Consider the following 104,836-nt stretch of genomic DNA (forward strand, 5'->3'; position numbering starts at 1 on the left):
GCGAACGTCGACGCGGAGGCGGACCTCGACCTCAAGTTCGGCCGCGACCGCGACGGACTCAACTTCGAGCCGGTGCAGCCCAACACCCTCGACGAGCTCGTGGTGCCGAAGGGCTACCAGCAGGACGTCGTCATCCGCTGGGGCGACGCGGTGCTGCCCGACGCGCCGAAGTTCGACTTCGACAAGCAGACCGCCGCCGCCCAGGCGAAGCAGTTCGGCTTCAACGCCGACTTCTGCGGTCTCGTGCCGCTGCCGGGCTGGGACCGCTGGCTCATGGTGAGCAACCACGAGTACACGTCCGAAGAGTTCATGTTCAAGACCTGGGACGCGAACAACCCCACCGAGGAGCAGGCCCGCATCGCGTGGGCCGCGCACGGTCTGTCGGTCGTGCAGGTCGAGCGCGACCACCGCAGCGGCAAGCTTGTGGTGTCCAAGGACAAGCGCAAGTACAACCGCCGCATCACGATGACCACGCCGTTCGAGATGCGTGGCCCGGCAGCGGGCTCGAAGCACCTCAAGACGTCGGCTGACGCCAGCGGCAAGGTCGTGCTCGGCACGCAGAACAACTGCGCCGGTGGCGTCACGCCGTGGGGCACGATCCTGTCCGGCGAGGAGAACTTCAACCAGTACTTCGCCAACGGCGGCCAGGTCGCCGACCCGACGACGAAGGCGCGCCTCGCCCGCTACGGCATGTCCGGTGGCGCCACGACCCGCAAGTGGGAGAAGTTCGACAAGCGCTTCGACCTCGTGCAGGAACCGAACGAGGCCAACCGCTTCGGCTGGATCGTCGAGATCGACCCGCTCGACCCGACGTCGACGCCGGTCAAGCACACCGCGCTCGGCCGCTTCAAGCACGAGGGAGCGAACGTCATCGTCGCCCGCGACGGCCGTGTCGTCGCGTACATGGGTGATGACGAGCGCTTCGACTACATGTACAAGTTCGTCACCGACGGGTGCTACCAGAAGGGCGACTCGAAGCGCGCCCGCGAGCACAACAAGCGCCTGCTCGACTCGGGCACGCTCTACGTCGCCAAGTTCACCGGTGACAGCCCGGCCGCCGAGATCGACGGCACCGGCAAGCTGCCGTCCGACGGTGAGTTCGACGGCTCGGGCCAGTGGATTCCGCTGGTGCACAACAACAAGTCGTTCGTCGAGGGCTTCACCGCCGAAGAGGTCTACATCTTCACGCGCCTCGCGGCCGACAAGGTCGGCGCCACGAAGATGGACCGCCCGGAAGACGTGGAGCCGAACCCGCACAACCGCCGCGTCTACGCCGCGCTCACCAACAACACCGACCGCGGCAAGCCCGGCAAGGAAGGCGCCACCGAGGTCGCGCCGCGGCTCGGCAACAAGCACGGTCAGGTGCTCGAGCTCGAAGAGCGCCGCGGCGACAACACGGCGACCACGTTCTCGTGGAAGCTGATGCTGGTCTGCGGTGACCCCAACGACCCCAGCACCTACTTCGCCGGCTTCGACAAGAAGCAGGTCAGTCCGATCTCGTGCCCGGACAACGTCGCGTTCGACTCGCGCGGCAACCTGTGGATCTCCACCGACGGCAACGCCCTGAAGTCCAACGACGGCCTGTTCGCAGTGCCGGTCGAGGGCAGGCGCCGCGGTCAGGTGAAGCAGTTCCTCACCGTGCCGATCGGTGCGGAGACGTGCGGCCCGGTCATCACGGACGACTTCGTCCTGGTGTCCGTGCAGCACCCCGGTGAGATCGACGGCGCGTCGGCGACCAAGCCGGCCTCGCACTGGCCGGACGGTGGCACCTCCCAGCCGCGTCCGTCCGTCGCCGTGGTTTGGCGCAAGGACCGTCGCCACATCTGCGGCTGACGTACGGTGCTTTCCCGCTTACTCCTTGAGTTCGTTTGAACCGGTGCAGCCATCAGTCCGTATCACCTGGTGGCTGCACCACGGACAACTGAGACACGTCGCACTGTCTGTCCACTTAGGAGTAAGTGATGAAACGTGCTGGTCTCGTGCTCGTCTCCACAGCTCTACTCGGCGTCGCCTTAGGCGGCGCCGGCTCCACCGCCGCGCCAACACCGGCCGCCATGGACGTGTCTGACGCGAGGGTCGCACCCGCGGTTCAGGTTCCGTCCGGCAACAAGCTCGTCGCCAAGTTCTACGCCAAGGGTGTGCAGACCTACATCTGCACAGCGGGAGCGTGGAAGCTGCTGGAGCCCGCCGCCACCCTGGCGGACCGGCTCGGCCGTGCGGTCGCTCTGCACTCCCGCGGTCCGATCTGGGTGTCCACTGTGGACGGGAGCGCGGTCGAGGCCGCCCCGGTCGACGGTGCCCGCAACGAGATTCCAGGAGCGGTTCCCGAGCTCCTGCTGAAGTCCAAGTCGACCAGGGGCAAGGGCGTGTTCGCCGGCGTGAGCTACGTCCAGCGCCTCGCGACCAAGGGCGGTGTCGCGCCGGCAGGCGGATGCCAGGAAAGTGACCAGACCTCCGTGAACTACGAGGCGCTCTACACCTTCTCCGCACCCGTTCGCTGAACCAGCGCCACCACGGCCGCGCTGACGACCCAGAACTCCGCCTTCTGGGTCCCGGTGAACTTCCTCGGCACGTTACGGTTTCCCCATGAGTGATCGTCCGGTCGCCCTCGTCACCGGGGCATCCAGTGGAATCGGCTCGGCCATCGCCCGCGCTCTGGCGCCAACTCACGATCTTCTGCTGGGTGGACGTGACGAAACGTCCCTGTCGCTGCTCGCATCGGAACTGCCCGGCGCCGAGGCTTGGCCCTTCGACCTGACGAACCTCGCGTCAGCGGACACGGCCCACATCGCGCGCCTCGACGTGGTGGTGCACAGCGCCGGCGTCGCAATGCTGGGACCGTTGGGCGAGGCCTCGGTCGACGTGTGGCGCCAGACCCTGGAAGTCAACGTCGTGGCGGTCGCCGAACTGACCCGGCTGCTGCTGCCCCAGCTCCGTGCCGCCGCCGGCCAGGTCGTCCTGATCAACTCTGGCGCCGGCCTGCGCGCCAACCCCGGCTGGGGCGTCTACGCCGCCTCGAAGTTCGCGCTGCGGGCCTACGCCGACGCCCTGCGCGCCGACGAGCCGTCGTTGCGCGTGACCTCGGTGTTCCCCGGCAGGACCGACACGCCGATGCAGCGTGAGGTGCGCCGCCACGAGGGTGGCGAGTACGACGCCACGCAGTACCTGGATCCGGCCTCGGTGGGGCGCGCCGTGGCGTCGGCCGTGCTGGCGACGCCCGATGCGCACATCACCGAGGTGGTCGTACGTCCACGACCTCGCTGACTCAAGCTGTGCGCAGCCGCTGAGCCACCGCCGTGACGCCGGCCTGAGCCTCCCGGCGATCGATCCGCGTCGACTCTCCACCAGCCACGACGTGGTCACCGGCCACCCAGACGTCGGTGACCCGTCGAGCCCCGGAAGCCCAGACCAGGTTCGCCAGCAGCTGCGAGTCTGGTGCGTCCAACCCGGTGGCGAACGCCGGGTCATCAGCGTCGACGTGCACGACGTCGGCCCAGCGTCCGGCCTCCAGCGCGCCGATGTCCTCACGACCGAGAGCAGCGGCTCCACCCCGAGTCGCCATCAGCAACGCCTGCGCGGCACCCAGCACCGTCGCGTCCATCTTGGAAACCCTGGCGAACAGCCCGGCAAGCCGAGCCTCCTCGAACAGGTCCAGGTCGTCGTTCGACGCGGGCCCGTCCGTGCCCAGCCCGACCGAAACACCCGCGGCCAGCATCTCCGGCACCCGCGCGATGCCCGAGGCGAGCTTCGCGTTGGAGCCGGGGCAGTGCGCCACGCCAACGCCGAAGGACGCGTACAGCGCGATGTCGTCATCGGACAGATGAACGGAGTGCGCGGACAGCACCCGCCCGCCCAGAACGTCCGACGCCTTCAGCAATGCCGGCACCGACCCGTACTCGGCGCGCTGCGCCTCGTCCTCGAACGGCGACTCGGCGACGTGCACCATCAGCAGCGCCCCGCGGGCCCGAGCCTCCAGAGCCACGGCGGTCAGCTGGGCAGGCGACAGCGTGTACGCGGAATGCGGCCCGTAAGCCAGCTCAACCCGCCCACCTGGTCCGAACTGCAGCCCATCAGCGTCGATCCAGGAAGAGATCTCATCGGTCATGGACCGCCACGACATCCCCGGCACGTCGAGGATCGCCCCGCCGAACACCACGCGTGACCCGGCGGCCAGCACCGAAGAGACCAGCTCAGGCCCGTGGAAGTACATCTCGGCCGACGTCGTGACGCCGTGCCGCAGCATCTCCACCGCACCCAGCAGCATGCCCGTGCCGACGTCGGCGGCGGTCATCCGCGCTTCGTTGGGCCACATCTGCTCCTGCAGCCACCGCAGCAACGGTAGGTCCGAACCCAGCCCGCGCAGCACCGTCATCGGGCTGTGCGCGTGGGTGTTCACCAGGCCGGGCAGCAGGATGCCGGAGAGCCGCCGGACCTCTCCCTCGAAAGCGGGAGCATCAGCTAGTGGACCTACAAAGGTGATCCGACCGTCGACGACGTCCACGACCGCGTCGCGCAACACGGAGCAGGACGAATCGCAGGGCAGGACCACCGGGGCATGCAGGCGCAGTGACATGCGGAGAATCCTGCCATTGTGATGCCGATCACAAGCATGCATAGGTCCGCGGCGAGTGGGAATCCTGCCTCCGTCGGGTGCGGGCCGACCCCCAGGGCCCGCCCCGACCAGAACTTCTCCCCAACCAGAGGGCCCGCCGAGCACGAACCGGCGGGCTCTTTGTGCATCCGAAGCAACCAGAGCGACGGGGGCGACGTCACATGATCATGTCGAAGAAGCCGAGCAGGTCCAGTGGAGACTTCCGTCGCGCGCAGAAGCCCGCCACCCCCAAGCCGCCGACTCGTCGCTGAGTTGGCATGATCACTCCACACGGTACGGGCGTGATCATGCGGAGGCATCAGTGGCCGACATCGACCCTCAGAACGACGACCAGTTCAGCGATGTCGAGATGACGCAGGAGTTCGAAGTCATCAGGGACGAGATCTGAACTAAGCCAGAGGCAGTTCGGCGCGGACCGTCCACCCAGTCGGTTCGCGTCGGCCTGCGGAGAACTTGCCGCCCAGCAGTTCCACGCGCTCGCGCATGCCGACGAGCCCGTAACCTCCAGAGCCACCAACGGGAACGCCAGAGGCCACCCCGTCGTCCTCGACGCCGAGTCGCAGCACACCGTCGCTTGAGGACAGTGAAACGTCCACGGACGACACCGCGGAAGCGTGCTTCTGCGTGTTGGTCAACGACTCCTGCACCAACCGCAGCACCGAGCGGGCGAGCTCCTGTGGCACCGAGTCCTGCAGGTCGAACGATAGCCGCACCGGCAGACCTGACTCCGCCGCCAGCGAACGCACGTCGTCCACCAACGACGAAGACGCGGCCGGTCCGGAAGACTCGCCGTCCCGCAACGTTCCGACCAACCGCCGCATCGCGGTCAGTGCCTCGTAACCGGATGCCTCGATGGTCGGCAGCACCTGCTCGGCGGTCTCGCGGCTGATCTGTCCTGCTTGGGCGTGCACGACGATCGCGGTCACGTAGTGCGCGACCACGTCGTGCAGTTCGCGCGCCAGCGCCATCCGTTCGGCGTTCTGGGCCGCCGCAACGGAAGCAGCCAATTGAGACGAACGTTCGTTGTCCCTTGCCCGGAAGTACAGCCCGGTGCCGATGGCCAGCACGAGCATGATGCTCGCGCCGAACAGGTACGACGTGCCGTCCGGCTGCCATTCGCGGTACTCGACGGCGGCAACGATCGGCCAGCCGAGGACCTCCGCGACGACCATCGCCGCCAGCACCAGCGCCGTGCCGACCACCGCGCGCCAGCGCGACGACTCCCGCACGAGCACCGCGATGGTCGCCATCGCGGCACCGGTGATCGAGACATTGGCACCGCTGAAGAAGAAGTGCGGCGAGATCGCGACACCGAGAAACCGCATGTAGAGGGCCACGCAGACGATCGCGAACGTCAGTGCCAGCGCGGCGTCGAACGGCCTGCGCGGTGCCAGTACCGAGATCGCGCAGATGACCAGCACACCGGGGATCTGCCACCAGCCGAGCGCGGTGTCGATCGACCCGGTCTCCGCGATGGCGATGCCGGTGAGCGAGAGCGCCAGCGGCCACTGGCGTTTGGCGAGCAACCGCCAGTTCAGATCCTTGCTCTCCACCCGGTACACGGTAAAGCCGGAAGGACGATGGCGCGTCCGACCGGAGGCTAACTCGGCATCAGCCAGAAGGCTGAGTGAGCGACCTGCGGAAATACCCTCACGGCGGATGCCGGATCACGCCCCGGTCACGGACTCTGGAGGAGCGAAAGTCGGGGAAACGGAGGACGCCATGTTGTCAGTTGTGTTCACTTGGGCCGCCGCTGTGGTCGGCCTGTTGGTCCTTGCGCTCATGGCCCTGTCGGGCGTGATGATCGATTCCCAGAGGTAGGCACAGCGCTAGCAGGTGGTACGGACCAGCGTGTGATGGGGAAGTCAGGCGCTGGTCAGGGAATGTTGCTGGCGGAGCAGCTCCGCCAGCCTGCTCGCCGGTTGAGGACGGGTCTCTTCCAACGCGGCCGTGAAGCGCGCCGGAGTACCGGTCCGTGCGCGCGCAGCGGCTGCGGTGTCCAACCGGAACGCGGGACGCGCAGCCGAAGGACGTTGGCGAGAGCGCAACCACGCCAGGCGGTGCAGGGCTTCCGCGTGGTGGTCCGTGATGGTGACGGCCGCCTTGTCGAACGAGTGCAGCACTGCAGCGTTCAGGTGAACGGTCGCGAAGTCCCGCCACAGCGTGCGTTCGGACGACGTGTCCAAACCCAACGCGTCGGCGACTTGGCGCGCCACGCCATAAGCGCCTTCCTCAGCCAATGAACGCGTGCCGATCTCGGCGCCGACGAACCACGAGTTGAACGGTGCCGCGGGGTAGTTCACGCCACCGATCGACAGCCGCATGTTCGAGATGACCGGAACCGCGTGCCAGCGCAGACCCATCTCGCCGAACCACGGCAAAGTCGGGTGCTCCAAAGGAACTTCGTGCACGATCTCGGACGGCAGCGTGAACACGCGCGGTCCCTCGTGCTGGGTTTCCACCACCAACGGCAGTACGTCGAAGCGCGACCGTTGCGCCGGCGGCCGCCACCCCATGCCCTGCATGGTCTCGGTGAACTGGGTGTAGCGACGGTCCCCCATCCCGTCGGCGTACCCGGCGTACCGGATCAGCTGTTCGTTCCAGATCACCGGGCCGGGCGAGCCCGGTGCGTCCGGCGCGAAAACCGTTACCAGAGGCCGGATCTCGCCGTCGTTCGTCGCCAGTCGCAGGTGCTCGACGCACTCTCCGGCAACAGCAGCGGCGTTGCGATAGCCGCGCAGATCGCGGACTTTGAGCCGGCGCCACGGCACACCAGAGGTGCACCAACCGGAATCTCGCAACGCGATCCGCGCGCCGTACGCGAGTTCGTTGGTCGTGTGGCGGTAGGTTCCGGTCTCGGCGATCTCGGCGCGCACCTGGGCGATGCGGGCGGACAGCGAGCCTGCGTCGGAGTGCGCCGCGTGGAACATGCGGACGAACTCCTCCGCAACGGGGAGGACGTCGGGGGTCACGGAGCGAGAACCTAAGGCCGGAACAGCCTCACGCGTCACTGCCACTCGGGGCATTTCGGGTGATCAACACCAGCCACTCCAACGAGTGAACGCGAGACCCAGTGTGTTCACTCGAACGGCTTGAGGCCTCGATCAGGTGAGCTCGTTCCGCTTGAACATCAGATCGTGCGAGACGCGGCCCTCGTTCACAGCCCTCTGCTCGAACTTCGTGACGGGTCGCCAGTCCGGTCGCGGTGCCCAGCCGTCGTACATGTTGGTCAGCAAACGCTCGCCGGAACACACCTCGAGCATCTGCTCCGCGTAGTGCTCCCAGTCCGTCGCGAGGTGCAGCACGCCACCCGGCTCCAGCCGTGACGCGACCAGCGCCACGAACTCCGGCTGAACGAGCCGGCGCTTGTGGTGCTTCTTCTTCGGCCACGGGTCCGGGAAGAAGATCCGCACACCGTGCAGCGACGCGGGCGCGACGTGGTCGGTCAGCAGGTCGACGGCGTCACCGCGCAGCACGCGCAGGTTGTCCAGGCCGCCGAGGTGCTCGCCACGCAGCAGCAGCTGGGCGAGTCCTGGCTTGTAGACCTCGACCGCGACGTAGTTGAGCTCGGGCGCGGCGGCCACGAGCTGCGAGGTGGTCTCACCCATGCCGGACCCGATCTCCAGCAGCACGGGCGCGGAACGGCCGAACCACGAGTCGAAGTCCAGCGGTCCCTCCGGCAACGACTTCACGTCGTTGCCCATCTTCTCCCAGTACGTGTCCCAGGCACGCTCCTGTCCCACGGTCATGCGCTCGCCGCGCTGGACGAAGCTGACGATGGAACGAGGGAACTCAGGCCTGGTCACAGCCGTACAGACTAGGCGATGAGTTCGATGTCCTCGATTTGCGCACGGAGCTCGTCGACCGTGAAGTCGATGGGGTGGGCCTGGCCGGGCCCGCGGTGCGCGGGGACCAGGTGGATCCAGCCGCGGTGCGAGTCCGTGAACTGCACGGTCGTGGGTGTCGCGGGCCCGTAGACACCGCTCTCGGACGGCACGAACTCCCAGTACCCGACCTCACCGAGGTCGACCCAGGGCACGAACACCCAGCCGGGACGTGACGAGAGCAACTCGCTCACCGCGTCCTCGACGGCGTGACCTTCGGCACGGGAACGCAAACGGCCGCGGTCCAGCGCACGCAGCCACCAGGGTGCGGGGGCGTCCTCGACGGAACGCACCGCGCGGTACATCGTGAGCACTTCGTTCTCGTTGGCGCGGTTCACCCAGGAACGACGCGTGTCTGCAGGGGTGAGGGCGAGTTCTGCAGGGTTGGGAGCCTCGAGCGCGCTTGCCCACTCGAGGCCGAGCATTGCTTCGACACGGACCACTGGCCACCTCCGCAGCGGGGTTATCCCAATTGAACGTGAATCCAAACGTCGGTGTTGTCCTGAAAGCGGCTTTTCACGGCTTGTTAACAGCACCCTTACGCAATGTGTGACGCCAGGCACGTTGCGGTGTGACGTGGAAACACGATGTAGGGGACGTGGCCCTGCTTCCCGCGCTCGTTGTCGCGCTGCCGTTGCTGCTCGCCGCGCAGACGATCGAGGAGCAGGAGTGGCACCTCGACGCGCTCGACGTCTACTCCGCGCAGGACCAGGCGCGCGGTGACGGCGTGATCGTCGCGGTGATCGACTCCGGGGTCGACGCCAAGCATCCCGACCTCGCGGGACGGGTCTTACCCGGAACGGGCTTCGGCAGCTCCGAGGGCACGGACGGCACGACCGACACCGACGGCCACGGCACGGGGATGGCCGGGATCATCGCGGCGACCGGCCGCAACGGCGGGGCGCTCGGCATCGCGCCCGGCGCCAAGATCCTTCCGATCGCGAGCGCCGAGAAGGAGCAGTTCTCGCTCGACGTCGTCGCGGAGAGCATCAGGTGGGCGGCCGACCACGGCGCCAAGGTCGTCAACATGTCGCTGGGCTTCTCCAGCTCGATGACGCCGAGCCTGGTCAGGGCCGTGAACTACGCGATCGAGAAGGACGTCGTCCTCGTCGCCGCCACCGGCAACGAGGGCAAGGAGGTCTCCGCGCCCGCCAACATCGGTGGTGTGATCGCGGTCGCGGGCACGAACCGCGAGGGCAAGCCGTGGAAGTCGTCCAACGTCGGCGCGGACACGGTGCTCTCGGCTCCGGCGCAAGGCATCGTCACGGCGGCGCCGAAAAGCGTCTACTCCAGCGGTTACGCCGAGATGGACGGCACGAGCGCGGCGTCGGCGATCGTGTCCGGTGTCGCGGCGCTGGTTCGGGCGAAGCACCCGGAGATGCCGGCCAAGGACGTCGTCAACGCGCTGATCAAGACCGCGCAGGACCTGGCGGAGCCCGGCCGTGACGAGACGACCGGATTCGGCATGGTCAACCCGATGGGCGCGCTCACGGCGCAGTTCCCGCCGGTGGAACGCAATCCGCTGCTGCCGTCCCCGAAGCCGTCGACTCCGCAGCCAACGCCGACGCTCGCCGCCCAGCGTCCTGTGCAGCCGGCCGCCAAGATCTCCGACCGGCTGCCGTTCGTTGCCGCCGTCGCGGGTGGAACCGCGGTGCTGACCGGGTTGCTGATCGCGTTGCCCGCCATCAGGTCACGGCGGAGCCAAAGATCGGCACAGCCCGTCGTCAGTGCGCGTGATACTCCACCGACTCCTTGGTGAGCTGCATGAAGGCCTCCTCCAGCGATCCGCGCTGAGGGCTGAGCTCGTGCAGCACGATCTGGTTCTCCGCCGCGATCTCACCGATCTGCGGCGCCGGAAGTCCGTGCACCACAAGGGCTCCGTTGACCGCGTCCTCGGTGACCGTCGCGCTCGCGGCGAGAATCTCGCGCAGCTTCAAGGCGTGTGGTGACCGCACCCGGACGTGGTCCTGGGTGGCGTCGCTGATGAACTGCTCGGTGGTGGTCTGCGCGATCAGCTGACCTTTGCCGATCACGATGAGGTCCTGGGCCGTCTGTGCCATCTCCGAGAGCAGGTGGCTCGACACGAACACCGTGCGGCCCTCGTCCGCGAGCCGGTGCATGAACTGCCGGATCCAGAGGATGCCCTCCGGGTCGAGGCCGTTGACCGGCTCGTCGAACAGCAGCACCTCGGGGTCGCCGAGCAACGCGCCCGCGATGCCGAGCCGCTGGGACATGCCGAGCGAGAACCCGCCCGCCTTCTTGTTCGCGACCTCGGCGAGGCCGACGATCTCCAGCACCTCGTCGACGCGCTTGAGCGGGATCTTGTTCGAGACCGCCATCCACTTCAGGTGCGAACGCGCGGAACGGTTGGGGTGCGTCCACTTCGCGTCGAGCAACGCGCCGACCTTGCGCAGCGGCTCCTTCAGCTCTGCGTAGTGTTTCCCGTCGATCGTCACGTCCCCGTTGGTGGGGGTGTCGAGGCCGAGGACCATCCGCATGGTCGTGGACTTGCCCGCGCCGTTCGGGCCGAGGAAGCCCGTCACGCGGCCAGGCTTGACGGTGAAAGACAGGTCGTCCACGGCCTTCGTCCGGCCGTAGTGCTTGCGCAACCGCACTGCTTGGATCATGGCCTCTCCCGTTCGGTCGAAAGAACTGACCGGGACGTGGGTCATCCCCCCGATGGATGACCCACGTCCCGCTCCCCCTCTATTCGGAACCGGTCACGCGTCCCGGCGCTTCGCGACGATCAGCGCGACCACCAGCAGCGCGATCGCGATGCCGGCGAAGTAGGCCAGCGATCCCCACTGGCTCAGCTTGAAGTCGATACCGGCTCCCGGCTGCTCGGCGGGATCGCCACCGGGCAGTGCCAGGAAGTGGTTGGCGTTCTGGAACGGCAGCCACGCCTGGATCTTGACGCCGACCTTCGGGATGATCCCGATCAGGCCTTCGAGCAGCATGTTCCACACGAGCAGGATCGCCACGGCACCGGCGGTCTGGCGGACCAGGATGCCGACCGCGATCGCGAGGACCGCGCCGATTCCGTACAGCAGGCCGACTCCCGCGACGTGCCGCCACTCCGCGCCCGTGTTGATCGCGAGGTCGGAGGCGGGCGACATCACCTTCGCGAGGCCCCACGAGCCGAACGCGATGATCTCGCCAAGCACAGCGGCGATGAACGCGACCACGACGGTCTTGGCGACGAGCGCGGACGTCCGGTTCGGCACCGCGAGGAACGTGGCGCGGATCGTGCTGAAGCGGTACTCGGTGGTGACCGCGAGCGCCGACATCACCAGCACCACGGCGAGCGCGAGCTGGCTGCTGCCGAACTGGGTGAGCCCGATGGACATCTGGCCGTTGTCGGTGGTGCCCGCGATGATCGCGGTGAGACCGACACCCAGGGCCAGGGCGAGTGCCGTGCACCAGTAGGGCGAACGGGTCGAGAAGAGCTTGATTCTCTCAACTGCCAACAGGGTCATCAGACTCACTTCCCGATCTCTGCGTGGTACTCGACAGCATCACCGGTCAGCTGCATGAACGCCTCTTCGAGCGAGCCGCGCTGTGGGCTGAGCTCGTGCAGGACGACACCGTTCGCTGCGGCGATGTCACCGATCTGGTCACTCGTGGCACCCGATACGGACAATGCCCCGTCGTCGCCGTCACGAACCGTGAAGCCCTTGTCCACGAGCAGCGGGCCGAGCTTGAACAACTGAGGACTGCGCACCACCACTGAGTTACCCGTTGAGCGGTCGATGAACTCCGCGGTGCTGCTCTGCGTGATCAGCTTCCCCTTGCCGATCACCACGAGTTCGCTGGCCGTCAGCGCCATCTCGGACAGCAGGTGGCTCGACACCAGGACCGTGCGGCCCTCGGAGGCGAGGTTCTGCATGAAGGTGCGGATCCAGAGGATGCCCTCCGGGTCCAGGCCGTTGACCGGCTCGTCGAACAGCAGCACCTCGGGGTCGCCGAGCAGTGCCGCGGCGATCCCCAGCCGCTGCGACATGCCGAGCGAGAACCCGCCCGCCTTCTTGCGTGCGACTTGAGTGAGGCCGACCGCCTCCAGCACCGCGTCCACGCGCTTGTCCGGCAGCCCGTTGGACTTCGCGAGCCAGCGCAGGTGCGCCCGCGCCGACCGGTTGGGGTGCACCCACTTGGCGTCGAGCAGCGCACCGACCGTCCGCAGTGGACGGTTCAGCTCGGCGTAGGGCTTCCCGTCGATCAGCACGCGGCCTGCCGTCGGACGGTCGAGCCCCAGGATCATGCGCATGGTGGTGGACTTGCCGGCGCCGTTCGGACCGAGGAACCCGGTCACCCGTCCAGGCTGGACGGTGAACGACAGGTCGTCGACCGCGACCGTCCTGCCGTATCTCTTCGTGAGGCCGATTGCCTCGATCATTGGCTTTCCCCTCTCGGTGTGGGGACAACTCTGCTGCTCCGAGGGGGTCTGCCACATCGACCTGCGGTCTTCGAAAGCCGTCAACTTCCGTCGCCGTGTACCGCTACCTCCGTCGTAGTTGAATGAGCCACATGGGATACACGGAAGCGCCCGAGGGCTGGTGGCGCGAGTTCGTCCTGGCCAAGCCCGCCCGCACCGGCAAGCTCGCGGTCACCCGCAAGGATGGCTCGCCGCACATCGCGCCGGTGTGGGTGGATCTCGACGGCCCGGACGTCGTTTTCCTGACCGCGCGCGACACGATCAAGGGCAAGTCGATCCTGCGCGACGGCCGGGTGGCCTTGTGCTTCGACGACGAGACCCCGCCGTTCAACTTCGTGACGATCACCGGTCAGGCCGTCACCGACGAGGACCCCGAGCAGCTCAAGTACTGGGCCGGCCGCACCGCCGCCCGCTACATGGGCGACGACCAGGCCGACCACTACGCCGATCGCAACGGCGTACCCGGTGAGATGGTCGTCCGGGTCAAGGTCGACAAGGTCGTCGCCAAGGTCAACGTCGCCGACTAGCTCGGCGTCTAGGCGGGGAAGAACCGCGACAGCACCTGCGCCGCGCCGTCCTCCACCACGGTCGGACCGACGACGTCCGCCACCGCGTGCACGTGCGCGGGTGCCTGTCCCATCGCGACACCGAGGCCTGCCCACTTCAGCATCTCGACGTCGTTGGAACCGTCGCCGATCGCGAGCGCGTCCTCCGCGCTGATGCCGAGTTCCTTGCTGAGCTCGTCCAGTGCCGTGCCCTTCGTGACGTTCGGCGGCACGGCGGTCAGCCACGGTTCGGTGTGGTCGACCGACCACTCGATGCCCGGCAGCTCCAGGTCCTTGACGGCGAACGACAGCTCGGCCGGCGTGCGGTCGAGCCAGCGCATGACCAGCCGTGGCGTCGGGATGTCGGCGATCTCGTCGAACGTCGCGTCGGTCGTCACACCCCACAGGTCGCCCGGCAGGAAGTGACCGAGCGAGAGGTTGCCGACGCCGGTCTGCTCGACCGCGAACACCGCGCCGGGCAGCAGCGCCTGCAGCGTCTTGATCGTCGGGCCGGGGTCGAACGTCGTGCGCTTGGTGATCTCGTCCTTCGCCGGGTCCCACCACACGGCGCCGTTCGAGCACAGGGCGAGAGCGGCGGGCAACTGCGCGGCGATCGGGGTGGTGCCGATCAGGCTGCGGCCGGTGCACAGCACGACCATCGTGCCGTGTTCCGTCACGCGCGTGATGGCCGCTTTCACGGCTGGCGAGATGTCGTTCGAGCCGACAGGGGTCAGGGTTCCGTCGATGTCCAACGCGACCAGGCGCGGTCTCCAGTTCACGTGACGCCACCCTATGCGAAGGTTAGTGAATTGTGGTTCACTAATGGGGTGGCACGGCCTCGCACCATCACCGACGAACGGATCCTGGCGGCGGTCGCGGCGGTCATCGACCGGCGCGGACCGGAGTTCACCGTCGCGGACGTGGCGGCGGAGGCCGGGGTGTCGGTCGGGGCGGTGGCGAAGCGGTTCGGGTCGAAGAGCGGACTCCTGCAGGCCCTCACCCGAGCGGGCACCGAGGAGGTCGCCCCGCCGGATGCGCGAGACCGGCACCGTTCGCGAGGCGCTGCTCACCTGGTTCGACCGGCTGGCTGACCCGGTGGTGGCGACGAACAACCTCGCGCAGCTGGGGGTCGACCTGATCGACCCGGACCTGCGCGCGCTGCTGGCCAGGCACTACGCGGTGCTGGAGTCGGAACTGGAGACCCTGTGCGCGGCCGAGGGGCTGCCACCGAACGCGGCCAGAGTCCTCGCCGCGCTGGTGTACGGCATCGCGATGGACTGGTCGGTGCGGCCGCGGGGTGAATTGCTCAAACGCATGGCAGACGACATCGATCTGGTGCTGAAAGGGATGCGCTGATGGCTACCTGGGCGGAGTTCGCAGCGGAACAGCCCGACCTGGCCGCGTTCGTGCAGGCCAGGTTCGCCGCGGACCGGCACGCGTTGATCGCGACCCTGCGCAAGGACGGCGCACCGCGGATCAGCGGCGTGGAGCCGGACTTCACGCGCGGTGAGCTGTGGGTCGGCATGATGCTCGACTCGTTGAAGTCGCGCGACTTGCGCCGCGATCCGCGGTTCGCGTTGCACTGTCAGACCACGACCGCGTCCATGACCGAAGCCGGTGACGCGAAGATCAGCGGCACGGCCGAGTTCTGGACCGACAAGACGGACTACCTGAAAGACCTGTACGAACGCACCGGCTGGATGCCGGACGGCGGTGAGCTCGACCTCTTCCGGCTGGACGTCACCGAGGTCGTGTCGATCACCGTCGAGGGTGACGAGATGGTCGTCCTGTCCTGGCACGAGGGAAGGGGAATCCGGCGTGTCGCAAAGAAGTGAACCCGATCTGAGCGGGAAGGTCGCCGTCGTCACCGGCGCCACCCGGGGTGCGGGCCGGGCGATCGCGGTCGAGCTCGGCGCGGCAGGGGCGACCGTGTTCGTCGGTGGCCGGACCACTCGGACGCAGCAGTCTCCCGTCGGCCGGTCCGAGACGATCGAGGAGACGGCCGAGCTGGTGGATGCCGCCGGTGGCAAGGGGATCGCCATCCGGTGCGACTTCACCTCACCGTCCGATGTGGACGCTTTCGCGGCTCGGATCGATCGGCTCGACATCCTCGTGAACGACGTCTGGGGCGGGGAGAACCTCGTCGAGTGGGGGAAGTTCTGGGAGCACGACCTGGAGCGGCAGTTGCGGATGTGGCGCAACGGGGTTGAGTCGCATCTCGTGGCGCTGCACAAGTTGATGCCGCTCGTCGTGCGGTCTGACGATGGGCTCGTGGTCGAGGTGACCGATGGTGAGGACGGTGAGGCTTACTTTGTGAACCTCGCTTACGACGCGGTGAAGTCGTCGGTGCGGCGGTTCGGTGAGGTGCTGGCCAAGGATCTTCGTGACGTTCCTGGTGTTACTGCTGTTGCTGCTACGCCTGGGTTTTTGCGGTCTGAGCAGATGTTGGAGACGTTTGGGGTTACTGAGGCCAACTGGCGGGATGCTGTTGCTGAGGTGCCCGACTATGCGGTGTCTGAGACTCCCCACTATCTCGGGCGGGGGATTGCGTGTTTGGCGGCGGATTCTGGGCGGGCTCGGTTTTCTGGGGAGTGTTTGTCTTCTTGGCGGCTTATGCGGGAGTACGGGTTTCGGGATCTTGACGGGTCTCAGCCTGATTGGGGGCGGTGGTATGAGGAGGTGGTGAAGCCTCGGATGGCTGGGGTGGTTGTGGAGGCTGATCCTTTGTCGTATCGGTAGTCCCGCCTCGGGGTTTCTTGGGGCTCCGCCCCAAATCCCGCCAATCTGATCAAAGACCTGTCCAGCGCCGTCGGCGGGTTGATGGCACGCCTGTTGTTTTTGGCGGCTTGCGGCTGCGAGGTGGGTTGCGTTGGTGTGGGGTGGTCCCGTCACGAGTCGTACGCGGCAACAGCATCGGCACGACTCGTGACGGGACCACCCCACCCGCGTTGTGTGTGAAAGCGGGGCTCGGCTTCGCCTTCGCGGTCGGCTTGCCCCCGGCCTCGCGGTGATCAGGCGTCGCCGGGGCGGACCAAGCCGGTTTCGTAGGCCAGCACTACTGCCTGCACTCGGTCTCGCAGTTCCAGCTTTGCCAGAATTCGGCCCACGTGGGTCTTCACTGTTGCTTCGGACAGGAAGAGCTTCCTGGCGATCTCCGTGTTCGACAGGCCCTTCGCGATCAGCACCAGCACCTCGCGTTCCCGCTCGGTCAGGACGTCCAGGACGGTGGCGTCACGCAGTTCGCCGCCGCCGTCGCCCAGGAATCGGCCCAGCAGTCGCTTGGTCACCGATGGTGAGACCACGGCGTCGCCGGAGGCCACCGCGCGCAGGGCCGAGACCAGGTCTGAAGGTGGGGTGTCCTTCAGCAGGAAGCCGCTGGCGCCGTTGCGCAGGGCCGACAGGGCGTACTCGTCCATGTCGAAGGTGGTCATGACCAGCACCTTGGCAGTGTTGGCCTCGGCGATGCGCTTCGTTGCCTCCACGCCGTCCAGTACGGGCATGCGGACGTCCATCAGGACGACGTCGGGGCGCAGTTTGTCGGCCATTTGCACTGCGTCCAGGCCGTCGGCGGCTTCGCCGATGACGTCGATGTCCTCCTGCGCTCCCAGCACCATGCGGAAGCCCATGCGCATGAGTTCTTGGTCGTCGACCAGCAGCACCCGAATCACTCGATCACCCTATGGCCAGAGGGAAGATCGCGCGCACGCGCCAGCCTCCGCCGGGGTTGGGGCCTGCTTCGAACTCTCCGCCCAGCACTGCGGTCCTTTCCCTCATGCCGATCAGGCCGTTGCCGCCGGACACCTTGACCACGTCGTGGGGGGTGCCGAAGCCGTTGTCGATGATTTCCAGTCGTAGTTCTTCTGGCGTGCGGGCCAGGCGCACTAGCGCGGTTGTGCCTGCTCCGGCGTGTTTGATGGTGTTCGTGAGTGCTTCCTGCACGATTCGGTAGATGCTCAGGCCCACGCCGGCTGGGAGGTCGTCCACGTCGCCGGTGATCTCCAGGCGTACCGGGACGCCTGCCGCGCGGGTGTTTTCGGCCAGTTCGACCACGCCGCGTGCGTCTGGTTGGGGGGCCCATTGTGTTTCGGTGTCTTCGCTGCGGAGCACGCCCAGCAGGCGTCGCATCTCGGTCAGGGCCAGGCGGCCGGTTTCGGCGATGGTGCGGACGGCGTTCTCGGCGACTTCTGGCTGAGTCCTGATCGTGTAGGCGGCGCCGTCGGCGTGGACGATCATCACGCTCACCGCGTGCGCGACCACGTCGTGCAGTTCGCGGGCGATTCGGGAGCGTTCCTCGCCCACTGCGATCTTGGCTTGCTGGTCGCGTTCGGTTTCGAGCAGCGCTAGGCGTTGTTCCAGTTCGCTTTGGTAGGCGCGGCGGGCGCCGATGAACTCGCCCATCGCCCAGCTGAAGCCGAAGATCACGAAGACCATGAACACGAGGAACACGGCCTGGATGTCGCCGACCTGGAAGATCGCCCAGAGCAGTGTGCCCGCCAGCAGCCAGGCCGAGTAGATCAGGCCCGACCTGCGGCCGATGTACGCGACGAGCGTGTACAGCGCGATGGCCAATGCGAAGTCGGACATGCGGACCGGGATGCCGCTCTCGCCGCCGTGAGTGAAGAGTTGCAGGAAGGCGCCCGCGAGGATCAGGTAGCTGGTGCCTAGCGGGTGATATCGCCGGAACGGCAGCGGGCCCAGCATCAGCAACGTCACGGCGAGATACGCGGAGAACGACACACCACGGTCGATCGCGCTGACCGCGACGCCCATGTCGAAGATCAGCAAAAGCCCGGCGATCAGGGAGTCCCCGAACGCCGGGTGAGCCTTCATCCACAGGCTGAACCTCCGCACTGGACAAGGTTAGGTGCGGATCGAACTTCCGCGCGTCGCGCCACGGAATGACGCTGCGTACGACTTCAGTGTGAGTTATTGTGTCGAGGGGTTGATACAAAGCTGGAGGGGGTGCGCATGCTGTACGACATGTTGTGGGCCGCTGGTGTGGGACTGGTGCTGCTGGTCCTGCTGTGGCCGACCCGGTCGACCGGCAAGCGGCTGCTCAAGAGCTGGAAGGTGCACGACCCCACGCCGGCACAGATCGACGACGCGATCCGCTACCTGAAGCGGCGGCGGTTGCTCTACCCGTGGCTCTTCGTCGGGCTGACGCTCGTGCCGCTCGGCAGTGGCCGCGGCACCGGTTCGCTCGCGGCGATCGTGCTCGGAGGGACGCTGCTCGCCGAGCTGCTGGCGTTGCGGCCTGCCCGCGAAGGGCAGCGCCGGGTGGCGTCGCTCACGCCGCGCGGTCTGTTCGACATCGCCTCGCAGTACGTGTTGATCGCGTACGCGGCGATCGTGGGGATCGGCCTGGTCCTGCTCCTCGTCGACCTCCGGGTGGGTCAGGTGCCCGCGCTCGTGGTCTCCGTCGGCGCGGTCGCGGCCGTCACCTGGGCGGCCGTCGCGCGGCCCGCCGACGGTGACGAGGCGGTCGATCGGGCACTCCGCACCCGCAGCGTGCACGTGTCGGCGGGGCTCGGTGCGGCTGTGGTCGGTGCGCTTGTCGGTGGCGTCTTCGCCATCGTCGGAGTGGCGGCATGGGTCCTGATGGCCAACACGAACGTGGTCTCCAAGAAGATCTTCTGGTGACTGCTCCCCGGATCGTCGTCGACGTCGGCAACGGCGTCGCTCCCTGGCGTCAGGTCCGCGATCAGCTGATCCTGCTGATCAGCGGTGGTGTCCTGCCGGTCGGGTCGCGGTTGCCGACCATCCGCCAGCTCGCCGCCGACCTCGGGCTTGCCGCGGGAACCGTCGCGCGGGCGTACCGGGAGCTGGAGATCGAGGGCGTCCTCACGACAGGACGAAGGCAGGGCACCGTGGTGGCTGCCCTGCCTTCGCATTCACCGGACCCGCTCTCCGCCGCCGCGGCGGAGTTCGTCGCCGTCGCTCGGTCGCTCGGCGCCAGTGAGGGGGAGGCACTGAACGCCGTGCGGTCCCACTACGTGGGTGAGTAAGGCGACTCGATCTTCGGTGCGGGTCGCGGTTCGCCGATGTGCCCGTGGCGTTCCTCGTAGATGCGGTGTTCTTCGGCCATCTGGTCCGCGAGCTGCTCCTGGAGCTGGCGATCCCGAATCCTGGCCAGGATCGCCATCGTGACGCCGTGAGCCAGCGCCAGCAGCAACAGCACCACACCCAGCTTCACGACCACGTTCTTCACCGGGTCGCCGGTCTGGACCTCGATGATCGACACCAGTGCCAGCAGTCCGAGCACGACGAGATGGAACAGGACGGCCGTCAGCCTCATCATGGCCGCGGCCTGTTCGTCGTCGTACGCGCGCCTCAGGTATCCCTTGCCGCTGTGGTAGATCAGCTGGCCGTCGACGACGACCAGGACGATCCCCAGCACCAGGAACGTCACGTAGCTGTCTTCCATGGGCTGTGGCTACCCGCGCACGCACGCCCACAAACCGTGGCACGATCAGTGCCCGTGACGGCGTTGCAAGGACAACAACAACTGGCCGGTCCGCTCTGCGCGGCGGTGGCCAACTTGTGCGTTGCCCTGCAGCCGCAGGTCTCTCAGCAGACCGCCGCCGGATTCCAGGAAGTGCTGCGACGTCTGCATGCACCGCTGCAGGTCGCGGTGGCCGGCCGGATCAAGTCCGGGAAGTCGACGCTGGTCAACGCGTTGATCGGCCGCCGGGTCGCGCCCACCGACGTCGGCGAGTGCACGCGACTCGTCACGCGCTATCAATACGGAACCGTAGACCGCATCGAAGTCGTGCTGCGGGACGGACGACGGCAGGTGCTGCCGTTCGACCCGAACGGCATGATTCCCGCTTCTCTTGGCGTGGATGGCGTTTCGCACATCGAGGCATACCTGACGAACGCGGTGCTGCGCGACTTCACCGTCATCGACACGCCCGGGCTCGGTTCGCTGGACGCGGCTTCGGTCGCGCGCACCGAGGAACTGCTCGATCCCGTGTCGCGCAACGCCGTCGCTGGTGCTGAGGCCGTGCTCTACGTCGTGACGCAGGGCGTGCGCGCGGACGACCACTCAACTCTCGCGGCCTTCACCGCCGCGACCGCGTCCAGGGAAGCCGGGCCGGTCAACGCCATCGCCGCGCTGAACAAGGTGGACGCCGTCGCGCCGGAAACCGTTGAAGGCTCGGACGGTGACGTCTGGCGTGCCGCCGAGATCCTGGCGTCGAAGCAGGCCGAACTGCTCAAACCGCGGGTCGCCGACGTGCTGCCGGTGATCAGCCTGCTCGCCGAGTCCGCGGAGACCGGCGAGTTCACGTCGGCGGACGCGGAGGCGTTGCGGCAGCTCGCGGCCCTGGACGCGGACACCCGCACGATGATGCTGATGTCCGGTGACCTCTTCACCTCGTGGGACTGCGACGTTCCGGCCGGCGTCCGATCCCGGTTGCTGGAGAAGCTCGACCTCTACGGCATCGGCCGTGCCTTGGCCGCCGTCGACGCGGAGCCCGCGATCACGGCAGGGGCGCTGCGGCGGGTGCTGTTCGACGCTTCCGGGTTCGCCGCGGTCCGAGGCCGGCTGGACGCGGTGTTCCGTGCGCGGGCCGACGGCATCAAAGCGGCGGCCGCGCTGGCCTCGGTCACCTCGCTGGCCGCGGGCGACCCCGGCGAACGGCAGCGCGTGCACGACGCGATCGAGGTTCTGCTGGCCAGACCGGAGGCGCACCAGCTGCGGCTCCTGGAGGCGCTGACGCTGGTCTCGTCCGGCGCGGTCACGCTGGCACCGGACCTGACGGAGGAGGTGCTGCGCGTCGGCAGCACCCCGGACATCCCGGCTCAGCTGGGTCTGACCGGCCGTCCTGCCTCTGAGCTGGTCGCCCATGCGCTGGAACGCGCCGGTTGGTGGCGTTCGTTCGCGTCGTTCGGCGCGACGCCGGCCCAGGCTCGGGTGGCGCACGTCGTCCATCGGGCGTATTTCCTCATCTGGCAGCAACTACGTGCTGGGGGGCACCGATGAGCGTGAACGGAACCGATCCGACCGACGTGGCGTCGGACGATGGTGTGGAGACCATTGCCGACGAGCTCCTCGACCAGGCGTTGGCCGAACGCCGCGCGCTGGTCGAGCTGTGCCTGTACGCGCTGGACCGCGCCAGTGCCGGCGTCGTCGAGCGCATCGAAGAAGGACTGTCGTCCATAGGAGTCGTGGCGATGCGAGCCGACGGTGAGCGCTTCGACCCCTCCGTGCACGAGGCAGGCGGCACCGTGCCGACGGACGACCTGTCGTTGCAGGGCCTGGTCGCCGAGACCGAGGTGCCGGGTTTCTGCGACCGCGGACGTCTCCTGCGCGCTCCTATCGTGACGGTCTACACGGCCCGATGAGCAACCTCTCCCAGACCGTCCGCCAGACGCGCGAGCGTCTCACCTCTCTCGTGCGCGAGCTCGACCCGTCCATGGCCGACTGGGTCGCCAGGCGCTCTGCGCCGGAGGTCTCGTCCGTGGTGATCGTCGGCGAGACGAACCGCGGCAAGTCCTCTCTGGTCAACGCTCTGCTGGCGACCCCAGGCCTGTCACCGGTCGACGCCGACGTCGCCACCTCGACGTACCTCGTCTTCCAGCACGGTCCGTCCTGGGCGGCCCGCGCCTGCTACCCCGGCCTGCTCGCGCCCGTCAGCTTCCCGCTGCCCGCGCTGATCAACTGGGTCTCCGCGGCCCACGATCTGCCGGAGGGTGAGCTGCCCCCGCGCTACGTCGAGGTCGACGCCCCGATCCCGTTGCTGGAACGAATGTCCGTTGTGGACACTCCGGGTGTCGGCGGTCTCGAGTCGGTGCACGGCGAACTGGCTCTCGAAGCCGTCACCTCGGCCACCGCACTGGTCTTCGTCGTCGACGCCTCCGCGCCGTTCACGCGCGGCGAGCTGGACTTCCTCAAGCGTGTCGGCGACCGCGTCGAAACCGTCGTCTTCGCCTTGACGAAGACCGACCAGTACCGCGGCTGGCGGCAGGTCCTGGACGCCGATCGAGCGCTTTTGGCCGAACACGCCCCGCGCTTTGCCGACGCCACGTTCTACCCGGTGTCGTCCCGCATGTTCGACATGGCGGGCCAGGCTCCGAACCCGGACGCGGCCGCGATGCTCCGGGAACGTTCCGGCGTGGCAGCGCTGCAAACCTCTCTGCAGGAACTCGTCGCGGGCCGTGCCGGAATGCTGGCCGAGGCCAACGCCCTGCGCGCTTTGTCCACCGTCCTCGACGAGCTGTTGATTCGCCTTGAGCACGAGAAGCGCGCTCTGTCCGTGGGCGAGGACGAGGCCGCTGTCCTGCGCGCCCGCCGCGAAGAGCTGCAAACCGAACGCCGCTCGTCCACCCGAGGCTGGCAGGTCCGCCTGCGCGGCGAGATCCAGCGCGCCCGCGTGGAGAACTCGCACGAGATCTCCCGTCAGATGCGCGACCTCCAGACCTGGTACCGCCAGGCCATCGACGCCGCCGACCGCGCAGCCCTGGCTCAGTTGCCGCAGCAGGTGGACACGGCTTTGCAGGTCGTGTCCGGCCGCATCTCCACGGCGTTGTCGGTGCGCCTCTCCCAGGTCGCCGACGCCGTCCTCGCCACGTTGTTCTCCTCAGAGGAACTGACCTTGATCCGCGGTCAGTTCGCGCGCGGCGAGCAGCCCCCTGTCGTGTTGCGTCCCAAGGAAAAGCGCCCACCGACAGCTGAGGACAAGCTCCTCGTGTTCATGGGCGTGTCCGGAGGCCTGGGCGCAGGCAAGCTGGCCGTCATGCCCCTGGCCGGGCTCGGCATCGCGGTCTTGAACCCGATCGTCCTGCCGGTGACCATCGCTCTCGGCCTCGGCGCGGGCTGGTGGATGGCCAGAACCCGCACCCACACCGCAGAAAAGCAGCACGTCAAGCAATGGCTCTCCGACGCCATCGCCGATGCGCGCTCCACAGTGGACCAGCTCGCTGCCGAGCAGCTGATCGAGGCGGAGCAGGCACTGTCGCTGGCGCTCGACGAAGCGCTGGCCAAGCGCATCGAGGCCATCGAGGCGGAGCTGCGCGAGGTCGACAGGGCACTGCGGATGGAGGCCGGCGAACGCGGCCGCGAACTGCAGTCCGTGACCCGGCAGCTCGCCGAGGTGGAGTCGGGCCGAGCGAAGGCAGAAGAGCTGCTCGGCCGTATACGATCGGTTCGGGACCGCGCGTGAAAGTGCAACAACGACCGTTGCGCCGATAGGTTACGACACCCGACTGAAATTAATCGAGCATTGCTCATTTTGCCTGTTCAGGGCACCGTTGTCGACGCAACTTAAATGCATGTGTCCAAAGGTGCACCGATGTCGCGCATTTGATTGTCGGGTTAGTTCACGAACGCTTCATTGATTGGGTATGGGGGTTAATTAGCCACTGCTTTGCTCACGAATATGAAGCTGCAGCGAGACCAGGTGGTCGCGGCAACCCTGGTGGGCACCGTGGTGGTGGTGCTCGGGTTCGCGTCGGGCCTCGGACGTGTGCCGGTGGCGCAGGGTGGCTCCACCCAGACGCCCAACGCGACGAAGCCCACGCAGCAGGAGGCACACCACCCGCAGGCGAACCCCGTTCCGCATCCGGTGGGGCACAACAACCCCGTCCAGGTGGCGCACCCGCCGTTGCCGCACGTCCCCGCACCGACGCATCCCCATCAGACCGTGCCGCCGCGCACGACGCCGCCGACGAAGCCGCCGTCGACCGCGCCCACGACTCCGCCGAACGAGCCGTGCGACCCGGACGTGGTGAAGGCACTGCTCAAGCAGCTCGGCGTCCTGGTGGACGAACTACCGGTCGTGTCCGAGCTGATCGACGGCAGCGCCCCGATCGACGAACTGTCCAAATTGGACCTGTCGCCGTTGCTCGGCCTGCTGGGTGCGGCGCCGAAGCCGCCCGCTGACCTGCCCGCCGAACTGCCGGGCGGCTGCAAGCTCCTGGTGGACGAGAAGAGCGGCAAGGTCACCGGCCTGCTGGACACGCCGTGAGCGAGGAAGCGAAGACCCTGTACCTGCTGGCCCGGTCGTTCGACTACCTGGGCACGACCGTCTTCCTCGGTGGCATGGCGTTCGTGGCGATGCTGTGGCCGGACGGAGCCGGCACCTCCAGACTGCGGCGGTTGCTGGTGCTCGGCTGGCTGTGCGGGCTCGCCGGTTCGGCCGCGGGCCTCTGCCTCGAAGCGGCGTGGATAGCGGGCAAGCCGCCGTCGGCCGCGTTCGATCCCGCAGTCTTGGCACCGGTGCTGGACAGCGCGTTCGGCCGGGTCTGGGTGGCGCGGACGTTGCTCTGGGTGCTGGCGCTCGTCGTGCTGATCGACCTGTCCCGACGCGGTGCGACGGCGGCACGGTCACTCGCGTGGCGTGTCGGTGCGGGCGCGGTCGGACTGGGAATCCTGCGCACGAACGGGATGACCGGCCACGCGCTGGACCTGCCCGGCTGGGGTCAGGCCGTCGTGTTCGTGCACCTGCTGGTGGTCTGCGTGTGGATCGGCGGCCTCGCGGTGTTGCTGATCGCGGTGCTGCCCACGCGAGATCGCGATGTGCTCGTCCACGTCCTGCCCCGTTACTCGAAGCTCGCCCTGATCTCCGTCGCGACGCTCACCGCCGCGGGCTCGCTGCTCGCCTGGCGGCTCGTCGGTTCGGTCGACGCGCTGTTCGGCAGCGGGTACGGCCGGATCCTGCTGATCAAGCTCTCGGTGTTCGCGCTCATGCTCGCCGCCGGCCTCGCGAGCAAGACCTGGGTGGACCGGCGCATGAAGGTCGCCGCGAACACCAGGACGCTCGCCCTCTCGGTCACCGTCGAGACGGTCTTCGCCGTCGTCGTGCTCGGTGTGGCCGCCCTGCTCGTCACGACCAGTCCTGGTCGCTGATGCACCCGAAAGGATCCACAGTGGACAAACCAACACGTTTCGCCGTGCTGCTCGCGGCGTTCGGCATCGCGGGTACCGCGCTGTGCCTCAACCTCGTGAGCACGGGGTCGGCCGCGCCGACCGCTGTCGACCTGGCCGCGCAGCAGCAACAGGTCCAGGCGGCCGCGCCGATCCAGGTCGACATCATGGACTTCGCGTACTCGCCCGCCGCACTCACGGTCAACGTCGGTGACACGGTCGTGTGGACGAACCACGACTCGGCGCCGCACAACGTGGTGGTCACCGACGGGCCGGAGAAGTTCACCTCGCCCACGCTGAGCCAGGGCCAGTCCTACAGCTTCACGTTCAGCAAGCCGGGCAAGTACAGCTACTACTGCTCGGTCCACCCGAACATGACGGCGTCGGTCACCGTGTCCGGCGGCAGCCCCACCACCACGACAACGCCGCCCACCACGACGACACCGCCGACCACCACCACGAAGCCGACGGGCCATCCCACGACCCACCCGAGCCCGACGACCACGACGCCGCCGAGCAGCGGTGAGTGCGTGCCGAAGGAGTCGCTCGAGCCGTTCGTCGCCCACCTGAAGGCGGCGCACCTGGAGACTTCGCCCCTCCAGCAGGTGAACGACGCGGTGGACTTCGACAACTACATCAAGGCGCACACCGTGCTGATCGAGAAGATGCTGGACCCGGCGCTCAACAGTTCGGTGCCGCAGGACGTCCTCGCTCCGTTCATCGCCCATGTGAAGGCGGCGCACCTCGAGACCTCGCCGCTGCAGCAGGTGAACGACGCGTTGGCGTTCGACAACTACATCAAGGCGCACACCGTGCTGATCGAGAAGATGCTAGACCCCGCGCTCAACCAGGCGATCTGCTAATGCGGCGCGGCCTGGCCAGCGCTGTCCTGGCCGCGTTCGCCGTGCTGACGATGCTCAGCACGGCGCCGGTCGCCAGCGCAGAGCCGCACCAGATCCCGATCTCCCAGTTCGCCTACCAGCCGGCGTCCATGACCGTGCGCGTCGGTGACGTGGTCACCTGGACCAACCAGGACCAGGCCCCGCACGACGTCGTGGCGGGCACCTTCCGCTCACCCATGCTCGAGACCGGGCAGTCGTGGAGCTACACGTTCACCCAGCCGGGCACCTTCGACTACATCTGCTCCGTCCACCCCGACATGCGGGCCCGGATCACCGTGCTGGCGGCGCCGACCACCCAGCAGCCGGTCGTTCCACCGGCCGCGCCCGCGACGCCCACGACGGCCGCGACCGAAGAGGCGGCGACGACGACCTCGGCTGCTGCCACCTCCACCAGCGCCGTTGCCGCCGTGGTCACGCCGGTGCAACCGTCACCGACCCTGCCCCCGATGCTGTTGCTCGCCGGCCTCGTGGCGGCCGTGACCACGCTGGGTCTGCTGCTGATCGGATCTCGTCCAGACGGGGCGTGACCTTGGCGACGGAACCGAACCGGCATAACGTGGGTCATACCGGTACGCAAGAGCGCAGGAGGTGTGTCCCGGTGTACATCGACGAGAACGGTGCGGCCGACACCGAGCTGAAGGTCACCGTCGAGGATGAGGAGTACACCGCCGACGTCACCTTCGACCTCGACGAGGACGGCGTGAACGACTCCGCCGTGGTCGAGACGGACGATGGTGGCCACCTGGCGTTCACCGACACGAACGGTGATGGCGACGCCGATCTGATGACCACGTTCGACAAGGACGGCAATCTCCTGAGCCAGGCCCGGTTCGAGGAGAATTCCGGCGAGTGGGTTGCCGTCGACCCGAACGACACTCAGCAAGAAAAGACGAATTCCTCGCCCAAGCAGGCGATTGTCGTGGACACCGACGAAGGCGATCGAAACGTCGGGCAGGCGACAGAGGACACCGACGGAGACGGCAAGGCCGACACCGCGGTCGTCCGTGACGACGACGGAGACACCTGGCTGTTCACCGACAAGAACGGCGACGGACGGGCCGACGTGGCGACCGAGATCACACGATCCGGCGAGGTCACGATGTCGGAACACCGTGGTGACGACTGGGTCGAGGTCGAGCACGGGCACATCGAGTCCGACGGCCGGTACGTGACCGACTCGAAGAGCGGCATTTTGGACGAGTCGGACGACTGGTTCGAGGAAGAACGGTTCGACGGCGTCGTCCGAATCGATTCCACCACCGGGCAGTGGATCAGCCCGAACTGAAGCGCAGGTCACAGGCCCCGGTGTGGTGAGAACCGCACCGGGGCCTCTTGTGTTTTTCACACCTCAAGCGCGCCTTAACGCCGTCCGAGTGCTGAATCGATTCCAGAATCGGTTTTGTGAGAGAAGCGACAGGCTGGGGGTGCGTTACCTGCCATTCACCGGGCTAACCTCGGTCCATCCCCTTCCACGCACGCCCGGCCCCACCGGGCGTCTGGAGCTATTCCCGAGGACGACGAAGTCCCCAACCGGACCCAGCCACGTCCTCGGGCAGCCGAGGCGTTCAGTCAGGAGACGAGACGAGATGACGGCAGTGACCATTCCCGGTCTCGAACAGGCACCCACCAACCACGCGCGTTTGCTCGCATGGGTTCAGGAAGTCGCTGAGCTGACCTGCCCCGATGAGGTTGTTTGGGCCGACGGGTCCCAGGGCGAATGGGACCGTCTCACGAAGAAGCTCGTCGACGCCGGCACCTTCGTGCCGCTGAAGAAGAAGCAGAACTCCTTCTGGGCGGCCTCTGACCCGAGCGACGTCGCTCGCGTGGAAGAGCGGACCTACATCTGTTCGGTGCGCGAGGAGGACTCGGGCCCGACGAACAACTGGATGGACCCTTCAGAGATGAAGGCCATCATGACCGAGCTCTACCGGGGCTGCATGCGTGGCCGCACGATGTACGTGATCCCGTTCTGCATGGGCCCGCTCGACGCGGAGAAGCCGATGCTCGGTGTGGAGATCACCGACTCGGAGTACGTCGTCGTCTCGATGCACATCATGACCCGCATGGGCACCAAGGCCCTCGCGCTCTTCGGTGAGGACGCCGACTTCGTGCCGGCGCTGCACTCGCTCGGCGCGCCGCTCGAGACCGGCCAGCAGGACGTCTCGTGGCCGTGCAACGACACGAAGTACATCTCGCACTTCCCGGAGACCCGCGAGATCTGGAGCTTCGGCTCCGGCTACGGCGGCAACGCCCTGCTCGGCAAGAAGTGCTACTCGCTGCGCATCGCCTCGGTGATGGCGCGCGACGAGGGCTGGCTCGCCGAGCACATGCTGATTCTCAAGCTCACCTCGCCGGAGAACAAGGCGTACTACATCGCCGCCGCGTTCCCGTCGGCCTGCGGCAAGACCAACCTCGCGATGCTCGAGCCGACCATCCCCGGCTGGAAGGTCGAGACGCTCGGCGACGACATCGCGTGGATGCGCTTCGGTGAGGACGGCCGCCTGTACGCGGTGAACCCGGAGAACGGCTTCTTCGGCGTCGCGCCCGGCACGGACTACCACACCAACCCGAACGCGATGCGCACCATCGCCAAGGGCAACTCGCTGTTCACCAACGTCGCGCTGACCGACGACGGCGACATCTGGTGGGAGGGCATGGGCGAGCCCCCGGCCCACCTGACCTCGTGGAAGCACCAGGACTGGACGCCGGAGAGCGTTGAGCTTTCGTCGCACCCGAACTCGCGCTACTGCACGCCGATCGAGCAGTGCGACATCAAGGCACCGGAGTGGGACGACCCCAACGGCGTGCCGATCTCGGCGATCTTCTTCGGTGGCCGCCGCGCCACGACGATCCCGCTGGTCACCGAGTCGCGCGACTGGCAGCACGGCACCTACATGGGCGCCACGCTGTCCTCGGAGACCACGGCCGCCGCGGTCGGCAAGACCGGCGTCGTCCGTCGCGACCCGATGGCGATGCTGCCGTTCATCGGCTACAACGCCGGTGACTACCTCCAGCACTGGGTCGACCTCGGCAAGCGCGCCAACGCCGACAAGCTGCCGAAGATCTTCTACGTCAACTGGTTCCGCCGCGGCGACGACAAGCGCTTCCTGTGGCCTGGGTTCGGCGAGAACTCGCGTGTGCTGAAGTGGGCCATCGAGCGCATCGAGGGCAAGTCCGCCGCCACCGAAACCCCCATCGGTTACGTGCCGACCGCTGAGGACCTCGACCTCGAGGGCCTGGACACGCCGATCGAGGACATCGAGGCCGCGCTCGAGGTGAACGCCGACGAGTGGCGTGCCGAGATCCCGCTGGTCGAGGAGTGGTTCGCGAAGATCGGCGAGAAGGTCCCGACCACGCTCCGCGACGAGCTGGCGGCCCTGAAGCAGCGCCTGGGCTGATCCTTCTCAGGTGTTAGGTGCCCCAGCGGTCAACGGCGACCGCTGGGGCATCTTTTTGCGGTACTACTAGTCGTGTGACGCAGGACGAGGACTTCCTCGGCGGACTCCACTACGACGGCTCGAAGCGCGATGTCGAGGTCGGCCCGACGACGGGCATCGTGCGCTACTACCCGGTGCCGCCGGCCCCGCCGACCCGCACGCCGTGGTGGCGCTACACGCTCGTGTTCATCCTTGGTTTAGCGATCGGCACTGCGGCAGGTGTGGTCCTGTGCAGCAATTTTCTCTGAATCAGTGCAGCTCACCGTCCATTTGAGACGAAGTTGTCCACAGGTGTGGACGGCTCTGTGCACATGTTGTGGATAGCTGTGGACAGCCATTGGGGACTTCTCCACAGGTTCCGAAAATGGTCTTGCTCCAGGAATGAACCTGGACCCTTCCGGGAACGTCTTAGTTATGTGATGGCGGTCACAAAGATCGTCACCGAGGCGGAAAGGAAGGTGTGCCATGGGGATCGCAGGAATCGCGATGCTGGTGCTGTCCCTGGCCGCCGTGCTGATGGTCGTGCTCGCAGGCTCAGTTCGGGAGCGGGTTGTCTCGGATGCCGAGGAGAGTCCCGCTGAAGGCCTTGTTGGCCTCGGCGTAACAGACCGCGTTGGTCCACCCCTCTGACCAGGCCTGGGAACCGGGGTTCCGCCACGCGGGGAACACGTCGGTGCGCTTGGTCGAGCCCAGGTAGTCGTGCACGGCCTTGGTGCACTTCTCGTTCGCGATGGCGTTCATCTGCTCTTTGGACGGAGCGGGGTCGGTCGACTTGCCGAGCGACACGACACCGGCGGGCACTGCCTCTGCCATGTGCGGCGTGTTGCACGCGACGACCTTGACCTCCTGGTCCTTGGACGGCGAACCCTGGGTGCAGGTCTGGAACGTCGTGAAGCCGTTGCCGCCGAGGACTCCCTTCAGGGAACCCTTGCGCGCCAGCGGCTTTTCGTCGGGGCTGATCTCCACGACGGTGCACAGCCGCCAGCGCTGACCGTCCTTCCAGCCCTGCTCGTTGGGCCAGAACGCCCAGACCCGCAGGCGCGTCGAGTCCGAGTCCCCGCTGCCCAGGTAGTCGGTGAGCGTCTGGCGGCACGGCGGGAGCGCGGCTTTGCGGAGCGCCTGCGTGTCCGGATAGTCGAGGGCAGACCGGTGAGCTCACCCACGCTCATGACCTCGGCCTCGTGCGAGTCGGTGCACTGCAGCACCTTCAGCTCGTAGGCGTTCATGCACTGGCCGGTCTTGGGCAGTGTGGGCGCGGAGGCGGAGGCCGTGGACGGCAGAGGTCCAGGGACCGCCTGCCCTCCGACATGGATCGCACACGCGGACAGGGCCCACGTGCTCAGGATGATTGCCACCGCCAGCCGCACACGAGTCACACCACAGAGACTAGGGCCTTGACCTGATCGGCGATGGCCCGACGCTGACTTTCGAACGTGGCATCGGTCAACGCGGCCGGATCGGCCGGCTGCCCGAGCACCGGCGTGTGCAGGTGTCCACCGAGGACATTCGTTGCGCCGTAACCGATTCGCACGCGATTGGCCCGGTACATGCTCTCGTTGGAGAGGTAGTCACCGCCGCCACCGCTGGCCGCGACAGCGCCCGGCGTCGGGTTGTCAGTGCGGCAGTCCCGCTGGCTGCCGACCGGCGTGCCGACCTTCCACTCGCAGAAGCTCAGGTTGTACGCCACGGTGAACGGGCCGGTGCCCGCGTCGATCATCTTCTGGAACGGCAGCGAGGTCTCGATGAACTCGTTCGCCGGCTGCGGCCAGCCTGCGGCGTCCGGGACGCTGCCGTACGACTCGACGTCGTTGTTGTCCGCGAAGCCACCGCGCCAGCGCGCCGCCCACCGCTCGACGTCGAAGCGTCCAGGCCGGCCCTGGCTGATCGTCACGAACGCGTCGGGCTTCTGCGCCAGCGCGGATCCGTAGAACTGCTCGACGATGCCCTCGTCGAAACCGCCCCACAGCACCGGCAGCACCGCGGCCTGCAGCACGACCTTGCCGTTCGGCGTGGTGATCTCACGGCCGTCGAGCTGCAGCGCCGCCGCACCCGCAGGGTTGGCACGCCGCACGTTCGTTCCGGTGAGCTGGAACGGGTCGAAGCCGGTCACCGCGATTCTGCGCACGCCGGGCCTGGTGGGAAAGGCGGAGTCGCTCAAACCCCGTGCGGCCCAGTCGAACTGCTGGATCAGCTTCGCGCGTTCGTGGGCGGACAGGGAGAAGCGCGGCTTCCACTGGCGAAGCGCGGTGCTGAGCTGCAGGCGCGCCCAGTAGAGCGGGCGGTCGTCGTAAGCGTCGTGCGCCTGCGGTGTCGTGCTCTGCGCGCGGGCGACAGCGGCCTTCCACAGCGCGTTGCCTTCACGTTGCACGAACTGCTGCGCCTGCTTCTGCACCGCCTGGCGGCAGAGCTTGGTGGTGAAGTCCGTGACGCGGCCGTCGAATCCGGCGAGCTTCACGAGCGCGGGGCCGACGGCGGGACCGCCGCCGACGAGCGTGTCGTCGAGCCGCTGTTCTTCGACGGTCAGCGGGACGGTGGTGTCGTAGCAGTTCGCGTCCTGCGCTTGAGCGATGCCAGGACTCAGGGTGAGTGCGATCGCGGTCAGTCCGACCAGTCCAGCGATGGTTTTCACGTCTTTGATCCTCAACGGAAAGGGCCACCCGTCGAAACCGACGGGTGGCCCATACCGTTAACTGCTGCGTCTCAGTGGGTCGCGACGGGCTTGACCCGCGGGCTGTCCTCGTCGACGTGGTAGTCGGACGGGTCGGTCTGGTCCGTGCCGTTGAAGACCTTGGCCCTCTTGGCGATCAGCGTGACCACGACGGCGACGATCAGGTTCATCATCAGTGCGGGAACACCGACGTAGATCGTCATCTTCACACCCTCGAACGGGTTCCAGCCGAAGAGCGACAGCTTCTCCAGCGACAGCGCGGAACTGCCGAAGTGCTTGCGGGAGCCGTCGGCACTGGGGATGAGGTACAGCAGGTACATGCCGTAGGCCATGCCCGCGAACCAGCCCGCGACGAGGCCCCACACGTGGAACCAGCGGGTGTAGAGCGCGATCGCGACGGCGGGCAGCGTCTGCAGAATGATCACGCCGCCGATCAGCTGCAGGTCGATCGAGAACTGCGGGTCGATGAACACGATGAACGCGACCGCGCCGAACTTGACGACCAGGCTGGCGAGCTTGGCCTGCTTGGCCTCCTCCGCCGGCGTGGCGTTCTTCTTCAGGTACTCCTTGTAGACGTTGCGCGTCCACAGGTTCGCCGCCGCGATCGACATGATCGCCGCCGGCACGAGAGCACCGATGCCGATGGCCGCGAACGCGATGCCCGCGAACCAGGACGGGAAGTTCGCGCCGAAGAGCTCGGGCACGATCGTGTTGGTGTCGGGCCGTCCGGTCGCCTGGTTCACGATCGGCTTGGTGCCCGCGCTGATCGCGACGTAGCCCAGCAGCGCCAGCAGGCCGAGCACCAGCGAGTACGCCGGCAGCGCCACCATGTTCCGCTTGATGACGTTGCGGCCGCGGCTGGCCAGGATGCCGGTCAGCGAGTGCGGGTAGATGAAGAGGGCGAGCGCGGAGCCGAGCGCCAGCGTCGCGTACTGCAGCTGGTTGTTGGCGTTGAGCAGGATGCCGTCACCCGGCGCCGGCGTGGCCTTGAACTTGGCGTCCGCGTCGTTGAAGATCTCGCCCCAGCCGCCGAACTTCGACGGCAGGTAGACGATCGCGACCAGGATGACGACGTAGATCAGGATGTCCTTGACGAACGCGATCAGCGCCGGCGCCCGCAGACCCGACTGGTACGTGTAGACCGCGAGGATCACGAACGCGACGAACAGCGGCAGGTGGCCGAGAATGCCGCTGCCGTTGAGGCCCATGGACCGCAGCACGGCTTCGAGGCCGACGAGCTGCAGCGCGATGTACGGCATGGTCGCGAAGATGCCGGTGATGGCGATCAGCAGCGCCAGCCAGTGCGAGCCGTAGCGGCCCTTCACGAAGTCGGCGGGCGTGACGTAGCCGTGCACGCGGCTGACCGACCACATCCGCACCAGCGGCAGGAACACGATCGGGTAGAGGATCACCGTGTACGGCAGCGCGAAGAACCCGGTCGCGCCCGCGCCGAACATCAGTGCCGGCACCGCGACGAACGTGTAGGCGGTGTAGAGGTCACCGCCGACCAGGAACCACGTGATCCAGCTGCCGAACTTTCTGCCGCCGAGGCCCCACTCGTCCAGGTGCTCGAGGGTGTCGCCCTTCTGCCACTTCGCCGCGACGAATCCCATGACTGTGACCAGCAGGAAGAGAGCGCTGAAAACGATCAGCTCGGTCCACTGCATCAGTTGGCTCCCTCGTCCAGGTCGTCAACGCCGAGCTTGTCCGGCTTGCCCGTGACCACGGGCTGGTCCTTGGTCTTGACGTAGACCAGGCCGACGCACAGGACGCCGAGCGGCACGAACGCGAACTGGTACCAGTAGAAGAACGGGAGCCCGAACAGCCGGGGCTCGTCGATGTTGAACCACGGCGTGATGAGCATGAGCAGCGGAACCAGCAGCAGCAGGTTCCAGTTGCTCCAGCGCAAGCCGGTCTTGCGATCCGACGGCATGGTGGCCCCTCCGTGTACGCGGTGTTTCGCGGATGTTAGGCCTGATGAGACGTGCCGTCAGCCTCGTGATCGGAATCGTTGCACTCTGCTTAACGTTCCCTTTGGACTAATGCGTCTCGAGGCGGCTGACGACGTCCTGCTCGGCGGCGTCGAAGTACTCGAGGAGCTGGTCGATCGCCTGGTCGATCGTCCCATCGTTCAACAATTCAACAATCCTGCGATTCCACGCCAGGTACGTCGGGTAGAACGCGTCCATCTCCTGCGCGACGCGGAAGGCCAGCATGAGCTCGGCGAAGAGGCGGTCGGACTCGTCGCTCAGCCGGGTGCTGCCGGCGAGCCCGACGATGCCCCGGTGGAACTGGATGTTCGCTGGGCCCGCCTTGCTGAAGTCGTTCTTCTCCGCCCGCGCCACGGCCTGCCGGACCGGCGCGCGAACGGCTTCCCGCCGCTTCTCGCTGACGTCGTTCCACAGCCGGAGAGCGCCGCACTCGATCACTCGGCGCGCGGCGTAGAGGTCGCGCACGTCGTCGCCGGTGGGCCTGCGGACGAACACCCCGCGGCTGTGCTCGTGCACCAGGATCCGGTCACGGGTGAGCAACCGGAACGCCTCCCTGAGCGTGTTGCGGCTGACGCCCAGCGCCCCGCCGATCGCTTCCTCGCTCAGTCGCAGCCCTGGTTCGAGCTCGCCGTCGAGCACCCGCTCTCGCAGCATGTCCGCGACCTTTTGCGCGGTGCTCGCGCGCTCCAGATCGGCCTTGCCCTGGGCCAGCGTCGACACCCACGTCTCAGTCACCCCGCAAGTCTATTTGCAGGATCGTTCCATTGCACTATCGTTGAATCGTTCAACAATCCCACGATCCTACAAAGCCTGCGTGCGTTGGAGGGCGACCATGGACCTGAACGCGGACCTCGGTGAGGGCTTCGGCCACTGGACCTTGGGCGATGATCGTGCGCTCTTGTCGGTGGTGACCAGCGCAAACGTTGCCTGCGGGTACCACGCGGGGGATGCCGACACGATGCGCTCGGTGTGTTCTCTCGCTGCTTCCGCGGGCGTCGCCGTCGGGGCTCACGTGGGGTATCGGGACCTCGCCGGGTTCGGGCGGCGGTTCATCGACGTTGCTCCGGACACCCTGACGAACGAGGTGTTGGCTCAGCTCGGGGCTTTGTCCGCGTTCGCTCGTGCCGCTGGGACTCGGGTGTCGTATGTGAAGCCGCATGGGGCGCTTTACAACGCTTTGGTTCGGCATGAGGCCCAGGCTGATGCCGTGGTGGATGCGGTTCGGATGTTCGATCCGACCCTTGCTGTGTTGGGGCCGCCTGGGGCGGTGTGGTTGAAGCGGGCCTCGGTGGCTGGGTTGCGGGTTTGGCACGAGGCGTTTGCGGATCGGGCCTACACGGATGCTGGGACGTTGGTGCCTCGGGGGCAGTCTGGGGCTGTGTTGCGGGATCCGGCTGAGATTGCTTCTCGGTGTGTGCTGCTTGCTACCGAGGGGTGGGTTCGGAGCGTTTCTGGGCGGCCGGTGCGTGTTCCTGCTGACTCCATCTGTGTGCATGGGGATACCGCCAACGCTGTGGAGATTGCTCGGGCGGTTCGGGCTGCTTTGGAGGGGGCTGGGGTTGTGGTGGGGCGGGTTGAGTCGCCGCTTCGGCACACTCGGTACGCGGGTTGAGTGTGGTTGGCGCGTGGGTTGCGTTGGCCGTCTCCCTGTTTCGTTGGCGGCTGCCGGTTTCGTGTCCGTAGGTGGTCGGGTTGCGTGCTGGTGTTCCTGCTGCTTTCTGGGGCTCCGCCCCAGACCCCGCCAATCTGATCAAAGACCTGTCCAGCGCCGCGCGCGCGTTGATGGCACGCCGGTTGAGTTGGGCGGGGTGCGGCTGCGTAGGTGGGTTGCGTTTGGCGTGGGGTGGTCCCGTCACGAGTCGCACGGAGGCAGCCACACCCGAGGGGTCAGGTCAAGTCGACGAAAAGCGTGTCGACTTGACCTGACCCCTCGGGCGCGGCAGGACGCGTCGGTACGACTCGTGACGGGACCACCCCACCAGCTGGCTGTGTGAAAAGCGGCTCGGCTCCGCCTTCGCGGTTGAAGATCGCCATTACTGTCAGACCCGCTCAGTACGTTGGGTCGCGGGGGACACGAAATCCAAGGGGACCCTTGCGGGAGCGTGCCTAGCTGACCAGGGCTGCCGCCCCCACCAGTCCGGCCTCGCCGCCCAGCTCTGCCGCTCGCACTTCCAGCCCTGCCAGGTATGACAGTCCTGCGTGGGTCTTCAGGGTGCGGCGCACCGGCTCGAACAGCAGTTCACCGGCTTGCGCCACTCCGCCTCCGATGACCGCCAGCTCCAGGTCGCACACTGCGGCTGCTCCGGCGATGGCCATGCCGACTGCCTGACCAGCGCGTTCGAAGGCTTCCAGCGGGATCTTCTCCCCGGCCAGTGCTGCGGCGGCCAGGACGGCGGCGTCGGCTTCGTCTGGGGCCTGCCATCCGGCTCGGCGGGCCCAGGCCACCATTCGTGGGCCGCCTGCGACGGTTTCGGCGCAGCCGCGGCCTCCGCACGTGCAAGGGGCGCCGTCGGGTTCTACGACGATGTGGCCGATGTGGCCTGCGTTGCCGGTTCGGCCGCCGAACGGGCGGCCGTCCAGTACCAGGCCGCCGCCTACGCCGGTGGACACGACCAGGCCGACCATGAAACTGCTGCCTTGGCCTGCGCCGCGCCGGTGTTCGCCGAGGGCCATGCACACGCCGTCGCCTGCTAGCTCGACTCGTAGGCCGGGGAACAGGTCTGATACTGCGGAGCGCAGGGGAAAGGCTTGCCACGAGGGCACGTTGATCGGTGAGACGGTGCCGCGAATGGTGTCCACTGGGCCCGCCGAGGCGATTCCCACGGCCGACACGGGGTCGCCCTGGACCACCGACGACACGACTGAGACGACGGCGTCCCACGGGTCGGAGGCTGGTGTGGGTACCCGCGAGGAGCGCACCACGGAGCCGGAAGGGTCCACCAGGGCGGCGGCGATCTTGGTGCCGCCGAAGTCCAGTGCCAGCACCAGATCAGTCACGGTGACCCATGGTAACCAGCTACTTCTAGCCGGATCACCGGCGTGGTGCGGACCAGGTCGCCTGCCGCCACTCGGACTACGGCTGACCACGAGCCGGGATCGGCCCAGGCGGGGGCTGAGATGGTGAAGTCGAGTGAGGTTCGGCCTTGGGCCGGCAGCTTGGCGCCGATGCTGAACGGGGTGACGAGTTCCCACGTTTCGCGTGGTGACAGTACCCAGGCTTGGAGAGGCAGGTCTCCGTGTGCGCCGGAGGCCACGACCACGCGCAGTGGCGCGGATCCACCTGGAGGCACGGAGACCACCGAGGGTGAGGACGCCACCCACAGGACCTCGACGGGGTCTTCGAAGTCCCATTCCGGCACGGTCAGCAGCACGACGTCGTAGACCTCGAAGGGCAGGCCCTCCAAAGCGGCGCGCAGCGGGTAGCAGCCGGGAGTTCGTGGCGGCACGAGCCGCACCTCGGCTGACGTGTACCCGCCTGCGGGTAGTGAGACCGGCAGTGAGTCCCAGGAGGCCGACCAGCCGTCGGGGAGCGACAGCCTGACTACGCCCTCGAACTCCGGGCCGTCCGAGACCGCGACCACGCGCACGCGGGTCGGGCTGAGCATCTCCAGGTGCACGTTCGCGGCGAGTCCGCCCAACGGGGACGGTTCGAGCAGCCAGTAACGGGCGAACACCGGGGTCACTGTGGGCGAGACGGGGCCCAGCGGTGGTCCGGCCAACGACAGCTTTGGCGCCACGGAAGGCAAGGTGCCGACAGGAGGTGTGCGCGAGCCGAGCACTCCCACCAGCGGTGATGGGCCGAGGTGTTCGACCTCGTGCCACAACGTGAAAGTTGAGGAGCCGACCATCTTCTCGCCCACCTCGCTGTGCCAGACGGTCACCGGGCCGGTCAGGCGAGGAGCCTCCAGTGCCGGGCCGTCGACGGCGACCAGGGAGGCGATCGGGTCGTATGACAGGACGTAGTGGGTGGAGGCGATCTCTGTGCCGTAGCCGCGCTTCCAGCCGTGGTCGACGTTGTCCTCGACCAACGCATAGGTCCGCCACCCGCACGCCGGCACTTCTCGGGCCAGGAAGGTCACGGTCGAGCCGTCGACCAACGTCGGCAACGCGTCGCCCTCGAACTCCACGTGCACGTTCCTGGGGGAAGGCAGGTGCACGGAAACGATGTCGGTGCACGGTGAGGGCAACGGGTTCCAGGCGACCACGGACGAGTCCACAGTGGACGTCAGGGCCGCCAGCGATCGTGCGATGACGTCGGACCGCAGGTCGAACGCTTCGCGTGGGTGCGCTGCGGCAGCGCGCTCAAGAGCAGCGGTGGGGAAGGTCGCACCGGTCAGCCGGGCCGCGTGTGACGCGAACACCGCGGCCGGTGACTCGTCGAGAGGGGCGGGAGGCACTGGTACGGATCCGCGCACGTAGTAGTCGCGCGGCAGCGAGCACACGACTCGCGGCCAGGTGTAGCGGGTGCTCCAGTCGTGGTGGATCGCGGTCACCCACGGGTTGGGAGCGGAACGGGCGGTGCCGACGGGCAGCATCACGTGCGGTGCGGGGGCCGAAGACCGCAGTTCCAGGAAAGACGAGTAGACCGAACGCTCGGCCTCGGCCAAGGAAGAGACCGCCAACGGCGAACCGGGAGGCAGCGACGAGAGCAACGGCGACACACCGACCACATTGGACTCGGAGCCGACGGGCTCGACCCGTCCCTCGGAGATCAGCCGCAACAGCAGCGAGCGGTGTTGCGGGAACGTGTCCCAGTAGGGCTGCAGCAACTCCACCGACGTCACGGCGAACCGGTAGGCGGGATCGGTCAGCGCCAGGTCCAGGTGGGCCCGCAGCGCCTCGAACGGTGCGTCGCCGGCCACGTGACCGACGAGGTGCACTGTCCACCCCGGCGAGCCTACGACCAGCGAGAACGTGCATCTCTCCTCGCCGGACGCGGATCGCACCACGGCCTCGGCCGGGACCATCGCACCAGGTGAGTGCTCGGAGACGTCGACGGCGATCTCGTAGCCGAACGGGCCCATGACCAGCGAGCCGCCGTGCCGTGGCGAGTGCAGGCCGGGGCCGGACACGTGCGCGTGCACCGGTCCGGCCAACGCAGGTGAGCTCACCCGCACCACCTGGAGCAGCGCGGTCCGAGGCCCGACGAAGAGCTCGGTGGACTCGGCTGCGATCACCGAACGATCGCACCATCGTTCAGTACTGGACGAAATACCCCGATGGTGGCGTTATCTCTTGAGCATGCGGGTAAGGCCGGCTGCCACCGTCGTCGCCAGGATCCATCCGGTGACGATCAGGCCGGACGCGATCCACTGCGAGGCGCCCGGAGTCTGCCAGCGGTTCTTGTTGCCGAAGTCGACGATCGGCACCACCAGGTCGATGGTGTAGAGCCACGCGTTCCACGGCAGGTGGTCGTCGTCGTTGATGACCACCAACGGACCCTTGACCTGGAACCAGATGCTGCCGACGACCCACGCCGCGATCAGCCATCCCAGAGCGCGCGCCGGGCGGTAGCCGTAGCCGACCATCGAGCGCTGCAAGAAGCTCCACAGCAGCACGAGCGGGCCGAAGAACCTCATGCCCTCGGCGACCGCGCGGTACCGCAGGCGTTGCTTCTCGATCAGCACGGTCGAGGCGTGCTCCTCGTTGCCCGCCGCGGTCAGCATCTCGGCGAACTGGTCGTACGGGCGCGGGTGGTAGCTGCGGCGCATGGCCTGCCGGAGCCAGCGCAGCCGTTGCTCGACCTGGGCGTCGTCGCGCAGGTCGATCGGGTAGGCGAGCGAGTCGTAGCGGAAGTCGTCGAGGTCGATGAAACCCGTGGCGTTCCAGAACGTCTCGTTGTCGTCCAACGAGGTGCAGCGCGCCTGCCGCAGCGTCACCAGGCCCTTGGGCGGCGACACGACGTTGAGCATCAGCTCCTGGACCTGCATGCCCATGGCGTTCAACGCGTGGCTGTCGAGCTTGTAGCCGAGCACCGCGCCGTTGAAGTTCGCCATGCGGCCGATGATCGCGCGCCGGCACCGCACACCGCCGTGCGCGACGAACTCCTTCTCGCCGCGCGCGCAGATGAGGTCGCGGCCGATCGTGGCGCCACCGATGTCCAGCGACGGCTTCTCACGCGGCTGGTGGCGGTACGTGCCCGGCTTGATCAGGCGGCTGCCGCGCAGGTCGAGGTTCGCGCCGACGGTGATGCCGCGCAGCTCCAGGCCGCCGGAGATCTCCGACTCGCGCACCACGAAGTTGCTGCCGATCTGCGAACGGTTGGTCAGCAGGGCGTCCGCAGCCGGATTGTCCACAATGGCCCGTTCGATCGTGATGCTGCCGCGCACGTGGATGTCGACCATGCGCAGCTGGCCCTTGATCCGGATGCCTCGCCCGACGATGTCGCCGCCGATCTCCGCACCGTCGACGTGCAGCGCCCTTCCCGATCCGGTCGGGTCGGTGCCGACGGAAGGAGGTGATACGGCGTCCAGCACCGCGTCTGCCAGCGACAACGTGCCGCCGATGCGGGCGTTCACGGCGCGGACGGTGCCTGCGCTGGTGAAGCCGCGGTCCAGTTCCACGTCGCCGGACACGTCCACGCGGTCCAGGAACAGCGTCGCCGACGGGTCGGCGTGCGGATCTGTGGTGTCGTCGAAGGCGTTGCCGCGCGAGAGCATCGCGCCGCGCAACGACAGTGCCGAGCTGATCCGGGCATTTGCCAGGAACACCACGCCGTGCGAGGTGAACGCGCCGAGCAGGTTGCCGCCGACCTGCATGCCGTTGCCGTTCAACGTGAAGCCGTCCGGGTTCTCCAGCACCGCGCTGCCGAGGTTGACGTTGCCGCCGATGCGCGCACCCGCGAGCCGCATCTCGCCCTCGGTGTGGATGCCGAACCCGAGCAGCGCGCCGGCGACCGTCAGCCGGTCGCCGTGCACGCACAGCCCGCCGGGCACGCTGAACCTGCTGTCCCGCAACAGGACCGAGCCCGCGATCTCGGCGTCGGTCAGGTCCGCCAGCCCGGAGACGCGGCAGCCGCGCAGCGAAACGTCGTTGCTGCTGCTGAGATTGCGCGCCTCAAGACCAGGCAGGTCGCAGTCGGTGAACGAGATGCCGGCGAGGTTCGCCTGCCGCAGGTCCGGTGCCGCTTCGAACTGGCAGCGTTCGAACTCCAGCACGTACGGCACCTCGACCGCGCGCAGGTCCAGCACATCGGTGACCACGCGGTCCACCACGCGGATGACGGGCGGGGTGCTCGGCTTGCGCCGAGGCAACCTCCACCCGCCACCACCTGAGTTGTCGTTCTCCCCCAACAGTCCCCGCAGCACGTCCGCCGCGGCGACCTTCCCCCTCGCCACGAGCTAGACCGGGTCTTTCGGACCGTGGTGGGTCGGGTCGAGCACGCGGGCCAGGAACGACTGGGTGCGCTCCTCCTGAGGGTTGCCGATCACCTCGGCCGCCGGGCCCTCCTCGACGATGTAGCCGCCGTCCATGAAGATCACCTTGTCGGCGACCTCGCGGGCGAACTGCATCTCGTGGGTCACGACCAGCATCGTCATGCCCTCGTCGGCGAGCTGGCGCATCACGCCGAGCACGTCGCCGACGAGCTCGGGGTCGAGCGCCGAGGTCGGCTCGTCGAACAGCATCACCTCGGGGTCCATCGACAGCGCGCGGGCGATCGCCGCACGCTGCTGCTGCCCACCGGAGAGCTGCGCCGGCATCGCGGCGACCTTGTCACGCAGGCCGACGCGGTCCAGGTTGCGCAGCGCGACCTCGCGGGCCTGGCTCTCTGAGCGCTTGAGCACCTTGCGCTGGGCGACCATGAGGTTGTTCAGCACGTTGAGGTGGGAGAACAGGTTGAAGCCCTGGAAGACCATGCCGATCTTCGTGCGTGCCCGGTCGATGTCGACGTCCGGGTCGGTGAGGTCGGTGCCGTTGACGGTGATCTTGCCGCCGTTCGGCTCCTCCAGCAGGTTCACGCACCGCAGCAGCGTCGACTTGCCGGAGCCGGACGGCCCGATGATGCAGACGACGTCGCCGCGGTTGACGGTCAGATCGATGTTCTTGAGGACTTCCAGCGGGCCGAACGACTTCTTCAGCCCGATGATCTCGACACAGATGTCGCTCATACGACGGACACCTTCTTCCCGCCCGTGCGCTTCTCCAAGTACCGCGACAGGTAGCCGAGCGGCAGCGTGATGATCAGGTAACAGAGGCCCGCGATGAGGATCGGCGTCAGCGAAGGGCTGCGGCTCAGCGTCTCGCGGCCGAACTTCGTGAGCTCGTACTGCTCGCGGAACAGTCCGAGGATGTAGATGAGCGAGGAGTCCTTGGTCAGCAGGATCAGCTCGTTCGTCAGCGGCGGCAGGATGATCCGGAACGCCTGCGGGATCACGATCGTGATCATGGCGCGGCCGCTCGACATGCCCAGCGAACGGGCAGCCTCGACCTGGCCCTTCGGCACCGCCTGGAGGCCGGCGCGGATCGTCTCCGCCATGTACGCCGCTCCGACGCCACCGAGCGCCAGCATGACCGTGGTCAGCGGCGGGAACTGCATCTGGAACGCGATCGGCACGCCGTAGTAGATGCCGATGAACACAAGCAGCGCGGGCACACCGCGGAAGAACTCGATGTAGACGGTGGCGATCCAGCGGTACGGGCCGACCGTCGACAGCTTCATCAGCGCGAGCACGAGCCCCAGTGCGAGGCCGAACGCGAAGCCGAGCGCGGTGTAGATGATGGTGTTCTTCAACGCGACGGTGATCACGTTGGGGAACATCGAGGCGGCGATGTCGGTGTTGAAGAACGCTCGCCGGATCTGGCCCCAGTCGGCCAGGAATGCGACGAGAAGGACCACGACGATCAAGATGCCGTACTGCGCGTAGCGGATGTATTCCGCGCGCTTGCGCTTGGACATGGCCATTGCGGCTCCTAGCGGAGGTGGTTCGGACAAGCGGCGGGGCCGGCGCGTCGTGCTTGCACCGGCCCCGGAGAAGCGACTACTTCGACGTCGGCTTCTTGCCGAACCACTTCTCGTAGATCTTGTCGTACTCGCCGTTCTCCTTGGCCTTCTTCAGCACTTCGTTGATCTTCGTCAGCAGGGCGGTGTTGCCCTTCTTGACGCCGATGCCGTACTTCTCACCGGTGTCGAACTCGGTGGTGACCTCGGTTTCCGGGAACTCCTTGGCGTAGTCGTAGAGCACGCCGTTGTCGTTGATCACCGCGTCCACCGCGCCGGTGCGGACGGCGGTCTCGGACAGCGGGAGGTCCTCGAACTGCACGACGGTGTAGCCGTTGGCGGCCGCGTTGTCGTTGGCGTACTTCTCACCCGTGGTGTCCTGCTGGACGCCGAGCTTCTTGCCCTTGAGGTCGGCCAGGGACTTGAGGTTCGACCCCTTCTTGACCAGCAGCGCCTGCGAGGCGTCGAAGTACGGGTCCGAGAAGTCGATCGCCTGCTTGCGCTCGTCGGTGATCGTCATGCCCGCCGCGGCCAGGTCGCACTGGTTCGCGTTGAACGAGGTGCCCGAGGTGATCGTCTCGAACGGGGTGTCGAAGATCTGCTGGGTGACACCCAGGTCCTTGGCGACCAGGTCGACGAGGTCGACGTCGAAGCCGACCGTCTTGTCGCCCTCGCTGAACTGGAAGGGCTTGTAGGACAGGTGGGTGCAGGTGACGAGCTTGCCGCTCTGCACCAGCGGGACACCAGAGTTGCCAGAACCCTGGTTCACCGGAGTCGCGCAGCCCGAAGCTGCCATCACGGCCAGCCCCAATGCCGGGATCAGGGCCATCAACTGCCTGGTTCGACGAGCCACTGCGTCACTCCTCGTAACTGTTGCGGACGAGTGAACGGGATACTGCCACTCGGGTGACGTGCTGGACAGCACGTGCGTGTTACAGGCCACTCCAACGCAACAATTTTGTGTGAAATCGCCCGGCTAGACGCAAATCATTGTGCGAATTGGCCTAGATCACACAACGTATGCACGTATTGCACCCGAATGGTGACGACTCGCAACATCCCTTGATCAGGATTTGATCACGGAAGGGCTCGTTCACCGGGAACGGTCGGTCAACAAGCCCGCGACCAGCGCAGTCCACCCCGTCTGGTGGGTTGCGCCGAGGCCTTCGCCGGTGTCCCCGTCGAAGTACTCGCTGAAGGTGATGTGCTTGCGCCAAAGAGGTGACTCCGAGGCCTCGATCCGCTTGCCGTCCGAAGGCCTGCGCCCGTCGTGGTCGGGCAGGAACAACCCGACCAGCCGGTCGCTCAGCTCGTCCGCGACCTGGCCGGCGGTGACGTAGCGGCCGGAGTGCGTCGGCATCTCGACCTGGAACATGCCGTCGTGGAACGCGCAGACCGTGCGGAGCGCCTCCACGAGGAGAGCGTTGGTGGGCAGCCAGATCGGGCCGCGCCAGTTCGAGTTGCCGCCGAACATCGGCGTGTGCGACTCGCCGGGCTCGTAGCCCATCCGGTGGTCCTGACCGGCGACGTTGACCTCGAGGCCCTCGCGGTGGGCCGCACTGAGCGAGCGGATGCCGTGCGGCGAGAGGAACTCGTGCTCGTCGAGCATCCGGTGCAGCACGCGCTTGAGCTTGTGCTCGTCCAGCAACGACACGAACGCACCGCGCTCGTAGTGGAACGTGATGAACTGCCGCAGCTCCGGCCGGCGCTTGAGCAGATGCTCCAGCCGTCTCGTGAACCCGTGCAGCTCGCCGAGCACCCACGGTTCCAGAACCGCACTGGCCAGCAGCGGGATCAGGCCGACCATCGACCGCACACGGACCGGCTCGGACTCCACCGAACCGTCAGGGCGCCGGCGCGAGACCCGGTCGTAGCAAAAGCCGTCCTCGTCGTGCCAGATGCCGCCGCCGTGCGACCCGAAGTGCGTGAACGCCTCCGCGATCGACAGGAAGTGCTCGACGAACTTCGTCGCAACGTCCTCATAGGACTCGTCGTCACGCGCCAGCTCCAGCGCGATCTGCATGAGGTGCAGGCTGTACGCGGCCATCCACGACGTGGCGTCGGACTGCTCCAGCCGCCACTCGCCCAGCATCGGCTCGGACCTGTTGACCGGCCCGATGTTGTCCATGCCGAGGAACCCGCCCTCGAACAGGTAGCTGCCGTCGGCGTCCTTGCGGTTGACCCACCAGGAGAAGTTCAGCAGCAGCTTGTGGAAGATCTTCGCGAGGAACTGCCGGTCCCAGCTGCCGTCCGCGCGGTAGACCTGCAGCGCCGCCCACGCGTGCACGGGCGGGTTGACGTCGCCGAACTCCCACTCGTAGGCGGGAATCTGGCCGTTCGGATGCATCATCCACTCGCGGCAGAACAGCAGCAGCTGCTCCTTCGCGAACGCCGGGTCGACCAGCGTGAACGGGATGGTGTGGAACGCGAGGTCCCACGCCGCGAACCACGGGTACTCCCACTCGTCCGGCATGGAGATCACGTCAGCCACGTCGAGGTGCCGCCAGTGCACGTTGCGCGCCTCGGGCGTGCGCCTGCTCGACGGTGCCTCGGGCTTGGTCGGGTCTCCGTCGAGCCAGTCGCGCGTGCGGAACCGGTAGTGCTGCTTGGTCCACATCAACCCGGCGAGCGCGCGCCGCAGCACGTTCTTCTCCTCCGGACCTGCGTTGGGCGCGATGCCGTCGTGGAACTCGTCGGCTTCCAGCTTGCGGGCCTGCATGGTCTCGTCGAAGCTCGGCCCGAACGGGTCCAGATGTCCGTCGCCGCCGACGAGCCTCAACCGGACGGTCACGGTCTCACCGGGTTCGACCGGGTCGAACGAGTACCAGGCAGCGAACTTCGTGCCCGCCGCACCCGCGTCGTCCGGCCCGACCACCTGGCACGTGCTGGTCGACCCGTGCACGACGTAGTTGCAGATGCCGTCCTTGGTCCACGGCGACGGGTTGCGCTCGGCACCGAAGAGCGACATCTCGTTGCTCTCGTTGTCCGTCATGAGCATCGACGGCGCGTCGTCCAGATGCAGCGTGTACCGGCCGAGGTTCCCGTGGTCGGCGGTGACCTTGCGTCCGGTAGTGGTGCTCGCAACGAGTTGGCACGGCCGTTGGTCGCGGCCCCAGGCCCAGGTGTTGCGGAACCACAACTGCGGGAGGAGGTGCAGCGGCGCGTCCTCAGGCCCGTGGTTGGTCGCCTTGATCTCGACGCAGATGTCGTCGGTGTCGGCCTTGGCGTAGGTGACCTGGACGTCGAAGAACCGGTTCTCGTCGAGCACCCCGGTGTCGGAGAGCTCGGGCTCGCGGTTCTCCCGTCCCGCGTTCCGCGCCATCTCCCTGAGCTGGCCGTACGGGAACTCCTTCTGCGGATAGCGGTAGAGCACCTGCATCCACGAGTGGGTGGGCGTCCCGTCGGTCACCCACCAGTGCTCCTTGACGTCCTCACCGTGGTTGCCCTCGTCGTTGGTGAGGCCGAAGTACCGCTCCTTGAGGATCGGGTCGTTGCCGTTCCACAGCGCCACAGCCAGGTTGAGGAACCCGTGCACGTCGCAGATGCCCGCGATGCCGTCCTCACCCCACCGGTACGCGCGGGCACGGGCGTGGTCGAACGGGAACGACGCCCACGCGTCACCCTCGGGCGAGTAGTCCTCGCGGACCGTGCCCCACTGGCGACCCGAGAGGTACGGCCCCCACCGCCGCCACGGCGAAGTCGGGTTCCCCGACTCCGCGAGACGCGCCCGTTCCGCTTGTTCGCCCATCGCCCCAGTGTGGGACACGGGATCCGACGGCCGGTTGCGCCCGGGTCAGGTCTGAGTCATTCCTCACTAAACCCTCGGTCGATTCACGCTTGGATGTGACCTGAACGGCGCATTTCGGTTGCTTTCGAACCCGGTCAAGATTCCTCGGGTGACCCGCGACGACAGCGAGGATGCGGTCTTCGCCCGCGCCGTGACCGCCGCACTGGAGCCGGCCCGGGCCCGAGTGCCGCTGCAACGGGACCCCGTCCTGCTGCGGCACACCGTCGAGGTGGCCAAGCCGTGGGTGATGGCGCAGGCGCAGTCAGAGCGGCGCAACTACGTCGACCGCAAGGTGAAGGTCGCGGCCGGTGAGGTCGGCTGGGCGGCGCGCCGGCCGGAGCTGTGGCGGTGGGTGTTCGTCGTGGTGATCCCGACGATCACGTGGCCGTTCGTGCCGTGGGCAGGCAACCGGGACCTGCTGGCCCTCGCGGGCGGCGCGGTGTTCTTCCTGCTCATGTCCTTGGTGATGGTCGCGGTGTCGTCCGCGGGAGCGACGGGCCGCAGGATCGGCAGGGGCTGGGCGATCGCGGGCATGGGCGTCGCGCCCTGGCTGGTCGGGACGGTGTTCCTCACGTCGATCGGCGGGTCGATCTGGTGGACGTTGGCACTGGTCGTGGTCTTCACGGGCATCGCGGGTGCGGTGCAGACCGCCGTGGAGACCGTGCTGCCGACCCCGGCGATCACGGCCGCGACCGCTGCGGCTGATCAGGCCTTCGAAGAGTGGTGCGCGGCCGTGCTGGAGCAGGGCGTGTTGCCGGTCCTCCGCACTGAGCTGCGCAGCAACCAGGCCGTACCCGGTGTGGAGCTGAGGTACCGCGACGCGGCCGGCCTGCAGAAGGGTGGCTCGTTGATCAGCCACCAGCCGGTGCCGGCTGGACGGAGACTGGCCGAGCTGGTGCGCACCCTGGCCGGGGGCAGTTTCGCTCTCGCCGGTCCGCGCGGGGCCGGCAAGACCAGCCTGCTGGACGCGTTCTGCCAGGGCGCCTATCGCGAACCCGAGGAGTCGCTCGACCTCGCGATCGTGGTCGCGGCACCGGTGGACTACGTCCCGCGGGAGTTCGTGCTGCACCTGTATGCGCGCACTTGCCGGGCGGTGCTCTGGTACGTGGCGTCGGTCGATCCACGTGCGGTGAAGGCGGCTCGTCGGCGCGACCGGTGGTGGCGTCCACTGCCCGACGAGGCGGTGTTGCTGGTGCGATCTGCTCAGCAGGGGCTGCAGGACGTCGCCTACGTGCAGACGCGCAGTGGTGAGGCGAGCGGCAAGTTCGGGTTCCGCGGCGCCGAACTCAGTTTCAAGCGCGGCGTCAGCCTGGCCGGTCGGGCGGCGACGTTCCCCGAGCTGGTCGACGACTTCCGCGGCTTCGTGTGGGACGCGGCGAGAGCCCTGGCGCCCACTCGCGTGGTGATCGCCATCGACGAGATGGACCGCATCGGCGCCGGAGAGTCCGCCCGCCGGTTCCTCAACGAGATCAAAGCGATCTTCGACGTGCCCGGCTGCTACTACCTGATGTCCGTCTCCACCGAGGCCCAGCACGACTTCGAGATGGCCGGCATGGGTCTGCGCAGCGTCTTCGACAGCTCGTTCGACGAGGTCGTGCGGGTCGACTACCTCGACTTCGACCTGGCCAGAAGCCTGATCAGCAGGTCGGTCGAGGAGCTGCCGGACGCGTTCGTGGCGCTGGCCTACGCGTTCTCCGGCGGGCTGGCCCGGCAGCTCACCAGATCAGCCCGCGCGATCGTGCGGCAGAAGCAGGGGACGCTGCTGGCCGCGGTCACCGAGGAGCTGATCGCCGACGAGCTCGATCGGGTGTGCAAGACGACAGGGGACGCACTCACCGCGCTGGACGACCACGACGCCGTGAACTCCCTGCTTCGCGTGCTCGCGGATCCCGTGCCCGAACTGCACGACTACCGCAAGGCGATCCAGGCCGCGTACGAGGGTGAGGACGCCGCGATCCGCAACCTGCGCGACCTCGCGGCGGCACGGATCGAGTTCCTGGCCGTCGTGCGGGACTACTTCACCGACGAGCTGACCGAGGCGCTCCCCGCGGAGGTCAACGCGCTGGCGAGAGCGCGGAGGTACGCGGGGAGCAACCCGGCGACGGGCCTGGCGTTGCTGGAGGAGTTCAGCTCTGTGTGGAGTGTGCGTCCAGCACCAGAGCCACGGCCTCGGTGATCCGAGCCGCGTGCGCCAGGTGCAGCCACTCGTCCGGCACGTGGCAGTTGGAGTCCGGCCCGACCGCACCGGTCACCAGGAACTGAGCGTCCGGGTACGCCTCGTGCAGCAGCCCCATGAACGGGATCGAGCCGCCCAGCGACACTGTCCGCCACGGCGAGCCGAAGATCTCCTTGCCCGCATCGTCCAAAACAGCTGACAGCCATGGCGCCAGCTCCGGCGCGTTCCAGCCGTCAGCGGCCTCGACGCGTGAGAGCTCGACCGTCGCGTTGTACGGCACGTCGGTGGTCAGGCGCTCCTGGACCGCAGCCAAAGCGGCCGAGGACGAGGCCGTCGGCGGCAGCCTGAACGAGAGCACCAGCGAGGTGAACGGCCTCAGCACGTTGCCCGCGTCGTCCGGCGACGGCAGGCCGTCCGCTCCCGTGACCGACAGCGTGGGGCGCCAGCCGGTGCCGAGCGCCTGCTCGACCTCGTCGGACGACATCGGCTGCAGGTCGCCGACCCGCGGCACGGGACCCCACAGTGCACCCGGCGCGGCCTCGACGGCCTCGCGGACCTCGGACATGCGGTGTGACGGGATGTCGACGTGCATCTCCGGGATGAGGATCTCGCCGGTCGCGGAGTCCTCGATCCGGTCCAGCAACATGCGCGCGATGCGGAACGACGACGGCACCATGCCGGAGGCCATGCCCGAGTGCAGGCCGCCCTCCAGCACGCGCACGGTCATCGTGACCTGCACCAACCCGCGCAGCGACGTGGTCAGCCACATGCGCTCGTAGTCCGAGCCGCCGGAGTCCAGGCACACGACCAGCGACACGCGGCCCAGCCGCGGAGACAGGTGCTCCAAGTACGCGGGCAGATCGGGCGAACCCGACTCCTCGCCGGTCTCCAGCAGCACGACGCAACGGCCGTGCGAGCCGCCGGCCGCGCGGACGGCCTCGATCGCGGCGATGGCGGCATATCCGGAGTAACCGTCATCGGCCGCGCCACGGCCGTAGAGACGTCCGTCACGCAGAACCGGGGTCCACGGACCGAGCCCTTCGCTCCAGTTCGCCACCGGCGGTTGCTTGTCGAGGTGTCCGTAAAGCAACACCGTGTCGTCGCCCGAGTTACCGAACGCGGGCACGTCGACCACGAGAAGTGGCGTGCGTCCCGCCAGTTGGACGACGTCCAGCGTGACGTCCGGCAGTGAGCGCGAGGCGATCCACGCGCGCACGTGCTCGATCGCCGCGGCCAGTTCGCCGTGCTCTTCCCAGGCGGGATCGAACGCGGGCGAGATCGCCGGGACGGCGACGAGCTGAGACAGGCTCGGGACGATGTCGTCGTCCCAGAGCGTCCTGACGGTGCTGGTCACAACTGAGCGGTCCACCTCTCGATCCTGTCACGACTCCGCCTCTGCTCGCGTCCCTAGGCTCTTCCCAGGAGGCGTGCGACGAAGTTAACGATCGGTAACCGGGACAATGACGTCCGGTAATCGGACGGCCTAGTCGGAGGGCAAAAGGTCGAACCTCCGACTGTTGTCGCTGATCAGAACGTTGACTCGTGTGTTACGAAGTGGGACGGGTCTCACCAACACGGGTGGGGCCGTGTCAGGATGTGGTCGTAAGCCACCGTCACCGTCGACGGCTGCCTCCGGCCCCACAGGGTTGGCGGCGACCGCCGGCGTCGCCGCACGAGATCGTCACGAGCGATCAGGCGGTCGGAGAAGACAGAGGAGAAGGCGCATGTCGTCCCCTGAGCAATGGACGCACCCTGAGCCGGACGCAGCGCCGGCCGCCACTGCCGCAAAACCGACAGCGGAACAGGTGATCGCAGGCTTGCGAGCAACAGACGAGGGCGGCGCCGACCTGGTGCAGCTCCTCACCCCCGAGGGTGAGCGGGTGTCGCACCCCGACTTCGACATCGACATCTCGGCGGAGGAGCTGCGCGGCCTGTACCGCGACATGGTCCTGATCCGCCGGGTCGACCGCGAGGCGAACGCGTTGCAGCGCAAGGGCCAGCTCGGCATCTGGGTGCCGCTGCTCGGCCAGGAGGCTGCGCAGATCGGCGCCGGCCGCGCGATGCGTCCGACCGACATGGCGTTCCCGAGCTACCGCGAGCACGGCATCGCGTGGACCCGCGGCATCAACCCGACGGAGCTGCTGGGCATCTTCCGCGGCACCGACCAGGGCACGTGGGACCCGGTCGAGAAGCGCTTCCACCCGTACACGATCGTCATCGGCAACCAGGTCCTCAACGCGGCCGGGTACGCGATGGGCCAGAAGTTCGACGGCAAGGTCGGCGACGACGACGGCGAAGCCACCATGTGCTTCTTCGGCGATGGCGCGACCTCGCAGGGTGACGTGCACGAGGGCTTCGTCTGGGCGGCCGTGTACGACGCGCCGCTGGTCTTCTTCTGCCAGAACAACCAGTGGGCCATCTCCGAGCCCACCGAGCGCCAGTCGCGCCTGCCGCTGTACCAGCGCGCCCGCGGCTACGGCTTCCCCGGCATCCGCGTCGACGGCAACGACGTGCTGGCCACGCTTGCCGTCACGCGCTGGGCGCTGGAGGAGTGCCGCCACGGCAACGGCCCGATCCTGATCGAGGCGTTCACCTACCGGATGGACGCGCACACCACCTCCGACGACCCGACCCGCTACCGGCTGTCGGACGAGCTGGAGCTGTGGAAGCTCAAGGACCCGATCGAGCGGGTCAAGGTCTACCTGGTCAAGCAGCAGTGGGCGGACCAGGCGTTCTTCGCCGAGGTCGAGGCCGACGCCGACGCGCTGGGCGAGGAGCTGCGCGAGTTCTGCACGAACATGCCGGACCCGCCGGCCGAACGGATCTTCAGCAACGTGTACGCGGAGGGGAACCCCAACCTCGAAGCGCAGCGCGACGAATTCCTCGACTACGTCTCGGGTTTTGCTGGAGGTGAGCACTGATGGCTGCTCCGACCATGGATCGTTCCACGACCGCTGCCCCGGCCACCCCGGTGCAGACGCTCACGATCTCCAAGGCGCTCAACATGGGCCTGCGGGCGGCCATGGAGGCCAACCCCAAGGTCATCATGATGGGCGAGGACATCGGCAAGCTCGGCGGTGTCTTCCGGATCACCGATGGTCTGCAGAAGGACTTCGGTGAGCAGCGCGTGCTCGACACGCCGCTCGCGGAGTCCGGCATCATCGGCACGGCCGTCGGCCTCGCGATCCGCGGCTACCGCCCGGTCTGCGAGATCCAGTTCGACGGCTTCATCTTCCCCGGCTTCGACCAGATCGTGTCGCAGGTCGCGAAGCTGCACTACCGCACGCAGGGCAAGATCAAGATGCCCATCGTGATCCGCGTGCCGTTCGGTGGCGGCATCGGTGCCGTCGAGCACCACTCGGAGTCGCCCGAGTCGTACTTCGCGCACACCGCCGGCCTCAAGGTCGTCTCGTGCTCGAACCCTGCCGACGCGTACTGGATGATCCAGCAGGCGATCGACTGCGACGACCCGGTGCTGTTCTTCGAGCCCAAGCGCCGTTACTACGAGAAGGGCGAGTCGACACCACGGCCCAGCCGGGCCCGCTGTTCCAGTCGCGGGTTCTGCGCACCGGCACGGACGCGACGTTGGTCGCGTACGGCCCGATGGTGCGCACTGCCATCGACGCTGCCAACGCGGCCGCGGAGGACGGGACCTCGCTGGAGGTCATCGACCTGCGCACGCTGTCGCCGCTGGACCTGGCGCCCGTGTTCGAGTCGGTGCGCCGCACCGGCCGTCTGGTCGTCGTGTCCGAGGCGCCGTCCGAGTCCTCGATCGCCAGCGAGATTGCAGCCAAGGTCCAGCAGGAGTGCTTCTACTCGCTGCAGGCACCGGTGCTGCGGGTGACCGGCTTCGACACCCCGTACCCGCCGTCGAAGCTCGAGGAGGAGTTCCTCCCCGACCTCGACCGGGTGCTGCACGCCGTCGACCGCTCTCTCGCCTGGTAAGGGGAACTCCGGAAATGCCGCAGTACAAGCAATTCCCCCTGCCGGACACGGCTGAGGGGCTGACAGAGGCCGAGATCCTCACCTGGCACGTCAAGCCGGGTGACACCGTCACGGTCAACCAGATCATCGTCGAGATCGAGACGGCCAAGGCCGCCGTCGAGCTGCCGTGCCCGTGGGCCGGCGTGGTGACCGAGCTGCTCGCGGAGCCCGGTCAGACCGTCGAGGTGGGCGTCCCGATCATCACGATCGACACCGACCCCGGTGGCGCGGCCGCACCTGCTCCCGTCACCCCGGCCGCTGCCGAGTCCAACGGCACCTCGTCCGGCAAGATCGGCGAGGAGATGCCGGGCGGGCGCATCGCGACGCTCGTCGGCTACGGCCCGAAGTCCGGTGCCGCCAAGCGCCGTGCGCGCAAGGACGCTCCGGCCGTCGCCAAGGCCGCCGCGGCTTCGATCACGCCGGCCGCTCCGGTCGTGCGGGCTCAGGAACCCGTTGCGGCGCCTGTCGCTGCGCCGGCTCCGGTGCAGGCGCCGGGTGGTTACGTGCCGCTGGCCAAGCCGCCGGTCCGCAAGCTGGCCAAGGACCTCGGCGTCGACCTGTACGCGCTCACGGGCTCCGGCCCGGACGGCGTGATCACGCGCGAGGACGTCGAAAGCGCCGTCTCCGCACCGGCTCCCGCCGCCGCTGCCCCGTCCTTTGTGGACAACGGCAGCCGCGAGCGCAGGGTGCCGATCAAGGGCGTCCGCAAGGCGACCGCGCAGGCGATGGTGGACAGCGCGTTCACCGCGCCGCACGTCACCGAGTTCCTGACGGTTGACGTGACGCCGATGATGGACCTGCGCGCGCGCCTGAAGAACGCGCCGGAGTTCCGTGGCGTGAAGCTGACGCCGCTGGCGTTCTGCGCCAAGGCGGTCATCCTCGCCGCGCGCCGCACGCCCGACGTCAACGCGACGTGGGACGCCGCCGCGAACGAGATCGTCTACAAGGACTACGTCCACCTGGGCATCGCGGCCGCCACGCCGCGCGGCCTGGTGGTCCCGAAGGTCCGCGACGCCGACCGGATGTCGTTGAAGGAACTGGCGATCGCGCTCGACGAGCTCGCCACCGTCGCCCGTGACGGCAAGACCGCCCCTGCCGACATGATGAACGGCACCATCACGATCACCAACGTCGGCGTCTTCGGCGTCGACACCGGCACGCCGATCCTCAACCCCGGCGAGTCCGCGATTCTCGCCCTGGGCGCGATCCGCGACATGCCGTGGGTGGTCGACGGCGAGATCAAGATTCGCAAGATCTGCCAGCTCGCGCTCTCCTTCGACCACCGCGTGGTCGACGGTCAGCAGGGCTCGCAGTTCCTGGCCGACGTCGGCGCGTTGCTCGCCGAGCCCGGCATCGCGATGACCTACTGAGGCAGCTCGGTATGTGAGGGCCCGCGGACGTCTGTCCGCGGGCCCTTTCGTTCGACGCATGTGTGTCAACGCTCGAACTGAGGGGACGCACACAATGCGCAAGCGACTGTCTTTGTTGATGACCGCGGGTCTGCTTCTGGGCCTGACCGAGGTGGCGCAGGCCGGCGAGACCGGCTTGGTGCGGACCGATGCCGGCCCCGTGCGCGGCACCGTTCTTGCTGATCACCAGCTGTACCAGGGGATTCCGTACGCGGCGCCGCCGGTGGGCGAGCTGCGGTGGCGCTCGCCGCGGCCGGTCACGCCGTGGACCACGCCCCGTGACGCCACCAAGCCAGGCCCGGCCTGCGCTCAGGCGGCCGGTGCGGGTTCGCCGAGCAGCACCGAGGACTGCCTGTACCTCAACGTGACCACGCCTTCGCGGCACGGGCGCAAGCCGGTCATGGTGTACATCCACGGCGGCGGCAACAGCTACCTGTCCGGCGAAGGGTTCGGCGCGCGGCGTCTGGCCGTGCAGGGCGACGTGGTGGTCGTGACGATCAACTACCGGTTGGGCTTCTTCGGCTTCTTCGGGCATCCGGACCTGCCCGACTCGGGCGCGTACGGCATCGAGGACCAGCAGGCCGCCCTGCGATGGGTGCAGCGCAACGCCGCCGCGTTCGGCGGGGATCCGCGCAACGTCACCGTTTTCGGCGAGTCCGGCGGTGCGTTCGACGTGTGTGCGCACGTGACGTCGCCGCTGTCACGCGGGCTGTTCCAGAAAGCCATCGCACAGAGCGGAGGCTGCTCCACGACGTGGGGTGCCAACGGCGTGATCCACACCAAGCCCGCTGGTGCCCCGTGGATCACGAATTCCGCGGCCCGGTCCGATGCTGTCGCTGTCTCGGCTCAGCTCGGCTGCTCGGACGTCGCGTGCCTGCGTTCGTTGCCCGCAACGGCTTTCACCGCCATCGACCGGGGCGCGACCCCGGTGGTGATCGGCAACAGCGTGCTGCCGATGCACCCCGCCGACGCGTTGCGGTCCGGTCGCTTCAACCGCGTCCCGGTGATCTGGGGCAACACCCGTGACGAGGGCAGGCTGACGTCGGCGACCGTGCCGGAGCCGTTCGACTACCGGGGTTTGCTGGAGCAGTCGTTCGGTGCGGAGAAGGCAGCGAAGATCATCGCTGAGTACCCGGCGGGCGAGTCTGCACGTGTTGCCTATGGTGCTGTGCTCACGGACGGCGTGTGGGCGTGCAATCAGCTCGCCGATGATCGGCTGCTCTCCCGCTTCACGCCGACGTACGGCTACGAGTTCGCCGACCGCACCGCGCCGCTCGGATGGTTCAAGGACCTCTTCCCCAAGGGCTTCCCGCCCGGCGCCTGGCACTCGTCCGAGCTCGCCTACCTGTTCGACGTCCCGACGTTTGACCTCGACCTGGCCCAGCAGCGGCTCGCGGCGACGATGATCCGCGACTGGACGACGTTCGCCCGCACCGGCAAGCCCGGCTGGGCGCGGTTCTCCACGGGCAACGTGCAGGAGTACGCGCTGGGGCGTGTCGGCCAGATCAACGCTCTGACCAGGCACAACTGCTCGTTCTGGAACTCGATCGGTTAATCGGGTTTGACTCTCCAGTCACTGGAGGGTTCAGAGTTGTCCCCGTGACGCGCTACCAGATCGGCGAGCTGGCCAGGATGACCGGCCTCACCGTCAGAACGATCCGGTTCTACTCCGACCAGGGCCTCATTCCGCCCACCTCCAGAACGGTCGGCGGCTACCGGACGTACGACGGTGAGGCGGTCGCCAAGCTCAAGCTCGTCCGCACGCTGAGAGATCTCGGTGTCGACCTGCCGACAGCCGGGCGGATTCTCGCCCGCGAGGTGACGGTGACCGACGTGGCGCGTGCTCACGCAGAAGCGATCGACGCGCAGATGAAGACGTTGCGGCTGCGCCGTGCCGTCCTGCGCGCCGTCGCCAAAGGAGGGGAGATGGAACTGATGAACGAGTTGGCACGCATGTCGGACGAGGAGCGCCAGCGGATCCTCGACGACTTCTTCGAGGAGGTGTTCGGGCCCTACGAGCTGGATCCGCAGTTCGAGCAGCACATGCGATCCGTGCGGATCGAGCTGCCGGACGACCCGACGACCGAGCAGCTGGAGGCGTGGGTCGAGCTCGCGAAGCTCGTGCAGGACCCGGACTTCCGCGCGTCGGTCAAGCGGATGTCCCAGCAGCACGAGGAACGCCGCCGTGACGGCGCGGACATGAGCCCGCCGGCCGACAACCAGATGGAGGCGTTCAACTTCGCGATCGCCCAGGCGCGCGAGGCTCTCGAAGCCGGGATCACGCCGGAGTCGGATGCTGCTCGCGAGATCGTGAACCGCGTGAACGCCAACTGGGCGGAGGCGCTGGGCGTGCCGAACGACGAACGCGTCGTCGAGCGGCTGCGCACGTTCTCCGACTTCGCGGACCCGCGTGCCGAGCGGTACTGGGTCCTGATCGCGAAGATCAACGGCTGGCCGGCCATGCCGGACCACTCGCGGGAGCGCGCCTGGCTGCGCGCTGCCGGACAGCCGCTGGGCTAGATCACACCCCGCGGTGAACGGGAACCAGCTGGGCGCCCAGCTCGTTCCTGTAGCAACGAAGGGGGATCGTCATGTCTGCTCTGTTCGAACTGCTCGGGGGAGTTCTCGGGGAGGCCTTCGGCCCCACCGGAGAAGATCATTCACGTGGCGACGGCGACGTCTTCCTGGACGGCCGCTGGCAGGAGGGCGAGCTGTTCTTCGGCCCCACGAAGATCGTCTGGGACGAGCGGATCATCTTCAGCAACGACGAGGGCCGGGTCGAGCAGATCATCGACCAGGACCCGCCGCACCCGAACTTCGTCGTGCTGCACTTCCGCCGCGCCGAGGACGTCGTGCTGCTCGCCGTGCACCGCCGCGAGCTCAAGCGCGTGGGCGCGGTCCTGAAGCTGCCTCTCTAACCGGTCTCCCTGATCCTCACCGCCACCGCGCTGAACGCGACCCCGCCGGCCGCGATGGCCATCGCGGCCGCGCAGAACGCCCGCTGGTTCGCCGCCTGAGCAGCGAGGTACTGCTCCTCGGTCAGCACCCGCACGACCTTGCGCTGCGACGTCGTGTACTGCCCGTTCTCGTACTTCAGGTTGCCCGCGGTGGCTCCGCTCGCCAGCGTGACCAGCGCGATGATCCACCCGCCGTAGAACCCGATGGCGGCCAGGATGATCGCCCGCGACGGCAACGCCTCTTTGAGCAACCGGAACAGACCCTTGAGCCCGTTGGCGCGCAAGGGACCTCGCGCGGTCTTGACGAGCAGCAGCACGAACACCGCGATCGTCAGCGCGATGGCGACCACGGCCATCCACGTGGGCAGCAGCGGTGCGCCCGGCAGCACCGTCGACACCACCACGAGCGCGTCGATCACGGCGATCCCGGCCGCGCCCGCTGCACGGGCAAGAGCTTCATGGCTCGGGAGGACAAGTCCAACCTGGACGTTTACCGAGCCATAACCACCGACCGAGATGGTGTACGTGGCCCGCCGGGACAGGGGAACGGCGGGCCATCACCTGAGCCCCTTCACGACGTTCCGCAGCTCGGCCTCTTTGCGGTACAACGTCGGCACCGCCTTGGTGACCTTCGCCAGCAACACCGTCTGGTCCACCGGCGCCACCGCGTCCCACGTCAGCCCGCCGGGCTTGGCCAGCTGGTCCACCAGCCCGATCGCGGTCCTGGCCGTGTCCGCCGCCACCGTCAGCTCGGTCTTGCCGGCCTTGAGCGGTTGCGCCTCGACCACGGCCGCGGCCTCGGTGATCGCCCGTACCTGCCCAGGCAACGTGCAGGGCACCTCAGGCGAATGCAGCCCCTTCTGCTTCTGCGCCGCCTCGGCGTTCGCCCCCTTGACCTGGCTGAGATGCCGGGCGTCGTTGACCGTGGGCACGGCCAGCCCGTCGGCGATCAGCGCGGCGTTGACCAGCTTTCCGTCCTGTGTGGACACAGCAGCGAACTGCCCTTCCTTCGCAACGGTGACAGGAGTTCCTTCCGGCAACAGCTCGCTCAGCCGCTTCCTGGCCTCCTCGTGCAGGCACTCGCCCGCAGCGGGCGCGTCAACGTTCACGAGCCTGATCACCGTGACGCGGTCACCCTCGCGCACCTCGACCGTCTCCGCGTCGATCACGCGCACGACATGGCTGAAAACGACCGGTCGCGGGCGGTCCGCGACCGTCACGACGTAGGCACTGCTCGCGGCACCGGCCAGGACCCCGGCGGCCATGAGGTACACATTCGGGAGCATCTCGATTCCCCCTAACGCCGATCTGCTGGGCTGATCGGAGTAGTGGAATCCGGCGTTACTCCTCGCGTTCGCTGATTTACCGACGGCTAACCGACACGACCTACGTTCACGTACGTGCTGATCAAACTGGGAATCGTCACGACCGGCGTAGCCCTGCTTCTTGGGGGAACAGCGCAAGCAGCAGAGCCGACCCCGCCGACCTGCCCGAGCGCGGTGCAGATCGGCTCGACCGGTGTCGTCAAACGCGGCACCACGACCATGGCCACCATCACGCAGTTCGAGGGATGCGGCGCCAAGTACGGCCACATCCGCGTCCAGGCGTCGAACCCGTTCCGCGCGTCGATCCGGCTCAGCGGCGGCGGCTCGTTCACGCCGCCCACGCAGGGCGCGCTCAACCAGCGTGACGTGTGGACGTCCAGCAAGGCGCTGAACGACAAGTGCACCGCGGCCGTCGGCACCGTGCAGATCGGCGAGGACGAGCTGACCGGGCGCAGCGGCCTGTCCTGCTGATCGAACGGGAGCGGGCGGCCCGAAAGCCGCCCGCCATCCCTCACTTGATCTGCATGCCGGAGATCATCCGGGACACGACGAGCCGCTGAATCTCCGAAGTCCCCTCGAAAATGGTGAAGATCTTGGCGTCACGGTGCATCCGCTCGACCGGGTGCTCGCGCGTGTACCCGGCCCCACCAAGGATCTGGATCGCCCGCTCGGTAGCCCACACCGACACCTCGGACGCCTTGAGCTTCGACATCGAGCCCTCACCCGCGGTGAAAGGCACGTTGTTGCGGCCCATCCACGCCGCGCGCCACACCAGCAGTCGCGACGCGTCGATCTCCATCCGCATGTTCGCGAGGTCGAAGGCGATCGACTGGTTCTCGATGATCTTGCGGCCGAACGCCTCGCGGTCCTTCGCGTACTCCAGGGCGTAGTCGTAGGCGGCGCGGGCGACGCCCACGGCCATCGCGCCGACGGTGGGGCGTGTGGTCTCGAAGGTGGCCATCGCGGCCTGTCCGCCGGCTTTCAGGCCCTCGCGGGCGCGGGCGAGGCGGGCTTCCAGCCGTTCGCGGCCACCCAGCACGCAACGGCCGGGCACTCGCACGTCGTCGAGGAACACGTCGGCCGTGTGGGAGGCGCGCATGCCGTGCTTCTTGATCTTTCCCGGCGACGACAGGCCAGGCGTGCCAGGCGGAACGATGAAGCCGGCCTGTCCGCGGGATCCCAGCGAAGGATCGACCACCGCGGTCACGACGTGCACGTTCGCAATGCCGCCATTGGTCGCCCAGGCCTTCTGGCCGTTCAGAACCCACTCGTCGGTGGCCTCGTCGTACCGTGCCCGCGTGCGGTATCCGGCGACGTCCGAACCTGCCTGCGGTTCGGAGGCGCAGAACGCCGCGAGCTTCGGGTCCGACTCGTCGCCGAAGCACTCCGGCACCCACTCGGCCAGTTGCTCGGGCTCGCCGCCCGCGAAGATGCCGGCGACGGCCAGGCCGGTGCCCATCAACGACAGCGCGATCCCGGCGTCACCCCAGAACAACTCTTCGGTCGCGATGGGCAGCGACAGCCCGATCGGGTCCGCGAACCAGGTCGCGAGGGCCTCGAAGCCGTAGAGGCCGATCTTCGCGGCCTCCTGGATCACCGGCCACGGCGTCTCCTCGCGCTCGTCCCACTCGGAGGCCGCAGGCCTGATCACGTCGCGGGCGAAGCCGTGCACCCAGTCGCGCAGGTCGGTCTGGTCTTCGTTCAGCTCGAGCGAGAAGCCACCCACAAGAACTCTCCCAAAAAATTTCGTCAGGCCTTCGGGATGTTGAACAGGCTCATGAACCCGGCCGCGAACCCCAGGTCGCCCTTCACCTTCAGCTTGCCCGTCATGAACAGCACGGGGGCGGAGGCGTTGCCGGTCGCGAGCTTCAGGAAGTCGGCTGGCGTCAGCGTCACGATGGCACGAGCCTCGCGCGTCACGCCCTTGTTGATGACGCACGTTGCGTCTTCGATGATGGCCTCGTAGACGTCTTCGAGCACGTGGAAGTGCACGACGGCACGGGTGGCGCCGGCCCGGTCCGCGCGGAAGTGGACCTCCATGCGGCGGAACACCTCGTCCAGGACGCGCGTGCGCAGCGCGGGGTCGGCCACAACGCCCTCGATCTGGTCCTTCGAGGCGCGCGAGATGATGCGGGCGAAGTTGGACGGGTCCATCTTCGACAGGTCGAGGTCCGCGCCGCCGTCGGCGAGCGTACCCAGGGCCGTCAGAAGGGCCGCGAAGTCGTCCTTGCCCAGCTTCTTCGGGTCGATGCCGCGGGCGATGACGTCGATGTTCACGTCCTTCAAGGCGGGATCGTCCGGCGAGATCTGCTGCAACGTGCTGATCAGCTCGGCCGGGCTGAGCTTTGCGATCGCCTCGGTGGTGAGGTCGAGCGTCATTGACACACCTCCTGGTACCTACTCGCGAGTAAGACTACTGGCCAGTAGATAGGGCGGCAACCCGATCGGATAATCTTGTTGCTCCGAACCGAGGGGTAATGATGCGCACAGAAGGTCGAGCCAAGCGCTTGCCACGCGCGGTGCGTGAGCGGCAGATCATGGACGCCGCCGTCGACGTGTTCTCGCGGCTCGGCTTTCACGCGGCCTCGATGGACGAGATCTCCGAGGTCGCGGGCATCTCCAAGCCGATGCTCTACGCCTACCTCGGCTCGAAGGAGGAGCTGTTCGCGATCTGCATCCGGCGTGAGGCCACGCGGATGATGGAGGCCATCGCGACCGGCGTCGAGCCCGACCAGGAACCCGACGTGCAGCTGTGGAGCGGGCTCAGAGCCTTCTTCGGGTTCGTCGGCGAGAACAGGGCGAGCTGGCTCGTGCTGCACCGGCAGGCGTCGACCCAGGGCGGTCCGTTCGCGGTCGAGCTCACGGACATGCGCAGCCGGGCGGTGTCGCTGGTCGCGGCGCTGCTCACCCAGTCCACGAAGGCGCCGGCGACCGTGCTGGAGGCCGAGTCGCTGGCCGCCGCGCTGGTCGGGGCCGGCGAGTCGCTCGCGGAGTGGTGGCTCGATCACCCGGAGGAACCCGCCGGCGTCGTCGCGGCCCGCCTCATGAACCTCGTCTGGATGGGTTTCGGCGACCTCGTCGAGGGCAACGTCTGGCACCCGCCGTCACGGCGTCAGGTCTCGGGCTGATCCCAGAAGGTGGGGCCCCTTGCCCCACACGGCGAACTCCCAGCCGTTCGAGCTCTCGTGTGCCGAGAACTCGACGCGACCGGGGATGAGCAGCGGCTTCTTGAACCGGACGTCCACGGTCACCGCCTCTGGCAGCCTGCCTTCCAGTGCGGCGAGGCAGCGCGCCTTCGTCCACATGCCGTGCGCGATCGCGCGCTTGAAGCCGAAGAGCTTGGCGCTCAACGGGTACAGGTGGATCGGGTTCCGGTCACCCGCCGCCGCGCCGTACCGCCGCCCGATGTCCGCGGGCACCCGCCACACCGCCGACCCGATCGGCCGCTCCAGCTCCTCGCCGCTCGCGGATCCGCCTCCTGTCCGCCGCAGGTAGGTCGAAACTCCTTCCCACACACCGCAAACCGACGTCACCACGTCGACCTGGGTGCCCTGCGGATGTAGACGCAGATCGCGCGCGGACACCGTGATCTCCACCGGCTCGCACAACTTCAGCGGACGCGACTGCGTGATCCGGTTCGCGATGTGCACGAGGCCGGGCAACGGGAACGGAAACCCGGAGCCGGTCATCAGCTTCATCTGCAACGGAAAGCCCAGCACGTGCGGGTAGGTCAACGGCAACGCGTCGCGCAACCCGAACCCGCACACCGCGTTGTAGGCCGCCAGGTGCTTCAACGAGACGTCGACAGTGGCCGAAACCGGCTCCGCGGCAAGGGTTTCCCCGCGCCGGAACGATGTCAGGGCGGCGCGCAGCAACATCACGCCCCCAGGAGCATCTGGCCGCACACCCGCACGACGTTCCCGTTCACGCCACCGGAACCCGGCGACGCGAACCACGCCACGGTCTCCGCGACGTCGACCGGCAGCCCGCCCTGCGAAAGGCTGTTCATCCGCCGCCCGACCTCCCGTGTCATCAACGGCACGGCCGCGGTCATCTTCGTCTCGATGAACCCCGGCGCGACGGCGTTGATCGTGGCCCCGCGGGCGGCCAGAACCGGCGCCAGCGTCTGAACCATCCCGATCACGCCGGCCTTCGACGTGGCGTAGTTGGCCTGGCCGACGTTGCCAGCGATGCCGGCGATCGACGACACCCCGACGATCCGTCCGCCCGCGCGCAGCACGTCGCCTTCGAGCAGCGCCGCGTTGATCCGCTCCTGGCAGGCCAGGTTGACCTCCAGCACCGCGTCCCACTGCGAGGAGTCCATGCGTGCCAACGTCTTGTCCCGCGTGATGCCCGCGTTGTGCACGACGACGTCCACTCCGCCGTGCCGTTCGAGCAGGTACGAGGTCAGCTTCGCCGGATCGCCCGTGATGTCGAGCTGCAACGCCGATCCGCCGACGGAGTTCGCGACCTTCGAAAGATCCTCCCCTGCCGCGGGCACGTCCAGGCAGACCACGTGCGCGCCATCGCGGGCGAGCGTGGACGCGATCGCTTCGCCGATACCGCGGGAAGCGCCGGTGACCAGCGCGACCTTGCCGTCGAGCGTGCCGACCGGCGACGCCCCGGAAACGTGGATGACCTGCCCGGACACATATGCCGACCGTCCGGACAGCAGGAATCGCAGCGTGGACTCGACTCCGTCTTCGGCGCCGTCGGCCACGTAGACCAGGTTCGCCGTGCCGCCCCGCCGCAGCTCCTTGCCAACGGAGCGAACAAAGCCCTCCAGCGCACGTTGCGCCACGGAGTCCGGCGACCGCCCGATCACGATCACCCGCGCGCACGGCCCGAGCTTCGTGATCACCGGGTGGAAGAAGTCGTGCAGCTGCCGCAGGTCCGCGACGGCCGAGATCTCCGAGGCGTCGAAGATCAGCGCGCCGTAAGGGGCAGGACCTGTTTCGAGCTGCTTCAGAAAGGGCAGCCGGGATGTGCCACCGACCAGCACCGGTGTGGCCAAAGCGGCGTCGCGGCGGAGTGGATACGGGTTCGGCAGGCCGAGCCTGCGCACGAGCTGGCGTCCCAGCCCCGACGATGCGAACTTCTGGTACCTGTCCACGTCACATAACCTACTCGCTAGTAAGTCTACCCGCTAGTAGGTAGTATGGCGGTATGCGAGTAGCGATCATCGGCGGCAACCGCATCCCGTTCGCCCGCTCGAACGGCCCGTACGCCACCGCGTCGAACCAGGACATGTTCACCGCGGTGCTGGACGGTCTGGTCAGCCGCTTCGGCCTGCAGGGCGAGCGACTCGGCGAGGTCGTCGCCGGCGCCGTGCTCAAGCACTCGCGTGACTTCAACCTCGTCCGCGAGTCGGTGCTGGGCAGCAAGCTCAGCCCCGAGACGCCCGCGTACGACATCCAGCAGGCATGCGGCACCGGCCTTCAGGCCGTCATCGCCGTCGCCAACAAGATCGCGCTCGGCCAGATCGAGGTGGGCATCGCCGGCGGCGTCGACACGACCAGCGACGCTCCGATCGGCGTGAACGAGAACTTCCGCAAGCTCCTGCTGGAGTTCAACCGCACCCGCAAGGTCAGCCTGCTGACCAAGCTGCGTCCCGGCCACGTCGTGCCGCACCTGCCCCGCAACGGCGAACCGCGCACCGGCATGTCCATGGGTGAGCACGCGGCCATCACCTCCGCCAAGTACGGCATCACCCGCGAGGACCAGGACGAGCTCACCGCCCGCAGCCACCAGAACCTCGCCCGCGCCTACGACGAGGGCTTCTTCGACGACCTCGTCACCCCGTACCTCGGTCTGACCCGCGACCAGAACCTTCGCCCTGACAGCAGCGCCGAGAAGCTCGCCAAGCTCAAGCCGATCTTCGGCGACACGATGACCGCCGGCAACTCGACCCCGCTCTCCGACGGCGCCTCCGCGGTCCTGCTCGCCACCGAGGAGTGGGCGCAGAAACGATCGTTGCCCGTCCTGGCGTACCTGACCTTCGCCGAGACCGCCGCCGTCGACTACGTGCACGGCGACGAGGGCCTGCTCATGGCCCCGGTGCACGCCGCGCCGCGCATGCTCGACAAGGCAGGTCTCAAGCTGCAGGAGTTCGACTTCTACGAGGTGCACGAGGCGTTCGCGTCCCAGGTGCTCGCGACGTTGAAGGCCTGGGAGCCCGACCTGGGCGAGATCGATCGCGCCAAGCTGAACGTCAACGGCTCTTCGCTCGCGGCAGGGCACCCGTTCGCCGCGACCGGCGCCCGAATCGTCGCGACCCTGGCCAAGCTGTTGCACCAGAAGGGGAGCGGGCGCGGGTTCGTGTCGATCTGCGCGGCAGGCGGTCAGGGCATCACCGCGATCCTGGAGCGATGAGTTTCGCGGCCTGCTGAAGTCCACCCATCCGAATCCGTTCCGGAGAAGGATGGCGATCATGACTTTGCAGGCCGTTCTGGAGGCTCACCGCGAGACCGTGCCCACCGCGGTCGCGCTCATTGCCCGAGGCGACGACGTCGAGTTCGCGGCGATCGGTGCAGACACGCGCGAGTCGGTCTTCCCGATCGCCTCGGTCACCAAGCCGATCGTCGCGGCCGTCGCGATGCTCCTGGTCGACGACGGCAAGATCGCGCTGGACGACCCGATCGCGAAGTGGTTGCCCGAACTCGCGAACCCGGTGGTCGTCCGCACACCGGCCGCCCAGATCGACGACGTCGTCCCCGCGACGAAGCCGATCACCGTCCGGCACCTGCTCGCGTCCCGTTGCGGCTGGGGCTTCACGGCGGACTTCTCGTTGCCCGCCACCCAGAAGCTCTTCGAAGAGGCGCACCTGCACGCCAGGGAGGACCTGCCGACGCCAGACGAGTGGCTGAAGCAGCTCGCCGACGTGCCGCTGCTGCACGAGCCCGGCGACGGCTGGCTCTACAACACGGGATACGACGTCCTCGGCGTGCTGATCCACCGCGTCACGGGCTCGCTGCCGGACTTCTTCACCGAGCGCTTGTGCGAGCCGCTCGGCATGACGAACACCAGCTTCATCAGCGGTGTCCTCCCGTCGGGAGCCGGCGGCCTGAAGTCCACCGTGGACGATCTGCTGGCGTTCAACCGGTTCCTGCTGTCGGGCGACCTGTTTGCCCGCATGGCGGTCGACACCACCTCGGCGGCGGAACGCGAGGCCGCGCAGATCTTCCTGGAAGGCCAGGGCTGGGGCTTCGGCGGCAGCGTCGACATCGCCGAGATCGAGCCCTGGAACGTCAAGGGCCGCTACGGCTGGGTCGGTGGTTCCGGCACCGCCGCGCACGTGGTGCCGTCCGAGAACCTGATCACGATCCTGCTCACTCGCACGGCCATGACCAGTCCCACCACGACGGAGAACATGCGCGACTTCTGGCGTGCCGCCGCCCGATAGGCCGCGCAAAAGGTTGATTTTTCATGCAGAATCTCTGCACCGCAGTGGCGCGGTGCTGGGGGGCTGATGCTGGAACTGCAGGTTGATCCCGAGAGAGACCCGGTGCTGGCCCGCGCCCTCGTGGCCGCCCTCCGCGACGAATGGCGACCCGCCGCGGACGCGATGGCCTCGGCGCGGGAATGGGAACGCCGTGCGTACGTCGTGCTGACACTGGCCGCGGCCGCTGCACGTCGTGACGTGTGGCTGGAGTCCTGGCGCAAGGCCAGACCGGACGACCCCGACGCAGCCGCCGTGCACGCCGCGATGGTGTCACTGCAAGCCAGTTCGTAGCCGGTCTTCAGGACTACGGCTGCACGGCGGCGTAGAACTTCTGCGCGAGTTCACGCACGGACCCACGGCACTGCTCTTCGTCGATCGCGGTGCTGCTGTTCCGGATCACGCTGAGCACGGCGTTCTCGTCGAGAACCTCCAAGCCACAGGCCGTGGGGTGCTTCGCCCGCCAACGCGCGTCCGAACCGAGGTTCACACCGCTGGCCTTTTCCCAAGTCTTGCTGTGTTCGGCGAAGTCTTTCGCGGCGTAGTCAGGCCCGGCCCTGATACCGGTGGCGTCATCGGTGTTCGACCAGGACTGGATGCCGAGGACGACGCTGTGCTCGGGCGCCCTGAAGATGCATGATCGTGACGACGAACGGGAGCCCAGATCCTGGTCTTTTTCCGGCTCCGGGGGCGGTAGGTCTCCACCCATCTCCTGCTTGATGTCCAGGCAGGACTTGAGTGCCGCCTTCGTGTACTTCGCTGGCGCCACGGGTCCGGTGGGCACACTCGGAAAAGGGGTCGTGATCACCGTCGGGGTCGGACCGAACGTCGGTGTCTCGACGCGCTTGGCACTGCAGCCGCCGACGAGCACCATTGCCGTCGCCATCATGCAGATGACCGGCCTCATCCCTTCACCGCCTGCGTGACGAGGGTGCCGATGGGGCCGGCGAGGTCCTTGACCGCGAACGGAATGCCGACGACGGTCGCACCTTCGACCGCAGCGGTGACCAGCGCGCCGAGGAAGCAGGTCGCCATCTTCGACAGCGCATTCCCCCGAATTTTGGATTGTGCTCGTGCAGTACGAGCCGACCATAGCGGCGTGCTGTGGTCGGTGTCCGTAATCTGGGGTAATCGGCCTGTCGCGCTCGGTGACAGCGGGTGGCTGGGGCCCTAATCGAGCAGCGACCAGGCTGCGGTGCAGGAAGCGGACACGGTGATCTGCTGCGCCTTGAGGTTCAGCTGGTCGACCATCCCGGCCGGCCCGGCCATGTCGAACGACGCGGCGCCGCTCATCATCCTGGGCGAGTAGCCGCCGCCCTCCGTGTCACCGATGCGCAGCAACGGACCGAGCCGCCGCCCCAGCGCCGCCGCGTAGCCCTCGGCCCGGCGCAACGCGTCCGCCACGGCTTCCTTCTGCGCTTCGCGGATGGCCTCGGTGTCGTCGACGAGCGTCCACGACGGTCCGTTGACCCACGACGGCTCGGCTTGCACCAGTTCGGCCAGCAGCCCGTCGAGGCGGTCCAGGTCCTTCACCCAGATCACGTACTGCTGCGTCGCGCGGCTGCCGACGCGCTGGTTGTTGTCCCAGTTGTCGTGCACGGACAGCTGCCGCGAACGCACCTCGAAGTCCTCGAGCAGCGGTTCCACGGCGGAAATGCGCTGGTTGAGCGTGCTCACCGCCTCGGTGCGCTCGGCACCGAGAGCCTCGAACGTCACGTCCACCTGGGCGCGGTCGGCGATCCGCTCGACCTCGCCGGTCCCCTTCGTCACGACTTCAGCCACGAGCACCAGCCAACCGGTGGGCCGGTCCATCCGCAACTATCAGTCTCTATTGCTCAATCACTAGAAAGCCGAATACAGATCCAGTCGAGGTTCGTCTGCGCGTCTCTACGGCGGGCACTAGAAACGCCGATACGGTGCGAGCCATGGACCCGGTGCGCAATCCGTTCGCCCCCGGTGCAGGCCAGCGGCCTCCTGAGCTCGCCGGCCGGGACAAAGAGGTCTCCGCCTTCGAGGTGGTGCTCGAACGCGTGGCCCGCGGCCGTCCCGAACGCAGCCTCGTGCTGACGGGACTGCGGGGCGTCGGCAAGACGGTGCTGCTCGGTGAGCTGCGGTCCATGGCGGTCAAACGCGGATGGGGCGCAGGCAAGGTCGAGGCCAGGCCGGAAGCGGACCTGCGCAGACCGCTGTCCGCGGCGCTGCACCGGGCGATCCGTGATCTCGCGGTCCGGCACCGCGCGCCGGACAGGGTCGAGGCGATTCTCGGCGTGCTGAAGGCGTTCGCGCTGCGAGCGGCCCCGGACGGCGCCAAGCTGCGTGACCGCTGGCAGCCCGGTATCGACGTCCCGGCGGCGAGCGGGCGCGCGGACTCCGGTGACATCGAGATCGACCTGGTCGAGCTGTTCACCGACGTCGCCGAGCTGGCGCAGGACGTCGGCACGGGGGTCGCGCTGCTCATCGACGAGATGCAGGACCTCAAGCCGGATGACATCAGCGCGTTGTGCGCGGCGTGCCACGAGCTGTCGCAGCTGGGTGCGCCTCTCGTGGTCGTCGGCGCAGGGCTGCCGCACCTGCCCGCCGTGCTCAGCGCGAGCAAGTCGTACTCGGAACGACTCTTCCGCTACGTCCGCATCGACAGGCTCAGCCGCGAGGACGCCGACCGCGCCGTGCTGGCGCCGGTCGAACGGGAGGACGCGGGCATCACCGACGAGGCACTCGACGCGTTGTTCGACGCCTCCGGCGGATACCCGTACTTCATCCAGGCGTACGGCAAGGCCGCCTGGGACGGCGCGCCGGCCGATCCGATCACCGCGCTGGACGTCTCCGTGGCCGCTCCTGAGGCCGACGCGGAGCTCGCCGTGGGCTTCTTCGGCTCCCGATACGAGCGTGCGACGCCCGCTGAACGCGAGTATCTCCGGTCGATGGCCGAGTTGACCGACGGAAAGGACGCGGGCGTCAACACCGCCCAGGTGGCCGACCACCTCGGTCGCAAGCCCTCGTCGCTGTCGCCCGCGCGGGACTCGCTCATCAAGAAAGGCCTGGTCTACAGCGCGGAACGGGGTCAGATCGCCTTCACCGTGCCGCACTTCGGGAGGTTCCTGCTCGGCCGCGAGGACTGACCGGTGTTGTCCGGCTGTTCACGTTGTCAACCGATGATTCATCGGCCTGTGCCCCAACTCACCGGACAATCGCGTGCGTTCGTTGGTCTGAAGGTGCATACTTGGGTTACCAACCAAACAGACCTCCGAGAGGGAAGTGCAGACCGAGATGAACTTCGCAGCGAAGCTCCGCGCCCGTCGTGCCGAGGCGCGCAACCGGAAGGCCGTGGCTCGCGCGATCGACATGGCCACCACCCCGGCCATGCGTCACGAGCTGATGGCCATCGCCCAGGCTCAGGTCACCACCCTGCGCTGACTTTCGACCCGGCACTCGCTCGACGGCGCCCCGTCGCGAGTGCCTCCCCAACCGGAACCCCTGGAGCACCTCCCGCGCTCCAGGGGTTTCATTCTGTTAAACGTGATCCACGACACAGTATGATGCCGTTGTAACGGTGCACGTCGGTCCGCCGATGTCACGGTTGACCTCGCAGTGCTGTCGGACCCCCGACCTGGCAGCACTGCGAGGTTTCTTGTTTGCTGGGGACATGAAGATCGCCGTGCTCGGCACCGGCCTCATGGGTGCCCCCATCGCAGCCAACCTCGCCGCGGCCGGACACGAGGTCCGGGTCTGGAACCGCACGCGCGCCAAAGCCGAACCGCTCGCCGCTCAGGGCTGCACCGTCGCCGGCACACCCTCCGAGGCCGTCGAGGGCGCGGAGATCGTGCTGACGATGCTCAACGACGGCCCCACCGTCACCGCGACCATGCAGGCCGCCGCCGACGCGTTGCCGCACCACGCGATCTGGATCCAGGCGTCCACGGTCGGCGTCGACGCGACCGACGACCACATCGCGCTCGCCCGTTCGCTCGGGCTGGAGTTCGTCGACGCCCCTGTGCTGGGCAGCACCAAGCCGGCGCAGGAGGGCAAGCTCGTCGTGCTCGCGTCCGGTGCCGCGGAACTGCGCGACCGCGTGCAGCCGGTCTTCGACGTGATCGGCGCCCGCACGATGTGGATCGGCGAGGCGGGTGCGTCGTCGAGGCTGAAGCTGGTCGCGAACAGCTGGGTGCTCGCGCTGACCGCGGCGGTCGGTGAGGCCGTGTCGCTGGCGGAGTCGTCGGGGCTCGACCCGAAGCTGTTCCTGGAGGCCGTTTCCGGTGGCGCGATGGACTGCGCGTACCTGCAGATGAAGGGCAACGCGATCATGGCGAGGTCCTTCGAGCCCGCGTTCACCGTGCAGAACGCGTTGAAGGACGCGCTCCTCGTCAACGAGGCGGCGGTGCGGGCCAACGTGCAGCTCGACGTGGCGCAGGCGTCCAGTGCCCGCCTGAACCGCGCGGTCACCAAGGGCCACGGCGACGAGGACATGGCCGCGTCTTACTACGCCAGCTACCCATAAGCCCGACGATCGGCCGGTCCGGCGGGGCGTGCGAGCTCACTAACGTGGCTTGGTGAACAGACTCGTACGCTCCCTGCTGGCGTTCGGCCTGGCATCGGTGCAGGTCATGGCCACGGCTGCGGTGGTATCCGCGGCGGAAGACATCAAGGACCGCATAGCCGCCATCCCCGGTGTGCGGATCATCAGCGAGGGGACGTCCGGCACCGCGCGGACGTTCGTCCTCGGCATCCAGCAGCCCGCGGACCACCGCAAGCCGCGCGGCCTCCGGTTCGAGCAGCGCTTCTCGTTGCTGCACAAGGCGGAAACGAAGCCGATGGTGCTGCACACCTCCGGCTACCACCTGTCAGGAACCATCAGCCCGTCCGAGCCCGCCCGGCTCGTCGACGGCAACCAGATCAGCGTGGAACAGCGGTTCTTCACGCCGTCGCGGCCCGCGCCCGCGGACTGGGACGACCTGAACATCTGGCAGGCGGCCAACGACCACCACCGGATCGTCGGCGCGTTCAAGAAGATCTACGGCGCCAAGTGGCTCTCGACCGGTGCCAGCAAGGGCGGCATGACGTCGGTCTACCACCGGCGGTTCTTCCCCCGTGACGTCGACGCGACCATCGCGTACGTCGCGCCGAACGACGTGGTGAACGACCGCGACGTCTACGGCGAGTTCATCCGCAACGTCGGCAACGACCCGACGTGCAACCGGCGGCTGGAAGGTGTGCAGCGGCAGATCCTGCAGCACCGCGACTCGTTGGTGCAGCGCCTGGAGGCCAAGGGGTACACGTACAAGCAGTTCGGCGGCGCGCACCGGGCGCTCGAGGTCCTGGTGCTGGACACGCCGTTCACGTTCTGGCAGTACGAGACCCAGGACCGGTGTGCGTTGGTGCCTGGCGCGTCCGCTTCGGTGGACGACCTCTGGACGTTCATCGAGAAGACCGTCGGCTGGGACTTCTACACTGACGCCGGCGTCGCGCCTTACGCGACGTACTACTACCAGGCGGGCACGCAGCTCGGCTGGCCGGAAGCCGACGAGTCCGCCGTGCGCGACCTGTTGCGCTACCCCGGTTCCAGCGTGCCGCGCACGATGGTGCCCGCGGAGATCAAGTTCCCCCGCTTCGACCGGCACGCGATGAAGGACGTCGACCGCTGGGTGCGCCACCAGGGCAGCAGGCTGTTGTTCGTGAACGGGCAGAACGACCCGTGGAGCGCGGAACCGTTCCGCCTCGGGCCGGGCACGCGCGACTCGTTGTCGTTCGCGGTACCGGGTGGCAACCACGGCGCCAACATCGCGAAGCTGCCGGAGAAGGAACGTGCCGCCGCGACGGCGGCGGTGCTGCGGTGGGCCGGCGTCTCCGCGTCCGCTGGGCTTTCCGCAGTTGACGAGGGTCCGGACTCGCTGGACGCGCTGCGGGCGCGCCGGGGCTGAGGCACGCTGAGGGCGTGAAGCCGTTGCTCGTGGTCGATGCAGCCAACGTCGTGGGTTCGGTACCCGACGGGTGGTGGCGTGACAGGGCGGGCGCGGCCGAACGCCTCCGCGACGCGTTGCGCGGCAGGGACGAGGAGGTGGTCCTCGTCGTGGAAGGCAAGGCGCGCAACGTGTCCAGCGTCGAGGACGTCCGGGTCGTCGCTGCCACGGGCGACGGCGACGACAAGATCGTCGAGGTCGTGCGGGACGAAGGCGCCGGACGCGTCGTGACTGTGGTGACCGCTGATCGCGCGTTGCGTCAGCGCGTGATGGCGCTGGGTGCCGAGGTGGCCGGTCCCACCTCGGTGCCACGCCGTTAGAGCCGTGTTGTCAGAGCTGTGCCGTCAGAGCTTGAAGAGGCTTTCGAGGATCTGCGCGACGCCGTCCTCGGTGTTGGGCGGCGCGTGGTTGCTGCAGGCTTGTTTCACGAGCGGGTGCGCGTTGCCCATCGCGTACGCCGTGCCGGCCCACCCGAGCACCGACAGGTCGTTCGGCATGTCGCCGAAGGCGATGACCTCGTCCTTGCCGATTCCCCTTGTGTTGCACAGGGATTCGAGCGTTGCCGCCTTCGAGACGCCCGGCGGGCTGATCTCCAGGAGGCCGAGCCCGCCGGAGTGGGTGACCGTGACGTGCTGCCCGACGGCCTCTCTGGCGATCTCCATCAGATGGTCGCTCTCGGAGTCCGGTGCCCAGGCGAGCATCTGCACGACCTGGTGCGCCTGCTCGAAAACGTGGTCGAGCAACTCCAGTGTCCTGTGTGGATTCTTCGGCCCGAAGCCCTGGAACCCAGGCTCTGACAGCACTTCCACCCCGGTCTCGACCGCGATGCCGACGTTCGGGATCACGTCGGCCAGCGCGGCCGACACCTTCCTGACGACATCGAGCGGCACCGTCTGGGCATGGGTGACCTCCCGGTTCGTGAGGTCGTAGATCATCGCGCCGTTGGAGCAGATCGCCGTACCGGTCAGCTCGAGGTCCTGCACGAACCGCGGCGGCCGCGCCGTGACGACCACGACGTCCGCATCGACGGCGTGGAGCGCGGCGCGGGTGCGGTCGCTCAGCACCCCGCCCGGTTGCAGCAACGTGCCGTCGAGGTCGGTCGCGATCAGTCTGATCATCGGCCGATTATCGGGCAGGATCGTGTCATGACCCATCGAGTTGACGACATGCCGTTGCCGGTTTGGCTTCCCACGTCCGGTTCCGGCCCCGGCATCGTGCTGATCCAGGAGATCTTCGGCCTGGACGGGTACCTGCGGAGCGTGGCGGAGAAGCTCGCGGCACTCGGCTACGTCGTGGCCGTCCCCGAGCTCTTCCACCGCTTCCAGCCCGGCTGGGTCGGCGAGCACGACGAGGCCGGCATCCAGAAGTCGATGGAGGTCGTCGGGAACCTCGACTTCCCGCTCGCCGTGCAGGACGTCGTGGCGTCGGTGCAGTACCTGCGTGGTCTGCCCGAGGTCACGGGTGGCGTCGGCGTGCTCGGCTTCTGCCTCGGCGGCACCCTGGCCTATGCGGCCGCCACCGCCTCCGACCCCGACACCGCCGTCTCGTTCTACGGCTCGGGCGTGCCGGACCAGATCGACACGCTGGACCAGGTGTCGTGCCCGATCCTGTTCCACTTCGGCACCGAGGACTCGTTCATCACCGGGTATCAGAAGGTGGTCGACGCGGTTGCCGACCATCCTGGTGCGGAGATCCACCTGGAGGCCGCGGGTCACGCGTTCCTCAACCACCTGGGTCCCTGGTACGACAAGGACGCTGCCGACCGGGCCTGGGACCTCACCGCGGCGTTCCTCGCGCGCACGCTTCCCGCTTAGGCGATGCACGGCACCGCGAGCTGCTGGGAGAAGAACCTCTCCAGCGGCTTGCGGTGCAACCGTCGCTCGACCGCGATCAGCTCGTTCCTCCGGTAGTGCCTGACCTGCGTGCGCGTCACGACGAAGCCGTGACGTTCGGTCGTGGGCATCTCGTCGTAGAGCAGCGCGTGCTGCCCTTGGGGCACAACGACATCAGCCAGACCGTCCGGAATCTCACTGGCGCGCGTCGCGACGGTGGCCGCCAGCGCGTCCGGCCGGTTGCGCAGCCTGCGGTGCGGCCACGGCACCCCGTGATGCTCGGCTTCGAGCGTCCGGTGCAGCGCCCTGGCGGCGTGCCTGATCGCTTTGATCGAGTCACCGGTGATCACGTGCGCCTGCGGCACGTCGAGAGTGGTGTCCCTGCGGAAGCCCGCACACACGATGACCTTGTCGTATCGCAGCTGCCCGGTGCCGTCGATCGTCGCGACGAACTCGTTGCCCTCCTTGGTGATCCGCTGCACCGTCCGCCCCACCGTGTGCGTGAGCCTGGCCGTGGTCGCGATGTTGTCCGCCGTCTCGAACGCGCTGTGCCCACGCCCGATGATCAGCACTCGCTTCCCGGCGTACTCGGTGGGATCGGTGCTGGCACTCGCATACGTCTCAGCGTGTTCGATCCCCGGAATGCCTGGCAGGTAAGGCTTCTTGCCGGTCGCGATGATGACGTGCCGCGCCTTGCAGTTGCTCAGGTCGCTGACGGGCGTGTTGTAGCGGATGTTCAACGGCCGCGCGAATTCCTCCAGATACCGCACGAGATCGTCCGCGTTGGGGAAGGACCGCTTGTTGTAGCGGGAGAACGGCACGCCTTCGAACAACGAGTTGTCGTCGGTGGAGAGGACGCGGTGCCTGGGAAAGGTCCGGAAGAATCCGGCCGGCTCCGGACCCGCTTCGAGGATCACGTAGTCGCGACCTGCGCGGTGCAGGAAGCGCCCCATCTGCAAGCCCGCCGGACCCGCACCGATCACCAGGTACTCCACCATCACGCACCTCCCGGCCTCCTTTACGCCGAACACGGCGAAAAGGTTCAGACGGGCGGTCTGCGTCCATGATGGCGGCTACCGGCGGGTTCGGTCCAACGTTCGCTCCAACGGACGCGCCGCACCAGCGTGTCGCACTTACGCTGGGCCGATGAGACTCATCGCGGTCGCGGCACTCACGGTGCTGCTCGCCGCGTGCGCCTCCGAGACCGTACCTCCACCAACTCCGTCCCCCGAGCCGACGAGCGAGCCCACGACCATGCCGCCGACGCCGCCCAGGCAGGAGCCGTTCGACCTCGAGACGGACGTCCGAGGCGTCCGGGAGTGGCAGAACTCCCCCGAGGAGCGGGGGTTCGTCTACCGGACGCAGCCCATCGACTTCACGCTGAAGCCGCGCAACACCACGAGCACACCGCAGACGGGCGCCGAGATCAGGTTCGTCGTCGAGGACATGGACGGCGAGGGCGATCTGACCGTCGGCGGCGACGGGTGGGCGTGCGAGGGCGGGCGCGACATCGGGTGCAGCGCGACCGGTGCCGCAGAGCCCGGCGGCACGTGGGCTCCGCTCACGTTGACCATGCGGCACACCAAGGGCGGCCAGACCCGCGTGGTCGTGCACTGGGGCGGGGCCACGCCGAACGTGATCTTCCGGTACGACAGCAGCACCTGAGGCGCCCGCATGCTGGGACGCGGAATGGACACCTCGTCCCACCGTGTTGGATACGGTCGTGACGACTGCGAAGCGCCGTGCCCGTGTCCGAGCCCCTGAGCTGGTAGGACGCGGCTGGCTGAACACGGGTGACGCCAAGGTCAGCCTCAAGGACCTGCGCGGCAAGATCGTGCTACTGGACTTCTGGACGTTCTGCTGCATCAACTGCCTGCACGTCCTCGACGAGCTGCGGCTCCTCGAGCGCGAGTTCGAGGACGTCCTCGTCACGATCGGCGTGCATTCGCCGAAGTTCGTCCACGAGGCCGACGCGGAGGCGCTGAAGGCCGCCGTCGAGCGCTACGAGGTGCATCACCCGGTCCTCGATGACCCGGAGCTCACCACCTGGCAGAACTACGCGGTGAAGGCCTGGCCGACGCTTGTGCTGGTCGACCCCGAGGGCTACGTGGTGCACGTCGCCGCAGGTGAGGGCCACGTTGAGGCACTCAAAACCATCATCAAGGAACTCGTCGAGGAGCACGACGAGAAGGGCACGCTGCACCGCGGCACGGGTCCCTACGTCGCCCCGGAACCCACGAACACGACGCTCAGGTTCCCGGCGAAGGCGATCGTCACGCCGAGCAACACGATCCTGGTCAGCGACTCCGCCCACCACAGCATCGTGGAGCTGGAAGCCGACGGCGAGACGGTCGTCCGCCGCATCGGCACCGGCGAACGGGGCAGGCAGGACGGGAACGCCCCCACCTTCTCCGAGCCCGCCGGCCTCACACTCGTCCCCAACACGCACGGCTACGACGTCGTCATCGCGGACACGGTCAACCACCTCCTTCGCGGCCTCAACCTCGACACCGGTGAGGTCACGACGCTCGCCGGCACCGGGGAGCAGTGGCGCGACGGAGAGACCGACGGGCCGGCCGACAAGATCGACCTGACCAGCCCGTGGGATGTCGCCTGGTGGAACGGTGGCGTGGCGATCGCCATGGCCGGCAACCACACGCTGGGCTTCTTCGACCCCGCCACCAACACCGTCAGCCGCCTGGCCGGCACCACCGTCGAGGGCATCAACGACGGTCCCCAGGAAGAGGCTTTCTTCGCGCAGACGTCCGGGCTCGCGGCGGACGGCGACCGGCTGTGGATGGTCGACTCCGAGACGAGCGCGCTGCGCTACCTCGAGAACGGTGAGGTCCACACCGTGATCGGCAAGGGGCTGTTCGCGTTCGGGCACAAGGACGGAGAGGCGGACCAGGCCCTCCTGCAGCACCCGCTCGGCGTCACGGTCCTCCCCGACCACTCGATCGCGATCTCGGACACCTACAACAACGCGATCAGGCGCTACGACCCCGAGACCAACGCCTTGTCCACCATCGCCACGGACATCGCCGAGCCGTCCGACGCGCTCCTGATCGACAACGAGCTGCTGGTGGTCGCGAGCGCGGCCCACCGGCTCGAACGCTTCTCCGCGGCCGCCACCAAGATCGACGGGACCGAGCACCAGGTGAAGCGGCCGTCCACCGACATCGCGTCAGGGCAGATCGAGCTCGCGGTCATCTTCACCCCGCCCACCGGCACCAAGCTCGACGAGCGGTACGGCCCGTCGACGCGTCTGGAGATCACCAGCTCACCGCCGGACCTCATCCTCGAAGGCGCCGGCGTCAGCACTGAACTGGTACGGGCGTTGCGGATCAACGATCAGGTCACGAACGGCGTTCTGCATGTCGTAGCCCAGGCCGCCAGTTGCAGTGACGATCCTGCCGACGAACACCCGGTGTGCCGTCTGACCAGGCAGGACTGGGGTGTGCCAGTTCGAGTTGTTGCCGATGCACCTACCCGGTTGCCGCTGCTGATGGGCGGCATGGACGAGGTGCCCCAGCCAGCCACGTAGACTCTGCTGGTGCCTGATGTCAAGCTCGAGATCCAGATGCTGTACGACCGCGTCATGGTGCGTATCTCGCCGGAGGACGGCGAGCGGCGTTCCAGTGGAGGCATCGTGATCCCCGCTACGGCCCAGATGGCGAAGCGGTTGGCGTGGGGTGATGTGTTCGGAGTCGGTACCAGCGTGCGGCACGTGAAGGTCGGCGACCGGGTGTTGTTCAACCCGGAAGATCAGCTTGAGGTCGAGGTGCACGGCACCACGTATCTCGTGATGAGGGAACGCGATCTGCACGCGGTTGCATCGGAGCTCACCGAGCACGGTACTGGTCTGTACCTATGAGCCGCCGGTTCGTGATCTGCGCCTGATAGCTACACACATATGCCACCTCAGGAGAGACAGGGCAACGGGGAGAGCTGTGCCGTACGACGCTGAGAAGACGAGAGCGATGCCTCCGGTGGGTCCCGGCGGCACCTCCTCCGAGCAGACCACCAAGATCAACCCGGTTCAGGTCGACGCCTCCACGGAGGCGTGGCCGTCCGAAGAGCCGGACAGGGAGCAGCCGACGGTCACCGCGGCTGTGCCCGGTGTCGGTTTCCCAGCAGGCGAGGACGCCACCGAGTACATGCGGCCGGTGGTTCCGCCGGAGCCGCAGCCGGAGGACTCCGGGGTCTACGGTCCCGTGATGATCGAGCCGGGCGAGGACGAGGCCCAGCCCAAGAACACCAGGAAGAAGGCGCTGATCGTCGCCGCGGCCGTGGTCGGCGCGTTCGGCCTGCTCTACGGCCTCGACATCCTCGTTTCCAGCGGCAACGTGCCGCGCGGCGTGACCGTCGCGGGTGTCGACGTCGGCGGCATGGGTCACGACGAGGCCGAGAAGAAGCTGCGCGACGAGATCGGCCCCCGGCTGAGCAAGCCGGTGGCGCTCAAGGCCGGTGACGTCAACGCCGAGCTCGACCCCAAGGCAGCGGGTCTGGAGCTCGACTGGGACAGCACGATCGACCGTGCCGGCAGCCAGCCGCTCAGCCCGATCACGCGCGTCACCTCGTTCTTCACCAGCCGCGAGGTCGGCGTCGCGACGAAGGCCGACGACGCGAAGGTCTCCGGCGCGCTCGAGGCGCTGCGCCCCAAGCTCGACCACGAGCCCATCGAGGGCACCATCAAGTTCGAGGGCGCCAAGCCCGTCGCCGTCGACCCGCACGACGGCCAGAAGCTGAAGGCGGAAGAGGCCACCAGCACCGTCATCGCGAACTGGGCCTCCGGCAACGCCGTCGAGGTCCCGATGGACTTCACCCCGGTGAAGACGACCAAGGAGGGCGTCGAGAAGGCGCTCAACGACGTCGTCAAGACGGCCGTCTCCGGTCCGGTCAAGATCAAGGGCGAGGGCAAGGACGCGACGCTCACGCCGGAGCAGATCGGGGCCACGCTGGCCTTCACGCCCGGCGACGGCGGCGCGCTGAACGTCACGCCGAACAAGGACAAGCTCGTCGAGGTGGCCGGTCCGCAGCTCAAGGACACGGTCAAGGAGGGCAAGGACGCCCAGATCGTCTTCGAGGGCGGCAGGCCGACCGTCAAGGAGTCGGTGGACGGCCTCGACCTCGACTGGGACAAGAACCTCCAGCCCTACTTCGACACGCTGAAGAAGACCGACGGGCGCGAGGTCAAGTTCGAGTACAAGCACACGCCCGCGAAGGTCACCACCGAGCAGGCGAACAAGATGGGCATCAAGGAGGTCATCGGCGAGTTCCAGACCGGTGGCTTCGCTCCCGCCTCGGGTGTCAACATCCGGGTCGTGGCCGAGAAGGTCAACGGCGCGATCGTGAAGCCCAAGGAGACGTTCAGCCTCAACAAGTACACCGGCCCCCGCGGTACCGCGCAGGGCTACGTCGAGGCGGGCATCATCGAGAACGGCATCCCCGGCAAGGCGGTCGGTGGCGGCATCTCGCAGTTCGCGACCACGCTCTACAACGCGTACTACTACGCGGGCATGAAGGACGCGGGCCACAAGGAGCACAGCTACTGGATCACGCGGTACCCGAAGGGCCGTGAGGCCACCGTGTTCATGGACGGCGCGGGCAACAGCCTGATCGACATCGCGTTCACGAACCCGGACGACACGGGCGTCGCCATCCAGACGATCTGGACCCCGTCCTCGATCAAGATCGTGCTGTGGGGAACCAAGAACTACGACGTCACCGGCTCCACCAGCGGCGAGTTCAACCCCACCCAGCCGCAGGAGAAGAAGGTCAACAAGGCCGAGTGCACGCCGAGCAACGGTTCCCCTGGCTTCTCGGTGACGGACACCCGCACGATCAAGGACCGCCGCAGCGGCCAGTCCCGCAGTGAGTCGCGCACGGTCCGTTACGACCCGCAGTTCAAGATCATCTGCGAACCGCCACCCGGCGGCTGAGTCCACACCTTCAGATTCACAGTGGCCACGCGCGGGTATTCACCCGTTCGTGGCCACTGTTGCGCATGAGGCGCGAAGACACCCCGCCGTCCAGACGTTGGGGCGGGTGGGGATGGTTGTGTACGGAGCGGTCCACGTGCTCATCGCATGGCTGGCGCTCCAGGTCGCGTTCAGCGGTGACGCCGAACGGACGGATTCGAAAGGCGCGCTGACCGAGCTCGCGCAGAACGGTTCCTGGCTGCTGTGGACCGTCGGCATCGGCTTGGTCTTCTTCGCGCTCTGGCAGGTGATTCTGGCCTTCGTCGGCTACTCGTACCGCAGTGAGAAGCGCAAGCGGATCTCCAAACGCATCGGTTCTGCCGCACGCGCCATCACCGCGACCGGTATCGCGCTCGGTGCTTTCAAGTACGCCACCAGCGGTAGCGCCGGCGATCAGACGCAGCAGCAACAGGAACTGACCGCGCAGGTGCTGGCGTGGCCAGGCGGCCAGTTGATCGTCGGGGCGATCGCGATCGGTGTGCTCGTCATCGCCGGCGTGATCGCTTACAAGGGCTTCAAGAAGTCCTTCGAGAAGGACCTCGACATGAGCCGTGCGCCGTCGTGGATCGAGCCGGTGGGCCGGATCGGCTGGATCGGCAAGGGTTTCGCGTACGGCGTGATCGGTGTCCTCGTCGGACTCGCGGCGATCAACGCGGATCCGGAGCAGTCCGGTGGCATGGACAAAGCGCTGCACACGTTGGCAGCACAGCCTTACGGCGTGTTCTTGCTCAGCGCGGTCGCGATCGGCATCGCCGCGTTCGGCGTCTACTGCTTCGTCGCTGCACGAGCACTCAGGGAATGAGAAACGGGTCCTCGCACCTCGGGCAGGAGGTGCGAGGACCCGTCGTCCTTGCAGCGCTCAGAAAACGCTCTCGTCGATGTCCATCAGCGCGTTGTCGGTGGACTCGGCGATCTTGCGGCGGGCGGTGAGCTCCGGCAGCACGTTCTTCGCGAAGAACGACGCCACGGCGACCTTGCCCTCGTAGAACGCCTTGTCCTTGGCCGACGGCGCGCCGCCGAGCTTCTCCAGCGCGACCTCGGCCTGGCGAAGCAGCAGCCAGCCGACGAGCACGTCGCCGGCGGTCATCAGCAGGCGGACCGAGTTCTGGCCGACCTTGTAGAGGTTGCGGACGTCCTCCTGCGACGAAGTCAGGAAGCCGACCAGCGAGCCGAGCATGCCCTGCAGGTCCTCGAGACCCTGCTTGAGCAGCGCGCGCTCCTCCTTCAGGCGACCGTTGCCGCCCTCGTTGTCGAGGAACTTCTGGATCTCGCCGTTGATGTACGCGAGCGCCTGGCCCTTGTCGCGGATGATCTTCCGGAAGAAGAAGTCCAGCGACTGGATGGCCGTGGTGCCCTCGTACAGGGAGTCGATCTTCGAGTCGCGGATGTACTGCTCGATCGGGTACTCCTGCAGGAAGCCGGAGCCGCCCAGCGTCTGCAGCGACTGCGCCAGCTGCTCGTACGCGCGCTCCGAGCCGACGCCCTTGACGATCGGCAGCAGCAGGTCGTTGACCTTCGCCGCGAGCTCCTTGTCGTCGCCGCCGAGCATCACCTTGTCCTGGAACGTCGCGGTGTACAGGTACACGGCGCGCAGGCCCTCGGCGTACGCCTTCTGCAGCATCAGGCTGCGGCGCACGTCCGGGTGGTTGGTGATGGTGACGCGCGGGGCGGTCTTGTCCGTCATGCGCGTCAGGTCGGCGCTCTGCACGCGCTCCTTTGCGTAGGACAGCGCGTTCAGGTAGCCGGTCGACAGCGTCGCGATGGCCTTGGTGCCGACCATCATGCGGGCGTACTCGATGACGTCGAACATCTGCGCGATGCCGTCGTGCACCTCGCCCAGCAGCCAGCCCTGGGCGGGCACGCCGTGCTGGCCGAACGTCAGCTCACACGTGGTGGACGCCTTGATACCCATCTTGTGCTCGACGTTGGTCACGAAGGCGCCGTTGCGCTCGCCCAGGTCGCCGGTCTGCGGGTCGAAGTGGAACTTCGGCACGAGGAACAGCGACAGACCCTTGGTGCCCGGCCGCGCCTCGACGCCTTCGCCCTCGGGGCGCGCCAGCACCAGGTGCATGATGTTCTCGGTGAGGTCCTGGTCACCGGACGTGATGAAGCGCTTCACGCCCTCGATGTGCCAGGAGCCGTCGTCCTGCTTGATCGCCTTGGTGCGGCCGGCGCCGACGTCAGAACCGGCGTCCGGCTCGGTCAGCACCATCGTGGCGCCCCAGCCGCGGTCGATCATCAGCTGCGCCCAGTGCTGGTCGCGCTCGGTGCCGTTGTTGTAGACGACCGTCGCGAAGCTCGGGCCGGCCAGGTACATGTAGATCGGCGGGTTGGCGCCGAGGATCATTTCGGACGCGGCCCACGCGACCGACGGCGGAGTGCCGAAGCCGCCGAGCTCCTCAGGCAGGAACATGCGGTACCACTCGCCGTCCCACACGGCCTTGTACGACTTCTTCAGCGACTCCGGCAGGGTCGCCGAGAACGTCGCCGGGTCGTACTTCGGCGGGTTGCGGTCGGCGTCGGCGAACGAGTCCGCGAGGGGACCCTCCGCCAGCGTCTTCATCTCGGCCAGAACGCCGCGCGCGGTGTCCTCGTCGGACTGCTCGAACGGCCCTGTGCCGAGGTGGTCCTGCACGTTGAAGACCTCGAACAGGTTGAACTCGAGATCCCGGACGTTGCTCTTGTAGTGGCCCATCTCGTCAGCTCACTCCTCAGGGTCGCGGCGGGGTCGCCTACTGACCGGTAACAACAGAGTATTACTCGACAGTAACCCCGGCAAGGCCGTCCACCCACTGGTGGTGAATCAGACAGTCCTCTTGTCAGCCTGAATCGGGCATGAGCGCCGGTCAGACGCGTATCGGGCGCTCTGGGACCATGTCCTGCAGTCCTGCGTTCGTGCGCTCCTGTGCGTCGATCGCGCGCGGCAACATGACAGATTCGTAGGTCCGAACGCCGTCTCGGACACCGTGCTCGGCGATCGCGAGCGCCAGTTCGGCGGCGTCCTCCATGGCGAGGTTCGCCCCGACGCCCAGTGGCGGCATCAGATGGGCGGCGTCGCCGAGCAGGGTCACGCCGGGCGTGTGCTCCCACGTGTGGGGCACCGGCAGCGCGTACAGCGGCCGGTGGATCAGCTCGCCGGTGAGGAACGCCGCCAGGTCCGGGTGCCAGCCCGTGTAGAGGTCCAGCAGCTCGGCGTTGGAGGGCTTCCAATCCTCACGCGCACGCATGCACGCGTACGCGCGAATGTGATTACCGCTGTTGCGCTGCGCCCACAGCATCAGGCCCTCGTGGTCCGCGACCATCGTGCCCTGACCGGTGAGGTCGAGCAGCCGTTCGTCGTTGTCGTGCCGGGTCTCGACGAACATCACGCCGGTGTACTCGGGCGTGGCGGGTGACACGGCCTGGCGCACCCGTGACCACGCCCCGTCCGCACCGATGACCAGGTCGAACGTGGCGGTCGAACCGTCCAGGAACGTGACGTGGCCGCCGGGCGCGGCGGAAGCGACGCCGAGTCCCCAGCTGACCGTCCCCGGCGTGAGCGAACCGAGCAGCAGGTCGCGGAGCTGGCCGCGGTCGATCTCCGGGCGGAAGTCGCCCTCCGGTAGCTCGTGCTCGATCAACGCTGCGGTGGCGTGGTCGACCTTGCGCTGCTCCTGGCCTTCGTCACGGGCGAGTGCGCGCCACTCGTCGTAGAGCCCAGCGGCGCGGATGGCCACCTGCCCGGAGTCGCCGTGCAGGTCGATGGTGCCGCCCTGCTGGCGGGCGTTCGGTGAACTCTCGCGCTCGAAGACGGTGACGTTCTCGAAGCCGTGCAGCTGGAGAACTCGGGCACAGGTGAGGCCGCCGATGCCGGCCCCTGCGATGGCAATGCGTGGTGTGGTCATGCCATCCATGAAACCGTATCGACTACAAAAGTGCAATGACTACACTTTTGAAGTGGCTCAACTCGCAGGTACGATCCGACGGTGACCGAACTCGGCCGCCGTGAGCGCAAGAAGCTGCAGACCCGTCAGTCGATCGCCGACGCGGCGCTGGAGCTGTTCCTGGCGCGCGGGTTCGACGACGTGGGCGTGAAGGAGATCGCCGACCGGGCGGACGTGTCGGTGACGACGCTGTTCAAGCACTTCCCGAGCAAGGAGTCGCTGCTCTTCGACGAGGACGCGGAGATGGAGTCCGCGCTGGTCGGTGCCGTGCGCGACCGTCCGGCAGGGCAGTCGATCCCGCAGGCGTTGAAGGACCACTTCGTCCGAGCGGCGACCGGGCACGCCGACCACCCGCTGTTCGGGCCCTTCATCCGGCTCGTCGAGGACACGCCGACGTTGCGCGCGTACCAGCGCACCATGTGGATCCGCCACGAGACAGCGCTGGCCCATGCCATCGCCGAGGACGTCGGTGCGCCACTGGACGACGTGAGGTGCGCGGGGCTGGCCCGGTTCGCGCTGGAGGCCCGTGACGTGATCTTCGGGCGGGCGGACCGGGAGAAGGCGGCTGAGGAGTTGTTCGGGCTACTCGAGCACGGCTGGGCGGCCGATCAGAAGGCCTGACCGGTAGGCGAGTGACACCGCGTGCGTCCGGTCGCGCGCGCTGAGCTTGCGCAGGATGCCCTTCACGTGGGTCCGCACGGTCTCCACGGACACGATCAGCTCGTTCGCGACCTGCTGGTTCTCCAGGCCGTCCGCGATGAGCGTGAGCACCTCGTACTCGCGCCGCGTCAGCGTCGGCCGTTCTCGTGGCCGCAGGTCGGGGTGCACGTAGCCGCGTGAACGGCACGTCTCGGCGATCACTCGCACGATCTGCTCCGGCTGGGCCGAGCGCGGCACGACGCCGCGAACCCCCGCCTCCAGCGCGCTCGTCACGTAGTTCGCGTGCGAGTGGGCGTCGCGGACCAGGCCGATGACCAGCAGGGCCGGGTCGCGTTCGACCAGGAGCCTGGCCAGGTGCCCGACGGGATCGAGCACGGAGTCGACGAGCAGCACGTCTGGCCGCAGTCGTTCATGCAGGCGGACGGCGGCGTGCAGGTCGCCCGTCGAGCCGAGCCAGCGCAGGCCGGCGGTCCGCCTGATCAGGGCGGACAGACCTTCTCGGTACAGCGGCACGGGGTCGATCAGCGCGACACCGGGGCCGGGCCGGCTTGGCTGGAGCATCAGCACCTCCGTTCGTGCTTCTGGAGGTGTGACGTCGTTCGCTCGGACGTGTTACGCGGAACACTCGGTTCATGTGGATGAACAACGGTCACGAATGTGATTCAAGACCGCCGAAGGTCTTCCATCTGCAGGCAACAGTCTCGTAAGACCTACGTCACATATCCCGTGCGGATGTGCCAGGTTCCGCCGCCCCAGGCCTGGTGCGCTCTCGCGGGCACACGTGTGTGCACACGCAGGAGGTCACATGGGCACCCTCGACTGGGTAGTCGTAGTCGGCTACTTCTTCGTGATGGTCGCGATCGGACTCTGGTCACGCGGGCGGGTCCACAACATCGCCGACTTCTTCACGGCAGGCGGAAAGATGCCGTGGTGGTTGTCCGGCATCTCGCACCACATGTCGGGTTACAGCGCGGTCATGTTCGTCGCGTTCGCTTCCGAGGCGTACAGGCTCGGACTGACGGTCTACGTGTGGTGGTCGCTGACCATCGGCATCGGCGTCGGCATCGGTGCGTTCTTGTTCGCACCGCGGTGGAACCGGCTGCGCGCCAAGCACGACGTCAAGTCGCCGCTCGAATACCTGGCCAAGCGCTACAACCTGCCCACCCAGCAGGTCATGGCCTACGCGGGTGCCCTGCTCAAGGTCGTCGACATCGCCGCCAAGTGGGCGGCCGTCTCGATCCTGCTCCGCGGCTTCGCGGGTGTCCCGATCACCTGGGGCATCATCATCATCGGCCTGGTCACGATGGTCTACTCGGTGCTCGGCGGTCTCTGGGCCGACGCGCTCACGGACTTCGGCCAGTTCATCATCCAGGCGGCCGCGGGCTTCGCGATGTTCTTCGCCGTCGCCGGTCAGCTCGGCTGGGGCTTCCCCGTCACGATCTGGGACAAGCTCCCCGACAGCCACAGCGACCCGCTGGCCGGCCCGTACACGTCGACGTTCCTCATGGCGCTCTTCCTGATCAAGACGCTGGAGTACAACGGCGGCATGTGGAACCTGGCGCAGCGCTACATGGCCGCGCCGTCCGGCTTCGCGGCCAAGCGGTCGGCACTGCTGTCGTCCGCGCTGTGGCTGGTGTGGCCGCTCGTGCTGTTCTTCCCGATGTGGGCGGCGCCGCTGATCGTGCCGGGCCTTGAAGGTGCGCAGGCGGAGAGCGCCTACATCGAGATGGGCAAGCAGATGCTGCCCGCGGGCATGATCGGCCTGGTGCTGGCCGGCTTCTTCTCGCACACCATGGCCATGGTGTCGTCGGACGCGAACGTCATCGCCGCCGTCATCAACCGCGACATGCTGCCGCACATCTGGAAACGGGTTAAGACGTTCTCGGCTGACAACCAGCTGGTGCTGGCCCGCGTCACGACGTTCACCTTCATCGGCGTCAGCATGATCATCGCGATCGCGTCGGGAGGCCAGGGCTTCGTGCTCAAGGTGGTGGTCGACCTGGTCGCCGCGACGATGGGCCCGATCGCGATTCCGTTGATGCTCGGCCTGCTGCCGTGGTTCCGCAAGGTCGGTTCATCGGCGGCGATCGCCTCGGTTGTCGGTGGCCTCGGCATGTGGGCGTTCCTCTACATCGAGCAGATGAACAAGGCCGCCTGGGTGACCAAGGGCGTGCTCGTGTCGTGGCCGCTGCTGCTCTCCCTGGTGCTCTACCTGGCGATCGGCTTCACGAAGAAGGAGCCGTCCCGCGAGCGCGACGAACTGCTCGACTCGCTCAACTCCGATGAGCCGGAGCCGGAGAAGGTGAAGGCGTAGCGCGTTCGTTCTTCATGATCCTCGCGGCGGCGCACCCGAACAGGGTCGCCGCCGCGAGCCAGATGTAGGGCATCGGCGTGCCGGTGTAGGTCTGGGCGGCTGTTGCCAGCACGGCCGTCGCACCCGCCACGAGCCCCGTCGTGTGCGTGACCGGGTACGGGCTCTTCAGAACGGTGATGACGGCGATGGGGACGAGCAGAAAGCCGTAGGCCAGCACCCGCGTCAGCAGGTTGGCGTGCTCGACCACCTCGTACTTGAGCGCCGGTACGGCGAGCAGCGTCAGGAGGAGGCCGAGTGCGAGCCCGATCACGAGACTCAGCAGTACGGTAAGTCCTTGCCACTTACGCGTCATGCGGTTCAAGACGCGCACATCACCCGTTGGTTGCCGTGGCGTGCGTCATCGTCACGAGACTCATGCTCGGTCACGCATGCACAGTGGATGCCATGGGTACGTGGTTTCCTTCAGACGACGCCGAACTGGCCGCTGGTTGGCGGCTCTGGCTGGAGCTGAGCGACCGCGTGTACCCCGACCAGTCGTGGGACGGCACCCCGGCCGACGCCATCCGGCAGGTCCGCGAGCTGCTGGCGGCCTGCGAGTCGATCCGGCTGGACTACCTCGCTGAGACTGCTCAGCCTTCAGCGGCCTTGTTGCAGCTCTTGCAGTCGATGCCGTTCGTGGCTTCCTTCCCGGTCGACCTTTGGCACGACGACACGCATCCGTTGGACGTGGAGCGCGCTGAGCTGCTGCACGGGGATCTCGCGTCGTTCGCTGACCACGTCGCCGGCGTGCGGGCGGCTTTGGCTCGGGGTGGGGGCTGGGTGGAGCTGGACCGGCGACCGTGGGGCCTACCGGTCGACTAGCCGCCTGTTGACCGCTTTGATCAGCTTCACGCCGACCCGTTCGTTGCTGAGGTTCAGTCCGCTGAACGAGTCGCACGGCACCGTCCGCCCATCCTTCGTGCGGACGATCACCCTCTCGCGGTTGAGCATCTGATCGCGGTCGATCTCTTTGACGTCCTGCCACTTGATGCGGTGGGTGCGGAAGGTGTTGCGGATGATCAGCTCGTCGTCAGTGAGCGTCACCGACAGACACCACACGTGCCAGATGAGAAGTGCGGCGATCGACGTGACCACAACACCGATCGCGATGATTGCCGCCCTCGTACCTGAGCGCCCGCACGGCGTAGGCCGCCAGCAGGAAGGTGGCGGCGACGACTGTGGCGGTTCGGCCGCCGCGGCCGTGGTAGATCTCGCTCATGGCGCGCACCCTAGACCGCCGAAACCGCCGCCCGTGGGTCCTAACGGTCGACCAGCGCCGCCGTCACCATGTCGATCAGCTCGTTGGCCTCGTCCGTCTGCCCCTGCGCCCCACGTGCCGTGGCGAGCTGTCGCTGTGCGCTCGTGGCGGTCCCGGCGTAGATGAAGAACGGCGTGGAGCGATCGCGAGCTCGAACGCTCTCCAGAAGCCGGAATCCTTCCTGCGGGCCTTCGGCGCGGCCCATGTCCGAGATGATGGCCGCGAAACGACGACCGTCCAGAACCTGCAACGCCTCTTCGGTGGACAAGACGAGCATGAACTTCAGACCGAAGGATTCGAACGCCTCGCGCTCGTACTCGTTGTACTCCGGATGGTCGTCGACCCACAGGACGCGTCGCTTCCAGTCCCCGTCGGTCAGTTGCCTGGTCGCCTCGGTGCCGCGGAGAACGCGCCCCGTCGCTTCGGTGGCGACGGACCGGAGTCCGCCGTCGAACGCGCCGAGGCTCGAGTCCTTCAGCACCTTCGCCGCGACCAGTGCGACAGCGCCTCCGACGAGCGTCTCCAGCTGCTCGACGGTGATGCTGGAGACTTTCGCATTGGGCGACGGAGCCGCGGCATCGCGGTGATCGACCAGCTCCTCCGCCCTGGCCGCGACTCGGCGCAGATTTCGCTCCCACACGTCGCCTTGCAGGATCGGTGGTAGTGCCTCATCTGGGAGAGATGCCTCGGCGAGGTACACGATGATCGGGATGCCTGCGCCCCAGAACGCCCCGAGTTCGGCGCCGCACCAGCTCGACGTGACGGACTTCTGGGTGGCCACGAAGATGCAGACCGAGCAGGTCTGGACGGCGGTGCGCAGCTGTTCGCGCAGCGACTCGCCGGTCTTGATCTCGGATGGTCGCCAGTACTGGACGTCCAGCCGGTCCAGCCAGTCCGTGACGTTCTCGAACTCGGGCTGGTTGTCGAAGGAATGGCTGATGAATACCGTCAGGGTCACCATCTCCCTCGTGGCGATCTGGTGGGAGGGTCCACGGTAGCGCCGGCAGGGTGGAGCTGGACCGCCGCCCGTGGGCCCACCGGTCGATTAGCGGTGTCGTCGGTATTGCAGCTCGACGATCCCGTTGCGAGAGGCGGCGCTGGAGACCAGGTCGAGCTGGTAGGCCTTGGGGATGCCGTCGAACATCCGAGTCCCTTCGCCCGCGACGTAGGGGAACAAACTCACCTGGAGCTCGTCGATCAGGTCGAGCCGCATGAGCGAACGCGAGAGGCCGACGGCGGCGAGCTGTCCATGGGCGCGGCAGCCGAGCGCCGTGCCCAGCCTGATCATGGCGACCACCCTGGCGCGCGTCCCAAGTCTCGGATTGAGTTGCATGCAGCCCGCGAGCTGATCAACACGGCCTGCTGGCACCCGTCGTAGCCGGAGCGGTGAACATGCCCTACGACGATCAGGCCGTGCGGTGGGTGCTGGCCTCGGCGCTGATCCGCGAACTGCGCGGCTGCACCATCGTTCCGTTCGAGGAGTTCGTACTTGCACCCGTGGGCTGACTGCATGTGGTTAGCACACGGTGACGTGCTGACACCATCAAAAAGAGGGCCCAGGTCGTGTGACCTGGGCCCTCGAGGTGGAGCGGGTGACGGGAATCGAACCCGCCTCTACAGCTTGGGAAGCTGTCGTTCTACCAATGAACTACACCCGCGAGCAGTGCGTCGCCGATCATACACAAGCCTGAGCTAGCCTGTCCGGGTGCTGCTGAGTGACCAGGATCTGCGCAAAGAGGTCGAGTCCGGCCGTCTCGTCCTCGACCCGTTCGACCTCGAGATGCTTCAGCCGTCGAGCATCGACGTGCGGCTGGACCGGTTCTTCCGGGTCTTCAACAACACGCGCTACACCCACATCGACCCCGCTCAACAGCAGGACGACCTGACGAGCCTGGTCGAGGCGGCGGAGGGTGAGCCGTTCGTGCTGCACCCCGGTGAGTTCGTGCTCGGCTCGACCTACGAGATGGTGACGCTGCCGGACGACCTGGCCGGGCGGCTGGAAGGCAAGTCCAGCCTCGGCAGGCTCGGCCTCCTGACCCACTCCACGGCCGGCTTCATCGACCCCGGCTTCTCCGGTCACATCACGCTGGAGCTGTCGAACGTCGCGAACCTGCCCATCACGTTGCACCCCGGCATGAAGATCGGGCAGCTGTGCCTGTTCAAGCTCTCGAGCCCGGCGGAGCACCCGTACGGCTCGAAGCGGGCCGGTAGCCGGTACCAGGGACAGCGTGGGCCCACGCCCAGCCGCGCCTACCTCAACTTCCACCGCACGGACACGCGCCGCTAGAAGCCGTAGCGGTCCAGCACGCGGCGGCGCAGGTCGGGGTCGGTACGGGGTACCGGCTCCAGGAAGATCTCGTCGAGGTCCGGGAACTCCATGCGCAGCTCCGCGGAGATGCGCACGCACGCGTTCTCCAGCTCGAAGGCCGTCAACGTGTCGTTGAAGTCGAGCCGCGCGCACAGCAGCACGCGGTCGGTGCCGATCAGCATCGTCAGCACGTCCACGACGGCCTCGACCTCCGGTACTTCCGCCAGCCGGCGCCAGATCGCCTTCACCATCACCGGGTCCGCCTGCCGTCCGATCAGCAGGCCGCGGTTGGTGCGGGCCAGGACATAGGCCACCAGAGCCAGCAACAGTCCGATCGCCAGCGACGCCAGGCCGTCCCACAGCGACGAGCCGGTGAGCTGGTGCAGGCCGAGGCCGGAGAATGCGAGCACCAGGCCGATCAGGGCGGCGGAGTCCTCGAGGAAAACCGTCTTCACGGTCGGGTCGTCCGAGACCCTCAAGAAGTCCCAGAACCCGCGGCCGTGTGCGGCGGCCTCGGAGCGGACCTGCCGGAACGCCTGGGTCCAGGAGACGGACTCCAGCAGAAAGGCCAGGCCGAGCACGATGTAGCCCACCAACGGCCGCGTCTGTTCCTCCGGTTCGCCGAAGACCGTGCGGAAGCCTTCGTAGAACGCGAACATCGCGCCCGAGGCGAAGATCGAGACGGCCGCCAGCAGCGACCAGAAGTACCGCTCCTTGCCGTAGCCGAACGGGTGGCGGCGGTCGGCGGGGCGGCCCGAGCGGCGCAGTGCGGTCAGCAGGAGTGCCTCGGTGAACGTGTCGGCGACCGAGTGCGCGGCTTCGGAGAGGATTGCCGCCGAACCGGTCAAAACGCCCGCAATGGCTTTGGTGATCGCGATGGCCAGGTTCACCAGCAGGGCGAGGACCACGGTCAGCGTGCTTTCGCCCGAACCCTGCGGCTTCTCGCTCATGACGATCAGCCTATGATTCCGCCACCGCGGTGACCTTCGACGCGCGCAGCGCCTGACCGTTACTGCATTCGAGTGACATTCGGAGGGTGGGGCAACATCAGGACGGTCTGCGGTGTCTTAAGGCTGGGATCTGCACCGGGGGACGCTGATCACCAGGGGGTAAGACGGAACGGCCCGCGTCCGGGAGAGACGCGGGCCGTTCTGCATGTCGGCGCAACCACCATCGTGGGACATCCGTTGTCGGAGTGACCGGCATCACGCAACGCCGGCCCTCGGTAATTCGACTCCTAAGTGGAGCAATCGAACGCTGGGGGATCAGTGAAGAACGTCTGCGCCGTCGCGATGACGGCAAGGTCGGCGACGAACCAGGTTTCGCCAGCGAGAAGGCCGTGAAGATCACCAAGTACGACGGCGGTGACCTCGTCGGTGAGTACACGACCGGCGACAAGGGCATGTACGTCGCCAGGGACCTGCCGGCCGGCAAGTACGCGTTCGTCGCCGTCGACTACTCGCAGCGCGGCCTGGCGTTGGTCAAGCCGGCGGGAACCCGGCCGATCGACTGGGCCACCGGCACGATCGAGATCACCGGTACCGACCTCACCGAGATCTGGCCGTTCGCACACCCGTTCGTCGGTCCTTTCAAGGACGCCGACCGCACGAACCAGGGCACGAACGTGAAGAAGCAGATCAAGGTCGTGGAGAAGGGCGCCACCACCGCGCCGTCGTCCTCGCAGACCGCCGCTCCGACCACCACCATCACGTCGGCCGTGGCCAAGGCGGGCAACAAGGCAGGTCTCGCGTCGACGGGTGCGTCGCCGCTGGGCTTCCTGGCGCTGGGCGCCGTGCTTCTCGCTGCCGGTGCCAGCGCGTTCTTCGTCGCGCGCCGTCGCCGTTCCTGACAACCGAAGTCCTTTGGGGGACAAGTGAAGAACGTCTTCGCCGTCGCGACGACGGCCGCCCTCGTGCTGACCGCGGCAGGCACTCCCGCCTTCGCGCAGGACGAGAAGATCGCGATCGAGGGACTGCTCTACCTCGACCGCAACGGCTCCAGGGCCCATGACGCCGGCGAGGTCGTGCTGGCGAACGAGCCGGGCACGATCGTCAAGGCCGAGTCCGGTGAGACCGTGGCCCAGTTCTCCACCGACGCGAACGGCAAGTACCGCGTGGAGAACCTGCCCGCGGGCACCTACCGCGTGGAGTTGGACGCCGCCATGAGGGACTTCCACTCACCCGTGAGTCCGAGGGAGCGCACCACCACGGGCGGTGTCGTCGACGTGCGGTTCTTCGGCGCGCACTTCTACGGTTTCTCGTTCCTGGACAAGAACGAGGACCGCGTCCGGCAGGCCGACGAGGAGCTTCTCAACCCCGGCACGCTCAACGGCAAGCCGCTGCCGATGCCGAACGACGAGGGCAAGTTCGACGTCGACGACCTCCGCGCAGGTGACTACACCTTCGTCGCGGCGGACTACACGGACAAGAAGTACCGGCTGGTCACCGAGTCCGAGGTCGACCGCGCGACCCGCACGGTGACCTTCAAGCTCGCGAAGTTCGCCAACTTCAAGACGGTCGACGTCCGCAACGTGCCGATCAAGGGAGACTTCGCGGCAGAGGTGCCGGTCCTGACTCCCTCCAAGGACACCTACGTCCTCGGCGACGCGGCCGACGTCGTCATCAAGATCTCCAACAAGGGCGAGGTCGCGGAGAAGCCTTCCTTCGTGCTGGCGAGCTATGACGCCGAGACGCTGTCCCACAGCGACAACGTGGTGGCGTACAACCACACCGGCTTCGAGTTCGAGTCGAAGGACCCGATCGCGCCCGGCAAGAGCATCGACGTGAAGCTCAGGATCAAGTTCACCACCACCAAGATCGAGAGCCTCCACGTCATCGTGCGGCCCAGCAAGTTCGGCAAGGACTCGTTCAAGGACAACGTGGCCGTCAAGCCGATCAAGGTCGTCGAGAAGGGCGCCACCACCGCGCCGTCGTCCTCGCAGACCGCTGCCCCGACCACCACGACCACTCCGGCGGTGGCCAAGGCCGGCAACAAGTCCGGCCTCGCGTCCACGGGCGCCTCGCCGCTGGGTTTCCTGGCACTGGGTGCGCTGCTGCTCGCGGCCGGTACCGGAGCGTTCTTCGTGGCGCGCCGCCGACGCTCCTGACCACTTAGGACCCGTCACGGTTAGTCTGCGGCATGGGCATCTTGGTGCATGTGCTGCTGACTGCCGTGGCGGTCTGGGTGTCGACCGCCCTTCCGGGCATCGACCTGGGCGAGGGCACCACCGGATCGAGAATCCTCACGCTGCTCGGCGTCGCGGTGATCTTCGGCCTGGTGAACGCGATCGTGAAGCCGCTCGTGAAGTTCTTCGGCTGCTTGTTCTACCTGGTCACCCTCGGCCTGATCGGGCTCGTGGTGAACGCGCTGCTGTTCATGCTCACCGGGTGGCTCGCCGAACTGCTGGACCTGCCGTTCCGCGTCGACGGCTTCTGGCCCGCGTTCTGGGGCGCGATCATCGTCGCCCTGACCGGCTGGGTGCTGAACGTGGTCTACGACAAGATCACCGACAAGGACTGACCCACGACACGAGAGAGGCCCTCGGTCCACACCGGACCGAGGGCCTTTCGCTTGCGTTGGATCAGACCTTGGACTTGTCCTGGTCCGGCAGCGGCGTGCCGGTCGGCACCTCGTCCGTCGGCGTGTCCTGCTTCTCGGTGCCGCGCTTCACGGACTCGAGCAGCATCTGCGCCACGTCCACGACCTCGACGTGCGCACCGGCCAGGCCGTCGGACTGACGCGCGGTCACACCGTCGGTCAGCATCACGCGGCAGAACGGACAGCCGGTCGCGATCTTCGACGGCGCGGTCGAGAGGGCCTCGTCCACGCGGTCGACGTTGATGCGCTTGCCGATCCGCTCTTCCATCCACATGCGAGCGCCACCGGCACCGCAGCACATGGAGCGTTCCTCGTGGCGCGGCATCTCGCGCAGCTTCGCGCCAGAGGCCCCGATGAGCTCACGTGGTGCCTCGTAGATCTTGTTGTGACGGCCCAGGTAGCACGGGTCGTGGTAGGTGACGTCCTCGGTGACCGGCGCGACCGGCACCAGGCGACGTTCGCGCACCAGCTTGTTCAGCAGCTGCGTGTGGTGCACGACCTCGTAGGTGCCACCGACCTGCGGGTACTCGTTCGCCAGCGTGTTGAAGCAGTGCGCACACGTCACGACGATCTTGCGCTGACCGACGGGCCGGTCCTCGAACACCGAGTTGAGCACCTCAACGTTCTGCTGCGCGAGCATCTGGAACAGGAACTCGTTGCCGGCGCGACGGGCCGGGTCACCGGTGCAGGTCTCCTCCGGGCCGAGCACCGTGTACTTGACGCCCGCGGTGTGCAGCAGCTCGGCCACGGCACGGGTGGTCTTCTTCGCGCGGTCCTCGAACGCACCGGCGCAGCCGACCCAGAACAGGTACTCCGCGTCGCCCAGCTCGCCGTCGAACACCGGCACCTCGAACTCGAGGCCGTCGGTCCACGCCAGGCGGTCCTTGGCGTTCTGGCCCCACGGGTTGCCCTTGTTCTCCAGGTTCTTGAACATGCCGCCGAGCTCGGTCGGGAAGTTCGACTCGATCAGCACCTGGTAGCGGCGCATGTCGACGATGTGGTCGACGTGCTCGATGTCGACGGGGCACTGCTCAACGCACGCGCCACAGGTGGTGCAGGACCACAGCACCTCGGGGTCGATGACGCCGAGCTCGTCGGGGCCGCCGACCAGCGGGCGCTCGGACTCGGCCATCGCCAGCACGTCGATCGACTCGAGGCGCTTCTTGTAGTCCTCGTACTTGTCCTCGGTCAGGCCGACCTCGTCACCGGCCATGTCGCGCGAGCCGCCCGCCAGCAGGTACGGCGCCTTGGCGAACGCGTGGTCACGCAGCTGCGTGATGACCAGCTTCGGGGACAACGGCTTGCCGGTGTTCCATGCGGGGCACTGCGACTGGCAGCGGCCGCACTCGGTGCAGGTGGAGAAGTCGAGCCAGCCCTTCCAGCTGAAGTCCTCGACCTTGCCGACGCCGAACACGTCCTTGTCGGGGTCGGCCTCCTCCAGGTCCAGGACTTTGCCGCCGGACATCATCGGCTTCAACGCGCCCAGGGCGACGCCGCCGTCGTCCTCGCGCTTGAAGTAGATGTTGAAGAACGCCGAGAACCGGTGCCAGGCAACGCCCATCGTGAGGTTCCGGCCGACGACGACCAGCCAGATCATGCCGCTGAGCAGCTTGACCAGTGCCATCACCGACACCCAGATCGGCGCGGCCGGCAGGATCTGCGCAAGCGGCTGCGTCACGAACGACGTCCACAGCGGAGCGACCTCCAGACCGCTCGACTGCTTGAACGCCTTGACCATCAGGATGCCGACACCCTCGATGATCACGACCGCCTCGACGAAGTAGGCGGACTTGAAGTCGGAGCCCTGGAAGCGGGAGACCCTGTCCGCGCGGCGCGGGTGGTTGCGCTGGCGGATGATCGCGAGCGCCACACCACCGACGACGGTGCCGAGGCCCAGCAGCTCGATCAGCAACAGCCAGATCGACCACGTGCCGATGATCGGCCAGTGGAAGTGCGGGTCGAACACCTCACCGTAGGCCTCGAACAGCACCGCGGAGCCGATGAGGAAGCCCCACATCACCATCCAGTGCCACGGGGCGACCGAGCGGAACTTCGCCATTCTGGTGTGCGCCACGAACTCGACGACCATCGTCTTCAGCCGCGGCCAGAACGGGCCCGTGCGGGTGCCGTCCGGCTGGCCGAGCCGGATGATCTTGATCATCTTCCAGACGCCAGCGACGAACACGCCCCAGGCGACGACGCTCACCGCAACGGCGACGAGTCCGAGAACCAGCTGGAGGGTCATGGCGGGAGTCTAGGCCACGTTACTGGTGAGTAACCACTTGGACGTGGCCGGTGTCTCCTCACGTACCGGTCAAGTATCCGGAAATTGATCAGAAACTTGTGGAACACTTGTTCCAGTAGTTGTGCTGAGCACCCGGAGGTCGCCGTGTTGTACCTGTATCTGGCTGCGGCGATCGTGGGAGAGATCGCCGCCACCGTGTCTTGAAGCTGTCCGATGGCTTCAGCAGAGCGTGGCCGTCGGCAGTCGTCGTCGTCGGTTACGTCATCGCCTTCACGGCGCTTTCGCGCGCGTTGAAGTTGGGTATGCCCGTGGGCGTCGCTTACGCCGTGTGGTCCGCGATCGGTGTCGCAGCCGTCGCGGTCATCGGCTGGAAGTTCCTCGGCGAAACCCTCAACCCCACGATGGTCATCGGGTTGGCTTTGATCATCGGAGGCGTGGTGACGCTCGAGCTCGGGAGGACGCACTGACCGCGGTAGCGACAGACGGGCGGAAAGCGCGCGGCGAGAAGAAGCGCCGCGCGATCGTCGAGGCCACGCTGCGGGTCATCGAACGGGACGGCGTCGCGGGTGTGACCCATCGCAGCGTGGCGCGGGAAGCGGGCGTGCCGACGACAGCACCGACCTACTACTTCGCGACGCTCGACGACCTGTTGATCGCCACGCTCCTGTGGGCGGCTGAAGAGTCGTGCGAGGAAATGCTGCAGACGGTGGCGCGCGGCGGCAGCGCGCGTGAGATCGCGGCGACGTTGGCGAAGGCGGTCAACGAGAACCGCGGCCGCACGCTCGCCGAATACGAACTGTACCTGCTGGCCGGCCGGCGTCCGGAGCTGAGGCCTGCCGCCCGCCGATGGCTCGACCAGGCGATGGAGATCGTGCGGCCGGCCGATCCGGTGGCCTTCAGGGCGCTCCTCGCCGCCGTGGACGGGCTGCTGATCCAGTGCCTGATCGCCGATGTTGCTCCGAACGAGGACGAGCTGGAGCCAATCGTGTCCTTCTTGATCTGCGGCCGCGACGATTCCACCTCAGCAACGAGGGAACAATGAAGGCATGAAGTTCGCGCGAGAGGTGTCCGGCATCAGCCACGGGGTGAGCCTCGGGCTGCTGGCAGCGCTCTACGTGCGCGACACCTTGGCGTTGTCGGTCGACACCGAGCCGCACGTGCCGGGCCTGGATCCGTCGCTGCCGGTGCAGGTGCCTCCCGGCGTCGACCGTGCCGCCGTGACGAGCGAGTGGCCTGGCTGGTGGGCCGACGCCCTGGACGCGTGCACACGGGGCGCCGAGCCGGTCATGCCGGAGGACGCGGAGGCGTTGCTGACCCGACCGGCCTGTCCGTGCCGCGGTGCTCGCCGTGAAGCCGGGCATCGAAGAGCTGCACCGGGTGCAGAGCCCCGCGGCGTTGCCGATCGGCGACGTGCTGCGCGGCATCGAGTCGCGGATCGGCAGGTGGGCGCAGAGCGTGGAGCTGCACATCGTCGAGGTGCCTGTCGACGGCCTGCTGTGGGAACGCATCGCGCCCGCGTACGTGCTGGCCTCGACGCGGTTCCTGAACGACCCCGCACGTACGGCTCCGGCCCTGCGCACGGTGCTGGAAGACCTCATCTGATCTTTGTGTCTTAATCAGGTAGGGACAGCCCCACCCTGCCTTCGGGGGCTGACTGCCGTGTAGCTGAGCGCCGCCACCTCTAGTTTTGTGCCCATGCTGAGGACGGCGTTGGTGGCGTTGCTGGTGGGGGCGGTGCTCTCCGCGTGCGGGATCCGCATCATGAAGTACGAGTTCCAGGACGACCACGTCGTCGCTGAGAAGTTCACGTCGGTGCGAGCGCGCACCGGTTCCGGCAACGTGTCGATCCGGTTCCAGCAGGGGCTGACCGAGACGAAGATCCACCGCAGGGTCGAGCACGAGAAGAACAACAAGCCGACGGGCCTCTCACACCGCGTCGAGGGCACCTCGCTGGTGCTGGACACCTGCGGGAACGACTGCACGGTGAACTACGAGATCCTCGTGCCGTCGGCGGACATCACCCTGCTGGGCGACGTGGGGTCCGGTGACCTGACCGCGGAGGGGCTGGCCTCGGTCGAGTACAAGACGGGCTCCGGCCGGATCGTCGTCCGCGACATCCCGGGGGACGTCAAGGCGACTGCCGGATCCGGTGACTTCGAGGCCACGAGGGTCGGCGGCGCGGTCACGGCCGATCTGCATTCCGGTCGCATCTCGTTGGACGCGGTGAAGGGCAAGATGCTGGTCAGCACCAGTTCCGGGGACATCGACGGCATCGCGCTGGACAACGAGGTGATCGCCGACGCCAGCTCGGGCCGGGTCGAGCTGACCTTCAGCTCCGCCAGGTCGGTGCGGGTCGACACCGGGTCCGGTGACGTCACCGTGAGGGTGCCAGGGGGCCCGTACAAGGTGAACGGATCGTCGGGTAACGGTGACCGCACGATCAACGTGCCGACCGACCCGTCGGCGTCGCTGGAACTCAGGCTGAGCACCGGGTCGGGGGACGTGAAGGTGCTCGGGATCTGAGTTCCACCAGGGGGAATGTGTCGAGGGCCACTCCACAAGGGGTGGCCCTCGACGCGTTCTGAGGGAACAACCAGACTTTCCCGGCCGTTGGTCGAGTCAGAAAGCTTGAGTCGAGTAGGCTCAAGGCTGAGCGAATGGCAAACTTGAGCCAGCAACGCTCAACAAGTACTAGCGGAAGGAACTCCAATGGCGCGTGCAGTCGGCATCGACTTGGGGACGACCAACTCCGTCGTCGCCGTTCTCGAGGGCGGTGAGCCGACGGTCATCGCCAACTCGGAGGGCTCGAGGACGACTCCGTCCATCGTCGCGTTCGCGAAGAACGGCGAGGTCCTCGTGGGTCAGCCCGCGAAGAACCAGGCCGTCACCAACGTCGACCGCACCATCCGTTCCGTCAAGCGGCACATCGGCACCAGCTGGAAGACCGATGAGATCGACGGCAAGCAGTACACCTCGCAGGAGATCAGCGCGCGCGTGCTGATGAAGCTCAAGCGCGACGCCGAGGCGTACCTGGGTGAGGAGATCACCGACGCCGTCATCACCGTCCCCGCCTACTTCGAGGACGCGCAGCGCCAGGCCACCAAGGAGGCCGGCCAGATCGCGGGCCTCAACGTGCTCCGCATCGTCAACGAGCCGACCTCGGCGGCCCTCGCCTACGGCCTCGACAAGGGCGAGAAGGAGCAGACCATCCTGGTCTTCGACCTCGGTGGCGGCACGTTCGACGTCTCGCTGCTCGAGCTCGGCGACGGCGTCGTCGAGGTCCGCGCGACCTCCGGTGACAACCACCTCGGTGGTGACGACTGGGACCAGCGCATCGTCGACTGGCTGGTGGACCGCTTCAAGCAGGCCAACAGCATCGACCTGACCAAGGACAAGATGGCCCTGCAGCGCATCCGTGAGGCTGCGGAGAAGGCCAAGATCGAGCTGTCCAGCTCGTCGCAGGCGTCCATCAACCTGCCGTACATCACGGTCGACGCCGACAAGAACCCGCTGTTCCTCGACGAGACGCTGTCGCGCGCCGAGTTCCAGCGGATCACGAACGACCTGCTCGAGCGCACCCGCGCGCCGTTCAACAACGTGATCAAGGACGCCAACATCTCCGTCGGCGACATCGACCACGTCGTGCTCGTCGGTGGCTCGACCCGCATGCCCGCCGTCGCGGAGCTCGTCAAGGAGCTGACCGGCGGCCGTGAGCCCAACAAGGGCGTGAACCCGGACGAGGTCGTCGCCGTCGGCGCCGCCCTGCAGGCCGGTGTCCTCAAGGGCGAGGTCAAGGACGTCCTGCTGCTCGACGTCACCCCGCTGTCCCTCGGCATCGAGACCAAGGGCGGCATCATGACCAAGCTGATCGAGCGCAACACCACGATCCCGACCAAGCGTTCCGAGACCTTCACGACGGCGGACGACAACCAGCCGTCCGTGCAGATCCAGGTCTTCCAGGGCGAGCGCGAGATCGCGGCGCACAACAAGAAGCTCGGCATGTTCGAGCTGACCGGCCTGCCCCCCGCCCCGCGCGGCGTGCCGCAGATCGAGGTCACCTTCGACATCGACGCGAACGGCATCGTCCACGTGTCGGCGAAGGACCTCGGCACCGGCAAGGAGCAGTCGATGACGATCACCGGTGGCTCCGCGCTGCCGAAGGACGACATCGACCGCATGGTCAAGGACGCGGAGGCCCACGCGGAGGAGGACAAGCGCCGCCGCGAGGAGGCCGAGGTCCGCAACCAGGCGGAGACCCTCGTGTACCAGACCGAGAAGGTCGTCAAGGAGAACGACGACAAGCTCCCGGCCGAGATCAAGGACAAGGTCAACGCCGCGATCGCCGAGGCGAACGAGGCGCTCAAGGGCACCGACATCAACGCCATCAAGACGGCGGTCGAGAAGCTCGCGACCGAGTCCCAGGCCATCGGCCAGGCGATCTACGCCAACGCTCCCGGTGCCGCTGGTGCCGAGGCTCCTGGTGCTGACGCGCCGGGTGCGGGTGCCGGCGCCGGTGCGAAGGCCGGCCAGGACGACGTCGTCGACGCCGAGATCGTGGACGAGGACGAGAAGAAGTGACCGAGCCGAGGCATGCCGCCCCTGACGAGGAGCAGCCTCAGGTAGTCGTGCACGACCGGCGCCGGATCGACCCCGAAACGGGTGAGGTCCGGGCGCCGGCCCACGATTCCGAGGAAGGCACTGCTCCGGCTGAGCCTTTGGTCGCAGAGGTCGTGGACGAGGTGGCCGCCGAGCTGAAGACCCAGCTCGACGAGCGCACCGCCGACCTCCAGCGGCTCACCGCCGAGTACGCGAACTACCGCAAGCGGGTGGAACGCGACAGGGAAGCGGTGATCAACAACGCGAAGGCGTCCGTGGCCGCCGAGCTGCTCTCGGTGCTGGACGACGTCGAGCGGGCCGCCGCACACGGCGACCTGACCGGCGCGTTCAAGGCGGTGGCGGACAAGCTCGTGTCCACGTTGCAGAAGACCGGCCTGGAGCCGTTCGCGCACGAGGGCGAGGCGTTCGACCCGTCGGTGCACGAGGCCGTGCAGCACAGCACGTCCCCGGACGTCGAGGGTCCGACGGTCACCGCCGTTCTGCGCCGCGGTTACACGTTCGGCGACAAGCTCGTCCGGCCCGCGCTCGTCGCGGTGACGGACCACGAGCCGGCGGCAAGTGCCGAGCCGGCTCAGGAAAGTTAGGGAGGAGGAGACGTCCGGTGAGTGCTAGGGACTGGATCGAAAAGGACTTCTACCGCGAGTTGGGCGTCTCCTCCGACGCGTCGGCGGACGAGATCAAGAAGGCGTACCGCAAGCTCGCCCGCGAGCTGCACCCCGACGCGAACCCCGGTGACGCCAAGGCGGAGTCCCGCTTCAAGGCGGTCTCCGAGGCCTACGGCGTGCTGTCGGACCCGGCCAAGCGCAAGCAGTACGACGAGGCCCGTCGCCTGTTCGCCGGCGGAGGTGGCTTTCCCGGCGGCTTCGGCTCCGGCGGCGGCTTCGACGTCAACGACCTGTTCGGCCGTGCCGCCCAGGGCACCGGTGGCGGAGGGCTGGGCGACCTGCTCGGCGGCCTGTTCAACCGGCGCGGCGGCGGGACGGCTGGTTCGACCACGCGTCCGCGTCGTGGTGAGGACGTCGAGACCGATGTCCGCATCGACTTCACCGAGGCGGTGAAGGGTGCGACGGTGCCGCTGCGCCTGTCGTCCCCCGCCGCCTGCACGACGTGCGGCGGCTCTGGCGCCAAGCCGGGCACCATGCCGCACGTCTGCGCGACCTGTTCGGGTTCCGGCCTGGTGACGCGATCGCAGGGCGCCTTCGCGTTCAGCGAGCCGTGCCGCGACTGCCGCGGCACCGGGCGGATCATCGACGACCCGTGCCCCGAGTGCGGTGGCGACGGCGTCAGCACCCGCACTCGCACGCTGACCGTGCGGATCCCGTCGGGCGTCGACGACGGCCAGCGGATTCGCCTTGCGGGACAAGGAGAGCCCGGTCGCAACGGCGGGCCTTCCGGTGACCTGTTCGTGCGCGTGCACGTCAACCCGCACAGCGTGTTCGGCCGTCAGGGCAACGACCTGACGCTGACGGCACCGATGACGTTCCCCGAGCTGGCGCTCGGCACGACGTTGACCGTGCCGACGCTGGACGGCAAGGTGACCTTGAAGGTGCCTGCCGGCACCGCCTCCGGGCGCGTGCTGCGGGCACGGGGCAAGGGGATCACGAAGCGGGACGGGACCGCGGGCGATCTCCTGATCACCCTGGAGGTCGCGGTGCCGAACAACCTGTCGTCCGAGGCCCGCAAGGCACTCGAGGGGTACGCGGACGTGACGAAGGACCACGACCCGCGCGGTGATCTGAACGCGCTGCTTGAAGGGCGGTGAGTTCCGGTGAGTTTCCCGTTCCCTCCTGGGACCGACGAGGACACGCCGTTCTTCGTGATCTCGGTGGCGGCACAGCTGTCGGGTCTGCACGCCCAGACACTGCGGTCCTACGACCGGATGGGTCTGGTGTCGCCCGGCCGCACGTCCGGTGGCGGCCGCCGCTACTCGATGCGTGACATCGTGCTGCTGCGCGAGGTTCAGCGCCTCTCGCAGGAGGAGGGCGTGAACCTCGCCGGCATCAAGCGGATCATCGAGCTGGAGAACCAGGTCGACGCTCTGCGCATGCGGGTCAACGAACTGACGCAGGAACTGGCGCAGGCGTTGGCGGCGGCCGATTCCACGGCCGCCGCCGTGCACGCCTCCTACCGGCGGGACCTGGTCCCGATCCGGCAGGAGACCGCGCTCGTCGTGTGGAAGCCCAAGCCCCGCAAGTGATTGCGTGCGGGTCGCGGCATTGCGGGTAGGTCGCTTTGTGTTGAGCGTGTCCCGGTTGCAAGCGCGGCGCGGCCTTTGTGGGGGTCGCCTTGTGGGCGGCGAGATTGCGGTTGCTTGGTTCCCTTGGGGGCTCTGCCCCCAAACCCCCCGGCAATCTGATCGGGGGTCCAGCGCCGGTCGCGGGTTGATGGCACGCCTGGCGCTTTGGGCGGCTTGCCGTTTCGTAGTTTGGTTGCGTTGGCGGTGGGGTCCCGTCACGAGTCTCGTGACGGGACCCCACCGCCTGGTTCGCTCGCTCAGGACTGGGCTTCTCGCCTTCGCTTGAATCTCACTGCTTGAAGTAGAACCCGGCCTCCAGATCCGCGAGCAGGCCGGGTTCTTTCGTTTCCCAGCCCAGCAACGCCTTGGTACGCGCACCGGACGTGGGTGCGTCACGCGCGACCATGTTCGCCAGCGGGCCGAAGTGCTCCTGTGCCCGTTCCACCGGGATGCTCGTGACCGGCACGTCCAGCTTCCGTCCGATGACCTCGGCGATCGCCCGCAGCGGCACGGCTTCCTCGGCCACCGCGTGCAGCACCGAGCCCGCGGGGGCCTTCTCGACGGCCAGGCGGTACAGCCGCGCTGCGTCCAGCGTGTGCGTGGCGGACCAGCGGTTCGTGCCGTCACCTGGATAGCCGGACACGCCCTTGGCGCGCGCGGTCCTGACCAGCAACGGGATGAAGCCCGCCGTGTCCAGTTCACTGTGGACGGTCGGTGGCAGCACGACGACCGCGCCACGCAGGTTCTGAGCATCGATGATCAGGTTGCGGGCGGTGCCCCGACTGTGGTCGTCAGGGACGCGCTCCTCTTCGGTGGCGGTGCGGCCCAAACCGGAGTACGACAGCGTGCCGCCGGTGCCGATCAGCGCCTTGCCGGTGCCGGAGAGTTCGTCGATGAACGCCCGGACGACTGCGAGGTCGGCGGCGGACGCGCGGCGTAGTTGCCGGCGAACATCTCGTCGTGCTTGAACGCCAGGTGGATCACCGCGTCCGCCTCGGCCGCGCCCTTGCGCAGCCCGTCGAGGTCGTCGAGATCGCCGCGCCGGACTCCGGCGCCGAGTTCGGCGAGCTTGGCGGCGGACGCGTCGGAGCGGGCCAGTCCGACGACCTCGTGGCCCGCCCGCACCAGTTCTGGGACGACAGCAGAGCCGACGTGACCGCTGGCGCCCGTGACGAAGACCTTCATGATCTGCACTCCAGAGTGATGGGACTTGGTCTCATCACCGTAGCAGAGTGATGAGACCAAGTCCCATCACTTAAGATGGCGGTCATGGGTCGATGGGAGCCGGACGCGCGGGAGCGGTTGGTGCGCGCCGCACTCGACCTGTTCTGCGAGCAGGGGTACGAGAACACGGCGGTCGCGCAGATCGCCGAACGCGCTGGCCTCACGAAGAGCACGTACTTCCGGCATTTCCGGGACAAGCGCGAGGTGTTGTTCGGCGGCCAGGACGAGCTGCTCGAGCTGCTCAGCGGGGGGATCGCCGGCGCGCCTGAGTCCGCTGGAGCGCTGGCGGCGGTCGAG

The 104,836-nt window shown here is 67.6% G+C and carries 105 protein-coding genes, 1 tRNA gene and 4 pseudogenes; 61 read left to right on the forward strand and 49 right to left on the reverse strand.

Going from position 1 to position 104,836, the window contains the following annotated elements:
- The 3 genes from FXN61_RS01280 to FXN61_RS01290 all read left to right on the forward strand — a co-directional run.
- Nucleotides 1-1,833 (forward strand): PhoX family protein (locus FXN61_RS01280; protein WP_167969425.1); only part of this gene is annotated, 1,833 nt, incomplete at its 5' end.
- A gap of 128 nt (nucleotides 1,834-1,961) precedes the next feature.
- Nucleotides 1,962-2,501, forward strand: coding sequence for a DUF3455 domain-containing protein (locus tag FXN61_RS01285; protein WP_167969426.1), 540 nt, complete (start codon nucleotides 1,962-1,964; stop codon nucleotides 2,499-2,501).
- An 85-nt stretch (nucleotides 2,502-2,586) separates the two neighbouring features.
- Nucleotides 2,587-3,264: an SDR family oxidoreductase gene (locus FXN61_RS01290; protein ID WP_167969427.1), complete on the forward strand. Its 678-nt coding sequence runs from the start codon at nucleotides 2,587-2,589 to the stop codon at nucleotides 3,262-3,264.
- Between the two features lies 1 nt (nucleotide 3,265).
- Here FXN61_RS01290 and FXN61_RS01295 read toward each other — a convergent pair whose 3' ends face one another.
- The 5 genes from FXN61_RS01295 to FXN61_RS01315 all read right to left on the reverse strand — a co-directional run bounded on the left by FXN61_RS01295 (nucleotide 3,266) and on the right by FXN61_RS01315 (nucleotide 8,834).
- Nucleotides 3,266-4,573, reverse strand: coding sequence for an amidohydrolase family protein (locus tag FXN61_RS01295; protein WP_167969428.1), 1,308 nt, complete (start codon nucleotides 4,571-4,573; stop codon nucleotides 3,266-3,268).
- 428 nt (nucleotides 4,574-5,001) lie between these two features.
- Complete coding sequence (locus FXN61_RS01300) at nucleotides 5,002-6,165, reverse strand: sensor histidine kinase (protein WP_167969429.1); 1,164 nt, start codon at nucleotides 6,163-6,165, stop codon at nucleotides 5,002-5,004.
- Nucleotides 6,166-6,477: 312 nt separating this feature from the next.
- Nucleotides 6,478-7,584, reverse strand: a complete 1,107-nt coding sequence (locus tag FXN61_RS01305) for a nitric oxide synthase oxygenase (RefSeq protein WP_312877476.1) — start codon at nucleotides 7,582-7,584, stop codon at nucleotides 6,478-6,480.
- Between the two features lie 132 nt (nucleotides 7,585-7,716).
- Nucleotides 7,717-8,361, reverse strand: a complete 645-nt coding sequence (gene trmB / locus FXN61_RS01310; protein ID WP_223165279.1) for a tRNA (guanosine(46)-N7)-methyltransferase TrmB — start codon at nucleotides 8,359-8,361, stop codon at nucleotides 7,717-7,719.
- Between the two features lie 68 nt (nucleotides 8,362-8,429).
- Nucleotides 8,430-8,834: a hypothetical protein gene (locus FXN61_RS01315; protein ID WP_188134548.1), complete on the reverse strand. Its 405-nt coding sequence runs from the start codon at nucleotides 8,832-8,834 to the stop codon at nucleotides 8,430-8,432.
- Between the two features lie 260 nt (nucleotides 8,835-9,094).
- Between FXN61_RS01315 and mycP the strand changes: the two genes are divergently transcribed.
- Nucleotides 9,095-10,255: a type VII secretion-associated serine protease mycosin gene (gene mycP / locus FXN61_RS01320; RefSeq protein ID WP_167969435.1), complete on the forward strand. Its 1,161-nt coding sequence runs from the start codon at nucleotides 9,095-9,097 to the stop codon at nucleotides 10,253-10,255.
- Here mycP and FXN61_RS01325 read toward each other — a convergent pair.
- The 3 genes from FXN61_RS01325 to FXN61_RS01335 form a co-directional block, all read right to left on the reverse strand.
- Nucleotides 10,221-11,123 carry an ABC transporter ATP-binding protein gene (locus tag FXN61_RS01325; RefSeq protein ID WP_167969438.1) on the reverse strand — a complete coding sequence of 301 codons (903 nt, stop codon included), beginning with the start codon at nucleotides 11,121-11,123 and terminating at the stop codon, nucleotides 10,221-10,223. The two genes, mycP and FXN61_RS01325, sit on opposite strands and share 35 nt — an antisense overlap.
- A 93-nt stretch (nucleotides 11,124-11,216) precedes the next feature.
- Nucleotides 11,217-11,972, reverse strand: coding sequence for a hypothetical protein (locus FXN61_RS01330; RefSeq protein ID WP_167969440.1), 756 nt, complete (start codon nucleotides 11,970-11,972; stop codon nucleotides 11,217-11,219).
- Between the two features lie 5 nt (nucleotides 11,973-11,977).
- The gene (locus tag FXN61_RS01335) at nucleotides 11,978-12,889 is read right to left on the reverse strand and encodes an ABC transporter ATP-binding protein (protein WP_167969442.1); all 912 of its coding nucleotides are present in this window, start codon (nucleotides 12,887-12,889) and stop codon (nucleotides 11,978-11,980) included.
- Between the two features lie 131 nt (nucleotides 12,890-13,020).
- On the opposite strand from FXN61_RS01335, the gene FXN61_RS01340 reads away from it, so the two are divergent.
- Nucleotides 13,021-13,455, forward strand: coding sequence for a PPOX class F420-dependent oxidoreductase (locus tag FXN61_RS01340; protein WP_167969444.1), 435 nt, complete (start codon nucleotides 13,021-13,023; stop codon nucleotides 13,453-13,455).
- 8 nt (nucleotides 13,456-13,463) lie between these two features.
- Here FXN61_RS01340 and FXN61_RS01345 read toward each other — a convergent pair whose 3' ends face one another.
- Nucleotides 13,464-14,252, reverse strand: a complete 789-nt coding sequence (locus FXN61_RS01345; protein ID WP_167969446.1) for an HAD family hydrolase — start codon at nucleotides 14,250-14,252, stop codon at nucleotides 13,464-13,466.
- Between the two features lie 48 nt (nucleotides 14,253-14,300).
- Here FXN61_RS01345 and FXN61_RS55025 point away from each other — a divergent pair, with 48 nt between their 5' ends.
- The 4 genes from FXN61_RS55025 to FXN61_RS01360 are packed head-to-tail and all read left to right on the forward strand — an operon-like array spanning nucleotide 14,301 to nucleotide 16,212.
- Nucleotides 14,301-14,564, forward strand: coding sequence for a helix-turn-helix domain-containing protein (locus tag FXN61_RS55025; RefSeq protein ID WP_312877477.1), 264 nt, complete (start codon nucleotides 14,301-14,303; stop codon nucleotides 14,562-14,564).
- Nucleotides 14,506-14,829 carry a hypothetical protein gene (locus tag FXN61_RS55030; RefSeq protein ID WP_312877478.1) on the forward strand — a complete coding sequence of 108 codons (324 nt, stop codon included), beginning with the start codon at nucleotides 14,506-14,508 and terminating at the stop codon, nucleotides 14,827-14,829. The genes FXN61_RS55025 and FXN61_RS55030 overlap by 59 nt, the downstream gene beginning before the upstream one ends.
- Nucleotides 14,829-15,308 (forward strand): pyridoxamine 5'-phosphate oxidase family protein, encoded by a 480-nt coding sequence (locus FXN61_RS01355; RefSeq protein WP_167969447.1) that lies wholly within the window; start codon nucleotides 14,829-14,831, stop codon nucleotides 15,306-15,308. The genes FXN61_RS55030 and FXN61_RS01355 overlap by 1 nt, the downstream gene beginning before the upstream one ends.
- Entirely contained in the window at nucleotides 15,292-16,212 is a 921-nt protein-coding gene (locus tag FXN61_RS01360) for an SDR family oxidoreductase (protein WP_312877479.1), read from the forward strand. Before FXN61_RS01355 ends, FXN61_RS01360 begins: the two co-directional genes overlap by 17 nt.
- 272 nt (nucleotides 16,213-16,484) lie before the next feature.
- On the opposite strand, the gene FXN61_RS01365 is transcribed toward FXN61_RS01360, so the two are convergent.
- Both FXN61_RS01365 and FXN61_RS01370 read right to left on the reverse strand, forming a co-directional pair.
- Complete coding sequence (locus FXN61_RS01365; RefSeq protein WP_167969448.1) at nucleotides 16,485-17,141, reverse strand: response regulator; 657 nt, start codon at nucleotides 17,139-17,141, stop codon at nucleotides 16,485-16,487.
- Between the two features lie 4 nt (nucleotides 17,142-17,145).
- Complete coding sequence (locus tag FXN61_RS01370; RefSeq protein ID WP_167969566.1) at nucleotides 17,146-18,303, reverse strand: sensor histidine kinase; 1,158 nt, start codon at nucleotides 18,301-18,303, stop codon at nucleotides 17,146-17,148.
- Nucleotides 18,304-18,441: 138 nt separating this feature from the next.
- On the opposite strand from FXN61_RS01370, the gene FXN61_RS01375 reads away from it, so the two are divergent.
- Together FXN61_RS01375 and FXN61_RS01380 are read left to right on the forward strand one after the other, a co-directional pair.
- Nucleotides 18,442-19,113, forward strand: a complete 672-nt coding sequence (locus FXN61_RS01375) for a hypothetical protein (protein ID WP_167969449.1) — start codon at nucleotides 18,442-18,444, stop codon at nucleotides 19,111-19,113.
- Entirely contained in the window at nucleotides 19,110-19,478 is a 369-nt protein-coding gene (locus FXN61_RS01380) for a GntR family transcriptional regulator (protein ID WP_312877481.1), read from the forward strand. The genes FXN61_RS01375 and FXN61_RS01380 overlap by 4 nt, the downstream gene beginning before the upstream one ends.
- Here the strand turns inward: FXN61_RS01380 and FXN61_RS01385 are convergent.
- Nucleotides 19,463-19,897 (reverse strand): hypothetical protein, encoded by a 435-nt coding sequence (locus FXN61_RS01385; RefSeq protein ID WP_167969451.1) that lies wholly within the window; start codon nucleotides 19,895-19,897, stop codon nucleotides 19,463-19,465. The genes FXN61_RS01380 and FXN61_RS01385 overlap by 16 nt on opposite strands.
- A 54-nt stretch (nucleotides 19,898-19,951) precedes the next feature.
- Between FXN61_RS01385 and FXN61_RS01390 the strand changes: the two genes are divergently transcribed.
- The 10 genes from FXN61_RS01390 to FXN61_RS01435 all read left to right on the forward strand — a co-directional run bounded on the left by FXN61_RS01390 (nucleotide 19,952) and on the right by FXN61_RS01435 (nucleotide 29,926).
- On the forward strand, nucleotides 19,952-21,457 hold the full coding sequence (locus FXN61_RS01390; protein ID WP_167969452.1) for a dynamin family protein: 1,506 nt from the start codon (nucleotides 19,952-19,954) through the stop codon (nucleotides 21,455-21,457).
- Entirely contained in the window at nucleotides 21,454-21,819 is a 366-nt protein-coding gene (grpE, locus tag FXN61_RS01395; RefSeq protein WP_167969453.1) for a nucleotide exchange factor GrpE, read from the forward strand. Before FXN61_RS01390 ends, grpE (FXN61_RS01395) begins: the two co-directional genes overlap by 4 nt.
- Nucleotides 21,816-23,636, forward strand: a complete 1,821-nt coding sequence (locus FXN61_RS01400; protein ID WP_167969454.1) for a dynamin family protein — start codon at nucleotides 21,816-21,818, stop codon at nucleotides 23,634-23,636. The genes grpE (FXN61_RS01395) and FXN61_RS01400 overlap by 4 nt, the downstream gene beginning before the upstream one ends.
- Nucleotides 23,637-23,852: 216 nt before the next feature.
- Nucleotides 23,853-24,440: a hypothetical protein gene (locus FXN61_RS01405; protein ID WP_167969455.1), complete on the forward strand. Its 588-nt coding sequence runs from the start codon at nucleotides 23,853-23,855 to the stop codon at nucleotides 24,438-24,440.
- Nucleotides 24,437-25,321 (forward strand): CopD family protein, encoded by an 885-nt coding sequence (locus FXN61_RS01410; RefSeq protein WP_312877482.1) that lies wholly within the window; start codon nucleotides 24,437-24,439, stop codon nucleotides 25,319-25,321. Before FXN61_RS01405 ends, FXN61_RS01410 begins: the two co-directional genes overlap by 4 nt.
- Nucleotides 25,322-25,341: 20 nt before the next feature.
- Nucleotides 25,342-26,202, forward strand: a complete 861-nt coding sequence (locus tag FXN61_RS01415; RefSeq protein ID WP_312877483.1) for a cupredoxin domain-containing protein — start codon at nucleotides 25,342-25,344, stop codon at nucleotides 26,200-26,202.
- Nucleotides 26,202-26,768: a cupredoxin domain-containing protein gene (locus tag FXN61_RS01420; protein ID WP_167969458.1), complete on the forward strand. Its 567-nt coding sequence runs from the start codon at nucleotides 26,202-26,204 to the stop codon at nucleotides 26,766-26,768. The genes FXN61_RS01415 and FXN61_RS01420 overlap by 1 nt, the downstream gene beginning before the upstream one ends.
- A 71-nt stretch (nucleotides 26,769-26,839) precedes the next feature.
- Nucleotides 26,840-27,526, forward strand: a complete 687-nt coding sequence (locus tag FXN61_RS01425) for a DUF6802 family protein (RefSeq protein WP_167969460.1) — start codon at nucleotides 26,840-26,842, stop codon at nucleotides 27,524-27,526.
- 301 nt (nucleotides 27,527-27,827) lie between these two features.
- A complete protein-coding gene (locus FXN61_RS01430) occupies nucleotides 27,828-29,639 on the forward strand; it encodes a phosphoenolpyruvate carboxykinase (GTP) (protein ID WP_167969462.1) in 1,812 nt (603 codons plus the stop codon).
- A gap of 74 nt (nucleotides 29,640-29,713) precedes the next feature.
- Complete coding sequence (locus tag FXN61_RS01435; protein ID WP_167969464.1) at nucleotides 29,714-29,926, forward strand: hypothetical protein; 213 nt, start codon at nucleotides 29,714-29,716, stop codon at nucleotides 29,924-29,926.
- A 286-nt stretch (nucleotides 29,927-30,212) separates the two neighbouring features.
- On the opposite strand, the pseudogene FXN61_RS01440 reads toward FXN61_RS01435, so the two are convergent.
- The 5 genes and pseudogenes from FXN61_RS01440 to FXN61_RS01460 all read right to left on the reverse strand — a co-directional run.
- Nucleotides 30,213-30,803: pseudogene (locus FXN61_RS01440) on the reverse strand (septum formation family protein); the annotation flags it as partial.
- Nucleotides 30,804-31,050: 247 nt separating this feature from the next.
- Nucleotides 31,051-32,307 (reverse strand): pyroglutamyl-peptidase I, encoded by a 1,257-nt coding sequence (locus FXN61_RS01445; RefSeq protein WP_312877484.1) that lies wholly within the window; start codon nucleotides 32,305-32,307, stop codon nucleotides 31,051-31,053.
- Nucleotides 32,308-32,378: 71 nt separating this feature from the next.
- Nucleotides 32,379-34,013 (reverse strand): monocarboxylate uptake permease MctP, encoded by a 1,635-nt coding sequence (gene mctP / locus FXN61_RS01450; protein WP_167969468.1) that lies wholly within the window; start codon nucleotides 34,011-34,013, stop codon nucleotides 32,379-32,381.
- Nucleotides 34,013-34,279, reverse strand: a complete 267-nt coding sequence (locus FXN61_RS01455; RefSeq protein WP_167969470.1) for a DUF3311 domain-containing protein — start codon at nucleotides 34,277-34,279, stop codon at nucleotides 34,013-34,015. The genes mctP and FXN61_RS01455 overlap by 1 nt, the downstream gene beginning before the upstream one ends.
- A 106-nt stretch (nucleotides 34,280-34,385) precedes the next feature.
- Nucleotides 34,386-35,072, reverse strand: a complete 687-nt coding sequence (locus FXN61_RS01460; protein ID WP_312877485.1) for a GntR family transcriptional regulator — start codon at nucleotides 35,070-35,072, stop codon at nucleotides 34,386-34,388.
- A gap of 97 nt (nucleotides 35,073-35,169) precedes the next feature.
- On the opposite strand from FXN61_RS01460, the gene FXN61_RS01465 reads away from it, so the two are divergent.
- Nucleotides 35,170-35,949 carry a LamB/YcsF family protein gene (locus tag FXN61_RS01465; RefSeq protein ID WP_167969471.1) on the forward strand — a complete coding sequence of 260 codons (780 nt, stop codon included), beginning with the start codon at nucleotides 35,170-35,172 and terminating at the stop codon, nucleotides 35,947-35,949.
- A 494-nt stretch (nucleotides 35,950-36,443) separates the two neighbouring features.
- Here the strand turns inward: FXN61_RS01465 and FXN61_RS01470 are convergent, their stop codons facing one another.
- From FXN61_RS01470 to FXN61_RS01495, 7 genes are all read right to left on the reverse strand, one after another.
- Nucleotides 36,444-37,334: an ROK family protein gene (locus FXN61_RS01470; protein ID WP_312877486.1), complete on the reverse strand. Its 891-nt coding sequence runs from the start codon at nucleotides 37,332-37,334 to the stop codon at nucleotides 36,444-36,446.
- On the reverse strand, nucleotides 37,331-39,514 hold the full coding sequence (locus FXN61_RS51380) for an NEW3 domain-containing protein (RefSeq protein WP_246290552.1): 2,184 nt from the start codon (nucleotides 39,512-39,514) through the stop codon (nucleotides 37,331-37,333). The genes FXN61_RS01470 and FXN61_RS51380 overlap by 4 nt, the downstream gene beginning before the upstream one ends.
- A gap of 51 nt (nucleotides 39,515-39,565) precedes the next feature.
- Nucleotides 39,566-41,674, reverse strand: a complete 2,109-nt coding sequence (locus tag FXN61_RS01475; protein WP_167969473.1) for a pentapeptide repeat-containing protein — start codon at nucleotides 41,672-41,674, stop codon at nucleotides 39,566-39,568.
- A 3-nt stretch (nucleotides 41,675-41,677) separates the two neighbouring features.
- Nucleotides 41,678-42,445, reverse strand: coding sequence for an amino acid ABC transporter ATP-binding protein (locus tag FXN61_RS01480; protein ID WP_167969474.1), 768 nt, complete (start codon nucleotides 42,443-42,445; stop codon nucleotides 41,678-41,680).
- On the reverse strand, nucleotides 42,442-43,239 hold the full coding sequence (locus FXN61_RS01485; protein WP_167969475.1) for an amino acid ABC transporter permease: 798 nt from the start codon (nucleotides 43,237-43,239) through the stop codon (nucleotides 42,442-42,444). The genes FXN61_RS01480 and FXN61_RS01485 overlap by 4 nt, the downstream gene beginning before the upstream one ends.
- A gap of 76 nt (nucleotides 43,240-43,315) precedes the next feature.
- Nucleotides 43,316-44,128, reverse strand: a complete 813-nt coding sequence (locus FXN61_RS01490; protein WP_167969476.1) for a basic amino acid ABC transporter substrate-binding protein — start codon at nucleotides 44,126-44,128, stop codon at nucleotides 43,316-43,318.
- A gap of 240 nt (nucleotides 44,129-44,368) precedes the next feature.
- Complete coding sequence (locus FXN61_RS01495; protein WP_167969477.1) at nucleotides 44,369-47,023, reverse strand: MGH1-like glycoside hydrolase domain-containing protein; 2,655 nt, start codon at nucleotides 47,021-47,023, stop codon at nucleotides 44,369-44,371.
- Nucleotides 47,024-47,171: 148 nt separating this feature from the next.
- On the opposite strand from FXN61_RS01495, the gene FXN61_RS01500 reads away from it, so the two are divergent.
- Nucleotides 47,172-49,238, forward strand: coding sequence for a hypothetical protein (locus tag FXN61_RS01500; protein ID WP_167969479.1), 2,067 nt, complete (start codon nucleotides 47,172-47,174; stop codon nucleotides 49,236-49,238).
- Here FXN61_RS01500 and FXN61_RS01505 read toward each other — a convergent pair.
- Nucleotides 49,189-50,607 (reverse strand): M20/M25/M40 family metallo-hydrolase, encoded by a 1,419-nt coding sequence (locus FXN61_RS01505; protein ID WP_167969480.1) that lies wholly within the window; start codon nucleotides 50,605-50,607, stop codon nucleotides 49,189-49,191. The two genes, FXN61_RS01500 and FXN61_RS01505, sit on opposite strands and share 50 nt — an antisense overlap.
- Before the next feature lie 355 nt (nucleotides 50,608-50,962).
- On the opposite strand from FXN61_RS01505, the gene pdhA reads away from it, so the two are divergent.
- The 6 genes and pseudogenes from pdhA (at nucleotide 50,963) to FXN61_RS01535 (ending at nucleotide 57,549) form a co-directional block, all read left to right on the forward strand.
- Nucleotides 50,963-52,159 (forward strand): pyruvate dehydrogenase (acetyl-transferring) E1 component subunit alpha, encoded by a 1,197-nt coding sequence (gene pdhA, locus FXN61_RS01510; protein ID WP_167969481.1) that lies wholly within the window; start codon nucleotides 50,963-50,965, stop codon nucleotides 52,157-52,159.
- A pseudogene (locus tag FXN61_RS01515) lies at nucleotides 52,159-53,183 on the forward strand (alpha-ketoacid dehydrogenase subunit beta). The gene pdhA and the pseudogene FXN61_RS01515 overlap by 1 nt, the downstream one beginning before the upstream one ends.
- 14 nt (nucleotides 53,184-53,197) lie before the next feature.
- Nucleotides 53,198-54,592: a dihydrolipoamide acetyltransferase family protein gene (locus FXN61_RS01520; RefSeq protein WP_167969482.1), complete on the forward strand. Its 1,395-nt coding sequence runs from the start codon at nucleotides 53,198-53,200 to the stop codon at nucleotides 54,590-54,592.
- A gap of 94 nt (nucleotides 54,593-54,686) precedes the next feature.
- Nucleotides 54,687-56,186: a carboxylesterase/lipase family protein gene (locus FXN61_RS01525; protein WP_167969483.1), complete on the forward strand. Its 1,500-nt coding sequence runs from the start codon at nucleotides 54,687-54,689 to the stop codon at nucleotides 56,184-56,186.
- Nucleotides 56,187-56,230: 44 nt separating this feature from the next.
- A complete protein-coding gene (locus tag FXN61_RS01530; RefSeq protein ID WP_167969484.1) occupies nucleotides 56,231-57,151 on the forward strand; it encodes a helix-turn-helix domain-containing protein in 921 nt (306 codons plus the stop codon).
- Nucleotides 57,152-57,222: 71 nt separating this feature from the next.
- On the forward strand, nucleotides 57,223-57,549 hold the full coding sequence (locus FXN61_RS01535) for a hypothetical protein (RefSeq protein ID WP_167969485.1): 327 nt from the start codon (nucleotides 57,223-57,225) through the stop codon (nucleotides 57,547-57,549).
- Here FXN61_RS01535 and FXN61_RS01540 read toward each other — a convergent pair.
- Together FXN61_RS01540 and FXN61_RS01545 are read right to left on the reverse strand one after the other, a co-directional pair.
- Nucleotides 57,546-58,007 (reverse strand): hypothetical protein, encoded by a 462-nt coding sequence (locus FXN61_RS01540; protein ID WP_167969486.1) that lies wholly within the window; start codon nucleotides 58,005-58,007, stop codon nucleotides 57,546-57,548. The genes FXN61_RS01535 and FXN61_RS01540 overlap by 4 nt on opposite strands.
- 138 nt (nucleotides 58,008-58,145) lie before the next feature.
- A complete protein-coding gene (locus FXN61_RS01545) occupies nucleotides 58,146-58,874 on the reverse strand; it encodes a thermonuclease family protein (RefSeq protein WP_167969487.1) in 729 nt (242 codons plus the stop codon).
- Nucleotides 58,875-58,988: 114 nt separating this feature from the next.
- On the opposite strand from FXN61_RS01545, the gene FXN61_RS01550 reads away from it, so the two are divergent.
- On the forward strand, nucleotides 58,989-59,384 hold the full coding sequence (locus FXN61_RS01550) for a hypothetical protein (RefSeq protein WP_167969489.1): 396 nt from the start codon (nucleotides 58,989-58,991) through the stop codon (nucleotides 59,382-59,384).
- A 40-nt stretch (nucleotides 59,385-59,424) separates the two neighbouring features.
- Here FXN61_RS01550 and FXN61_RS01555 read toward each other — a convergent pair whose 3' ends face one another.
- Nucleotides 59,425-60,639, reverse strand: a complete 1,215-nt coding sequence (locus FXN61_RS01555) for an acyl-CoA dehydrogenase family protein (protein WP_167969491.1) — start codon at nucleotides 60,637-60,639, stop codon at nucleotides 59,425-59,427.
- Nucleotides 60,640-60,662: 23 nt separating this feature from the next.
- The gene (locus FXN61_RS01560) at nucleotides 60,663-61,292 is read right to left on the reverse strand and encodes an SCP2 sterol-binding domain-containing protein (RefSeq protein WP_167969493.1); all 630 of its coding nucleotides are present in this window, start codon (nucleotides 61,290-61,292) and stop codon (nucleotides 60,663-60,665) included.
- Between the two features lie 98 nt (nucleotides 61,293-61,390).
- On the opposite strand from FXN61_RS01560, the gene FXN61_RS01565 reads away from it, so the two are divergent.
- On the forward strand, nucleotides 61,391-62,041 hold the full coding sequence (locus tag FXN61_RS01565; RefSeq protein WP_167969495.1) for a TetR/AcrR family transcriptional regulator: 651 nt from the start codon (nucleotides 61,391-61,393) through the stop codon (nucleotides 62,039-62,041).
- Here the strand turns inward: FXN61_RS01565 and FXN61_RS01570 are convergent.
- Both FXN61_RS01570 and FXN61_RS01575 read right to left on the reverse strand, forming a co-directional pair.
- Nucleotides 62,018-62,791: a MaoC family dehydratase gene (locus FXN61_RS01570; RefSeq protein ID WP_167969572.1), complete on the reverse strand. Its 774-nt coding sequence runs from the start codon at nucleotides 62,789-62,791 to the stop codon at nucleotides 62,018-62,020. The genes FXN61_RS01565 and FXN61_RS01570 overlap by 24 nt on opposite strands.
- Nucleotides 62,791-64,026 carry a 3-oxoacyl-ACP reductase gene (locus FXN61_RS01575; RefSeq protein WP_167969497.1) on the reverse strand — a complete coding sequence of 412 codons (1,236 nt, stop codon included), beginning with the start codon at nucleotides 64,024-64,026 and terminating at the stop codon, nucleotides 62,791-62,793. Before FXN61_RS01575 ends, FXN61_RS01570 begins: the two co-directional genes overlap by 1 nt.
- Before the next feature lie 53 nt (nucleotides 64,027-64,079).
- Here FXN61_RS01575 and FXN61_RS01580 point away from each other — a divergent pair, with 53 nt between their 5' ends.
- From FXN61_RS01580 to FXN61_RS01590, 3 genes are all read left to right on the forward strand, one after another.
- Nucleotides 64,080-65,285: an acetyl-CoA C-acetyltransferase gene (locus FXN61_RS01580; protein WP_167969499.1), complete on the forward strand. Its 1,206-nt coding sequence runs from the start codon at nucleotides 64,080-64,082 to the stop codon at nucleotides 65,283-65,285.
- Between the two features lie 58 nt (nucleotides 65,286-65,343).
- On the forward strand, nucleotides 65,344-66,315 hold the full coding sequence (locus FXN61_RS01585) for a serine hydrolase domain-containing protein (protein WP_167969501.1): 972 nt from the start codon (nucleotides 65,344-65,346) through the stop codon (nucleotides 66,313-66,315).
- A 66-nt stretch (nucleotides 66,316-66,381) separates the two neighbouring features.
- A complete protein-coding gene (locus FXN61_RS01590; RefSeq protein ID WP_167969503.1) occupies nucleotides 66,382-66,645 on the forward strand; it encodes a hypothetical protein in 264 nt (87 codons plus the stop codon).
- A gap of 13 nt (nucleotides 66,646-66,658) precedes the next feature.
- Here FXN61_RS01590 and FXN61_RS01595 read toward each other — a convergent pair whose 3' ends face one another.
- From FXN61_RS01595 to FXN61_RS01600, 3 genes are all read right to left on the reverse strand, one after another.
- On the reverse strand, nucleotides 66,659-67,258 hold the full coding sequence (locus FXN61_RS01595) for a hypothetical protein (RefSeq protein WP_167969505.1): 600 nt from the start codon (nucleotides 67,256-67,258) through the stop codon (nucleotides 66,659-66,661).
- The gene (locus FXN61_RS54085) at nucleotides 67,255-67,386 is read right to left on the reverse strand and encodes a hypothetical protein (RefSeq protein ID WP_281360272.1); all 132 of its coding nucleotides are present in this window, start codon (nucleotides 67,384-67,386) and stop codon (nucleotides 67,255-67,257) included. The genes FXN61_RS01595 and FXN61_RS54085 overlap by 4 nt, the downstream gene beginning before the upstream one ends.
- 135 nt (nucleotides 67,387-67,521) lie before the next feature.
- On the reverse strand, nucleotides 67,522-68,133 hold the full coding sequence (locus FXN61_RS01600; RefSeq protein ID WP_167969507.1) for an SIMPL domain-containing protein: 612 nt from the start codon (nucleotides 68,131-68,133) through the stop codon (nucleotides 67,522-67,524).
- Nucleotides 68,134-68,276: 143 nt separating this feature from the next.
- Between FXN61_RS01600 and FXN61_RS01605 the strand changes: the two genes are divergently transcribed.
- From FXN61_RS01605 to FXN61_RS01625, 5 genes are all read left to right on the forward strand, one after another.
- The gene (locus tag FXN61_RS01605; protein ID WP_167969509.1) at nucleotides 68,277-69,470 is read left to right on the forward strand and encodes an ATP-binding protein; all 1,194 of its coding nucleotides are present in this window, start codon (nucleotides 68,277-68,279) and stop codon (nucleotides 69,468-69,470) included.
- A 148-nt stretch (nucleotides 69,471-69,618) separates the two neighbouring features.
- The gene (locus FXN61_RS01610) at nucleotides 69,619-69,765 is read left to right on the forward strand and encodes a hypothetical protein (RefSeq protein WP_167969512.1); all 147 of its coding nucleotides are present in this window, start codon (nucleotides 69,619-69,621) and stop codon (nucleotides 69,763-69,765) included.
- Between the two features lie 229 nt (nucleotides 69,766-69,994).
- A complete protein-coding gene (locus tag FXN61_RS01615) occupies nucleotides 69,995-70,846 on the forward strand; it encodes an NAD(P)-dependent oxidoreductase (protein ID WP_167969513.1) in 852 nt (283 codons plus the stop codon).
- A gap of 52 nt (nucleotides 70,847-70,898) precedes the next feature.
- Nucleotides 70,899-72,266: a S28 family serine protease gene (locus tag FXN61_RS01620; RefSeq protein ID WP_167969514.1), complete on the forward strand. Its 1,368-nt coding sequence runs from the start codon at nucleotides 70,899-70,901 to the stop codon at nucleotides 72,264-72,266.
- 14 nt (nucleotides 72,267-72,280) lie between these two features.
- Nucleotides 72,281-72,625, forward strand: a complete 345-nt coding sequence (locus tag FXN61_RS01625) for an NYN domain-containing protein (protein ID WP_167969515.1) — start codon at nucleotides 72,281-72,283, stop codon at nucleotides 72,623-72,625.
- A gap of 24 nt (nucleotides 72,626-72,649) precedes the next feature.
- On the opposite strand, the gene FXN61_RS01630 is transcribed toward FXN61_RS01625, so the two are convergent.
- Entirely contained in the window at nucleotides 72,650-73,423 is a 774-nt protein-coding gene (locus FXN61_RS01630) for an HAD hydrolase family protein (protein WP_223165277.1), read from the reverse strand.
- Between the two features lie 27 nt (nucleotides 73,424-73,450).
- Here FXN61_RS01630 and FXN61_RS01635 point away from each other — a divergent pair, with 27 nt between their 5' ends.
- On the forward strand, nucleotides 73,451-74,119 hold the full coding sequence (locus FXN61_RS01635) for a dienelactone hydrolase family protein (RefSeq protein WP_167969516.1): 669 nt from the start codon (nucleotides 73,451-73,453) through the stop codon (nucleotides 74,117-74,119).
- Here FXN61_RS01635 and FXN61_RS01640 read toward each other — a convergent pair.
- Nucleotides 74,116-75,135, reverse strand: a complete 1,020-nt coding sequence (locus FXN61_RS01640; protein WP_246290567.1) for an NAD(P)-binding domain-containing protein — start codon at nucleotides 75,133-75,135, stop codon at nucleotides 74,116-74,118. The two genes, FXN61_RS01635 and FXN61_RS01640, sit on opposite strands and share 4 nt — an antisense overlap.
- A 148-nt stretch (nucleotides 75,136-75,283) precedes the next feature.
- Between FXN61_RS01640 and FXN61_RS01645 the strand changes: the two genes are divergently transcribed.
- From FXN61_RS01645 to FXN61_RS01665, 5 genes are all read left to right on the forward strand, one after another.
- Nucleotides 75,284-75,802 carry a hypothetical protein gene (locus FXN61_RS01645; protein ID WP_167969518.1) on the forward strand — a complete coding sequence of 173 codons (519 nt, stop codon included), beginning with the start codon at nucleotides 75,284-75,286 and terminating at the stop codon, nucleotides 75,800-75,802.
- 58 nt (nucleotides 75,803-75,860) lie between these two features.
- On the forward strand, nucleotides 75,861-77,681 hold the full coding sequence (locus tag FXN61_RS01650; protein WP_312877487.1) for an NHL domain-containing thioredoxin family protein: 1,821 nt from the start codon (nucleotides 75,861-75,863) through the stop codon (nucleotides 77,679-77,681).
- Nucleotides 77,682-77,717: 36 nt separating this feature from the next.
- The gene (locus tag FXN61_RS01655; RefSeq protein WP_166049398.1) at nucleotides 77,718-78,011 is read left to right on the forward strand and encodes a GroES family chaperonin; all 294 of its coding nucleotides are present in this window, start codon (nucleotides 77,718-77,720) and stop codon (nucleotides 78,009-78,011) included.
- A gap of 283 nt (nucleotides 78,012-78,294) precedes the next feature.
- On the forward strand, nucleotides 78,295-80,079 hold the full coding sequence (locus tag FXN61_RS01660; protein ID WP_376770563.1) for a VanW family protein: 1,785 nt from the start codon (nucleotides 78,295-78,297) through the stop codon (nucleotides 80,077-80,079).
- 112 nt (nucleotides 80,080-80,191) lie between these two features.
- Nucleotides 80,192-80,920 (forward strand): DUF1206 domain-containing protein, encoded by a 729-nt coding sequence (locus FXN61_RS01665; RefSeq protein ID WP_167969578.1) that lies wholly within the window; start codon nucleotides 80,192-80,194, stop codon nucleotides 80,918-80,920.
- Between the two features lie 57 nt (nucleotides 80,921-80,977).
- Here the strand turns inward: FXN61_RS01665 and FXN61_RS01670 are convergent, their stop codons facing one another.
- A complete protein-coding gene (locus FXN61_RS01670; RefSeq protein WP_167969520.1) occupies nucleotides 80,978-82,813 on the reverse strand; it encodes an acyl-CoA dehydrogenase in 1,836 nt (611 codons plus the stop codon).
- A 151-nt stretch (nucleotides 82,814-82,964) separates the two neighbouring features.
- Nucleotides 82,965-84,002 carry an FAD-dependent oxidoreductase gene (locus FXN61_RS01675; protein ID WP_167969522.1) on the reverse strand — a complete coding sequence of 346 codons (1,038 nt, stop codon included), beginning with the start codon at nucleotides 84,000-84,002 and terminating at the stop codon, nucleotides 82,965-82,967.
- Nucleotides 84,003-84,083: 81 nt separating this feature from the next.
- On the opposite strand from FXN61_RS01675, the gene FXN61_RS01680 reads away from it, so the two are divergent.
- A complete protein-coding gene (locus tag FXN61_RS01680; protein WP_167969524.1) occupies nucleotides 84,084-84,662 on the forward strand; it encodes a TetR/AcrR family transcriptional regulator in 579 nt (192 codons plus the stop codon).
- Here the strand turns inward: FXN61_RS01680 and FXN61_RS01685 are convergent.
- A complete protein-coding gene (locus tag FXN61_RS01685; RefSeq protein ID WP_167969526.1) occupies nucleotides 84,624-85,262 on the reverse strand; it encodes a LuxR C-terminal-related transcriptional regulator in 639 nt (212 codons plus the stop codon). The genes FXN61_RS01680 and FXN61_RS01685 overlap by 39 nt on opposite strands.
- A 244-nt stretch (nucleotides 85,263-85,506) precedes the next feature.
- Between FXN61_RS01685 and FXN61_RS01690 the strand changes: the two genes are divergently transcribed.
- Nucleotides 85,507-87,015: a sodium:solute symporter family protein gene (locus FXN61_RS01690; RefSeq protein ID WP_167969527.1), complete on the forward strand. Its 1,509-nt coding sequence runs from the start codon at nucleotides 85,507-85,509 to the stop codon at nucleotides 87,013-87,015.
- On the opposite strand, the gene FXN61_RS01695 is transcribed toward FXN61_RS01690, so the two are convergent.
- Nucleotides 86,975-87,367 (reverse strand): hypothetical protein, encoded by a 393-nt coding sequence (locus tag FXN61_RS01695; protein ID WP_167969529.1) that lies wholly within the window; start codon nucleotides 87,365-87,367, stop codon nucleotides 86,975-86,977. The two genes, FXN61_RS01690 and FXN61_RS01695, sit on opposite strands and share 41 nt — an antisense overlap.
- Before the next feature lie 92 nt (nucleotides 87,368-87,459).
- On the opposite strand from FXN61_RS01695, the gene FXN61_RS01700 reads away from it, so the two are divergent.
- Complete coding sequence (locus FXN61_RS01700) at nucleotides 87,460-87,876, forward strand: hypothetical protein (RefSeq protein ID WP_167969531.1); 417 nt, start codon at nucleotides 87,460-87,462, stop codon at nucleotides 87,874-87,876.
- Here FXN61_RS01700 and FXN61_RS01705 read toward each other — a convergent pair.
- The 5 genes from FXN61_RS01705 to FXN61_RS01725 form a co-directional block, all read right to left on the reverse strand.
- On the reverse strand, nucleotides 87,862-88,098 hold the full coding sequence (locus FXN61_RS01705) for a PH domain-containing protein (protein ID WP_167969533.1): 237 nt from the start codon (nucleotides 88,096-88,098) through the stop codon (nucleotides 87,862-87,864). The genes FXN61_RS01700 and FXN61_RS01705 overlap by 15 nt on opposite strands.
- Nucleotides 88,085-88,273 (reverse strand): hypothetical protein, encoded by a 189-nt coding sequence (locus tag FXN61_RS01710; protein ID WP_167969535.1) that lies wholly within the window; start codon nucleotides 88,271-88,273, stop codon nucleotides 88,085-88,087. Before FXN61_RS01710 ends, FXN61_RS01705 begins: the two co-directional genes overlap by 14 nt.
- Nucleotides 88,274-88,313: 40 nt before the next feature.
- A complete protein-coding gene (locus tag FXN61_RS01715) occupies nucleotides 88,314-89,273 on the reverse strand; it encodes a TIR domain-containing protein (RefSeq protein WP_167969537.1) in 960 nt (319 codons plus the stop codon).
- Between the two features lie 84 nt (nucleotides 89,274-89,357).
- Nucleotides 89,358-89,600 (reverse strand): dihydrofolate reductase family protein, encoded by a 243-nt coding sequence (locus FXN61_RS01720; protein ID WP_223165278.1) that lies wholly within the window; start codon nucleotides 89,598-89,600, stop codon nucleotides 89,358-89,360.
- Between the two features lie 296 nt (nucleotides 89,601-89,896).
- A tRNA-Gly gene (locus FXN61_RS01725) sits at nucleotides 89,897-89,970 on the reverse strand.
- Between the two features lie 47 nt (nucleotides 89,971-90,017).
- On the opposite strand from FXN61_RS01725, the gene dcd reads away from it, so the two are divergent.
- Nucleotides 90,018-90,599 (forward strand): dCTP deaminase, encoded by a 582-nt coding sequence (dcd, locus tag FXN61_RS01730; RefSeq protein WP_167969539.1) that lies wholly within the window; start codon nucleotides 90,018-90,020, stop codon nucleotides 90,597-90,599.
- Here the strand turns inward: dcd and FXN61_RS01735 are convergent.
- A complete protein-coding gene (locus FXN61_RS01735) occupies nucleotides 90,596-91,570 on the reverse strand; it encodes a cation diffusion facilitator family transporter (protein WP_167969541.1) in 975 nt (324 codons plus the stop codon). The genes dcd and FXN61_RS01735 overlap by 4 nt on opposite strands.
- A 389-nt stretch (nucleotides 91,571-91,959) precedes the next feature.
- On the opposite strand from FXN61_RS01735, the gene FXN61_RS01740 reads away from it, so the two are divergent.
- The 3 genes from FXN61_RS01740 to FXN61_RS01750 are packed head-to-tail and all read left to right on the forward strand — an operon-like array spanning nucleotide 91,960 to nucleotide 94,139.
- Nucleotides 91,960-92,469 carry an LPXTG cell wall anchor domain-containing protein gene (locus FXN61_RS01740; RefSeq protein ID WP_167969543.1) on the forward strand — a complete coding sequence of 170 codons (510 nt, stop codon included), beginning with the start codon at nucleotides 91,960-91,962 and terminating at the stop codon, nucleotides 92,467-92,469.
- Nucleotides 92,470-92,493: 24 nt separating this feature from the next.
- Nucleotides 92,494-93,726, forward strand: coding sequence for an LPXTG cell wall anchor domain-containing protein (locus FXN61_RS01745; protein ID WP_167969545.1), 1,233 nt, complete (start codon nucleotides 92,494-92,496; stop codon nucleotides 93,724-93,726).
- Nucleotides 93,727-93,758: 32 nt separating this feature from the next.
- Nucleotides 93,759-94,139 carry a phage holin family protein gene (locus FXN61_RS01750; RefSeq protein WP_167969547.1) on the forward strand — a complete coding sequence of 127 codons (381 nt, stop codon included), beginning with the start codon at nucleotides 93,759-93,761 and terminating at the stop codon, nucleotides 94,137-94,139.
- A gap of 61 nt (nucleotides 94,140-94,200) precedes the next feature.
- Here the strand turns inward: FXN61_RS01750 and FXN61_RS01755 are convergent, their stop codons facing one another.
- Nucleotides 94,201-96,462, reverse strand: coding sequence for a (Fe-S)-binding protein (locus tag FXN61_RS01755; protein WP_167969549.1), 2,262 nt, complete (start codon nucleotides 96,460-96,462; stop codon nucleotides 94,201-94,203).
- 144 nt (nucleotides 96,463-96,606) lie between these two features.
- On the opposite strand from FXN61_RS01755, the pseudogene FXN61_RS01760 reads away from it, so the two are divergent.
- Nucleotides 96,607-96,929: pseudogene (locus FXN61_RS01760) on the forward strand (DMT family transporter).
- The gene (locus tag FXN61_RS01765; protein ID WP_167969580.1) at nucleotides 96,926-97,504 is read left to right on the forward strand and encodes a TetR/AcrR family transcriptional regulator; all 579 of its coding nucleotides are present in this window, start codon (nucleotides 96,926-96,928) and stop codon (nucleotides 97,502-97,504) included. The pseudogene FXN61_RS01760 and the gene FXN61_RS01765 overlap by 4 nt, the downstream one beginning before the upstream one ends.
- A gap of 69 nt (nucleotides 97,505-97,573) precedes the next feature.
- On the opposite strand, the gene FXN61_RS51385 is transcribed toward FXN61_RS01765, so the two are convergent.
- Nucleotides 97,574-97,750 carry a hypothetical protein gene (locus FXN61_RS51385; protein ID WP_246290553.1) on the reverse strand — a complete coding sequence of 59 codons (177 nt, stop codon included), beginning with the start codon at nucleotides 97,748-97,750 and terminating at the stop codon, nucleotides 97,574-97,576.
- Nucleotides 97,751-97,809: 59 nt separating this feature from the next.
- Between FXN61_RS51385 and FXN61_RS51390 the strand changes: the two genes are divergently transcribed.
- The 6 genes from FXN61_RS51390 (at nucleotide 97,810) to FXN61_RS01795 (ending at nucleotide 103,276) form a co-directional block, all read left to right on the forward strand.
- Nucleotides 97,810-98,064 carry a hypothetical protein gene (locus FXN61_RS51390; protein ID WP_246290554.1) on the forward strand — a complete coding sequence of 85 codons (255 nt, stop codon included), beginning with the start codon at nucleotides 97,810-97,812 and terminating at the stop codon, nucleotides 98,062-98,064.
- A gap of 93 nt (nucleotides 98,065-98,157) precedes the next feature.
- Nucleotides 98,158-98,985 carry a DUF4097 family beta strand repeat-containing protein gene (locus tag FXN61_RS01775; protein WP_167969551.1) on the forward strand — a complete coding sequence of 276 codons (828 nt, stop codon included), beginning with the start codon at nucleotides 98,158-98,160 and terminating at the stop codon, nucleotides 98,983-98,985.
- A gap of 186 nt (nucleotides 98,986-99,171) precedes the next feature.
- Complete coding sequence (gene dnaK / locus FXN61_RS01780) at nucleotides 99,172-101,040, forward strand: molecular chaperone DnaK (RefSeq protein WP_167969553.1); 1,869 nt, start codon at nucleotides 99,172-99,174, stop codon at nucleotides 101,038-101,040.
- Nucleotides 101,037-101,663, forward strand: coding sequence for a nucleotide exchange factor GrpE (gene grpE, locus FXN61_RS01785; protein ID WP_167969555.1), 627 nt, complete (start codon nucleotides 101,037-101,039; stop codon nucleotides 101,661-101,663). The genes dnaK and grpE (FXN61_RS01785) overlap by 4 nt, the downstream gene beginning before the upstream one ends.
- Nucleotides 101,664-101,680: 17 nt before the next feature.
- The gene (dnaJ, locus tag FXN61_RS01790) at nucleotides 101,681-102,841 is read left to right on the forward strand and encodes a molecular chaperone DnaJ (RefSeq protein ID WP_167969557.1); all 1,161 of its coding nucleotides are present in this window, start codon (nucleotides 101,681-101,683) and stop codon (nucleotides 102,839-102,841) included.
- Nucleotides 102,842-102,847: 6 nt separating this feature from the next.
- Nucleotides 102,848-103,276, forward strand: a complete 429-nt coding sequence (locus FXN61_RS01795) for a heat shock protein transcriptional repressor HspR (protein WP_167969559.1) — start codon at nucleotides 102,848-102,850, stop codon at nucleotides 103,274-103,276.
- A gap of 328 nt (nucleotides 103,277-103,604) precedes the next feature.
- Here the strand turns inward: FXN61_RS01795 and FXN61_RS01800 are convergent.
- Nucleotides 103,605-104,500, reverse strand: a pseudogene (locus FXN61_RS01800) (SDR family oxidoreductase).
- A gap of 84 nt (nucleotides 104,501-104,584) precedes the next feature.
- On the opposite strand from FXN61_RS01800, the gene FXN61_RS01805 reads away from it, so the two are divergent.
- A partial coding sequence (locus FXN61_RS01805; RefSeq protein WP_167969561.1) for a TetR/AcrR family transcriptional regulator occupies nucleotides 104,585-104,836 on the forward strand: 252 nt, incomplete at its 3' end.

Origin of the sequence: Lentzea indica (assembly GCF_012184385.1) — a bacterium.
GTDB classification, from domain to species: Bacteria; Actinomycetota; Actinomycetes; order Mycobacteriales; family Pseudonocardiaceae; genus Lentzea; species Lentzea indica.

Coding starts and splice junctions, on each gene's coding strand:
- FXN61_RS01370 (WP_167969566.1), bottom strand. CDS start 18,303: ATGAAGGCTCACCCGGCGTTCGGGGACTCCCTGATCGCCGGGCTTTTG.
- pdhA (WP_167969481.1), top strand. CDS start 50,963: ATGTCGTCCCCTGAGCAATGGACGCACCCTGAGCCGGACGCAGCGCCG.
- FXN61_RS01605 (WP_167969509.1), top strand. CDS start 68,277: ATGGACCCGGTGCGCAATCCGTTCGCCCCCGGTGCAGGCCAGCGGCCT.
- FXN61_RS01710 (WP_167969535.1), bottom strand. CDS start 88,273: ATGAGCGAGATCTACCACGGCCGCGGCGGCCGAACCGCCACAGTCGTC.
- FXN61_RS01665 (WP_167969578.1), top strand. CDS start 80,192: ATGGTTGTGTACGGAGCGGTCCACGTGCTCATCGCATGGCTGGCGCTC.
- FXN61_RS01700 (WP_167969531.1), top strand. CDS start 87,460: ATGGGTACGTGGTTTCCTTCAGACGACGCCGAACTGGCCGCTGGTTGG.
- FXN61_RS01775 (WP_167969551.1), top strand. CDS start 98,158: ATGCTGAGGACGGCGTTGGTGGCGTTGCTGGTGGGGGCGGTGCTCTCC.
- FXN61_RS01655 (WP_166049398.1), top strand. CDS start 77,718: ATGCTGTACGACCGCGTCATGGTGCGTATCTCGCCGGAGGACGGCGAG.
- FXN61_RS01495 (WP_167969477.1), bottom strand. CDS start 47,023: ATGGGCGAACAAGCGGAACGGGCGCGTCTCGCGGAGTCGGGGAACCCG.
- trmB (WP_223165279.1), bottom strand. CDS start 8,361: ATGACCGTGGGACAGGAGCGTGCCTGGGACACGTACTGGGAGAAGATG.
- FXN61_RS01455 (WP_167969470.1), bottom strand. CDS start 34,279: ATGCCGTCGGATCGCAAGACCGGCTTGCGCTGGAGCAACTGGAACCTG.
- FXN61_RS01290 (WP_167969427.1), top strand. CDS start 2,587: ATGAGTGATCGTCCGGTCGCCCTCGTCACCGGGGCATCCAGTGGAATC.
- FXN61_RS01420 (WP_167969458.1), top strand. CDS start 26,202: ATGCGGCGCGGCCTGGCCAGCGCTGTCCTGGCCGCGTTCGCCGTGCTG.
- FXN61_RS01405 (WP_167969455.1), top strand. CDS start 23,853: ATGAAGCTGCAGCGAGACCAGGTGGTCGCGGCAACCCTGGTGGGCACC.
- FXN61_RS01430 (WP_167969462.1), top strand. CDS start 27,828: ATGACGGCAGTGACCATTCCCGGTCTCGAACAGGCACCCACCAACCAC.
- grpE (WP_167969453.1), top strand. CDS start 21,454: ATGAGCGTGAACGGAACCGATCCGACCGACGTGGCGTCGGACGATGGT.
- FXN61_RS01285 (WP_167969426.1), top strand. CDS start 1,962: ATGAAACGTGCTGGTCTCGTGCTCGTCTCCACAGCTCTACTCGGCGTC.
- FXN61_RS01465 (WP_167969471.1), top strand. CDS start 35,170: ATGGACCTGAACGCGGACCTCGGTGAGGGCTTCGGCCACTGGACCTTG.
- FXN61_RS01715 (WP_167969537.1), bottom strand. CDS start 89,273: ATGGTGACCCTGACGGTATTCATCAGCCATTCCTTCGACAACCAGCCC.
- FXN61_RS54085 (WP_281360272.1), bottom strand. CDS start 67,386: ATGGCGACCTGCTTCCTCGGCGCGCTGGTCACCGCTGCGGTCGAAGGT.
- FXN61_RS01520 (WP_167969482.1), top strand. CDS start 53,198: ATGCCGCAGTACAAGCAATTCCCCCTGCCGGACACGGCTGAGGGGCTG.
- mctP (WP_167969468.1), bottom strand. CDS start 34,013: ATGCAGTGGACCGAGCTGATCGTTTTCAGCGCTCTCTTCCTGCTGGTC.
- FXN61_RS01400 (WP_167969454.1), top strand. CDS start 21,816: ATGAGCAACCTCTCCCAGACCGTCCGCCAGACGCGCGAGCGTCTCACC.
- FXN61_RS01685 (WP_167969526.1), bottom strand. CDS start 85,262: ATGCTCCAGCCAAGCCGGCCCGGCCCCGGTGTCGCGCTGATCGACCCC.
- FXN61_RS01635 (WP_167969516.1), top strand. CDS start 73,451: ATGACCCATCGAGTTGACGACATGCCGTTGCCGGTTTGGCTTCCCACG.
- FXN61_RS01560 (WP_167969493.1), bottom strand. CDS start 61,292: ATGACGCTCGACCTCACCACCGAGGCGATCGCAAAGCTCAGCCCGGCC.
- FXN61_RS01670 (WP_167969520.1), bottom strand. CDS start 82,813: ATGGGCCACTACAAGAGCAACGTCCGGGATCTCGAGTTCAACCTGTTC.
- FXN61_RS01615 (WP_167969513.1), top strand. CDS start 69,995: ATGAAGATCGCCGTGCTCGGCACCGGCCTCATGGGTGCCCCCATCGCA.
- FXN61_RS01645 (WP_167969518.1), top strand. CDS start 75,284: ATGAGACTCATCGCGGTCGCGGCACTCACGGTGCTGCTCGCCGCGTGC.
- FXN61_RS01690 (WP_167969527.1), top strand. CDS start 85,507: ATGGGCACCCTCGACTGGGTAGTCGTAGTCGGCTACTTCTTCGTGATG.
- FXN61_RS01340 (WP_167969444.1), top strand. CDS start 13,021: ATGGGATACACGGAAGCGCCCGAGGGCTGGTGGCGCGAGTTCGTCCTG.
- FXN61_RS01755 (WP_167969549.1), bottom strand. CDS start 96,462: ATGACCCTCCAGCTGGTTCTCGGACTCGTCGCCGTTGCGGTGAGCGTC.
- FXN61_RS01595 (WP_167969505.1), bottom strand. CDS start 67,258: ATGAGGCCGGTCATCTGCATGATGGCGACGGCAATGGTGCTCGTCGGC.
- FXN61_RS01355 (WP_167969447.1), top strand. CDS start 14,829: ATGGCTACCTGGGCGGAGTTCGCAGCGGAACAGCCCGACCTGGCCGCG.
- FXN61_RS01295 (WP_167969428.1), bottom strand. CDS start 4,573: ATGTCACTGCGCCTGCATGCCCCGGTGGTCCTGCCCTGCGATTCGTCC.
- FXN61_RS01660 (WP_376770563.1), top strand. CDS start 78,295: ATGCGGCCGGTGGTTCCGCCGGAGCCGCAGCCGGAGGACTCCGGGGTC.
- FXN61_RS01610 (WP_167969512.1), top strand. CDS start 69,619: ATGAACTTCGCAGCGAAGCTCCGCGCCCGTCGTGCCGAGGCGCGCAAC.
- FXN61_RS01385 (WP_167969451.1), bottom strand. CDS start 19,897: ATGGAAGACAGCTACGTGACGTTCCTGGTGCTGGGGATCGTCCTGGTC.
- FXN61_RS01585 (WP_167969501.1), top strand. CDS start 65,344: ATGACTTTGCAGGCCGTTCTGGAGGCTCACCGCGAGACCGTGCCCACC.
- FXN61_RS01675 (WP_167969522.1), bottom strand. CDS start 84,002: ATGACCACACCACGCATTGCCATCGCAGGGGCCGGCATCGGCGGCCTC.
- FXN61_RS01580 (WP_167969499.1), top strand. CDS start 64,080: ATGCGAGTAGCGATCATCGGCGGCAACCGCATCCCGTTCGCCCGCTCG.
- FXN61_RS01330 (WP_167969440.1), bottom strand. CDS start 11,972: ATGACCCTGTTGGCAGTTGAGAGAATCAAGCTCTTCTCGACCCGTTCG.
- FXN61_RS51385 (WP_246290553.1), bottom strand. CDS start 97,750: ATGACCGGCTCGGCGCCCCGTGTGCACGCGTCCAGGGCGTCGGCCCAC.
- FXN61_RS01480 (WP_167969474.1), bottom strand. CDS start 42,445: ATGAGCGACATCTGTGTCGAGATCATCGGGCTGAAGAAGTCGTTCGGC.
- FXN61_RS01750 (WP_167969547.1), top strand. CDS start 93,759: ATGGGCATCTTGGTGCATGTGCTGCTGACTGCCGTGGCGGTCTGGGTG.
- FXN61_RS01565 (WP_167969495.1), top strand. CDS start 61,391: ATGATGCGCACAGAAGGTCGAGCCAAGCGCTTGCCACGCGCGGTGCGT.
- FXN61_RS55030 (WP_312877478.1), top strand. CDS start 14,506: ATGCGCGAGACCGGCACCGTTCGCGAGGCGCTGCTCACCTGGTTCGAC.
- FXN61_RS01535 (WP_167969485.1), top strand. CDS start 57,223: ATGTCTGCTCTGTTCGAACTGCTCGGGGGAGTTCTCGGGGAGGCCTTC.
- FXN61_RS01525 (WP_167969483.1), top strand. CDS start 54,687: ATGCGCAAGCGACTGTCTTTGTTGATGACCGCGGGTCTGCTTCTGGGC.
- FXN61_RS01640 (WP_246290567.1), bottom strand. CDS start 75,135: ATGGTGGAGTACCTGGTGATCGGTGCGGGTCCGGCGGGCTTGCAGATG.
- FXN61_RS01630 (WP_223165277.1), bottom strand. CDS start 73,423: ATGATCAGACTGATCGCGACCGACCTCGACGGCACGTTGCTGCAACCG.
- FXN61_RS01375 (WP_167969449.1), top strand. CDS start 18,442: ATGCTGTACGACATGTTGTGGGCCGCTGGTGTGGGACTGGTGCTGCTG.
- FXN61_RS01720 (WP_223165278.1), bottom strand. CDS start 89,600: ATGATCAGGCTGGGCACGGCGCTCGGCTGCCGCGCCCATGGACAGCTC.
- dnaK (WP_167969553.1), top strand. CDS start 99,172: ATGGCGCGTGCAGTCGGCATCGACTTGGGGACGACCAACTCCGTCGTC.
- FXN61_RS01570 (WP_167969572.1), bottom strand. CDS start 62,791: ATGTTGCTGCGCGCCGCCCTGACATCGTTCCGGCGCGGGGAAACCCTT.
- FXN61_RS01735 (WP_167969541.1), bottom strand. CDS start 91,570: ATGAGCGAGAAGCCGCAGGGTTCGGGCGAAAGCACGCTGACCGTGGTC.
- FXN61_RS01485 (WP_167969475.1), bottom strand. CDS start 43,239: ATGGCCATGTCCAAGCGCAAGCGCGCGGAATACATCCGCTACGCGCAG.
- FXN61_RS01545 (WP_167969487.1), bottom strand. CDS start 58,874: ATGCTCCCGAATGTGTACCTCATGGCCGCCGGGGTCCTGGCCGGTGCC.
- FXN61_RS01325 (WP_167969438.1), bottom strand. CDS start 11,123: ATGATCCAAGCAGTGCGGTTGCGCAAGCACTACGGCCGGACGAAGGCC.
- FXN61_RS01590 (WP_167969503.1), top strand. CDS start 66,382: ATGCTGGAACTGCAGGTTGATCCCGAGAGAGACCCGGTGCTGGCCCGC.
- FXN61_RS01335 (WP_167969442.1), bottom strand. CDS start 12,889: ATGATCGAGGCAATCGGCCTCACGAAGAGATACGGCAGGACGGTCGCG.
- FXN61_RS01695 (WP_167969529.1), bottom strand. CDS start 87,367: ATGACGCGTAAGTGGCAAGGACTTACCGTACTGCTGAGTCTCGTGATC.